The organism is Streptomyces echinatus (assembly GCF_014203595.1).
Taxonomy (GTDB): Bacteria; Actinomycetota; Actinomycetes; order Streptomycetales; family Streptomycetaceae; genus Streptomyces; species Streptomyces echinatus.
On record NZ_JACHJK010000007.1, the window covers coordinates 171783 to 285532 of the forward strand.

101 protein-coding genes, 1 tRNA gene and 2 pseudogenes (2 of these 104 cut by a window edge) are annotated in these 113750 nt (G+C 71.7%); 49 read left to right on the plus strand and 55 right to left on the minus strand.

The genetic code is table 11. The features are described 5' to 3' along the window. Positions 1–2178, plus strand: the 3' portion of a protein-coding gene (locus tag FHS34_RS20610; RefSeq protein WP_184967535.1) for a (Fe-S)-binding protein. Its footprint begins 90 nt before the window's first position; only the last 2178 of its 2268 coding nucleotides appear in the window; the start codon falls outside the window, past its left edge; it ends in the stop codon at positions 2176–2178. Positions 2179–2401: 223 nt separating this feature from the next. On the opposite strand, the gene FHS34_RS20615 is transcribed toward FHS34_RS20610, so the two are convergent. Further along, positions 2402–2719 (minus strand): antibiotic biosynthesis monooxygenase family protein, encoded by a 318-nt coding sequence (locus tag FHS34_RS20615; protein ID WP_184967537.1) that lies wholly within the window; start codon positions 2717–2719, stop codon positions 2402–2404. Between the two features lie 32 nt (positions 2720–2751). Then, positions 2752–3786, minus strand: coding sequence for a hypothetical protein (locus FHS34_RS20620; protein WP_184967539.1), 1035 nt, complete (start codon positions 3784–3786; stop codon positions 2752–2754). A gap of 261 nt (positions 3787–4047) precedes the next feature. Between FHS34_RS20620 and FHS34_RS20625 the strand changes: the two genes are divergently transcribed. Beyond that, positions 4048–5088, plus strand: a complete 1041-nt coding sequence (locus tag FHS34_RS20625) for a Yip1 family protein (RefSeq protein ID WP_184967541.1) — start codon at positions 4048–4050, stop codon at positions 5086–5088. 84 nt (positions 5089–5172) lie between these two features. Here the strand turns inward: FHS34_RS20625 and FHS34_RS20630 are convergent, their stop codons facing one another. The 3 genes from FHS34_RS20630 to FHS34_RS20640 form a co-directional block, all read right to left on the minus strand. Further along, complete coding sequence (locus FHS34_RS20630) at positions 5173–5676, minus strand: phosphoribosyltransferase (protein WP_184967543.1); 504 nt, start codon at positions 5674–5676, stop codon at positions 5173–5175. A 13-nt stretch (positions 5677–5689) separates the two neighbouring features. Then, the gene (gene dcd, locus FHS34_RS20635; protein ID WP_184967545.1) at positions 5690–6265 is read right to left on the minus strand and encodes a dCTP deaminase; all 576 of its coding nucleotides are present in this window, start codon (positions 6263–6265) and stop codon (positions 5690–5692) included. 123 nt (positions 6266–6388) lie between these two features. Then, positions 6389–6559 carry a hypothetical protein gene (locus FHS34_RS20640; protein ID WP_184968143.1) on the minus strand — a complete coding sequence of 57 codons (171 nt, stop codon included), beginning with the start codon at positions 6557–6559 and terminating at the stop codon, positions 6389–6391. 246 nt (positions 6560–6805) lie between these two features. Between FHS34_RS20640 and FHS34_RS20645 the strand changes: the two genes are divergently transcribed. The 4 genes from FHS34_RS20645 to FHS34_RS20660 all read left to right on the plus strand — a co-directional run bounded on the left by FHS34_RS20645 (position 6806) and on the right by FHS34_RS20660 (position 11119). Further along, positions 6806–6879: transfer RNA gene (locus tag FHS34_RS20645), tRNA-Gly, on the plus strand. 337 nt (positions 6880–7216) lie between these two features. Continuing rightward, positions 7217–7387 carry a hypothetical protein gene (locus tag FHS34_RS20650; protein WP_184967547.1) on the plus strand — a complete coding sequence of 57 codons (171 nt, stop codon included), beginning with the start codon at positions 7217–7219 and terminating at the stop codon, positions 7385–7387. A 149-nt stretch (positions 7388–7536) separates the two neighbouring features. After that, a complete protein-coding gene (locus FHS34_RS20655; RefSeq protein WP_225817461.1) occupies positions 7537–9042 on the plus strand; it encodes a WD40/YVTN/BNR-like repeat-containing protein in 1506 nt (501 codons plus the stop codon). 379 nt (positions 9043–9421) lie between these two features. Further along, the gene (locus FHS34_RS20660; protein WP_184967549.1) at positions 9422–11119 is read left to right on the plus strand and encodes an RICIN domain-containing protein; all 1698 of its coding nucleotides are present in this window, start codon (positions 9422–9424) and stop codon (positions 11117–11119) included. Between the two features lie 220 nt (positions 11120–11339). On the opposite strand, the gene FHS34_RS20665 is transcribed toward FHS34_RS20660, so the two are convergent. Then, the gene (locus tag FHS34_RS20665; RefSeq protein WP_184967551.1) at positions 11340–13811 is read right to left on the minus strand and encodes a non-reducing end alpha-L-arabinofuranosidase family hydrolase; all 2472 of its coding nucleotides are present in this window, start codon (positions 13809–13811) and stop codon (positions 11340–11342) included. Positions 13812–13879: 68 nt separating this feature from the next. On the opposite strand from FHS34_RS20665, the pseudogene FHS34_RS42645 reads away from it, so the two are divergent. After that, positions 13880–14029 (plus strand): annotated as a pseudogene (locus FHS34_RS42645) (hypothetical protein); the annotation flags it as partial. A 60-nt stretch (positions 14030–14089) separates the two neighbouring features. On the opposite strand, the gene FHS34_RS20675 reads toward FHS34_RS42645, so the two are convergent. The 7 genes from FHS34_RS20675 to FHS34_RS20705 all read right to left on the minus strand — a co-directional run bounded on the left by FHS34_RS20675 (position 14090) and on the right by FHS34_RS20705 (position 20616). Then, positions 14090–14911: a superantigen-like protein SSL4 gene (locus FHS34_RS20675; RefSeq protein ID WP_184967553.1), complete on the minus strand. Its 822-nt coding sequence runs from the start codon at positions 14909–14911 to the stop codon at positions 14090–14092. Then, positions 14908–15438, minus strand: coding sequence for a SigE family RNA polymerase sigma factor (locus tag FHS34_RS20680; RefSeq protein ID WP_184967555.1), 531 nt, complete (start codon positions 15436–15438; stop codon positions 14908–14910). Before FHS34_RS20680 ends, FHS34_RS20675 begins: the two co-directional genes overlap by 4 nt. A gap of 142 nt (positions 15439–15580) precedes the next feature. Beyond that, positions 15581–15805: a hypothetical protein gene (locus FHS34_RS20685; protein ID WP_184968145.1), complete on the minus strand. Its 225-nt coding sequence runs from the start codon at positions 15803–15805 to the stop codon at positions 15581–15583. A 649-nt stretch (positions 15806–16454) separates the two neighbouring features. Then, a complete protein-coding gene (locus tag FHS34_RS20690; protein WP_225817460.1) occupies positions 16455–17915 on the minus strand; it encodes a sensor histidine kinase in 1461 nt (486 codons plus the stop codon). Then, positions 17912–18709 carry a response regulator transcription factor gene (locus FHS34_RS20695; protein WP_184968091.1) on the minus strand — a complete coding sequence of 266 codons (798 nt, stop codon included), beginning with the start codon at positions 18707–18709 and terminating at the stop codon, positions 17912–17914. The genes FHS34_RS20690 and FHS34_RS20695 overlap by 4 nt, the downstream gene beginning before the upstream one ends. A 177-nt stretch (positions 18710–18886) precedes the next feature. Then, positions 18887–19300 carry a PepSY domain-containing protein gene (locus FHS34_RS20700; protein WP_221509190.1) on the minus strand — a complete coding sequence of 138 codons (414 nt, stop codon included), beginning with the start codon at positions 19298–19300 and terminating at the stop codon, positions 18887–18889. Between the two features lie 494 nt (positions 19301–19794). After that, a complete protein-coding gene (locus FHS34_RS20705) occupies positions 19795–20616 on the minus strand; it encodes a TetR family transcriptional regulator (RefSeq protein ID WP_184967557.1) in 822 nt (273 codons plus the stop codon). A gap of 88 nt (positions 20617–20704) precedes the next feature. Between FHS34_RS20705 and FHS34_RS20710 the strand changes: the two genes are divergently transcribed. Both FHS34_RS20710 and FHS34_RS20715 read left to right on the plus strand, forming a co-directional pair. After that, positions 20705–21409, plus strand: coding sequence for an LmeA family phospholipid-binding protein (locus tag FHS34_RS20710; RefSeq protein ID WP_184967559.1), 705 nt, complete (start codon positions 20705–20707; stop codon positions 21407–21409). 84 nt (positions 21410–21493) lie between these two features. Beyond that, positions 21494–23914, plus strand: a complete 2421-nt coding sequence (locus FHS34_RS20715) for an MMPL family transporter (protein ID WP_184967561.1) — start codon at positions 21494–21496, stop codon at positions 23912–23914. A gap of 162 nt (positions 23915–24076) precedes the next feature. Here the strand turns inward: FHS34_RS20715 and FHS34_RS20720 are convergent, their stop codons facing one another. Both FHS34_RS20720 and FHS34_RS20725 read right to left on the minus strand, forming a co-directional pair. Beyond that, complete coding sequence (locus FHS34_RS20720) at positions 24077–24658, minus strand: hypothetical protein (RefSeq protein WP_221509191.1); 582 nt, start codon at positions 24656–24658, stop codon at positions 24077–24079. Positions 24659–24855: 197 nt separating this feature from the next. Next, positions 24856–25380, minus strand: coding sequence for an STAS domain-containing protein (locus FHS34_RS20725; protein ID WP_184967563.1), 525 nt, complete (start codon positions 25378–25380; stop codon positions 24856–24858). Between the two features lie 130 nt (positions 25381–25510). Here FHS34_RS20725 and FHS34_RS20730 point away from each other — a divergent pair, with 130 nt between their 5' ends. The 3 genes from FHS34_RS20730 to FHS34_RS20740 all read left to right on the plus strand — a co-directional run bounded on the left by FHS34_RS20730 (position 25511) and on the right by FHS34_RS20740 (position 28081). Beyond that, complete coding sequence (locus tag FHS34_RS20730) at positions 25511–25861, plus strand: helix-turn-helix transcriptional regulator (RefSeq protein WP_184967564.1); 351 nt, start codon at positions 25511–25513, stop codon at positions 25859–25861. A 164-nt stretch (positions 25862–26025) separates the two neighbouring features. After that, positions 26026–27189 carry a PP2C family protein-serine/threonine phosphatase gene (locus FHS34_RS20735; protein WP_184967566.1) on the plus strand — a complete coding sequence of 388 codons (1164 nt, stop codon included), beginning with the start codon at positions 26026–26028 and terminating at the stop codon, positions 27187–27189. Positions 27190–27505: 316 nt separating this feature from the next. Beyond that, positions 27506–28081 (plus strand): RICIN domain-containing protein, encoded by a 576-nt coding sequence (locus FHS34_RS20740; protein WP_184967568.1) that lies wholly within the window; start codon positions 27506–27508, stop codon positions 28079–28081. Between the two features lie 102 nt (positions 28082–28183). Here FHS34_RS20740 and FHS34_RS20745 read toward each other — a convergent pair whose 3' ends face one another. The 6 genes from FHS34_RS20745 to FHS34_RS20770 all read right to left on the minus strand — a co-directional run bounded on the left by FHS34_RS20745 (position 28184) and on the right by FHS34_RS20770 (position 34122). Next, the gene (locus FHS34_RS20745) at positions 28184–29491 is read right to left on the minus strand and encodes an aminotransferase family protein (protein WP_184967570.1); all 1308 of its coding nucleotides are present in this window, start codon (positions 29489–29491) and stop codon (positions 28184–28186) included. A gap of 19 nt (positions 29492–29510) precedes the next feature. Beyond that, complete coding sequence (locus FHS34_RS20750; RefSeq protein WP_184967572.1) at positions 29511–30371, minus strand: beta-ketoacyl-[acyl-carrier-protein] synthase family protein; 861 nt, start codon at positions 30369–30371, stop codon at positions 29511–29513. Between the two features lie 197 nt (positions 30372–30568). Next, positions 30569–32128, minus strand: coding sequence for an amino acid adenylation domain-containing protein (locus FHS34_RS20755; protein ID WP_184967574.1), 1560 nt, complete (start codon positions 32126–32128; stop codon positions 30569–30571). Next, positions 32121–32876, minus strand: coding sequence for a thioesterase II family protein (locus FHS34_RS20760; RefSeq protein WP_221509192.1), 756 nt, complete (start codon positions 32874–32876; stop codon positions 32121–32123). The genes FHS34_RS20755 and FHS34_RS20760 overlap by 8 nt, the downstream gene beginning before the upstream one ends. A 10-nt stretch (positions 32877–32886) precedes the next feature. Then, positions 32887–33162, minus strand: coding sequence for a phosphopantetheine-binding protein (locus FHS34_RS20765; protein ID WP_184967576.1), 276 nt, complete (start codon positions 33160–33162; stop codon positions 32887–32889). Between the two features lie 12 nt (positions 33163–33174). Then, positions 33175–34122, minus strand: coding sequence for a chlorinating enzyme (locus FHS34_RS20770; RefSeq protein WP_184967578.1), 948 nt, complete (start codon positions 34120–34122; stop codon positions 33175–33177). 521 nt (positions 34123–34643) lie between these two features. On the opposite strand from FHS34_RS20770, the gene FHS34_RS42650 reads away from it, so the two are divergent. Further along, positions 34644–34874, plus strand: coding sequence for a DUF397 domain-containing protein (locus tag FHS34_RS42650; protein ID WP_184967581.1), 231 nt, complete (start codon positions 34644–34646; stop codon positions 34872–34874). A 253-nt stretch (positions 34875–35127) separates the two neighbouring features. Here FHS34_RS42650 and FHS34_RS20780 read toward each other — a convergent pair whose 3' ends face one another. Continuing rightward, a complete protein-coding gene (locus FHS34_RS20780) occupies positions 35128–35496 on the minus strand; it encodes a hypothetical protein (protein ID WP_184967583.1) in 369 nt (122 codons plus the stop codon). Between the two features lie 224 nt (positions 35497–35720). Between FHS34_RS20780 and FHS34_RS20785 the strand changes: the two genes are divergently transcribed. Next, a complete protein-coding gene (locus FHS34_RS20785) occupies positions 35721–36926 on the plus strand; it encodes an MFS transporter (protein ID WP_184967585.1) in 1206 nt (401 codons plus the stop codon). Positions 36927–36996: 70 nt separating this feature from the next. Here FHS34_RS20785 and FHS34_RS20790 read toward each other — a convergent pair whose 3' ends face one another. From FHS34_RS20790 to FHS34_RS20810, 5 genes are all read right to left on the minus strand, one after another. Beyond that, entirely contained in the window at positions 36997–38304 is a 1308-nt protein-coding gene (locus FHS34_RS20790; RefSeq protein ID WP_184967587.1) for a hypothetical protein, read from the minus strand. Positions 38305–38531: 227 nt separating this feature from the next. Next, the gene (locus FHS34_RS20795; RefSeq protein ID WP_184967589.1) at positions 38532–39860 is read right to left on the minus strand and encodes a C1 family peptidase; all 1329 of its coding nucleotides are present in this window, start codon (positions 39858–39860) and stop codon (positions 38532–38534) included. 142 nt (positions 39861–40002) lie between these two features. Then, a complete protein-coding gene (locus FHS34_RS20800; RefSeq protein WP_184967591.1) occupies positions 40003–41295 on the minus strand; it encodes a hypothetical protein in 1293 nt (430 codons plus the stop codon). Positions 41296–41354: 59 nt separating this feature from the next. After that, positions 41355–41852 (minus strand): SigE family RNA polymerase sigma factor, encoded by a 498-nt coding sequence (locus FHS34_RS20805; protein ID WP_184967593.1) that lies wholly within the window; start codon positions 41850–41852, stop codon positions 41355–41357. 137 nt (positions 41853–41989) lie between these two features. After that, complete coding sequence (locus tag FHS34_RS20810; RefSeq protein WP_225817476.1) at positions 41990–43447, minus strand: MFS transporter; 1458 nt, start codon at positions 43445–43447, stop codon at positions 41990–41992. Between the two features lie 152 nt (positions 43448–43599). Between FHS34_RS20810 and FHS34_RS20815 the strand changes: the two genes are divergently transcribed. From FHS34_RS20815 to FHS34_RS20825, 3 genes are all read left to right on the plus strand, one after another. After that, complete coding sequence (locus tag FHS34_RS20815) at positions 43600–44529, plus strand: LysR family transcriptional regulator (protein WP_184967595.1); 930 nt, start codon at positions 43600–43602, stop codon at positions 44527–44529. A gap of 167 nt (positions 44530–44696) precedes the next feature. After that, on the plus strand, positions 44697–46421 hold the full coding sequence (ctaD, locus tag FHS34_RS20820; protein WP_184967597.1) for an aa3-type cytochrome oxidase subunit I: 1725 nt from the start codon (positions 44697–44699) through the stop codon (positions 46419–46421). Next, positions 46418–46768 carry a cytochrome C oxidase subunit I gene (locus FHS34_RS20825; RefSeq protein ID WP_184967599.1) on the plus strand — a complete coding sequence of 117 codons (351 nt, stop codon included), beginning with the start codon at positions 46418–46420 and terminating at the stop codon, positions 46766–46768. Before ctaD ends, FHS34_RS20825 begins: the two co-directional genes overlap by 4 nt. A 41-nt stretch (positions 46769–46809) precedes the next feature. Here the strand turns inward: FHS34_RS20825 and FHS34_RS20830 are convergent, their stop codons facing one another. Beyond that, positions 46810–47862: a L,D-transpeptidase gene (locus FHS34_RS20830; RefSeq protein WP_225817459.1), complete on the minus strand. Its 1053-nt coding sequence runs from the start codon at positions 47860–47862 to the stop codon at positions 46810–46812. 160 nt (positions 47863–48022) lie between these two features. Here FHS34_RS20830 and FHS34_RS20835 point away from each other — a divergent pair, with 160 nt between their 5' ends. Beyond that, positions 48023–48541: a SigE family RNA polymerase sigma factor gene (locus FHS34_RS20835; protein WP_184967604.1), complete on the plus strand. Its 519-nt coding sequence runs from the start codon at positions 48023–48025 to the stop codon at positions 48539–48541. Then, positions 48531–49208, plus strand: a complete 678-nt coding sequence (locus FHS34_RS20840; protein ID WP_184967606.1) for a L,D-transpeptidase — start codon at positions 48531–48533, stop codon at positions 49206–49208. Before FHS34_RS20835 ends, FHS34_RS20840 begins: the two co-directional genes overlap by 11 nt. A 45-nt stretch (positions 49209–49253) precedes the next feature. Here FHS34_RS20840 and FHS34_RS20845 read toward each other — a convergent pair whose 3' ends face one another. The 3 genes from FHS34_RS20845 to FHS34_RS20855 all read right to left on the minus strand — a co-directional run bounded on the left by FHS34_RS20845 (position 49254) and on the right by FHS34_RS20855 (position 51696). Beyond that, on the minus strand, positions 49254–50201 hold the full coding sequence (locus FHS34_RS20845) for an MIP/aquaporin family protein (protein WP_184967608.1): 948 nt from the start codon (positions 50199–50201) through the stop codon (positions 49254–49256). A 98-nt stretch (positions 50202–50299) separates the two neighbouring features. After that, a complete protein-coding gene (locus tag FHS34_RS20850; RefSeq protein WP_184967610.1) occupies positions 50300–50965 on the minus strand; it encodes an SDR family NAD(P)-dependent oxidoreductase in 666 nt (221 codons plus the stop codon). A gap of 44 nt (positions 50966–51009) precedes the next feature. Next, a complete protein-coding gene (locus FHS34_RS20855) occupies positions 51010–51696 on the minus strand; it encodes a DUF6445 family protein (RefSeq protein WP_184967612.1) in 687 nt (228 codons plus the stop codon). 262 nt (positions 51697–51958) lie between these two features. Between FHS34_RS20855 and FHS34_RS20860 the strand changes: the two genes are divergently transcribed. Further along, positions 51959–52702 (plus strand): DUF4142 domain-containing protein, encoded by a 744-nt coding sequence (locus tag FHS34_RS20860; protein ID WP_225817475.1) that lies wholly within the window; start codon positions 51959–51961, stop codon positions 52700–52702. Positions 52703–52994: 292 nt separating this feature from the next. Here the strand turns inward: FHS34_RS20860 and FHS34_RS20865 are convergent, their stop codons facing one another. The 3 genes from FHS34_RS20865 to thrS form a co-directional block, all read right to left on the minus strand. Further along, positions 52995–54665, minus strand: coding sequence for a glycoside hydrolase family 13 protein (locus FHS34_RS20865; protein ID WP_184967615.1), 1671 nt, complete (start codon positions 54663–54665; stop codon positions 52995–52997). Positions 54666–54754: 89 nt separating this feature from the next. Beyond that, complete coding sequence (locus FHS34_RS20870; protein ID WP_184967616.1) at positions 54755–55720, minus strand: nucleoside hydrolase; 966 nt, start codon at positions 55718–55720, stop codon at positions 54755–54757. 31 nt (positions 55721–55751) lie between these two features. Then, positions 55752–57056 (minus strand): threonine--tRNA ligase, encoded by a 1305-nt coding sequence (gene thrS, locus FHS34_RS20875; protein WP_184967618.1) that lies wholly within the window; start codon positions 57054–57056, stop codon positions 55752–55754. Between the two features lie 310 nt (positions 57057–57366). Between thrS and FHS34_RS20880 the strand changes: the two genes are divergently transcribed. Further along, entirely contained in the window at positions 57367–58158 is a 792-nt protein-coding gene (locus tag FHS34_RS20880) for a hypothetical protein (protein ID WP_184967620.1), read from the plus strand. Between the two features lie 77 nt (positions 58159–58235). Here the strand turns inward: FHS34_RS20880 and FHS34_RS20885 are convergent, their stop codons facing one another. After that, positions 58236–59579, minus strand: a complete 1344-nt coding sequence (locus FHS34_RS20885) for a helix-turn-helix domain-containing protein (protein ID WP_184967622.1) — start codon at positions 59577–59579, stop codon at positions 58236–58238. 114 nt (positions 59580–59693) lie between these two features. Here FHS34_RS20885 and FHS34_RS20890 point away from each other — a divergent pair, with 114 nt between their 5' ends. The 3 genes from FHS34_RS20890 (at position 59694) to FHS34_RS20900 (ending at position 63288) form a co-directional block, all read left to right on the plus strand. Further along, positions 59694–59900, plus strand: coding sequence for a hypothetical protein (locus FHS34_RS20890; protein ID WP_184968147.1), 207 nt, complete (start codon positions 59694–59696; stop codon positions 59898–59900). A gap of 72 nt (positions 59901–59972) precedes the next feature. Further along, positions 59973–61214, plus strand: a complete 1242-nt coding sequence (locus tag FHS34_RS20895) for an amidohydrolase (protein ID WP_184967624.1) — start codon at positions 59973–59975, stop codon at positions 61212–61214. 112 nt (positions 61215–61326) lie between these two features. After that, complete coding sequence (locus FHS34_RS20900; protein ID WP_184967626.1) at positions 61327–63288, plus strand: YncE family protein; 1962 nt, start codon at positions 61327–61329, stop codon at positions 63286–63288. Positions 63289–63302: 14 nt separating this feature from the next. Here the strand turns inward: FHS34_RS20900 and FHS34_RS20905 are convergent, their stop codons facing one another. Together FHS34_RS20905 and FHS34_RS20910 are read right to left on the minus strand one after the other, a co-directional pair. Further along, the gene (locus tag FHS34_RS20905; RefSeq protein ID WP_184967628.1) at positions 63303–64733 is read right to left on the minus strand and encodes a hypothetical protein; all 1431 of its coding nucleotides are present in this window, start codon (positions 64731–64733) and stop codon (positions 63303–63305) included. Positions 64734–64840: 107 nt separating this feature from the next. After that, positions 64841–66004 carry a PP2C family protein-serine/threonine phosphatase gene (locus tag FHS34_RS20910; protein ID WP_184968101.1) on the minus strand — a complete coding sequence of 388 codons (1164 nt, stop codon included), beginning with the start codon at positions 66002–66004 and terminating at the stop codon, positions 64841–64843. A 160-nt stretch (positions 66005–66164) separates the two neighbouring features. Between FHS34_RS20910 and FHS34_RS20915 the strand changes: the two genes are divergently transcribed. Together FHS34_RS20915 and FHS34_RS20920 are read left to right on the plus strand one after the other, a co-directional pair. Then, positions 66165–66686 carry a hypothetical protein gene (locus FHS34_RS20915; RefSeq protein WP_184967630.1) on the plus strand — a complete coding sequence of 174 codons (522 nt, stop codon included), beginning with the start codon at positions 66165–66167 and terminating at the stop codon, positions 66684–66686. A 276-nt stretch (positions 66687–66962) separates the two neighbouring features. Further along, a complete protein-coding gene (locus tag FHS34_RS20920; RefSeq protein ID WP_184967632.1) occupies positions 66963–67889 on the plus strand; it encodes a hypothetical protein in 927 nt (308 codons plus the stop codon). On the opposite strand, the gene FHS34_RS20925 is transcribed toward FHS34_RS20920, so the two are convergent. Next, positions 67789–69135, minus strand: coding sequence for an aminotransferase-like domain-containing protein (locus FHS34_RS20925; RefSeq protein ID WP_184967634.1), 1347 nt, complete (start codon positions 69133–69135; stop codon positions 67789–67791). The two genes, FHS34_RS20920 and FHS34_RS20925, sit on opposite strands and share 101 nt — an antisense overlap. Before the next feature lie 88 nt (positions 69136–69223). On the opposite strand from FHS34_RS20925, the gene FHS34_RS20930 reads away from it, so the two are divergent. The 5 genes from FHS34_RS20930 (at position 69224) to metG (ending at position 76868) form a co-directional block, all read left to right on the plus strand. After that, a complete protein-coding gene (locus tag FHS34_RS20930; RefSeq protein WP_184967636.1) occupies positions 69224–70006 on the plus strand; it encodes an alpha/beta fold hydrolase in 783 nt (260 codons plus the stop codon). A 16-nt stretch (positions 70007–70022) separates the two neighbouring features. Next, entirely contained in the window at positions 70023–70976 is a 954-nt protein-coding gene (locus FHS34_RS20935; RefSeq protein WP_184967638.1) for an endonuclease/exonuclease/phosphatase family protein, read from the plus strand. Positions 70977–71060: 84 nt separating this feature from the next. After that, positions 71061–73004, plus strand: a complete 1944-nt coding sequence (locus tag FHS34_RS20940; RefSeq protein WP_184967640.1) for an FUSC family protein — start codon at positions 71061–71063, stop codon at positions 73002–73004. 207 nt (positions 73005–73211) lie between these two features. After that, the gene (locus FHS34_RS20945; protein ID WP_184967642.1) at positions 73212–75005 is read left to right on the plus strand and encodes a VWA domain-containing protein; all 1794 of its coding nucleotides are present in this window, start codon (positions 73212–73214) and stop codon (positions 75003–75005) included. 147 nt (positions 75006–75152) lie between these two features. Beyond that, the gene (gene metG, locus FHS34_RS20950) at positions 75153–76868 is read left to right on the plus strand and encodes a methionine--tRNA ligase (RefSeq protein ID WP_184967644.1); all 1716 of its coding nucleotides are present in this window, start codon (positions 75153–75155) and stop codon (positions 76866–76868) included. Between the two features lie 64 nt (positions 76869–76932). On the opposite strand, the gene FHS34_RS20955 is transcribed toward metG, so the two are convergent. Next, positions 76933–77142, minus strand: a complete 210-nt coding sequence (locus FHS34_RS20955) for a DUF397 domain-containing protein (RefSeq protein WP_161335501.1) — start codon at positions 77140–77142, stop codon at positions 76933–76935. Beyond that, the gene (locus tag FHS34_RS20960) at positions 77139–78014 is read right to left on the minus strand and encodes a helix-turn-helix domain-containing protein (RefSeq protein WP_161335502.1); all 876 of its coding nucleotides are present in this window, start codon (positions 78012–78014) and stop codon (positions 77139–77141) included. Before FHS34_RS20960 ends, FHS34_RS20955 begins: the two co-directional genes overlap by 4 nt. 420 nt (positions 78015–78434) lie before the next feature. On the opposite strand from FHS34_RS20960, the gene FHS34_RS20965 reads away from it, so the two are divergent. Next, on the plus strand, positions 78435–79346 hold the full coding sequence (locus FHS34_RS20965; RefSeq protein ID WP_184967646.1) for a helix-turn-helix domain-containing protein: 912 nt from the start codon (positions 78435–78437) through the stop codon (positions 79344–79346). 47 nt (positions 79347–79393) lie between these two features. Here the strand turns inward: FHS34_RS20965 and FHS34_RS20970 are convergent, their stop codons facing one another. Then, complete coding sequence (locus FHS34_RS20970; protein WP_184967648.1) at positions 79394–79741, minus strand: DoxX family protein; 348 nt, start codon at positions 79739–79741, stop codon at positions 79394–79396. A gap of 92 nt (positions 79742–79833) precedes the next feature. On the opposite strand from FHS34_RS20970, the gene FHS34_RS20975 reads away from it, so the two are divergent. Further along, positions 79834–80532: a nucleotidyl transferase AbiEii/AbiGii toxin family protein gene (locus FHS34_RS20975; protein ID WP_184967650.1), complete on the plus strand. Its 699-nt coding sequence runs from the start codon at positions 79834–79836 to the stop codon at positions 80530–80532. A gap of 134 nt (positions 80533–80666) precedes the next feature. On the opposite strand, the gene aspS is transcribed toward FHS34_RS20975, so the two are convergent. Continuing rightward, positions 80667–82430, minus strand: coding sequence for an aspartate--tRNA ligase (gene aspS, locus FHS34_RS20980; RefSeq protein WP_184967653.1), 1764 nt, complete (start codon positions 82428–82430; stop codon positions 80667–80669). Between the two features lie 237 nt (positions 82431–82667). On the opposite strand from aspS, the gene FHS34_RS20985 reads away from it, so the two are divergent. Beyond that, positions 82668–84818, plus strand: coding sequence for a SpoIIE family protein phosphatase (locus tag FHS34_RS20985; protein ID WP_184967654.1), 2151 nt, complete (start codon positions 82668–82670; stop codon positions 84816–84818). 12 nt (positions 84819–84830) lie between these two features. Here the strand turns inward: FHS34_RS20985 and FHS34_RS20990 are convergent, their stop codons facing one another. Then, the gene (locus FHS34_RS20990) at positions 84831–85922 is read right to left on the minus strand and encodes an AI-2E family transporter (RefSeq protein WP_184967657.1); all 1092 of its coding nucleotides are present in this window, start codon (positions 85920–85922) and stop codon (positions 84831–84833) included. 148 nt (positions 85923–86070) lie between these two features. Between FHS34_RS20990 and FHS34_RS20995 the strand changes: the two genes are divergently transcribed. After that, positions 86071–86664, plus strand: coding sequence for a GNAT family N-acetyltransferase (locus FHS34_RS20995; protein ID WP_184967659.1), 594 nt, complete (start codon positions 86071–86073; stop codon positions 86662–86664). Positions 86665–86683: 19 nt separating this feature from the next. Here FHS34_RS20995 and FHS34_RS21000 read toward each other — a convergent pair whose 3' ends face one another. Both FHS34_RS21000 and FHS34_RS21005 read right to left on the minus strand, forming a co-directional pair. Next, entirely contained in the window at positions 86684–87655 is a 972-nt protein-coding gene (locus tag FHS34_RS21000; protein ID WP_184967661.1) for a pirin family protein, read from the minus strand. Positions 87656–87948: 293 nt separating this feature from the next. After that, positions 87949–88434, minus strand: coding sequence for an SseB family protein (locus FHS34_RS21005; protein ID WP_184967663.1), 486 nt, complete (start codon positions 88432–88434; stop codon positions 87949–87951). Between the two features lie 285 nt (positions 88435–88719). Here FHS34_RS21005 and FHS34_RS21010 point away from each other — a divergent pair, with 285 nt between their 5' ends. The 3 genes from FHS34_RS21010 to FHS34_RS21020 all read left to right on the plus strand — a co-directional run bounded on the left by FHS34_RS21010 (position 88720) and on the right by FHS34_RS21020 (position 92271). Then, positions 88720–90546 (plus strand): acyl-CoA dehydrogenase, encoded by a 1827-nt coding sequence (locus FHS34_RS21010; protein ID WP_184968103.1) that lies wholly within the window; start codon positions 88720–88722, stop codon positions 90544–90546. A 99-nt stretch (positions 90547–90645) separates the two neighbouring features. Further along, positions 90646–91944 (plus strand): M18 family aminopeptidase, encoded by a 1299-nt coding sequence (locus FHS34_RS21015; protein ID WP_184967665.1) that lies wholly within the window; start codon positions 90646–90648, stop codon positions 91942–91944. A 66-nt stretch (positions 91945–92010) separates the two neighbouring features. Further along, on the plus strand, positions 92011–92271 hold the full coding sequence (locus FHS34_RS21020; RefSeq protein ID WP_184967667.1) for a DUF6458 family protein: 261 nt from the start codon (positions 92011–92013) through the stop codon (positions 92269–92271). Here FHS34_RS21020 and FHS34_RS21025 read toward each other — a convergent pair. From FHS34_RS21025 to FHS34_RS21035, 3 genes are all read right to left on the minus strand, one after another. Further along, on the minus strand, positions 92259–94106 hold the full coding sequence (locus FHS34_RS21025; RefSeq protein ID WP_184967669.1) for an NHL domain-containing thioredoxin family protein: 1848 nt from the start codon (positions 94104–94106) through the stop codon (positions 92259–92261). The two genes, FHS34_RS21020 and FHS34_RS21025, sit on opposite strands and share 13 nt — an antisense overlap. A gap of 123 nt (positions 94107–94229) precedes the next feature. Then, positions 94230–95084: a calcium-binding protein gene (locus FHS34_RS43485; RefSeq protein ID WP_184967671.1), complete on the minus strand. Its 855-nt coding sequence runs from the start codon at positions 95082–95084 to the stop codon at positions 94230–94232. Positions 95085–95270: 186 nt separating this feature from the next. Next, positions 95271–95657 (minus strand): cupin domain-containing protein, encoded by a 387-nt coding sequence (locus FHS34_RS21035; RefSeq protein WP_225817458.1) that lies wholly within the window; start codon positions 95655–95657, stop codon positions 95271–95273. A gap of 51 nt (positions 95658–95708) precedes the next feature. Here FHS34_RS21035 and FHS34_RS21040 point away from each other — a divergent pair, with 51 nt between their 5' ends. Both FHS34_RS21040 and FHS34_RS21045 read left to right on the plus strand, forming a co-directional pair. Beyond that, on the plus strand, positions 95709–96674 hold the full coding sequence (locus FHS34_RS21040) for a GlxA family transcriptional regulator (RefSeq protein ID WP_184967675.1): 966 nt from the start codon (positions 95709–95711) through the stop codon (positions 96672–96674). A gap of 85 nt (positions 96675–96759) precedes the next feature. Beyond that, positions 96760–97254: an LURP-one-related/scramblase family protein gene (locus FHS34_RS21045; RefSeq protein WP_184967677.1), complete on the plus strand. Its 495-nt coding sequence runs from the start codon at positions 96760–96762 to the stop codon at positions 97252–97254. 7 nt (positions 97255–97261) lie between these two features. Here FHS34_RS21045 and FHS34_RS21050 read toward each other — a convergent pair whose 3' ends face one another. Further along, positions 97262–98083: a carbon-nitrogen family hydrolase gene (locus tag FHS34_RS21050; protein ID WP_184967680.1), complete on the minus strand. Its 822-nt coding sequence runs from the start codon at positions 98081–98083 to the stop codon at positions 97262–97264. 183 nt (positions 98084–98266) lie between these two features. Here FHS34_RS21050 and FHS34_RS21055 point away from each other — a divergent pair, with 183 nt between their 5' ends. Next, the gene (locus FHS34_RS21055; RefSeq protein ID WP_184967682.1) at positions 98267–99091 is read left to right on the plus strand and encodes a maleylpyruvate isomerase family mycothiol-dependent enzyme; all 825 of its coding nucleotides are present in this window, start codon (positions 98267–98269) and stop codon (positions 99089–99091) included. A 42-nt stretch (positions 99092–99133) separates the two neighbouring features. After that, a pseudogene (locus FHS34_RS21060) lies at positions 99134–99358 on the plus strand (class I SAM-dependent methyltransferase); the annotation flags it as partial. 84 nt (positions 99359–99442) lie between these two features. Here the strand turns inward: FHS34_RS21060 and FHS34_RS21065 are convergent. Both FHS34_RS21065 and FHS34_RS21070 read right to left on the minus strand, forming a co-directional pair. Beyond that, positions 99443–100753 (minus strand): MFS transporter, encoded by a 1311-nt coding sequence (locus tag FHS34_RS21065; protein WP_184967686.1) that lies wholly within the window; start codon positions 100751–100753, stop codon positions 99443–99445. Then, complete coding sequence (locus FHS34_RS21070) at positions 100750–101424, minus strand: GntR family transcriptional regulator (protein ID WP_184967688.1); 675 nt, start codon at positions 101422–101424, stop codon at positions 100750–100752. The genes FHS34_RS21065 and FHS34_RS21070 overlap by 4 nt, the downstream gene beginning before the upstream one ends. 199 nt (positions 101425–101623) lie before the next feature. Between FHS34_RS21070 and FHS34_RS21075 the strand changes: the two genes are divergently transcribed. The 4 genes from FHS34_RS21075 to FHS34_RS21090 all read left to right on the plus strand — a co-directional run bounded on the left by FHS34_RS21075 (position 101624) and on the right by FHS34_RS21090 (position 105377). Further along, a complete protein-coding gene (locus FHS34_RS21075) occupies positions 101624–102526 on the plus strand; it encodes a D-alanyl-D-alanine carboxypeptidase family protein (protein ID WP_184967690.1) in 903 nt (300 codons plus the stop codon). A gap of 178 nt (positions 102527–102704) precedes the next feature. Then, positions 102705–103052 (plus strand): GntR family transcriptional regulator, encoded by a 348-nt coding sequence (locus FHS34_RS21080; RefSeq protein WP_184967692.1) that lies wholly within the window; start codon positions 102705–102707, stop codon positions 103050–103052. Continuing rightward, entirely contained in the window at positions 103049–104041 is a 993-nt protein-coding gene (locus FHS34_RS21085) for a DUF1648 domain-containing protein (RefSeq protein WP_225817457.1), read from the plus strand. The genes FHS34_RS21080 and FHS34_RS21085 overlap by 4 nt, the downstream gene beginning before the upstream one ends. A 253-nt stretch (positions 104042–104294) precedes the next feature. Then, positions 104295–105377 (plus strand): BRO-N domain-containing protein, encoded by a 1083-nt coding sequence (locus FHS34_RS21090; protein ID WP_184967694.1) that lies wholly within the window; start codon positions 104295–104297, stop codon positions 105375–105377. Positions 105378–105451: 74 nt separating this feature from the next. Here FHS34_RS21090 and FHS34_RS21095 read toward each other — a convergent pair whose 3' ends face one another. Genes FHS34_RS21095 through pdhA form a run of 3 tightly spaced genes read right to left on the minus strand, consistent with a single transcriptional unit; the run spans position 105452 to position 109032 of the window. Then, positions 105452–106855, minus strand: a complete 1404-nt coding sequence (locus FHS34_RS21095; RefSeq protein WP_184967696.1) for a dihydrolipoamide acetyltransferase family protein — start codon at positions 106853–106855, stop codon at positions 105452–105454. Between the two features lie 10 nt (positions 106856–106865). Beyond that, entirely contained in the window at positions 106866–107843 is a 978-nt protein-coding gene (locus FHS34_RS21100; RefSeq protein ID WP_184967698.1) for an alpha-ketoacid dehydrogenase subunit beta, read from the minus strand. A gap of 1 nt (position 107844) precedes the next feature. Then, positions 107845–109032, minus strand: coding sequence for a pyruvate dehydrogenase (acetyl-transferring) E1 component subunit alpha (gene pdhA, locus FHS34_RS21105; protein WP_184967699.1), 1188 nt, complete (start codon positions 109030–109032; stop codon positions 107845–107847). A gap of 321 nt (positions 109033–109353) precedes the next feature. Here pdhA and FHS34_RS21110 point away from each other — a divergent pair, with 321 nt between their 5' ends. Next, on the plus strand, positions 109354–110016 hold the full coding sequence (locus tag FHS34_RS21110) for a response regulator (protein ID WP_184967701.1): 663 nt from the start codon (positions 109354–109356) through the stop codon (positions 110014–110016). A gap of 75 nt (positions 110017–110091) precedes the next feature. Continuing rightward, positions 110092–111135 (plus strand): phosphotransferase, encoded by a 1044-nt coding sequence (locus tag FHS34_RS21115; protein WP_184967703.1) that lies wholly within the window; start codon positions 110092–110094, stop codon positions 111133–111135. An 85-nt stretch (positions 111136–111220) separates the two neighbouring features. On the opposite strand, the gene FHS34_RS21120 is transcribed toward FHS34_RS21115, so the two are convergent. Further along, entirely contained in the window at positions 111221–112867 is a 1647-nt protein-coding gene (locus FHS34_RS21120; RefSeq protein ID WP_184967705.1) for a protein kinase domain-containing protein, read from the minus strand. A 344-nt stretch (positions 112868–113211) separates the two neighbouring features. Here FHS34_RS21120 and FHS34_RS21125 point away from each other — a divergent pair, with 344 nt between their 5' ends. Next, positions 113212–113750, plus strand: partial view of a protein kinase domain-containing protein gene (locus tag FHS34_RS21125; protein ID WP_184967707.1) — the 5' portion only. It continues 1096 nt past the right edge of the window; only the first 539 of its 1635 coding nucleotides appear in the window; it begins with the start codon at positions 113212–113214; its stop codon lies off the right edge, out of view.

The window sequence follows — 113750 nt, forward strand, 5'->3', positions numbered from 1 at the left end:
ATGCGGCTGGGCCAGCCCGTGCCGGCCGGTACCCGGACCGACGATCCCACGCAGCGCACCATCACCGTGGCCAAGGAGTTCCTCGGCCACACCCGGATGAACCGCTGGGGCGTCGTCGGCGTGGCGCACTGGTTCGTGGCGGTGGGCTTCTTCTCCCTGCTGCTGACGATCGTCAACGCCATCGGGCAGCTGTTCCAGGCGGACTGGCTCCTGCCGGTCATCGGCGACTGGGCGCCGTACAACGTCTTCGTCGAGTTCCTCGGCACGATGACGGCCCTCGGCATCCTCGTCCTGATCGTCATCCGCCAGCTGAGCAAGCCGAACAAGCCGGGCCGCAAGTCCCGCTTCGCCGGCTCCAACTTCGGCCAGGCGTACTTCGTCGAGGCCGTCATCCTCATCGTCGGCGTCTGCATCTTCATGCTGCACGCCCTCGAAGGCGCCCAGCACCACGTGGACAGCTACGAGGCCTCGTTCTTCATCTCGTACCCGGTCGTCGCCTGGCTGCGGGACATGGACGTCTCCACGCTCCAGAACCTCACCTACTTCTTCGCCGGCCTGAAGATCGCGACCTCCTTCATCTGGATGATCACGGTCGCCCTGAAGACCGACATGGGTGTGGCCTGGCACCGCTTCCTGGCGTTCCCGAACATCTGGTTCAAGCGCAACGCCACCGGTGAGACCTCCCTGGGCGCCCTGCTGCCGATGACGAGCGGTGGCAAGCCGATCGACTTCACCGACCCCGGTGACGACGACGTCTTCGGCGTCTCCCAGGTCGAGCAGTTCTCCTGGAAGGGCCTGCTGGACTTCTCCACCTGCACCGAGTGCGGCCGCTGCCAGTCGCAGTGCCCCGCCTGGAACACCGGCAAGCCGCTGTCGCCGAAGCTGCTGATCATGTCGCTGCGCGACAACGCCCACGCCAAGGCCCCTTACCTGCTCGCGGGTGGCGGCAAGACCGTGGAGGGCGAGGAGAAGGCGGGCGAGGAGCAGCTGGCCGGCGTGCCCGCCGCCGCCCTCGCCGAGGCCGAGCGCCCCCTGATCGGCACCGCCGAGGAGAACGGCGTCATCGACCCCGACGTCCTGTGGTCCTGCACCACCTGCGGCGCCTGTGTCGAGCAGTGCCCGGTGGACATCGAGCACGTCGACCACATCGTCGACATGCGCCGCTACCAGGTGATGATCGAGTCCGCGTTCCCGTCCGAGGCGGGCACGATGCTCAAGAACCTGGAGAAGAAGGGCAACCCCTGGGGCCTGGCGAAGAAGCAGCGCCTGGAGTGGACCAAGGAGGTCGACTTCGAGGTCCCGGTCGTCGGCAAGGACATCGAGGACCTCACCGAGGTCGAGTACCTCTACTGGGTCGGCTGCGCCGGCGCCCTGGAGGACCGCGCCAAGAAGACCACCAAGGCCTTCGCGGAACTCCTCCACATCGCGGGCGTCAAGTTCGCGATCATGGGCGGCGACGAGAAGTGCACCGGTGACTCCGCCCGCCGCCTCGGCAACGAGCCCCTGTTCCAGGAGCTCGGCATGGAGAACGTCGCCGCGCTGAACATGGCCTTCGGCGAGGATGACGAGGACGAGTCGACCAGGAAGCCGAAGTCGGCGAAGAAGATCGTCGCGACCTGCCCGCACTGCCTCAACACCCTCGGCAACGAGTACCCGCAGCTCGGCGGCGACTACGAGGTCATCCACCACACCCAGCTGCTGCAGCACCTGGTGGACGAGGGCAAGCTGATCCCGGTGACCCCGGTCGAGGGCATCATCACCTACCACGACCCGTGCTACCTGGGCCGCCACAACAAGATCTACACGCCCCCGCGCGAGATCATCGGCAAGGTCCCGGGCCTGCGCAACGAGGAGATGCACCGCCACAAGGAGCGCGGCTTCTGCTGCGGCGCCGGCGGCGCCCGGATGTGGATGGAAGAGCGGATCGGCAAGCGCATCAACAACGAGCGCGTCGACGAGGCCCTCTCCCTCAACCCGGACATCGTCTCCACCGCCTGCCCGTTCTGCCTCGTCATGCTGACCGACTCGGTCAACGGCAAGAAGAACGACGGCAAGGCCAAGGAGTCCATCCAGGTCGTGGACGTCGCCCAGCTCCTGCTGGACTCGGTCAGGACGCCGGTCGACCCGGCGGACGAGCCCGAGACCGAGAACGAGCCGGAACCGGAACCGGTGAAGTGACCGCCCGCTGAAAGACCCGACGCCGCCCCCTGACCCGCACAGGCAGGGGGCGGCGTCGTTCCCCGGGGCGCCGGGCCGGGGCCGGGGCCGGGGCCCGGGCCGGGGAACGATTGGCAGGTCCGTTCCACCGCGGACGCGGGCCCCACCCCTCAACCGCAGGTCAGAGCGACTGCCCGGACCTGCGGCGTGGAACTCCTCTGCCGATCACCTGCGGAACGGACGGCTACGAGGACTTCGGGGACGCCTGCTGGACCACCTCGAAGGACCAGAGGGTGGAGCCGGAGGCGGCCGGCTTGGGGCGGTCGCCGCCGCCCTGGTGCGCGGACTTCATCGGGCCCTCCATCCACGCCTGGAAGGACTCCTCGTCACGCCAGCGGGTGTACACGAGGTACTGGTCGGTGCCCTCGACGGGCCGCAGCAGCTCGAACCACTCGAAGCCGTCGGAGTTCTCCACCGCGTGGGCCCGCGAGGCGAACCGCTGCTCCAGGACCTCCCGCTGCTCGGCGGGCACGGTCAGCACGTTGATCTTCACTACGCTCATGGCCCCATCCTGGACCATGCCCCCCGCCGTTCTCAGAAGCCGGTCGTGAACGCGTACACCAACAGGATGAGGACGAAGCCGCCCCCGGCGAACAGGAGGGACACCAGGTTCGCCTCCTGCCCGAGCAGGATCGGGCGCCAGGCCAGGTACAACCCGGCGACGAACAGGCCGCGGACCGTCTGCGCCCACGCCGACCAGGCCCGGTCCTGCAGGGCGTCCGGGTCGGGCGCCAGGGAGAACACGGCCGCCATGACGAGGCCGAAGACCACCGTGACGAGAACGAAGGCGAACAGCGCCGCCCGCCCCTGGTCGTCGTCCGGGAACGGCTTCCAGCGGCCGGCGGCCAGGGCGGGCAGGTCCCTGGACTCGTTGACGTATCCGCCGAGTTCGGGACGCGACCTGGACCACAGCACCTGGACCGGCGTGCCCGCACGGGGCCTGTCGTAGGTGTAGGCGCCCTTCACCAGGACGCGTGCGCGGCCGCCGGCCACGGCGAGGGTCAGCCGGGACGCATAGCCCTTCACCCGGTCCTCGTCGTCCCGCTCGGGCCGTACCCGCAGCGGCTCGCCCACCACACGGGCCGGGCCCACCTCGGCGCCCGCGTCCCGCAACCGCTCGATCCGGTCGTTGGACGGCATGCTCATCAGGCAGCCGAACATCGCGCCGGCGGCGAGGCCCACCAGCAGCCAGACGGCGACCGTACGGCCCTTGATCCACAGCGCGGAGTCGTCGGTCCAGGGCCAGGGTGCGCCGGGCTTCCGCGCCCCGGGCTTCCCCACTACGGGCTTCCCCGCCCCGGGCTTCCGCGCGCCCTTCTCCAGGGAGACCCCGCTGCCGGGGGAGGCGCCGCCGGGGCCCGGCGGCCCGTCCTCCCCCACCAGCCGCAGCGACCACAGCGCCACCACGCGCACCGCGGCGCACCCGGCGGCCACCCCGCCCCACACCAGCGGCCCGTTCCAGGGGTGCGACATCGGCGCCACCCCCAGCAGCCACACGCACGCGACCACCCCCGCGGCCCACCCCACGAGCCCGCACAGCCGCACGAGCCACACCAGCACGGACGCCATCCGTTCCCCCCTCCAGCGCACGACCGGCCCCGCCGGGACCGCATGACTCCCGTGCCCCGGCGGCCACAGCGATCCCACACCCTCACCGAACGCGCGTTCAAGCATCTGCGCGGCACCGGAAGGGAGATCACCCCCCGCGACGGACCCGCGCCGCCTCCGCCGTGCCGACCGCCACGGTCTCCGCCGCTTCCCCGAACGCCGGGGGAACCCTGAGCGACCCCGGAGGATCCCCGGGTGCCGCGCCTGACGGCCCCTTAGGGGATGTCACAGGTCGGCCGCAAAGGCGGGCCCGGACCGCAGGGCCCGGCACGTCGGTCACCGGGACCAGGTACGTTCGATGACGTGGCTGGATTCAGGATCGGACGCGGGGGCCGGGACAACCGCACCCCCCAAGGACAGCAGGCTCCCCAGGGACCGTCGTACGGGCGCGGGCACGGCCCCGCTCAGCCCGGAGGCCCGTCGCACGGACAGCCGTCGTACGGACGGCCGGGCCCGTCGGGCCCCTCGCAGGGCTACCCGTCGGCGCCCCAGCCGCCGTACCCGCAGCAGGGGCAGCAGTACGGCTACCCGGGACCGGCCGACGACGGTCCGGAGTACTTCGGCGACGGCGGCTACCCGCACCCCGGGAACGTCCCGCACGACCCGTACGCGGCCAACAACCCTGGCCACACCCAGGCGTTCTCGGTCGACGAGGCCGCCGGCTACACCCAGGGCTCGACCTACCACGCCGGCTCGGCCGCCGCGCCCGCCGGCCCGGTCGGGCCGCCCCTGCACTGGAAGGAACTGCTGAAGGGGATCGTCTTCTCCCCGGACCAGACGTTCCTGCGCATGCGGGACTACACGATGTGGGTCCCCGCGGTCGTCGTGACCTTCCTGTACGGCCTGCTGGCCGTCTTCGGCTTCGACGACGCCCGCAAGGACGCGATCGACTCCTCGTTCTCCACCACGGTGCCGATGGTGCTGCTGGCGGCCGTCGCGATGGTGGTGGGCCTGTTCGTCCTGGGCGTGGTCACCCACACCCTGGCCCGCCAGCTGGGCGGTGACGGCGCCTGGCAGCCCACGGTGGGCCTGTCCATGCTGATCGCGGCCCTCACGGACACGCCCCGGCTGGTCTTCGCCATGTTCTTCGGCGGCGACGCCGGCTTCGTCCAGGTCCTCGGCTGGGCCACCTGGATCGGCGCGGGCGCCCTGCTGACCCTGATGGTCTCCCGCTCCCACGACCTGCCCTGGCCGAAGGCGCTGGGCGCGTCGGCGATCCAGCTGATCGCGCTGCTCTCCATAGTGAAGCTGGGCACGTTCTAGCGGTCACCGGTCACCGGAGACGACAGGGCCCTCGGCGGCATGCCGAGGGCCCTTGCTGTGCGTCGCGGGAGGCGAGGCGGCCCGCTAGGCGTCGAGGACCTGGCCCTCACGCTTCACCACGGGCGGCTCGACGCTCCACGGGAAGTTGATCCATTCGTCGGTGCGCTTCCACACGTACTCGCACTTCACGAGGGAGTGCGACTTTTCGTAGATCACCGCGGAGCGCACCTCGGCGACGGTGTCCAGGCAGAAGTCGCGGACCAGCTTCAGGGTCTTGCCGGTGTCCGCGACGTCGTCGGTGATCAGCACCTTCTTGTCGGAGAAGTCGATCACGTTCGGCACGGGCGCGAGCATGACCGGCATTTCCAGGGTGGTGCCCACACCCGTGTAGAACTCGACGTTCACCAGGTGGATGTTCTTGCAGTCGAGGGCGTAGGCGAGCCCGCCCGCGACGAACACCCCGCCGCGCGCGATGCTCAGCACGATGTCGGGCTCGTACCCGTCGTCGGCGATGGTCTGCGCCAGCTCGCGGATGGCGGTCCCGAACCGCTCGTAGGTCAGGTTCTCCCGCACGTCGGCGTCGCTCATGTCGTCGTAGCCCTCACACCTGGGTCCGATGGAAATTGAGATAGGACCGCGAGGCGGTCGGCCCGCGCTGCCCCTGGTACCGGGAGCCGTACCGCTCGCTGCCGTAGGGGTGCTCGGTGGGCGAGGACAGCCGGAACATGCACAGCTGACCGATCTTCATCCCGGGCCACAGCTTGATGGGGAGCGTCGCGAGGTTGGACAGCTCCAGGGTGACGTGCCCGCTGAAGCCGGGGTCGATGAACCCGGCGGTGGAGTGTGTGACCAGCCCGAGCCGGCCGAGCGAGCTCTTCCCCTCGAGCCGCGAGGCGAGGTCGTCGGGCAGCGTGATGACCTCGTAGGTGGAGGCCAGCACGAACTCCCCGGGGTGCAGGATGAACGGCTCATCGCCCTCGGGTTCGACCAGCCGGGTCAGATCGGCCTGCTCGACGGAGGGATCGATGTGGGGGTACCGGTGATTCTCGAACACCCGGAAATACCGGTCCAGCCGTACATCGATGCTCGACGGCTGCACCATGGATTCGTCGTAGGGATCGATCCGCACCCGCCCGGCGTCGATCTCGGCCCGGATGTCCTTGTCTGAGAGAAGCACGTAGCGAGGATACGCAAGGCACGCGGAGCCATGGCAATCACGACGGCTCCGCGCGCCCGCTGTCACAACCCGACTACAGCCGGTGCTCTGACCTTCCGGTTCGCCGCTTCCTCCCGGTCCGGCTCACCGCTTCTCCATGACCACGGGCACCGCACTGCGGAGCCGGGCGCATCGCGGACACCGCACGAGCCGGCCGGGGCCGAGCCGGTCGGCCTTCTGCATCGGGAACGACGCGGTGCTGAAGACGTGCCCGTCCGCGCAGCGGACGACGGTGCGTTCCATCAAGTCCCTCAAGTCCCTTCCCCAAGAGCCGCGTCCGGCGTTCTGCCCGGACGCCAAAAGCCACATTACGGGATCAATGGGACGACTCTCCAGGCGGCACTCCGGCCCCAACGGTACGCCCCAACTCGGGCCGCCCGCAGCCGGATCCCACCCTGAGACAGACTCAAACCTGCCGGGTTCGAGCACCGGGGGACCGCGATGATGTAAAGTGAGCGAGCGTCCGGACAAGGGATCCATCGGGACCATGTCCGTACATACGCGGGTGTAGTTTAATGGTAGAACATCAGCTTCCCAAGCTGAGAGCGCGAGTTCGATTCTCGTCACCCGCTCCATGACAAACCCCCAGGCCAGAAGCCCGGGGGTTCTTTGTTGTCTAGACCGATGAACAGGTCGCGCACCACAACCGCACCATAAGGACTTGATCAGCTGCCGGTGGGGTGCTCCTCGTGGTGCGCAGGGTTGTCACTCTGCTGCTTGTGGTGCTTCGCAACCCGTCAAGGCCAGGCTCGGCGTACGACTCCAGGTGCCAGCGGAGCTCCCGGCGGAGGACCGCGGGAAGAATCACAGTCCGCGTTCCTGCCTCGCTCTTTTGTCGCACTGGACGTGTCTCCCGTTCATCCGCTCCCATTCGGCGAGACGAACCCGGATCCTGAGGACGCCAAGCGGTCCGTGACGCTGGACCAGCCCGGGACGCCAGGCTCGGTGTCCTTCCGGGCCAAGGCCATCGACGCCAAGGGCACCAACGCCACCCTGGACGCTGATCAACGCCTACCGCACCACGAGGTGAACCGAAAAAGTTCCCGGCTCGCGGCAACCCTGTGCGGAGTCTGTGACCACTAGGCGTCGGATCCGGTCATCCCCCGTGCCTGGATTCACTCCTCTTCTGGTGAACGGCATGCAGGCGCAGCACCGACTACGGCGCGCCATGGAGTCAGGTCTCCTCGTTCCCCGTCAAGGACGGGGCGAGCAGCGGCGCGGGCATCTCCTTCGTGACGTACGGCCCGGCCGGCAGCAACACGGTCTACGCCGGCGTCAACGACAGGTCCACCTCCCTGTACCGCTCCACCGACGGCGGCAGCAGCTGGCAGGCCGTCTCCGGGCAGCCCACCGGCCAGATGCCGCAGCACGGCGTGGTCTCCGGTGACGGTTCGCTGTACCTGTCGTACAGCAACGACATCGGCCCCAACGACGCGACGGCGGGCTCGGTGTGGAAGTACACGCCGTCCGGCGGCGCGTGGAAGAACATCTCCCCCTCCCAGGGCAGTTACGGGTTCTCCGGTCTGGCCGTCGACCCGCAGAAGCCGTCCACGGTGATGGTCACCACCCTCGACCGCTGGTGGCCCCAGGACGAGGTCTACCGGACCACCGACGGCGGCACGACCTGGAAGGCACTGGCCGACAAGTCGCAGCGCGACGCCTCCGCCGCTCCTTACATCGGTACCGGCATCGGTCACTGGATGACCGCGCCGGCCATCGATCCCTTCGACTCCGGGCACGTGCTGTACGGCACCGGCAACGGCATCTGGCGCAGCAAGGACGCCAATGCCTCCGACAGCGGCGGCACCAGCCACTGGACCGCCGGGGCCCGCGGGCTGGAGGAGACCTCGCTGGCGGACGCGATCGCCCCTCCCGGCGGCGCCACCGTCATCACCTCCATGGGCGACCAGGGCGGCTTCCGCCACGACTCCCTGACCGAGGTGCCCGCCGGACGGCTGAAGAACCCGCTGATGAGCAGCAGCACCGACATCGACTTCGCCCAGTCGGCCCCCGCGGTGATGGTCCGCGTCGGCACTGGCGGCGCGCAGGACGGCGCCTACTCCACCGACGGCGGCAGCACCTGGAACGGCTTCACCGCAGAACCGGTCCCCAGCGCGAACAGCGGCCATGTCGCCCTCGCCGCGGACGGCTTCACCATCGTCTGGGCCGAAGCAGGCCAGGCCCCCTACCGCTCGACCGACAAGGGAGCGAGCTGGTCGAAGGTCAGCGGCCTGGGCACCGACGCCGTCGTCGTCGCCGACCGCTCCTCGGCCAACACCTTCTACGCACTGACCAACGGCACGCTCCACGCCAGCACCGACGGCGGCGCGACCTTCACCCCCCGCGCCACCAGCCTGCCCTCCGGCAGGCTCACCGCCGTCCCCGGCATCGCGGGGGACCTGTGGATCGCCGGCGGCGGCAACGGGCTGCTGCACTCCACCGACGGCGGCCGCACCTTCACCACACTCACCACGGTGAAGTCCGCCTCCGCCCTCGGCTTCGGCAAGGCCGCACCCGGCGCCAACTACCAGGCCCTGTACCCGATCGGCACCGTCAACGACGTCACCGGAGTCTTCCGCTCCACCGACAAGGGCGCCACCTGGCTCCGCGTCAACGACGACGCCCACCAGTGGGGCGCCATCGGCAGCCTCGGCATCATCACCGGCGACCCCGACACCTACGGCCGCCTCTACATCGGCACCAACGGACGCAGCCTCCAGTACGGCGACCTGTCCTGACCTCAATCACCCGAGCGGGGCCGCAGCCACAACGGCCTGCGGCCCCGCTTCCGGGTCCGCCTGCTACCGCGCGCACTCAGAAGGTCGCTCAGCACGCGCACCAGTGACGAAGAAGATTCTGTGGCTCTTCGCGGCAACCTTTTCGGCCTCTCGGACCACTCAGTGTTGTCCGGCCAAGTGGTCCGGTCAGATGCAACGGCTGAAAGAGAGCACAGGCATGTCCCTGGAACGAGAGCACAGACATGTCCCCGGCCCACCCACGTCATCGGTGGCGTCCCGCGCCGGCGGCCACCGTGCCGACGACGGCGCGCGCGGTGGTCGCCCGAAGCATCGTGGCCGTCGGTTGCTCGCGCGTCGGGGTCTCTGGGCGGGTTTCACCATGGTGGTCGTGGCCGGCTCGGCCGTCGTGGTCAGCCAGGCTTCGGCGGAGCAGAAAACCCTGGATCTGAAGAAGTGGTACGTGCTGGTCAACCGCAACAGCGGCAAGGTGCTGGACGACCGCGCCTCCGCCAAGAACGACGGCGCGGCGGTGGTGCAGTGGGCGCGCCACGGCGGGGCCAACCAGCACTGGCGGTTCATCGACGCGGGTGACGGGTACTACCGGCTGCAGAACCGGAGCTCCGGCAAGGTGCTGGACGACCTCGGCTGGTCGAAGACCGCCGGCTCCGCCATCGTGCAGTGGAAAGACCTGAACGGCACCAACCAGCAGTTCAAACTGGCCAAGTCGCCGGACGGCTACGTGCGTTTGGTCAATCGTTTCAGTGGCATGGCTGTCGGTGTCCACAACGCCGCCAAGGCCGACGGGGGCGACGTCGTCCAGAACCGCGACCGAGGCGGCGCCGATCAGCAGTGGCAACTCGTCCCGGCCGGGAGTGCCGGCGGCGCCGGTACGCCCACCGCGCCGGGCGGCAGCGTTCCCGCAAGCCCGACTCCGAGCAGCTCGCACCCGTCGTCCACGCCGTCGTCCACGCCGTCTCCCGTGGCCGGTGGCGGCAGCTCGACGACACGTTTCATGGGCAGCAGCACGGTGCTCATCGGCGGCTCGATGCCCGACGCCTCGGCGAACGCCGCGCCGTTCGACATGCGCTACGCCTATGTACACAGCCAGCCCGCGCCCTCGTCGGACTACTACTCGGCAGTGCGCTGCCACGACGATTGGTCGGGTTGGTGGGGTTGCTGGAACGGCAGCACCACGGCGCCCGGCACTTACGTGACCTGGCGGGACAGCGTGGCGGCCCAGGCGACGTACAAGGGCAGCCCGCGTCCGCAGAAGATGCTCTGGACCTGGTACTCGTTGCGCGACCTCGGGGATGCGGCAGGCGAGGGCGACGGTCCGGGCGAGGTCAAGGCCATCAACAGGCGTGACCTGCTCACCCGGTATCTGAACGACTACCGTTTCTTCCTCCAGAAGATCGGCCCGTCGCACGACGCGATCGACCTTGAGCCCGACTTCTGGGGCTACGTCCGGTCGCTCGGCGATCCGCAACAGGTTCCCGCACAGGTCTCGGGCGCGAATCCGACGGATTGCGGTGCGCAGGAGAACAGCGCCACCGGACTCGCCCAGTGCCTGATCTCGATGGCGCACAAGTACGCGCCGAACGCCGCCGTGGGGATGCACCTTTCCTGCTTCGACTGGGAGACCAACACACAGGCTTGCGTCAAGGACTACGCGAGCCTCGGGGCGAAGAACGCCGACTTCCTGGCCACCGATGTGTCGGACCGCGACGCGGGCTGGTACGCGCAGCCGGCCCATGGTGGTAGTGACCACTTCTGGAATGACCAGAAGGCCGCCGCCACGCTGAAGTTCTACAAGACGATGGCCGAGTCCGTGGGCAAGCCGGTGGTCCTGTGGCAGATCCCCGTGGGCAACATGGCGCAGAACAACACCCTCAACCACTACAAGGACGACAAGGTGGACTGGTTCTTCGCCCACATGGACCAGGTGGCGGACGCCCACATCGCCGGCCTGCTCTTCGGTCCAGGGCAGCAGGAACAGACCTCGGTCGAAACCGACGGCGGAAACCTGATCAACAAGACGATCACGTACCACAACTCGGGTGGTACAGCACTCAAGTAGGCGGAGCTGACGAAATGCGCCCCCATCTCTTCGATGGGGGCGCATTTCGTCGTCTTCGTCGGGCTGAGGACTTCTCGGTCGGCGCCTGGTTCCCCAACGATGGGAACCCCAGCCGGCGCACGGCTGGGGTTCCTCGAGGCGGTGAGTATCGGTCAGCGGGTGGAGGTGCCCACACCGTAGACCGCTCGTCTACGCGCCGGTGCACCGCACCCGATCGCGATCACCGTGGTTCAGGCGGGTCAGCGCTGGGGGTGAGGACTCCCGGCCGCCACGGCAGTCGGTCGTAAGGGCCGGTCGCGGTGGGGGACTTGCCCTGGTAGAGGAACTGCAGGTGGCAGGGGTCGATGGTCATGGTCTGGTCGGGGTTGTCGCGGACCAGGTCACCGTGGCTGATGTCGTTGGTCCAGGTGGCGCCGCTGTTGGCCTTGCCGGCGAAGGGGTTGCTCTCGGTGTCGGCCTGCGGGGTCCAGGAGCCGTTCAGGCTGGAGGCGGTGAACGAGCGGAAATAGCGCTGCTCGTTCGCTCCCCGAGCCTCGACGATCATGAGGTACTGGTTCTGGCCCTGGACCTTGTAGACCTGCGGCGCCTCGAACAGGTTCTTCGTCGTGTCGCTCATGACCGTCGTGTACGACGAGCCGAAGCTGCCCGGGAAGTTCCCGATCGGCATGCTCGCCCGGTAGATCTTGCCGTTGTCGCCGGCGAAGAACAGGTACATGTTCTGGCCGTCGGCGATCAAGGTCTGGTCGATCGGGCCGGTGCCGGATTCGGTGCGGGGGATGCTGCCGGTGAACAGCGGCTGCGGCGCGGACCAGCCGTTGGGGTTGGTGGGGTCGCTCGACGTACGGTAGACGAAGGGCGACGCGCCCCACTGGGACGCCAGCACCCAGATCTTCCTGGGCGCGAAGTAGAACAGTGTGGGCGCCACCGCGTTCTGGCTCATGCCGGTCTGGCCGGCCGCGGCCATGTCCGCCCAGTTCGTGAAGGGCTTGAACATCATCGAGCCGTACGACGATCCCGCCACGCTCGACGCGTAGACCACGTGCTTGCCGTTGTACGTCACGGTGGTGAAGTCCTTCACCGCGTCCCACCGGTTCGCGGGCTGCGCCAACGCACCCGTCGACGTCCACCGGTAGGTCGACGGAAGAGCACACGTGGTGCTCTTCGGCGCCGCGGTCGGCTTGAAGTTCCAGTGCTGGTTGGCGCCGCCGCCGTTGGAGTCCCAGATCCGGACGGGGGTGCCGTTGGCGGTCTTGCCGCCGGGGATCTCCAGCGCCCGGCCGCTGGCGACGTTCGTCAGGGTGTAGGAGCCGTCGCTGTTCCGGGCGGCCCGCCAGTGCTGGTTGGCGCCGCCGTTGGAGTCCCAGACCGCCATCCTCGTCCCGTTGCCCGTCTGGTTGCCCGGCTCGTCCAGTACCCGGCCGCTGGCGACGTTGGTCAGCGTGTAGGAGCCGTCGCTGTTCCGGCCGGCCCGCCACTGCTGGTTCGCGGCACCGCTGGCGTCCCACACCTGGAGCGGGGTGCCGTTGCGGTTCTGTCCCGCGGGCTCGTCGAGAACGCGTCCGGCGGCCGCGTTGGAGAGCGTGTAGACAGTGCCGGAGGTGATGTCCCCGGCCGTCGTGCCGCCGCCCGCCGTGCCCCCGCCGCTGCTGCCGCCCAGGGCGGTGAGCACCGCGTCGTAGGCGGGCTTCTTGTTGCCGCTGTTGTCGAACAGCAGCGGGTTCTCACCGGTGCGCCAGGAGTCGCTGTCGCGGATGCCCCACACGGTGATGCCGGTGCAGCGGGCGACGTTGAGACAGTCCTGGACGGTGTTGGCGTACGCGGTGGCGGACGCCTGGGCGATGTCGAGCTCGGTGATCTGAACGTCCACGCCGAGCGCGGCGAACTTGGACAGGGTGGTCCGGAAGCTGGCCGGCGGGCCGCCGGCGCCGAAGTGGCTCTGGAAGCCGACACAGTCGATGGGCACGCCGCGGGACTTGAAGTCCTTGACCATGTTGTAGACGCCCTGGGTCTTGGCGTCGGTCCAGTTCTCGATGTTGTAGTCGTTGTAGCAGAGCTTGGCCGCGGGGTCGGTGGCCCGCGCGGTGCGGAACGCCTCCTCGATGAAGCCGTTGCCCAGCACGTCCTGGAAGACCGAGCTGCGGTGCTGACCGCTGCCGCCGTCGGCGAACGCCTCGTTGACCACGTCCCAGGCGTAGATCTTGCCCTTGAAGTGGGTCATCTCGGTGGTGATGTGGTTGTCCATCACGCTGCGCAGCGTGTTGGCGTCGGTGATGGACTTGACCCAGCCGGGCAGTTGGGAGTGCCACACCAGGGTGTGGCCGCGCATCCGCTGCCCGTGCCCGGTGGCGTGGCCGACGATCTGGTCGGCCGGGCCGAAGTTGAAGTTGCCGCGGGAGGGTTCGATGGTGTCCCACTTCATCTCGTTCTCCGGGGTGATCATGTTGAAGTCCCGGTCGAGAATCGTGGAGTACGTCGAGTCACCGAGCCTGCCCGAGGACACTGCCGTGCCGAAGTAGCGGCTGGTGCCGGCCGCCGCGGCGGCCAGGGACGGTGTGCGGGTCTCCGGCGTGCGTGCGGCCAGCGCGACCAGCGGTACGGCGGCACCCGCGGCGGCGAGGACCACAGCGGCGGCGAGCACGCGGCGGGTTGCCGGACGGCGGCGATGAGAGCGGTTCTGATCTGACAACGGCATGTCCTTCTGGCGCAGCGGGCCTTGATCCGGCCCCGGTCATCCGCCAGTTGCCGCCACGCACACAGAGGTTGCCGCGATCGAGGAAAGAATTTTCTCGGCCGCCGTCACCATCCCCAACCCAGCTCCACGGCGACCTGCCGACCACCATGAAGGCCACCTACGCCGACGGGACCAACGCCGGGCCGGCCGACTGGACCCCGTACCAGCAGCTCGGATACTTGTTCTCCCATCGAGCTTGTGCGGCAAGGGGACCTCGTCCCCTTGCCGCACAGCGGCGTTCACCGGGCCGGGACGAACCCTCCCCGTACCGACGCGGAGCCGCCCGAACCCTGCCCGTCGACGCGGTAGCCGTCGCCCGCGGCACTGCGGACACTGGTGCCGTTGTTGAACTGCGCGGCGAACTCATGGCTCCCGGCCGGCACGGTCAGGCCCGGCTTGAGGACCCAGCGGTAGACCAGCATGCCGCCGGCCTCCTGGACGGTGACGGTGAAGTCACCACTCGGCAGGGTCTGCCAAGTACCGGTGTTCTCCACCCCGCCGGTCTGCACGATCCGCATCTCGACCGTGAGCGAGGTGAGCGGCTGCGTCGTCTTGAGGACGAGGTTGCTCTGCGTCCAGTAGACGGTGCTCTGCGGATCCAGCGAGCCGGCCGACCACAAAGGTCCGTTCTGGCTCTCACCGGCGGCCGGCGATGGACTGGTGGCCGGCGATGGACTGGTGGCCGGCGATGGACTGGTGGCAGGCGGAGTCGGGCGCACGCTGCCCGGGGTGGTGGCCGGGGCCGGCGCGACAGGGGTGGGGCGGGCCGATGTCGGGTGCGGGGAGCTGACGGTCGGGGACGGGGTGGCAGGCGTGGTCACGGTGGGCGACGGCGACGAGGTGGCGACGATGGCGGCGACGGCGAGGCCGCCGGTCGCCAGGATGCCGGTGGCGGCGAGCCCGGCGAGCGCGACCCTGGTCCCGGACCTCGCGAACGGCCGCGCGCGGTGACGGACGGCGGGGCCGGCCATGCCGCGTTGCACCCGGGCCAGCATCCTCGCGCGGTCGGGCCGGTGGGCCTCGGCGGCCTCGTGCAGCCGACGGGCGATCTCCTCGTTCACCGGCTCCTCCTCCCTGCCACCAGGTCCCCGGCCGCTCGCGCGCCCAGTATCCTTTCCAGCTCGGCCATTCCCTTCGAGGTCTGGCTCTTCACCGTGCCGACCGAGATGCCCAACGCCGCCGCCGTGTCCTTCTCCGACAGGTCGAAGGCGTGCCGCAGCACCACGCAGGCGCGCTTGCGGAACGGCAGCCGGGCGAGCGCCGCGCGGACGTCCAGCACGGCCGCCATGTCCGGCCCGTCCACCTTCTCGGGGCTGCGGGACCAGAACAGCGTGATCCGGCGTCGCTCGCGCACCGCGCTGCGGATCCGTCCCCGCGCCAGGTTGGCCACCACACCGCGAGCGTAGGCGAGCGGGTGGTCGGCCTGCCGCAACCGGTCCCAGCGCTGCCACAGGGCGACCAGGGCATCCGCCGCGAGGTCGTCCGCCGCGTCGGTCTCACCGGTCAGGAGGTGTGCCAGACGCGCGAGTTCGGCATAGTGGCGTTCGAAGAATTCGTGGAACTCCGCGGACGCGTCATCGAGGACCATCCCCCGGTCGCCCTCTCCTGGCAATGATGTGCGCGTTGGTTGCGCGTTAAACAACGGGGAGCAGAGCCTAACAGTGCCCAGCCCGGAATTCGAACAGCGGTCGCGCTCGGTTGCGGGGCGGTGAGGCCGACCGGCGGGCTGGTCAGTGCCGGGCGAACTGGACGCCGGTCGGCTGCGCGACGTCCGGCCGCACGTCGGTGCCGTCGACGGTCAGCCGCTCCCCGTAGATGTCGGTGATCCTGACACCGGTTCCGCTCCCGGGGGGACGGCACGCCAGCACACCGACGACCAGCAGCCCCGAGGGAATGCCCGTGACCAGGCCGCGCCTGCGCCACGGTTGCGGCGCGACGTGCTTCGTTTCCCTCATGCCCGTCCATCCGGTAGTTCGACTCGGCCTTCCGGCTCCCAGTTGCCGCTGAGGACGAGAAGGTTGCCGCCCCGACGCTGTTTTCTCGGCGACCGGTGCACGGCACGAAAGGGAACCGTTCCCCCGGACCCGATGCCTTCCGTGTGCCAGGTGGGCAAGTCCTCAGTCCGCCCGCTCCATCGCCTCGGGGGTGTCCACCCCGAGCAGACAGCGTTGCGGGGGCCGCTCCAAACCCCTCCACCCCGAGTTGCTCGGCCGCCTCTGCCCCCTCGTCCTCTATGTGCTCCTGCACCGACGGCTTGCCAGTCAACCCTCGCTTCCATGACTCGGCCGCTCGCCGGCCACCCGGAGGCGCCCGTCACGTCCACAAGCCGACGGCGTGCCCATAAGACTGGTAAACCACGGTCAACAGCGGTGCGACCCCAAGCCCCTGGTCGCCACGCCAGCCAACATAAGTGCAGGTCAGAAGCTGTCCAGCTCCCCAAGCGCCGTCGCTTCCCAAGCCGAGAGCGCGAGTTCGATTCTCGTCACCCGCTCCATGAAGAAGGCCCAGGTCGGCGACCGGGGCCTTTTTGCTGTGCGGGGATCGGTGGGTCGCGTGCCGGATCCGTGCCGGCGGCGTGCCCCCGACCGCTGCCGCCGATCCCGTTCAGCGCCGTCCCGTTGTCCGGGGGCGGCGGTCGAGGCCCCGGAACGCGCGAACGTCGCCATCCGCCGCGTGAAAGTCCCGTGCCGGGTGGATGGTGGCGGGCCGCAGCCGAACGCGGGCGTCGAGGCCGGTGCCGGGGGCCGGATGGAGGGTGATGGCGCCACCCGAGGTGTCGACGAGGTGGCGAACGATGGGCAGGCCGAGGCCGGTGCCGTCGTGGTGGGTGTCGGAGGCGCGCCAGAACCGGTCGAAGGCGCGCTGCCGTTCGGTCTCGCTCATGCCGGGGCCCTGATCAATGACGTGCAGCTCGGTGCCGGAGGGCACATGCCGGATGGCCAGGGTGACGGTGGTCCCGGAGGGCGCGACGCGAAGGGCGTTGGCCAGCAGGTTGTCGATGATCTGTTCCAGTGCACCGGGGATGGCCCACACGTGTCCGGCCGGTCGCCCGGTGGTGGCGATGCGGACGTCGTGTTCGGCGGCGAAGGGGGACCAGGTGGCGGCCCGGTCGGCGACCACGGCGTCGAGATCGAAGGCTTCCGGGGTGGTGGCGGTGGATTCGAGACGGGCCAGGGAGAGCAGTCCCTGGATCATGCGGCCGAGGCGTTCGGTCTCGCCGATGGCTTCGTCCAGGCTGTCGTGGGCGGCCGGGTTGAGGTGGGGTTCGAAGTTCTCCAGCCGGATCCGCAGCGCCGTCAGGGGGGTCTTGAGCTGGTGAGAGGCTTCGGCGGCGAAGGCGCGCTGGGCGGCGAGGAGGTGTTGCAGGCGGGTCGCGGTGTGGGTGAACGAGGCTGCGAGACGCCGCAGTTCGGGCGGTCCGAGGTCGGTGGCGGGCGGGTTGGTGAGGGTGCCGTCGGCGAGCTGGGTGGTGGCGCGCTCCAGAGCGTGGACGGGACGGATGATCCAGCGGGACAGCGCCAGGGCGATCAGTGCCGCGGCTGCCAGCACGCCCAGGCCGGTCAGGGCGAGGGTGAGCCAGATGTCGCGGACCCGGCCGTCCAGGACGTCGGTGGGACAGCTGAGCCGCAGGGCGCCGCGGATGGTCTCGCCGGAGGAGCCGGGGACGGTGACGTAGCGGGTCCCGGTGCCGCTGTCCGGGTCGGGCGCGGTGCCGACGGTGGTCTGGTTGCGCAGAGCGGTGGCGATGTCCGGCTGTGCGGACAGGTCGGTGCCGACGGGGGTGGTGGAGGCGGAGTCGGTCAGGACGGCACCGGTGCGGTCCACGACGACCACCCGGGCTCCCATCCGGTCCGCGTAGTCGGTGGCCAGCTCGGGCAGCTCGTCGGTGCTGCCCTCCTCGATGCGTTCCTCGGCGAGTTCGGCCAGCATTCCGGCGTCCCGCTCGAGGCTGTTGGACAAGCGAGACGTCTCGGCGCGGGCGAACAGGAGGCCGAAGGGAATCTCCAGGCCGAGCAGGACGAGCAGGACCAGACCGAGATGGCCGACCAGCAGGCGCCGGGTCATGTCCGTGCCTCTTGTCCTGCGTCGTGGGGCGGTGCCGCGACATCAGGGGCGTGGAGGCGGAAGCCGACCCGGCGGACGGTCTCTATCCAGGCGGGATCGCCCAGTTTGCGGCGCAGGGCGGCCACGTGCACGTCCAGCGTCCTGGTGGGGCCGAAGAAGTGCGGGTCCCACACCTGGTCGACGATCTGCTGACGCGAGCAGACCGCGCCCGGGTCCAGAGCGAGGTGGGCCAGCAGGTCGAACTCTTTCGGGGCCAGCGCGACGGGAGCACCGTGGAGGCGGACCCGGCGGGTGCGGCGGTCGATGACCAGCGGCCCCACCGCCTGCGGTGCTTCCGAAGGGGTGGGCCCGGGGGCGGAAGGGGTGGGACCGGGGGCGGACGTCGGGACGGGGCGGCCCGGGCCGGGCGCGTTTCCGGTGGTGCCGGCACCCGCCGTGACCGGCGGGCGGGTGCGGCGGGTGACCGCGCGAATACGGGCAACCAGTTCACGGACACCGAACGGCTTGGCCATGTAGTCGTCGGCGCCCAGTTCAAGGCCCAGGACCCGGTCGATCTCCTCACCCCGGGCGGTGATCATGATGATCGGCACGTCCGAGCGCCGGCGCAGGGCCCGGCAGACATCGAGACCGTCCATGTCCGGCAGGCCCAGGTCGAGCAGCACCATCTCCGGCTCGGGCGCGGCCAGCGCCGCCGAGCCGGTGCGCACCCGCTCCACGGTGTACCCGTAGCGGCCCAGGCCCTCGGCCAGCGGGCCGGCGATCCGTTCGTCGTCTTCGATGAGCAGCACCTGCATGACGTCGGGCTCACACCCCCACTGCTCCACTGCCGTGATCACATCAACCCGCCCCGGTCTTCCGGACAGTCTCTGTTACGCGTTCGGGAACGCGTCCGCTCAACGAAGACGGCCGGGCTCGTCGGCCGCGGGCGCCTTGTCCGTGGCCGACGGCGCCGAGCCCGTCGTCGGGCCGGATCAGTCGTCGTCGCCGGCCTCGTCCTTGGTCTTGACGACCTTGTAGGTCTTCGGGTCGAGGTAGATCTCCACCTCGCTGCCGTCCGCCTTCTTGATCTCCACCGCGTACATCCCCGGGTTCTCGGCGTCCTTCTCGGACTTGACCACCGTGCCGGGATGGGCGGCCAACGCAGCGGCCTCCGCCTTCTGCTTGGCTTCACCGGTCAGCGGGGTCTCCACCGGGTCACCGCTCTCGTCACCCCCCGCCTGCGCACCGCCGGCCGTGGCCTGGGTTTCGCCGCCGGTCTGACCGGCCGTCGCGCTGTTCGAGGACGAAGCGGAATCGTTGGAGTCCGATCCACCGCAGGCGACCAGTCCGACCAGCAGAGCGGCGGTGGACACGGCGGCGGCCAGGGCGCGCTTGGAAGCGTTCATGTGGATGTTCTCCAGGAGAGTCGGGGAGGTACGGGCGGCCGGACGGCGCGGAACACCGGAGGTCCGGGCCGTGTCGGAGACGTCAACGACCCTAGGAACAGGCACTGCAGCAAGAGGCCAGAGAGCGGCCAGGAAACCGGCAGGAAACGCCCAACCTTCCTCCGCTGGACCATGAACACCTGGTGGTCCTGCGTACTGGCCGTGGCCGGCGGACTGCTTGCGCTCTGGCTGCCCGCCCTTGCCTGTCCGGCCCTTGCCCGCCCGCCCTGGTGCCGGACTTCGATCCGGGGCTCCCGGTGGCACGGCGGCCGCTGCTCAGACGGAACTCCCGGCCAACTCCTCGTCGACCGGGTCGGGTTGGGGGAAGGAGCGGGACGGGATGGAGTCGAAGCGGGTCGGCTTCGGCGGCTTCGTCGGTCGGCTTCGGATGGCTGTCGGGGCCGACGTCGTACCGGTACGGCGGCCGGCACCAGCGAACCTCGGTCTCCCGCGCGTCACTCCCCGCCGCTGCGCAGTACGGCGAACGCCTCGTGCAGGAGGGCCGCGAAGTCCTCGAGCGGAGGAGGCGGATCGGTCGTCGTGGCGTCGCGGGTGGTGAAGGCGATCAGGGCGCTGCGTACGGCGGCGACGGAGGCGCGGGCGAGGACCGCGGCGCGCAGGGCGCGGGCCGGGGCGGGCTCGGCCGGTGACCGGTGGGCGAGGCGGGCGGCGAGGGCCTCGGCGATGCCGTCCTCGAAGTCGGTGAGTACGGCACTTCGCCGCATCCCGGTGGACAGGGCGCGCGGCGGGGCGCCGACGAAGAGGATGCCGAGGCCGCCGTCGAGGCGTCCGGCGGCGGCGAACAGGCCGCCCAGGACGGCGGTGTACGGCGGCTCGTCCGCCGGGCGGGCGGCGATCTCCTCCTTGAGCGGCGGCACGAAGTCGAGGATCTCCGCGAAGACCAGGTCCTCCTTCGACGGGAAGTAGCGGAAGAAGGTGCGCTCGGTCACGCCGGCCGCGGCGGCGATGTCCTTGACCGTCGTCTGCTGGTAGCCGCGGTCCGCGAACATCCGCGCGGCCGTCCGGAGCAGGTTCCGCCGGGTGGCCGCCTTCTTCCGGTCGCGCCTGCCCGGTTCCCGCGCCTCCCGCGCGCCCTGCCCCTCTTGCTCGTCCCGCGTGACCTGCACCTCCTGCGCGACCTGCGCGACCCGCACATCTCGCGCGCCCCGCACGCCGTGCGCATCCCGGTCCTGCGTGTCCCGCACGCCCTGCGCATGCCCCACGTCCTGCGCGCCGCGTGCGTCCCGCATGTCTCGTACGACCCGCTCCTCCGCCACCCGTTCATCCTGACACGCCGTTCCTCCCGGCCCGGACGCTGGGGCCAAAGGAAGTGTCAGCTATGACAGTTTGTGTATCGTGTCAGTCATGACATTTTCTGGTCGGCCGGTCCTCAGGCCGCGGCTGCGGCGTCGTACGGCGATCGTCCTGTGCACCGTCCTCGCCCTGACCGCCCTCGCCGGAACGGCGGAAGCGCTGGTCCGGCACCGGATCGCCGGCCGGGTCGCGGCCGTGGCCGGCGAGCGACTCGGCACCACCCCGGACGTCGGGCTGGGCGCCACTCCCGCGCTGTGGCAAGTGGCGCGCGGCAGCCTCCCGGACGTCGAGCTGACGGCGAACGGGGTGTCCGCCCGGCACATGACCGGCCTCGCCGTCGACGCCCATCTGCGTCAGGTGCGCCGGAGCGGGCAGGGCGGCACGGTCGGTTCGTCCAGCGTGACCGTCGACATCGGTGCCACGTCCCTGGCCGCCACCGGCGGAAGCGGGCCGGACACCGAGGTGGTTCCCGATCCCGCGCACGGGCGGCTGGTCGTCCACGTCGGCCGTGCCGGTGCCCTGACCGTGCCCGTCACCCCCGTCCTGGCCGGCCGGCAGATCCGTCTCACGCCCGGCCGCCCGGAGTTCGCCGGCACTCCCCTCCCCGACGCCCTGGCGAAGAGGATCACGGCCGAGGTCTCCCGCACCGTCGCCCTGACCGACCTCCCGCTGGAGCTGGCGCCGCGCCGGCTCAAGGTCACCGACGACGGCCTTCGGCTCACCCTGAGCGGCGGCCACGCCGCGTTCCGCGCCTGACCCCGCGCTCCCCGGCTCTCGCACGCGGTCACCTCCCCGAACGTGCCGCTCATCCCCGCACACCCCCCTCAAGGAGCACGTTCCATGGCCTCCCTCCTCCATCGGCTCGGCCGCGGTTCCTTCCGGCACCGCCGGGCGGTGCTGGCCGCCTGGCTGCTGGCACTGACCGCGGTGATCACCTGCGTGATCGCGTTCGGCGGCACGACCGACGACGAGTTCACCGTGCCGGGCTCACCGGCCCAGACCGCGATGGACACCCTGAAGAAGGAACTGCCCTCGGCGGCCGGCACCAGCGCCCAGATCGTCTTCGTGGCCCCCGCGGGGCACCACATCACCGAACCGCGGTACGCCCGGGCGGTCAGTGCCACCATGGCGGAGGCCGGCAAGGCCCCGCAGGTCGTCGGCGTGACCGACCCGGTGCAGGGCAAGGTCATATCGCCGGACCGCACCACCGCGCTCGGCCAGGTCCGCTACCAGGTGACCCGCGCCGGCCTGCACGACGACAGCCTCACCTCGCTGGAGGGGACCACCAGGCCCGCGCGGGACGCCGGGCTCACCGTGCGGGTGGGCGGCTCGGCGTACGGCAGCGGCAAGAGCACCGGGCACTCCAAGGAACTGATGGGCGCGGCCGTCGCCCTCCTCGTGCTGACGATCACCTTCGGCTCGCTGTTCGCGGCCGGCATGCCCCTGCTGACGGCGGTCACCGGGGTCGCCGTCACCCTGCTCGGCCTGTCGGCGCTGACCGGTGTCCTGACCATCTCCGGCACCGCGTCCTCGCTGGCGTCCATGCTGGGTCTCGCGGTCGGCATCGACTACGCGCTGTTCATCCTCTCCCGCCACCGCTCCCAGCTCGCCGGCGGCATGGGCACCGAGGAGTCGGCGGCCCGGGCCACCGCCACCGCGGGCAGCGCGGTCGTCTTCGCCGGCCTGACGGTGATCATCGCGCTGTGCGGACTGGCCGTCGTACGCATCCCGTTCCTGACCGTCATGGGCGTCGGCGGTGCCGCCGCCGTACTCGTCGCGGTCGGCGTCTCCACCACCCTTCTGCCCGCCCTGATGGGCTTCGCCGGTGAACGGCTGCGTCCCCGGCCGGGCTCACGCGCCGCCCGCCGCGAACAGGCCGCCCACGGCGAGCAAGCCACCCACCGCGAGCAGGCCACCCACCACGAGCAGGCCATCCACCACGAGCAGGCCGGCCGCCCCGGCCAGTCGGCCCACGGCGACGAGGGGCAGCGGGGCGAACACCGTGAGGGGTCCGGCGGGGCCGGCGGGGCCGGCGGGTCCGGCGGGCACGGCGCGCGCGGGACGATGGGCGAGCGCTGGGGCAGGATCGCCGTCCGCCGGCCGCTGCTGACCCTGTCGGCCGTCCTGATCGGCCTGCTCGCCGTCGCCGTACCGGCCCGGGACCTCCAACTGGCTCTGCCGGACAACGGTTCCGCACCGGCGGGCAGCGGTCAGCGCCAGGCGTACGACCTCGTCTCCGAGAAGTTCGGCCCCGGCTTCAACGGACCGCTGCTCGTCCTCGCCGACACCTCCCGCGCCGGGAACCCGCGAGCGGCCACCGCCACCCTCGTCCAGGACCTCAAGGCTGCCGACGGCGTCGCCGCGGTCGGTGAGCCGCAGGGCATCGGCCACGGGGACGCGGCCCTCATCCAGGTGGTGCCGGACAGCGGCCCCTCCGACGACGAGACCGAGGAGCTCGTGGAGCGCATCCGGGACGAGGCGACCGGCTGGCAGCAGGAGACCGGCGCCAAGGTGTCGGTGACCGGTACGACGGCCGTGAACATCGACGTCTCCGCCCGGCTGGCGAGTTCCCTGCTCCCCTTCGCGCTCGTCGTCGTCGGTCTGTCGCTGCTGCTCTTGCTGCTCGTCTTCCGGTCCGTGGTCGTGCCGTTGAAGGCCAGCGTCGGCTTCCTGCTGTCGGTGGGCGCCACCTTCGGCGCGGTCGTGGCCGTCTTCCAGTGGGGCTGGCTCGCGAGCGCGCTCGGCGTCGCCGAGACCGGGCCGGTGGTCAGCATCCTGCCCATCCTCGTGATGGCGGTGCTGTTCGGACTCGCCATGGACTACGAGGTGTTCATGGTCAGCCGGATGCGCGAGGCCCACGCCCACGGCGCCACGCCCCGCGAGGCCGTGCTGGCCGGCTCCCGGCACGCCTCCCGCGTGGTGACGGCCGCCGCGCTGATCATGTTCGCGGTGTTCGCGAGCTTCGTCCCGGGCGGCAGCACCATGCTCAAGCCGATCGCCTTCGCCCTCGCCGTCGGCGTCCTCATCGACGCCTTCCTGGTCCGCATGACGCTCGTCCCCGCGGTCCTCGCCCTCGTGGGCCGGGCGGGCTGGTGGCTGCCGAAGTGGCTGGACCGGCTGCTGCCCGACCTCGACATCGAGGGCGAACGGCTGGCGGCGGACGCGGGGAAGGGCGGTTCGGACAGGGACGGTCCCGGTCTGCCCGTGGCGATCGGTGGCGCCTTCACCCAGGACCGGCCGCGGCAGGACGGCCGGCGGTGAGCGACGGAGTCCGTGGCCGTCACCGGTCACGGACTCCGTGTTCTCGACGCACGCTTCAGGAGTCGGGTCATGAGTCGGGTCATGAGTCGGGTCATGAGTCGGTTCCGGAGTCGGGGTGACCGGACCGTCCGCCGTCCGGGCCGTGCCGGGCCCGTCTCCCGCTCAGCGCTGGCTGTTGCGGAAGCCGATGAGCACAGCACCCCACCAGCAGATCTGTGAAACCAGGGCCGTCGAAGCTCCCCGGACCATCAGGCGTCTCGTGGGCGGGGTGGCGTCCTGCTGCGTCAGGCGTCTGTTCAGGAGGCCGGCCTGCAGACCGTTCAGGGTGAGCAGCAGAACCAGTCCCAGCTTGACGCGCGTGGGAACCGATCCGAGGTTCGGATGGAGCATGACGCCACTGGCTACGAGGCCCGCGAGGCCGGCCCAGATGGGGACATGGAGGCGAGCCGCGCTGTCGAGGGCGTCCCGCAGGGTGCATCGCCCGGTCAGGTAGAGCAGTGCGCTGTAGTCGGCGGCCAGGACGGCTCCGAAGCCGAGCACGAGAGAGGCCAGGTGAAGGAAGAGCGCCGCCGTATGAAGGGCGGCGTCCACCCGCAGGTGCAGGGATATCCACGCGCACGCCGAGAGCGCGAGGCATGCGGCGAGCGAGGCGGCGGCCACGGTCCACCATGTGTCGTACAGCCCCAGCCGTCGGACGGGCGCCGGCTGAGCGGACACGGACGGCTCGGTGGGCATGGTGGACACACAGGACTCCCAGGACGTTCACAGCAAGATTTAGGTAAGGCTCACCTAAGGAGACTCGGCGGTCAAGCCCAGGATGCGAGAAGGACGCACCGCGACGCAAGCGTGATCGTCACGTTCCGATCGCGAGACCTGCGGCGACCGCGGTCTCGGCCGAGGCTTCCCTCCGAGACCGGAACGCCTCATGGCGCGGCGGCCGCTCAGACCCGCGGAGCGACGCGGCGCCCCTCGGAGTCCGCCCCGCTCCGGGAGGACATGACGCCGGGCGACGTCCCGGGCTTCGAGGCCGACGGGGCCGGCGCGGCGGGACGCACCACGCGCCGTGACCGCGGCGCCGAGAACAGATCCTGCGCTCCGATGAGGCCGAGCAACCGGTCGACGGCGGGGCCCGCGGCCTGGAGGACGACGGTCTTGCCCTGACTCAGGGCCCGCCGCCGGAGCTCCAGGAGGACGTTCAGGCCGGCGCAGTCGCAGAAGCCCAGGCCGCTCAGGTCCAGCGTGAGACCGCCGCCCGAAGCGGCGAGCGCTTCGGCCAGCCGGTCCCGGAGCGCGTCGCCCGAGGCGAGATCGAGTTCACCGCGCACGGTCACATGGATCCGGTTGCCGCGGGGCGCGGACGACGTGGCCAGCCGGCCGGGCGGCAGGAGCCCCGTGGTGCCGCCTCCGCCCGGGCGGGGAAGGCCTGGTGCCGTGAGGGGCCGCGCCCGGTGGGACGGGTGCTGCATGGCTCACTCCCTCGTGCGCTCGCCGTGGTCCGCTTCAACGTTCCCCCAGAAGGACGATACACGTCAACTGATGCACGAAAATCTGTACGTGTTTTTGGATGCGTGTACGTCCGCTCAGTAAACTCGGGGCATGACTGAGGTGCCCGAGCCCCACAGCGGATGGACGTTCCTGACGAACCACGCACGCGTTCTCGCGGCCATCGCGGACAACCAGCAGGCGCGCGTGCGTGACATCGCCGCCCGCTGCCGCCTCACCGAACGGGCCGTGCAGAAGATCATCGCCGATCTGGAGCAGGCCGGTTATCTCTCGCACGTCCGTCAGGGGCGCGGCAACACCTACCGGATCGACCCCAACAGGATCCTTCGTCATCCGACCGAAGCGGGCCAGGGCCTGACGGTGGCCTCGCTTCTCTCACTGCTCATCCAGGACGAAGACCACCGTGCGCGGCCGGACGGTGAGAGCACGCACGCCTCCGGCTGACGTGCGCGACCGGATGACCTGATCGGAGCAGCGCGGCGAGACGAGCCCGGGCGGCGGGAGGGCGTGTTTCGCCTCCGTGCGGGGGCACCCCCGCCCCGCCCGGGCGCCGCGGGCGCCGTGGCGTCTGCTCGTCGGTCGTCCTCGACGGTGGCAATGTGGAACATGTGAACGCTGAGTACGGCTCGGCCGGGGGGTGGCAGCTACGGCGGGCGCACCGCGCGTTGGTGCTGATCCCGATCGTCCTGATCCTGGTGATCACGGCCGTCGACCAGCTGGTCCCGGAGGACGTCCATCTCGGGCCGCTGCTCGTGATCGCGCCCGCGGTCACCGCCTCGTTCGCCGGGCCCCTGCTCACCGGTCTCATCGGCTTCCTGTCCGTGGCGGCACAGGCGTACATCGGCTGGCACTTCGGCGTTCTCTCCTCACGCAACGTCCTGGTCCAGATCCTCGCCCTGGCGGTGCTCGCGGCCCTCAGCGTGGTCTTCTGCGCGATGCGCGAGCGGCATCTGCGCCAACTGGCCCAGGTGCGGTCGGTGGCGGAGGCCGCACAGCACGGCCTGCTGTGGCCGCTGCCGGAGCGGATCGGCCCCGTGCGGATCGCCTGCCTCTACATGGCCGCCGAGGACGAGGCGCAGATCGGCGGCGACCTGTACGCGGCCACCCGCATCACCGGCGGCGTGCGCATCATGATCGGGGACGTCCGGGGCAAGGGCCTGTCCGCGATCGGTGAAGCCGCCCTCCTGCTCGGGGCCTTCCGCGAGGCCGCCCACCGGCACGCCACGCTTCCCGACCTGGCCGCCACCATGGAGCACAGCGTCGCCCGCTACCTGGCCGACTTCGAGCCGGCCGCGGAGGCCGGCGAGCGTTTCGCCACCACCTTGCTCCTGGAACTGCCCGACGACGACCACGTCATCCGGATGATCAGTTGCGGGCATCCCCCTCCCCTGCTGCTCAGCCCGGCCAGCGCCCTCACGGTCCCCGGCCTGCATCCCGCGCCGCCCCTGGGAATCGCGGAGACGGGACCGGACGCCTACGCGATCGACGTGGTCTCCTACCAGCCGGGGGACACCCTCCTGCTCTACACGGACGGCGTCATCGAAGCCCGCGACGCCTACGGCCGCTTCTACCCCCTGGAGACACGGGCCGCCCAGTGGCCCGCGGGCGGCCCCGAGGCGCTGCTCCACCACGTCCAGCGCGATCTGCTCACCCACACCCGGGGGCGCCTCCACGACGACGCGGCCCTCGTCGCGCTCCACCTCCACCCGGACACCCACGGCCACCGCCGCCACGGGCACGCCGTCCACTCGGGCGGGTTCGGACACGCGTGAACCGGACGAGGGTGAGGGCGGCCGGTGCCGCGCGTCCCCGATTCCCGGTCATCGGCAAGTGCCTGCCCGTACGGGACGCCACGTGGCGCCCTCGGAGCCACCGGTGAGGCGGTGCACCGGCTGCCGATCCGGGCGAGTCGTGTTTCGATGGGGGAGAGACCGTCACCGCTTCGGGCGGTGGCCACCGCCCAGGCCGTCGATGCGGCGCCGGAGTTTCCCGCAGGGGTCCCTCGGCCGGCGCCAGCCCTGGAGCGGGCCGGCGGGTCGGCCGGCGTCTTTCTCATCTCCCTCGCAGAAGCACGAGAGGAGCACCCCCATGCGCAGAAACAGCCGGAGGCACCGTCTTCTGACGGCATCGACGGTCCTCGTGGCCGGAGGCATCATGCTCCTGCCCGACGCCGCGGTCGCGCGGCCGGTCATGCCCGGCGCCCCGGCACAGGTGTCGGGCAGCTTCCAGTTCGTCAACCTGCGGACCGGCAAGTGCGCGACCGTGGCCGGAGGAGTCACGACCGCCAACAACCAGCCGCTCGTCCAGTTCACCTGCGACCAGGACCTCTCACGCCGCTGGATCGTCGCCAACGGCAACGGTGTCTCCGACCAGCTCGTCAACGAGCGGACCCGCAAGTGCCTGACCGTGGCGGGCGGCGTCTCGACCGACAACAACCAGCCGCTCGTGCAGTTCACCTGCGACACCGACCCCTCGCGCCGCTGGAGACTCGTCAGGGTCAGCGGCGCCAACGTGTTCCAGGTCGTCAACCAGCGGACCGGCAAGTGCCTGACCGTGGCCGGTGGCGTCTCGACCGACAACAACCATCCGCTCGTGCAGTTCACCTGCGACTCGGACCCCTCGCGCCGCTGGATCCTGAAGCGGGTCGGCGTGATCCTCGACTAGAACCAGTGAGACCGGTCGGGAATGGCCGGGACCCCCTTTCGGCGGGCCCCGGCCGAGTGCCGGTGTGACGGTGACGCCGGTGTGACGGCGAGAAGGAGCGTCCTAGGCCACGGCCGGCCGCAGGCCGGAGACGACGCCCGCGAATCTCTGCGCCGCGAACTCCGCCTCCTCCATGGTCATCGTCAGCGGCGGCATCAGTACGACGGTGTCCGGCGTGTAGTGCACCAGCAGGCCCTGCCGCCGGCACGCCGACTCCAGGTGACGTCGGTCCTGCATGGACAGCGGACTGCCGTCGTCGTCCACCAGGTCGATCGCCACATACGCGCCGACGGCCCGGACGCCCCCGAACGTGGGCGCGCCTTCGAGCAGGCCGTTCAGCCGGTCGCGCAGGAACGTGCCGAGTGCCCGGCCGTTGGCCACCAGGTCCTCGGACGTGTACGCACGGATCGCGGCGAGCGCCGCGGCGCAGGCCACCGGGTGGCCGTCCGTGGTCGACGCGTGGGCGAACACCGTGCTGCCGGTGTCGAAGGCCTGGTAGATCGCGTCGGTCGCCAGGACGGCACCGAGCGCCGAGTACCCGGCGGTGATGCCCTTCGCCAGGCACATGATGTCCGGCGAGATCCCGGATATGCCGGCCGCGAACATCTCGCCCATCCGCCCGAACCCCGTGAACGCCTCGTCGAAGATCAGGAGGATGTCGTTCTTCGTGCAGTACTCGCGCGCGGCCCGAAGGTACGCGTCGGGGAGAGGCTGTCCGTTCCGCCCCTTCACCGGCTCGACGATCATCGCCGCGATGCGCTCGGGGCCCAACGCATCGAGCTGTCCCGCGAGTTCGGTCCCGGAATCGCCCTCCGGTTCCGGAAGGTGGGAGAAGCCGTCCGGCATCGGGCCGAAGAGCCAGTGCATGATGCGCTGCCCGCTCGCCGCCATGGCCGCCATCGGGCTGCCGTGGTAGCTGTCACGGAGGCCGACGATGAGGCGCTTGCCCGGCTTGCCCTTGTTCCGGTGGTAGGAGCGGGCCATCATCACCGCGCTCTCGACCGCCGCGCCGCCCGTGTGGCAGAACCGCACCCGGGTGAGGCCGGACGGGGCGATCCCGGTGAGTGCCTGCGCCAGTTCGACGACCACCGGAGCAGGCAGTTCCCACCGCACCATGCAGACATAGGGCAGCTCGCGCGCCTGACGGGCCATCGCTTCCACGATGTCCGTCCGGCCGTAGCCGAGCATCATGTTGCCGACCCCCGCGCGGGCGTCGAGGGCACGGTTTCCCGAAGCGTCGATCAGCCAGGAACCCTCGCCCCTGACCCACAGGTCCTCAGGGCCGCTCCGGTCGAGGATCGTTGACGTGGGTACGGTCCCGTGCCAGAGGGGATAGGTCGCAGGGTCCCATGTACTCGGCGTCGTGGCCATGTCTTCCCCGGTCTCCGCGTTACTTCGCGGGCGCCTGGACCACGGCACACGTGAAGGTGTAGCCGCCGGTGCCCTGGATGAGGATCCCGTACTCCCCCGGGTTGAGGCTGCCCTCGATGTCCACCAGGTTCCCGAGGAAGTCACCGGCGCCGAGGCAGCCGGTGGTGCAGTCGACGTAGGTCGGGTTCCCTCCGATGAGCTCGGCGACGGCGGGCTTGAACATGCCCTCGCGCATCGTCCGGGTGAGACGCGGCAGCGCGATGGCGCTGACGTCCTTGGGCTCGATGCCCGCCCCGCGCAGGGCCCGCATGATGAGGTCGTGCAGCTTGGGCACACCGAGCTTGACCATACGTGCCGCCGCACCGGATTCCCTGAACACCTTGTTGGCGCGCTTGAGGTCGATCGGAGTGCCGTGCCCCAGCGGAACGGAGGAGAACGGGTCCTCCCCGCGCATCTGGATCTCGCCCTCGGTGTCCGTCGCCATCTCCTGCGAGAGCAGCCGGAGGAACTCGTCGCCCTCTCCCGGACGCCCGAGCACGACCGCGGCCGCCGAGTCCGAGTAGGCCGCGTCGTCGTCGCTCGACCACCGGTCGAAGCCCGGCGCGGCGAACCGGTCCGCGGTGGTGACGAGGGCCGTGCTCGCCTCGGGCGTGGCGACCAGCCACTTGGCCGCGACGTGCAGGGCTAGGGCGCCGCCGTTGCAGAGTTGCTGGACATTGATGGGAAGCCCCTCGATGATCCCGGACTTGTTCGCGATGTAGTGCGCCGGCGACCACATGTCGAAGCCCTGGTGGTAGCTGAACGCATGGACCAGGCAGCCGATGCCGGTCGGCTCGACACCGCTGCTCTCCAGAGCGCTCTTCGCGGCCAGGACGGCCATCTGGGGCGGCGCTATGTCGTCCGAAGCGACATACAGTTCCGAGACACCGATGCGCTCGAAATCCGCTGAGCTGAGTTCGCCGTCAGCGGGTCCTTCTTTGCCAGACGGAAGCCAGAGGTTCGCCGCCTTGATACTCAGCCCGGTCGCTGTCACTGGAGCCTTACCCTTCTCTCGTCTTCTCTCGGAATTCGCACAGCTCAGTGCCGTTGTGACAGGAGGGCCCTGCGGTCCACCTTGCCCGAGCCCGTCAGCGGCAGGCTGTCACACAGGTGAATCTCCCCAGGCAGCATGTAACTGGGGACTTTTGTGACCAGGTGGTCGTGGCACGCCTGGGGCGTGCACGCCTCGCCGGCCGGCACCACGAAGGCCACCACGACCTTCTCGCCGGACTCCTTCTCACTGGTGGTGACATAGGCCTGCTTGACGTGCGGCACCTCGTTCATGAAGTGCGCGATCTCGCCGAGTTCGATACGGAACCCGTTGACCTTTACCTGGTCGTCGAGGCGTCCTTGGAAGACGACGTTTCCGTCTTCCCGGCAGTAGGCGCGGTCACCGGTGTGGTAAAGCCTCACCTTTTCGCCGTCGATGTCGTACTCGACGTACTTCTTCTTCGTCAGCTCATCCATGCCCAGATAGCCGGGGGAAAGACCCGGCCCCGCCAGGCACACCTCCCCCGCCTCGCCCGGGGCGCACAGCTCACCGTCGCGGACGACATACAGGGACGTGTTCTGAATGGGCAGTCCGATCGGCAGCGCGGACTCGCCGAGGACGGTGTCCCGGACGGGATAGTAGGTGGCGAAGACCGAGCACTCCGTCGGCCCGTAGACACTGACGACCTTTTCGTTCCCGTAGTACTCCCGGGCCCTTTCGATGTGCCGCAGGGAGTGCGCCTCGCCGCCGGTGAGGATCGTCCGCACGGACTCCAGGGTGCCGGGCGCCTCGTCCACGATCACATTGAAAAGCGCCGTCGTCACGAAGACCGCCGTGGCGCCGTTCTGCTGGACGACCCGCTTCAGCTCCGACAGCCGGACGTGATCCGACGGGTAGAGCACGGATGTCCCGCCGTGCAGCAACGCGCCCCAGATCTCGAAGACCGCCGCGTCGAAGAATATCGACGCCAGCTGCGGGATGACGGAGTCCTCGTCGAGGTCGACGAAACGGGAATTGAACACCAGCCGGACGACGCCCTCGTGGCGGATCGGCACGCCCTTGGGGGATCCTGTCGATCCCGACGTGAAGACGATGTAGGCGATGGCGTCCTGGGGGACCCGCAGCGGCGGGTTCTTCTCGTCCGCGTCGAGCGCCGGCAGGTCGACGGGGATGACCCGCAGGTGCGCGAAGCGGTCCGTCATCTCGGCGGGCGCGTCGGTCAGCAGCGCCGTGCAGCCGGCCTGGCCGAAGATGCCGTTCAGGCGCTCGTCGGGCCAGGTGCGGTCGTACGGGAGGTACGTGGCGCCGGACTTGATGACCGCCAGCATGGCGACGATCATCTCCGGGGACCGTTTGACGCACAGTCCCACGACGTCACCGGGGTTCACCCCGGCCGCGCGGAGCCGCACGCTCAGGCTGTTCGCCAGGCCGTTGAGCTCGCGGTACGTGAGTCTGCGGTCCCGGTGGACGACCGCGACAGCCTCGGGACGACGCTCGGCGGCGGCCTCGAAGAGTTCCTTCAGGCTCTCCGCCGGATAAGCAGCGTCCGTCCTGTTGATCTTCTGATGAATAGATAGAGCCTCGTCCGAAACGGCAATCTTATCCATTCAAATTCCCCAGACGTGTGTTGACGATTCCGGTTACGTACTCGGGGTGGCTGTCCACGAAGAAATGTCCGCCGGGAGCCTCGATGAGCTCGCAGTGCCGCCGGGTGAAGTTCTGCCAGCCGCGCATGGATTCCCAGCCGTCGATCGGGTCATCCGGGCTGTACAGGGCGGTGATGGGAACGTCCACTCCGGAGGCGTGGCGGTGGTCCCACAGTTCGGCGAGCCGGATCTCGCTGCGCACGGTCGGCAGGAGCAGGCGCAGCAGCCTCTCCTCCTCGAAGAGCTCCGCCGGTGTGCCGCCCATCTTCGCCACGGCGGCGCGGAAGTCGCTCTCCGGCATCTCGTGCATGTACGGGCGGTTCTGCGGTGCGTCCGGGCTCCGGCAGCCGGAGACGAACAGCCGGCGCGTCATGCCCGGGTGCTCGGCCACGGCCAGATGGGCCAGCTCGTAGGCGAGCCGCCCGCCGAAGCTGTGACCGTAGAAGGCGTGGCGGCGGCCCAGGTACGGCGACAGTGCCTCGAAGACGTCGTCCACCAGGGGCTGCCACCGGTCGTAGCGGGCTTCCTTGAGGCGCCGTCCCCGGCCGGGCAGGATCACGCACACCAGCTCGATGTCGTCCGCGATCGCGCCGCTCCAGGAGCGGAACGTCTCGGGGCTGCCGCCCGCGTAGGGGAAGCAGAACAACGTGCCGGCGGGCTCCGCCGTCGCCGCCTTGAGGGTCATCACCCACTTGTCCGTCGCCGCCACGCCGGCCCTGCTAGTCCGTCACCGCGTCAGCGGGCTTGGTGTTGCGCTGGATGCTGGCCACGATGTCGGTGATCCGGCTGTCGGTGAACAGCTCGTCCGCGGGCAGCGAGTCGTCGCCGAACTCCCGTTCAGCACGCTCGATCAGCTTCACCGCGGTGAGCGATGTGCCTCCGGCCTCGAAGAAGTCGTCGTCGCCGCCCGTCACCCGCAGGCCGAGCTGCTTGCACTCGTCGACGACCCAGGCCAGCAGCGTTTCCGATGCCATGCGGTTGTCCGTCTCGCTCATTTTTCATCTCTCCTAGTGCACCGGGAAGCGGAAACCATTGACAGTGCTCTCGACGAAGCGGTTGTGGCCGTACCGGTCCTCACCGGACGTCAGCACGCAGCCGTACTTCTCGAGGCTCGCCCGCGCTCCGAATTCCTGGAGCTCGTCGGAGTACGGGTAGACCTGGACCTGGGTCGGGAGGTAGCGGGAGGCGAAGCCGAGCCGCATCTGGTCGGTCTCGCCGCTGTGCGGGTGGGACGCGTGCATGAGCGTCGACCAGAAGAGGATGAACTGTCCCTGACGCATGACCTGGGAGACGGCCTTGGACTCGTCGGGGCTCCAGTCCGGGTCCTTCTGCAGCTGCCGGTAGTCGTAGCCGAAGAGCCCGCGCTTTACGCCGTCCTTCTCCACCGCATTGATGAGGTCCGGATTGTATTCCATGACCTTTGTCTCGTCGTAGTTCATCGACGTGTGGGTGCCCGGGATGAACTGAAGGCAGCCATTCGCCACCGACGCCTCGGTGAAGGCGGTCCAGGCCGTGATGGTGCCGCCGAACTCCGCGTCCTCCGGCCACACGATGTGCGGGTGCTTCGAGCCGTCGACGCTGGAGAAGTTGTCCGCCTGGTGCCAGTCCGTCCCCTCGTCGCCCGGGTACTTCGGGAAGAGCTCGGTGCGCCAGCAGAGCGTGTCGGGACCGAGGATGCTCGACACCCGGTCCACGATCTCCGGCCGGGCGATGTGCTCGGCGAGGAAGTCGACGTCGATATGGCGGTCGTAGCTGGCCGCCAGGTTCGTGTTACCGGATTCCGTTTGCCCATCGGCGTAAATGGACGTTTTGGTCTTCAGCAGCTTCGGCCTGATCTGCTTGAGATATCCTTCCATCTCGTCCTCGGTGTAGAGATCGAAAGGACCGATGTACCCATCGCGAGCGAACTTCTCGAGCTCTTCGGCGGTCAGCGCGAACGTTTTCGTACGAGCCATGATTTCTCCCTGGTCCTAATCGCGCTCGAAGACATCGCTTGGAGCGACATAAGGCTGGATACTGCGGCCGCCGGCTGCTCGGGGGCCGAAGCAGCGGAAATTAAGACGAAGAACCGAGAAAGGACGCTACGGGCGGAAAACCCCTATCGGCAACCCCTATAAGGGGTCGCCAACCCCTAGTCGGGGGTCCGCAACCCCTATTCGGTCATCGCGATCACGGGCCGCCGTTCACCGGCGTCAATCCACCGATGGAACGGGCCTGTTGACGCTGCCGGCGGCCGTGCCGGGAGGGTGCTCGCACGAGCCGCCGGCTCGTCCACGCGGCGGGCGCCGGGGGGGCGGTCCGGTTCGCTCCGGTCGCGGCCGGCGCGGGCGCGAACAGGGCGCGACGCTGTCGTGCGCCGCTCCCTCCGCCCCCGCCGACCGCCGCGATCACGGCGCTGACCTGGCCGGTTGCAGGGTGGGAGGGACCGGGCGAGGGTGGAAGGAGAACCCACGACGAGCGCCGAAGGGAGCTTGTGGTGCGAGCAAGCAAGGCGGAACTCTACGCGCTCGACCTGACGGGAGCGCGCTGGGTCAAGAGCAGCAGGAGCATGGACAAGACGACGCCGTACTGCGTCGAGGTGGCAGACCTCGGCGGCGGGGCGGTCGCCGTCCGTGACTCGAACAACACGGACCTTCCCCCTCTGCGGTTCACCGCGGAGGAATGGGCCGCGTTCCGAGAAGGTGTACGCGAGGGCGAGTTCGGTTAGGACGTCTCGCGTTTCCTGAATTCCTTGGGCGTGTACGCGGTCGTTCACGACCGACCGGGAAATGACCGGCCGCCGGTGTGGCGTGTGCCGAAACAGCGATTACCGAAGGGGTGTTGAGCCGGGGGTAGGGCTTTTCGTGCCGGTCGGAAGGCACGGGCCCTACCCCCGCGTGTTCGCGCGACCATTTCGGCGGGGCTCAGGGGTTGCGGGCCGGGTCGGTGACCCGGGCCCGCTGTCCGGTGCGCGGCGCTTCTCAACGGGGCATGCAGCCGAACCAGTTCACCTTGTTCTTGTCGGTGGTGTAGCCGAGGCATCTGATGGTTCTGTCGTGCAGGGTGCGGGTTCCGTCGACGCCCGCGTCCACGTAGTCCGCCTTCTGGTGGGGCTGCACGAGGGTGTCGATGTCGACCTTGTACCAGCGGTGCTCCTGGTCCGGGATGTCGCAGTGGAAGCCGGTCACGTTACGGCTGGGCCCCTCGCTCCATATGGGACGCTCGGCCCGGTCGCAGTGCGCCCTCTCCGCGCGGGCGTCGGCGGTGCCGGCGCCCGTTCCGAGCAGGGCCGTGGCACCTGTGGCCACCGCCGCGGCAGCGCCGAGCAGGCGCTTCAGAGTGAGGTTCATCGATCGGTCCTCCTACCGGATCTGGTGACGGCCCGGAGTCGCCGTGGCACCTTGATGTGATCGTCACACCGGTCCGGTGGGTCCCGCCTGCCGGCCGGTGCCGCCGTCCCCCGACCCGGTGACGCCGGTGCTGCCAATGCAGCAGGCCGCGGCCGCCCGGGCGGTGCCCGGGCGCCGACAGGTCTCCGATGGCCGCGCCCCGGTGGAGGCTCTAGCGTCGGATCATGCACTCGGCCCGCGCTGAGCCGGCGCAGGAGACGGTGCCCGGACTGTCCGCCGGGGTGGTCGCGCTGGCCTGGCTGACGCAGTTCCTGGTGGGCACCGATCTCTTCGTCGTGGCGCCGCTGCTGCCGCACATCGCCGCGTCGTTCGGCGTCTCCACGGCCGGTTCCGGACTGCTGGTCACGGCTTTCTCGATCGCGTACGTGGTGGCCTCACCCTTCGCCGGCCGGGTCTCCGACCGGCGGGATCGCGCCACGGTCCTGGTGGTGGCACTGGTGCTGTTCTCGGCGGCCAACGTCGGGACCGCGCTGGCACCGCACTTCGGTGTGCTGCTGGTGGCCCGCGTGATGGCCGGAGCCGCGGCCGCCGGGACGGGCCCCACCGTGTACGCCCTGGTCAGCGCCCGGGCCCGGCCCCAGGCCCGGGCGCAGGTGCTGGCCGTGGTGGGGTCGGGTCTGCTGACCGCCCTGTGGGTGGGCGCGCCGGCCGGTGCGCTGCTGGGGCGGTACGTGGGCTGGCAGGCCGCCTTCGTCATCCTGGCCGCGGGCACGTTCCTGCTGGCGCTGCCCCACGCGTTCGTCTGGCGCGCCCGTCCGGTGCCGCCGGCACCGGCCGCCGTTGCGCCGGACGCCCCGCGGCGGGCCGGGCGGCCCGGTGCGGGCGTCGCGGTGTCCGCCGTCGCGGTGACGGCCCTGTGGGCCTTCTCCGTCTACAGCCTGTACACCTTCCTGGCCGTCGCGCTGCACTCCGACGGCAGGGCCACCGCCGTGACATGGCTGCTGGTGGTCTACGGCGTCGGTGCCGTCGTCGGCGGGCAGGTGGGCGGCCGGTTCGCGGACCGGGCCGACGCCGTGCGGGTCACCAGGTCGGCGCTGGCGCTGACGGCGGCGCTGGAGGCCGTCGTGGCCGTGGCCTTCCCCGCGACCTGGGCCCTGGCCTGTGCGCTGGGGCTGTTCGCGCCGGCCGCCTACGCCTTCTTCCCCGCCCAGCAGCGCCACCTGGTGGACCTGTTTCCCGAGCGGGCCACCGCGATGCTGTCGTGGAACAACAGCGCGCTGTTCGTGGGCCTGTCCCTGGCCGGTGCCGCCGGTGGGCAGATCGTGCACGCGCTGGGCTACCCGGCGCTGCTGTACATCGGCGCCGCCGTGGCGGTGCCGGCGTGCCTGGCCGCCCGTGGGCGGCCGCGCCGGACCGGCGGACGGTCCTGACCCGGCCAGGACCGGAACCGGGATCTGACACGGCCGGGCCCGGCGCCGGGACCGGGACGTCGTTCGCCGCTCAGCCCTTGTGCGGGTAGACCACCAGGTACCGCTCGTTGCCCTCGGAGTGGGTGAAGACACCGACCCCGGCGAGGTCGGCGACCGGTACCTCCTGCCCTTCGGGCAGCGCCTTCGGGGTGCCCGAGGCCAGCGGGAGCTCGACGGGGGCCGTGGACCCGGTCAGGCTCTTGCCCTTCGTGAGCGAGGTGCCGTAGGCGGTGCCGTCGTCGGTGACGGCGTCGAAGCTCAGGGGTTTGGTGTCGTCGGTCTCCTCGAAGCAGTACCCCTTCTTCGACTCCAGGTCGAAGGCGAGGTGGTCGGAGACGAGGTAGCGGCCGTTCGGGGAGAGCGCGGAGTCGGGTGCCTCGGCGGACCCGATGAACGGCTTGGCGCACAGCGCGGACGCCTGGACCTGGCCGGTCCGGCTGTCGAGTACGGCCCATACGTTCTGGCTGCCGCCGTATCTCTGCTCCCAGCGGGCGATGAGGTGCCCGCCGGTGCCCGGCCACACCATGCCGGTCGCGGGGTCGGCCCCGGCCGGCGCGATGCGGTCGTCGTCCCAGGAGCCGGGGACGCCGAACGCGCCCGCGCCCTCGTTGAGCACCACCGGGTCCCGGTCCGTCAGGGCGGCGATCTCGTTGCCGTAGGCGCACGAGGAGCAGCCGGGCGCCTTGAGGGAATCCGTGTCGTACCTGGTGGTCCGGCCCGTGGCCACGTCGAGGGCGACCATGCCCTTGTCGGTCACGGGTATCAGCAGCCGTTCCCCGCCGTCGGTCACGCGGCCCGTGCCGTAGTCGGTCGCCGGGACCTCGACGTGGTGGGCGGGCGCGACCGCGTCGCCCGAGCCGTCGGCGGTGTAGACGTCCACGGCGTACACCTGCTTCGCCTTGGACAGGGCGTCCTCGCCCTTCTCGCCCTGGGACCAGGTCACCAGGTACTCCTTGCCGCCGGCGGCGACGACGTACACGCCGGGGGCCTCGCCCTCGGCCAGGTCCCGGAACGGCTTGCCCGTCCAGCGCACCTCGCCGGTCACCGCGTCCCGTACGGTCACCCGGTAGCCGGTTCCCTCGCTGGTCATGGTGGCTATCGCGCCGGCCTTCGGCAGCACGGCGTACGTGCCGATCCGGTTCCCCGACAGCTGCCAGCCGTGCGAGGTGTCGTACCCGGCGGGCACGTCGAGCTTGAGCGTCGGCGCCGGTGCCGAGGTGTGGACGGAAGGTTTCTGGCCGCCACCGGAGGGCTTGTCCCCTCCCGATCCGCCACCACAGGCCGCGAGTGTTCCGACGGCGACGACGGCGACGGACGCCTTGCCCAGTACCGGCCTCATGCACTGCCCTTTCCGTTCCGCGGGGGACAGCCCACGAGCCGAACCGCCTCCCCCGATGGCGCGATCTTGGTGGCCAGACTACCGCCGGCGTCATGACGGCGGCACTCCCCGGCACAGCGCCGGGCACCACAACCGGGGTAATCGGCAATGGACTTGGGCCGGCCGGTGACCGGACGCTCCGGTCACCGGGCACGGCCGTACGTCACGGGCGGGGCCTGCCGGAGCCGTCAGTCGGCGAGGGCGCCCATGGGGTCCCAGGCGGGAAGGACGATCGGGGGCTGTTCGAGGGCGGCGGCCAGGTCGGCGGGGAGTGCGGAGCGGCGGACGGCGATCTCGAAGACGTGCTCGCCGAACCAGGAGTCGTTCATGGTCCAGAAGCCCTTGTCGGCCTTCTCGTCGCCCCAGCTGTTCTCCACCCGCCAGCGGCGCGGGCTGCCGTCCACCACGTCGACGCCGGTGAACAGCATCGCGTGGGTCATCTGGGTGTCGTGGTGCAGCAGCCGGTCGGCCTTGTCCATGGTGAAGGGGGCGTCGTAGACGGCGGCGTAGTCGAACAGGCCGGCGTCCCAGACGCCGGCGTCCGCGCGCATCATCTTGGCCACGTCACAGCCGAACCACACCGGCTCCCCGCCGACGATCGTGTCCATGGCCAGCCGCTTCAGCAGGTCCATGGGCACGTTCAGGTAGACCACCGGCGGAGCGTCCACGACGTTGCCCAGGTACTCGACGGTGAAGGTCCGGCCGACCGGACTCGACTCGCGCGGGTCGTGCACCAGGCAGACGTACTCGTCCAGCGGGAGCCGCACGTACGAGGCGGCGAACTCCGCCGGGGTGAGCCAGCCGTCCCGGTGGAACTCCTTGTCCTTGTCCTCCCACTGCCACAGGAACCGCCGCGGTGGCGTGCCGAGGTGGATGCCGAGCACCCGGTGGACGGCGGCCAGCACCTCCCGCTTGTGCTGCCGCTGCGCGCCGGTCCCCTCGCCGGCCAGCCCCCGCAGATCGCGGGCGCCCTGGCGGAGCAGGGTCCGCAGGGCCCGGTTCATCGTCCTGGTCGAGGAGGAGCTGTCGGTCTCCGGCATCGCCGACTTCGGCACCAGGCCGTGCTTGGCGACCAGGGCCACGAACATGTTCCACTGGCCGCCGTCACCGATCGGGTCGGCCAGCAGATGCGCGACCGTGCGGTCGTCCACGTCCCGGTCCGAGGTGTCGATGACCGCCTCGAGGAAGTGGTTCGCCCGCTCGAACTTGTCCCACCAGAGCAGATAGTTCTGGGAGAACTCGAAGTCCTTCACGCCCAGTTCGCGCGCGGCGCCGACGCGGAGCAGATTGAGCCCGGCGAACATCCAGCAACGCCCGCTCTGCTTCTGGTCGGTGACCTTCCAGTCGTCCAGGTGGTGGGAGACCGAGTGGTCGATGCCGGTGAGGATCCGGCGGTCGAGGGCGACGTCGTCCACGGAGGTCTGGGTGACGGCGTTCTGCATCAGCCGGTTCGCCGGACGGGCGGCGAACTCCTTCTCGAACGCCTCCAGTTGGTCGGAGGTGAGGCTGCGGTCCATGGGCGGGCGGGAGTCTTCGTTTCCGAAGGACACAGCGGTTTGCCTCCAGTTTCCCCGTAATTCCCGAGACGAGCGCTCCCTCACCGTCGCACGGCCGATCAGCCGAGTCAACGGAGCGGGAGCGCTCCGCGGGAGGCCGCGCTCAGCCCGTGAAGAACCCCTTGTCCAGCGCGATGTCCCGCAGCTGGTCCATGCTCAGCTCGGGCCGGGGGCGGGTCACCGGGGCGCTCTCGGCGAAGGAGTTGACCTCGCGGGCCAGCACCCGGCGGCCGTCCGGGTACAGCACGTCCACCGACCACACCTGCGCCGAGCCGCCCTTCTCCGACGTGCCCCGGACCTTCTTGACCCGGGTGCCGTCGCCCAGCGTCGTGGCCGCGCAGTCACCGGAGACACCGGCGCAGCCCATGTGCCCGGCCAGGTCGTCGGTCCTGTCGAACTGCACGTCGACCTCGACCATGTTCTTTCCGTGGCCGTCGTCGTGCACCAGCTGGACCAGTCCGTCGGAGGCGTTCACGTCGGAGACGGTCCCGCCGTGGGGCAGGTGTGCCTTCAGCACCCGGGTCAGGCGTGCCCCGGGTGCGCGCTCGGCCGGGGTGGCGGGGGTTCCCTGCGGGGCGGGCAGCGCGGCGATCACCTTGTGCCAGGCGGGGCTGCGCACGATCGAGGTCAGCTGGGCGACGGACAGCAGCGGGTCGGCTCCGCCGGACGACGCCTTCTCGCCGCCGCCGCCGAACTCCTGCACCGTCAGCTGGGCGCCGTCGGCGGTGGTGAGCACCACGTACCAGCGTTTCTGGCCGGAGTCGGCGTTGGGGTAGGTGAACGACTTGGTGGTGTCGAGCACCGCCCCGCCGGCGAGCTTCTGGGTGGTGCACGTGTCGTAGGGGCGCACCTCCACCGGCAAGCAGCCGCCGTCGCCCTGCTGGTCGCCGGGGATGCCCGGGTCCAGCCGGCCGACGGTGATGTCGATGCCGGAGGACCCCTCGGCGGTGGTGTAGGTGAGCTCGGCGGCGGCCCGGACACCGGATTCGCCTTCGTCGGTGCCCCTGCCGGAGGCATGGGAGACGGTGCCGCCCGGCGGCAGCAGGCTCCTGAGCGTGCGGACCATCTCGTCGCCGTCGACCGGCGCGGCCGCCCGGGAGGCCGGCTGGCCGGTCCGGCCCTGTGCGGCGGTCCGCAGCCGCTCGGGGGTGCCGTCGCCGTGGCCGCCGAGCGCGCCGGTGGCCAGCAGGCCGCCGCCCGCGGCGACCACGGCGAGGGCCGCGGCGGTGATCCGGGCCGCGGCGTACAGCCGCATCCGGCGGCCCTGCCCGACGGAACGCCGTACCAGGTCGGCGGAGTGGGGCGGGAACTCGCCGGTGGTGTGGTGCATGGCGCGGGCCACGCGGGTCTCGAACTCCTCGTCGGACGGTGCGCCGTACTCCTCGTCGAGGGGCATGGTGGTTCTCCGTTCTTCTGGGACCGGCCGCGGCGCGGAGCACCGCCGGGCCGCGGTCGTCATGCGGTCAGGTCGGCCAACTCGGCGCCGAGCAGAGTGCGCAGCCGTTGCAGGGCGCGCATGCTCCTGGTCCGCACGGCACCCGGCGACAGCTTCAGGGCGTGGGCGGTCTCCTCCACGGAGCGGTCCTCCCAGTAGCGCAGCACCAGCACGGCGCGGTCCTTGGCCGTCAGCTGTGCCAGGCCGTCCAGCAGGGCCATCCGCAGTTCCGCGTCCGGGGCCGGTCCCGCGGTGTCGGGCAGCCGGTCGCTGGGGCGCTCGGTGGAGCTGCGCCGGCGGCGCTGGGAGACGAAGGTGCGCACCAGCACGGTGTCGGCGTAGGCCACCGGGGATTCCGCGCGGTTGATGCGCCGCCAGGACCGGTACATCTTGGCCAGGGTCTCCTGCACCAGGTCCTCGGCGAGGTGCCAGTCGCCCGTGAGCAGACAGGCGGTCCGGAACAACGGCCCGCTGCGGGCGACTGCGAACTCCAGGTAGTCCGCGGGTGCTTCCCTCACCGTGTGTCCTCTCGTGGTCGGCGTCGTCCCTTACACGCGGTGGGGGTGCCGTCGCGTCACACTCCGGCGGCAGGGAATTCCCGGCGGCGGTCAGGATCCCGCATCTGGGCGACTTCCACGTACCGCTCCCGTCCTCATCACGCTGCTCGCCGCTCCCGTCGGCGCCGTCGCCGCCCTCGTGGCCGGACGAGCGTCACGCCGACGGAGCCGGCCGCCTTCCGCGAGCCGGGGCGCGGGTAGGCGCTGATCGCGGCGGCCAGCAGGGCCGCCGCGAACGGCACCAGCAGCCCCGCCCGGATCCCGTCCACCCCCGCGGCGCGCGGGTCCGTGCGGGCGCCGACCGCGGTGACGGCGGCGAGGCCGAGTGCGGCGCCGGACTGGAAGGCGGTGTACAGGAGACCGCCCGCGAGTCCCTGCTCCTCCTCCGCGACACCCTCGGTGGCCACGATCGTGAGCGGACCGTAGGCCAGGGAGAAGGCCAGGCCGAGGGCGAGCAGGCCCGGGAACATCGCCGCGTAGGTCCAGTCCGCCGTCACCGGCAGGAACAGTCCGTAGGAGAGCGCGGCGAGGAGGAGCCCGCCGGTGATCACCCTGGCGTTGCCGAAGCGGTCGACCAGACGTGGGGTGAGGGTCGGCGAGAGGACCGCGTCCACGCCGGCGACCAGCATCGCCAGGCTGGTCTGCAGCGCGGTCCAGCCGCGCAGTTCCTGGAGGTAGAGCACGACGAGGAACTGGAAGCCGAAGAATCCGGCGGCGAACAGCATCGCCGCCAGGTTCGCCCGCACCAGGGCACCGTCGCGGAGGACGCCCAGGCGTACGAGAGGTTCGGGGGAACGCCGTTCGACGAGCACGAAGGCCGCGAGGAACGCCAGGCCGGCCAGCAGCGTGCCGGCGGTGAGGACGGCCGTGGTGTGGGCCGCGCGCTCGACCCCCAGCACGATCAGCACGAGTCCGGCGGTGACGGTGAGCGCTCCGGCCGCGTCGACGCGCCGGCCCGTCCGTTCGGGGCGCTCCGCCGGCGGGACGCAGACCAGGGCCGCGGCCAGGATGACGAGGGCGAGCACGACCGGCGCGAAGAAGACCCACCGCCAGTGGACGGCGGTGAGCAGTCCGCCGGCGACCAGGCCGACGGTGAAGCCCGCCGCGGAGGTGCCCGAGTAGACGAGCAGGGCCCGGTTGCGCTCGGGACCCTCGGCGAAGCTCGTGGTGATGATCGACAGGCCCGCCGGGGTCATGAAGGCGGCGGCGACGCCCGTGACGAACCGGGCGAGGATCAGTGTCCACCCCCCGGTGGCGAGGCCGCCGAGCCCCGAGAACAGCACGAAGACGGTGAGCCACAGGACGAACATCCGCCGCCGCCCGAACAGGTCGGCCGCCCGGCCGCCGAGCAGCATGAAACCGCCGTAGCCGAGCACGTAGGCGCTCATGACCCATTGCAGTTCGCCCGTGGACATCCCGAGATCGGCGCGGATCGAGGGCAGGGCCACGTTGAGCATGGCCACATCGATGCCTTCGAGGAAGATCGCGCCGCACAGCACGAGCAGGACGCCCCCTGTGCGGGCGGGCGGCGCGCCCGGGGCGCGCGAGGTACTCACCACGATGAACTCCTACCGGAGCAAGGGGTGTTGTCGGTGGCTCAAGCCTTCGCCGACGCCCGGCCGGGAACAACAGCGATGATCGCAACGTTCGTTCAGCCAGGCTTACCGATCGGTGCCGGATCCCTGTCCACACGGCCCCGGAGACCTGCGTGGACCACAACGAACTCCGCTGTTTCCTCGTGCTCGCCGAAGAACTGCACTTCGGCCGCACCGCCGCCCGGCTGCGTCTCTCCCGGGCCCGGGTGAGCCAGCTCGTCCAGCGGCTGGAACGGCGCGTCGGAGCAGCCCTGTTCACGCGCACCAGCCGGCGGGTGGAGCTCACCGGTCTGGGCAGCCGTCTGCGCGACGAACTCGAACCGCACCACCGCGGCATCGAGGACGCCCTGGCGCGCGCCGCGGCCTCGGCGCGGGCCACGGAGGCCGTCCTGCACGTCGGCTTCTCCACGCCCCTGGCGGGCGAGCTGGTGATGGGGGTCACCGAACGGCTGCGCGTCACCCGTCCGGGTCTCACCGTCGAGGTGTGCGAGGTGCCGCTGGCCGATCCGTTCGGGATGCTGCGCAACGGGGACTTCGATCTCCAGCTGGCCGACTTCCCCGTGCGGGAGGGCGACCTCCTGCACGGGCCCACGCTCCTGACCGAGGGCCGGGTGCTCGCCGTCCCGGCGGGACACCGCCTGGCCGGGCGGCCCGCGGTGACCTCCGAGGACCTGGCCGGTGTCGCGCTGCTGACCATCGAGGGCGAGGTCCCCGAGTACTGGCGGCGCCACCACCTGCCCACCCGCACCCCCGGCGGCAGGCCGATCGGGCGGGGGCCGGCCGTCACCGGGCTGCAGGAGGCGCTGACCCTGGTGGCGGGCGGCCGGGGCGCCCTGCTGACGGCGGCCCACATCGCCCGGTACTACGGCCGGCCCGGGGTCGCCTACGTCCCGGTCGAGGAGGACGAGCCGCTGCGCTACCGCGTGACGTGGCGGCCCGGCGGCCCGGACGGGGCCGTACGGCTCTTCGGATCGCTGGCCCGTGAGGTCGCGCGGGACATGACCGCGTCCTCGCCGTCCCCGGGCGCGGCCCGGCCGGTGTGACCGCGGCCGCGCACCCCGCCCGGCTGCTCCGTCCGGGTGTATCCGTCATCCGTACGGCCGCGCGTCGGCCGCTCAGGGGGGCACAGGGCGGCCCTCGCGCGGCGAGGATGGCGGGTGACTCACGTCATGGCGTGAGCCGACGTCGAGCATCGGGAGACGGACGACTGGTGAGCATCCTCAACGAACCCCAGGGCGGTGCCGAGGCAGCTGAGGACTCGTACGAGAACGAGCTGCCGGTCAGGCGCAAACAGCCCGGCAACGTCGTGGTGAAGTGGCTGACCACCACCGACCACAAGACCATCGGCACGCTGTACCTGTCGACGTCGTTCGCGTTCTTCCTGATCGGCGGGGTGATGGCGCTGATCATGCGCGCCGAGCTGGCCCGCCCCGGCATCCAGTTGATCTCGAACGAGCAGTACAACCAGATGTTCACGATGCACGGCACGATCATGCTGCTGATGTTCGCGACGCCGCTGTTCGCCGGCTTCACGAACTGGATCATGCCGTTGCAGATCGGGGCGCCCGACGTGGCGTTCCCGCGGCTGAACATGTTCGCCTACTGGCTGTACCTGTTCGGCTCGACGATCGCGGTCGCCGGCTTCCTCACCCCGGACGGCGCGGCCGACTTCGGCTGGTTCGCCTACACCCCGCTGTCGGACGCCATCCGCACCCCGGGCCCCGGTGCCGACATGTGGATCATGGGTCTGGCCTTCTCCGGCTTCGGCACCATCCTCGGCGCGGTCAACTTCATCACCACGATCATCTGCATGCGCGCCCCGGGCATGACCATGTTCCGCATGCCGATCTTCGTGTGGAACGTGCTGCTGACCGGTGTGCTGGTCCTGCTGGCCTTCCCGTGTCTCGCCGCGGCGCTGTTCGCGCTGGAGGCGGACCGGCAGTTCGGCGCCCATGTGTACGACCCGGCCAACGGCGGGCCCCTGCTCTGGCAGCACCTCTTCTGGTTCTTCGGCCATCCCGAGGTGTACATCATCGCCCTGCCGTTCTTCGGCATCGTCACCGAGATCATCCCGGTGTTCTCCCGCAAGCCGATCTTCGGCTACATGGGCCTGGTCGCCGCGACCATCGCGATCGCCGGCCTGTCCGTGACGGTGTGGGCCCACCACATGTACGTCACCGGCGGCGTGCTGCTGCCGTTCTTCTCCTTCATGACGTTCCTGATCGCCGTACCGACCGGCGTGAAGTTCTTCAACTGGATCGGCACGATGTGGAAGGGCTCGCTGTCCTTCGAGACACCGATGCTCTGGGCGGCCGGCTTCCTGGTGACGTTCCTCTTCGGCGGCCTGACCGGTGTCATCCTGGCCTCGCCGCCGCTGGACTTCCACGTCTCCGACTCGTACTTCGTGGTGGCCCACTTCCACTACGTGGTCTTCGGCACGGTCGTGTTCGCGATGTTCGCCGGATTCCACTTCTGGTGGCCCAAGTTCACGGGCAAGCTGCTGGACGAGCGCCTGGGCAAGATGACCTTCTGGACGCTGTTCGTCGGCTTCCACGGCACCTTCCTGGTCCAGCACTGGCTGGGCGCCGAGGGCATGCCCCGCCGGTACGCCGACTATCTGGCGACCGACGGCTTCACCGCCCTGAACACGATCTCGACGATCAGCTCCTTCCTGCTCGGCCTGTCGATGCTGCCGTTCCTCTACAACGTGTGGAAGACGGCCAAGTACGGCAAGCCGGTCGGCGTCGACGACCCGTGGGGCTACGGCCGCTCGCTGGAGTGGGCGACCTCCTGCCCGCCGCCCCGGCACAACTTCGTCACCCTGCCGCGGGTCCGCAGCGAGTCCCCGGCGTTCGACCTGCACCACCCGGACATCGCCCTGCAGGAGTTCGAGGCCCACGGATACCCGGCCACGACCGACCGAGGGCACGGGTGAGCGGTCCGCAACGGCAGGGAGCCGGCCCGGACGGCGACCTCGGCAACGAGGTGGAGGGCTACCTGCTGTGGCAGGCCAGGGTCGCCGAGGCCGAGCGGCGCGCGCGGGAGTTCTCCGGCACCCTGGACTGGCTGACGACGGCGCAGCGCGAGGAGATCGAGCGGCGCTACACCGCCGACAGTCTGCGGCGGGCCCGGGCGGACCTCGAACGGATCGCGGCCCGCTGCGCGTCGTTGCGCGCCGAGTACGAGCACCGCTACCAGGTGCTGCGGCGGCGCTGCGTGGGCGTGGCGCTCGCGGTGTGCGCCGGCTTCACCACCCTGGCCACGCTGCTGCTGACGTTCTGACGTCCGCGTTCGCCGCGCGGCCCGGGCGGGCGGGCCGGCGGCTACGGCCGCGCGTGGCCGGTGCCGCCCTTGCCGGTCGCGCTGTGGGACAGCCACTCGGACCAGGTGAGGTTCCAGTCGCCGTAGCCGTTGCCGGCCTCGACGGTCTCCTTGGAACCGGTGACGCGGATGACGTCGCCCGGCATGACCCTCTGGTAGAAGCGTTCGGCCGTGCCGTCGGTGGCGAGGCCGACGCAGCCGTGGGTGACGTTGTCCCGGCCGGCGTAGGTGTTCGCGTTGGGGTTCTGGTGGACGTAGGTGCCGGACGTGGTGACGTGCACGGCCCAGGCGTAGTAGCCGTGGTAGGCGTCGCCGAGGCCGACGGTCCGGGAGTCCATGTAGACCTTGGGCTGCTTGTCCATCACCACCATGGTGCCGTTCCAGGTGTCCAGGCCGGGCCGGCCCGCGGTGACCGGGATCCGGGTGCTGGGCCTGCCGTCCTCCTCGACGGTCATGGTGTGGCCGCGCACGTCGACGGTCGCGGTCAGCGAGCGGCCGACGGTGAAGTGCCGTACGGCCTGGGTGCCGACGCGCAGCGTGACCCGGGTGCCGGGCTTCCAGTACGCCGGCGGGCGGTAGTCGACGCGCTGTCCGTCGAGCAGGTTGCGGTCCTTCACCCAGCTCCAGGCGCCCGTGACGGACGGCTCGGTGCCGACGGAGAGCCAGTGCTCGACCGCCGCCCGCCGGGACTCGGGGACCGGGTGCGGGAAAGTGACGGATATCGGCATGCCGACGCCCACGGTGGCACCTTCGCCGACATTGACCCGGGCGCCGGCGAGGGCGGCCGGCTCGGGGACGGCGGGCGCGGTCCGGCTCGGCGCGGCGGTGGGCCGGTGCGTGCCCCCGGCGGCCGGGGCGGTGGGTTCGGCGGCGGCCGACGAGGTGGTGCCCGCGCAGCCGGTCGCCGCGAGCAGGAGCCCGCAGGCCGCCGCGAGGGCGGCGGCGACGGAACGCGGGCGGCGCGGACGGCGGCCGGCCGGGCCGTGGGTGTCGCGGCCGGCCGGGCGGTGCGGGTGGCCTGCGGCCGGACGGCCGGGCGCGTCGTGGGTGTACACGGATTTTCCCCCTGAGGTGTGTACGGACATCGTCTGTACGCACCGCACGGAGCCCCGGTTGCATCCGGCCCGCGGGAAATTCCGCGGGCCCGTGGCGTACGGGCGGGGCCCGGCACGCCACGTAGGATCGCTCCTCCGGGACGGGGACATGGGGGGCCGGATGACGGAGGAGGAGTTCGACGCCTTCTACGCGTCCGCTTTCCCGCGGCTGGTGGGGCAGTTGTACGCCTTCACCGGCGATCACGCCGAGGCACAGGACGTGGTGCAGGAGGCGTTCGTCCGGGCCTGGGACCGGCGTACGTCGTTCGACGCGGCCGAGGCCCCGGAGGCGTGGATCCGCACGGTCGCCACCCGGCTCGCGGTCAGCCGCTTCCGGCGGGCCCGGCGCTGGCTGGAGCTCGTCCGCAAGGACACGCCGCCGGAACAGGCGCCCGGCCCCGGCCCCGAGCACGTCGCCCTGGTCGCCGCCCTGCGCGAACTGCCCCCGGCGCAACGGCTGGCCGTGGTCCTGCACCACGTGTGCGACCTGAGCGTGGACCAGGTCGCCGCGGAGACCGGCTCGCCCGTCGGCACGGTCAAGGCACGGCTGGCCCGTGGCCGCGCCGCACTCGCCCGTCATCTGTCGCCCGAGGAGGCTGAGACCATGACCGGGACGAAGGAGGCCACCCATGCCTCATGAACCGTCGGGCCCGGCCGCGCCCGAGGAACTCTCCGACCGGCTCAGCGAGGCGTTGCGCGAGGTGGCCGTCCAGGGCCGGCGCTCCGCCCCCGCGCCGGGCGCCTTCGTGCGGCGGCAGGCCGCCCGGCGCCGCCGCACCCGCCGGGCCGCGCTGGTGTCGGCCGGGCTCGTCGTCGCGGGCACGGCCGTCGTGGCCGGCACGGTCCTGCTGGACCCCGCCGACCGGCCGACGCGCCCGCCCGCGGCCACCGCCTCCACCACCGCTCCGGCGCCGCCCCCGTCCCCGGACGGCACCACCGTCGACGACATCAGGATCGATCTGACCAGACTGGAACTGAGCGCTGGCGGACGGACGTTCTCCGTCTCGGCGCCCGGCATGAACCAGCCGTTCCGGGGTGACGCGGTCGCCCGCGTCACCGAGCGCCTGCGCCGCGTGCGGTTCAGCTCCTCGCCGACGGGCGTGGTGGAGGAGCACGAGTGGGTGCTGGCCTTCCTCGGCCGGCGCGGCGACCAGCACTTCGTCTACGGCACCGACTCCACGGTGGACGTCCCCGGCCGACGCCCGTCCACGCTGGGCCTGATCGGCCTGCGCACCGCCGACGCGCGCTGGCTGTACGAGCACACCGTGGTCGGCGCCAAGGTCACGATCACCGGCGAGGGGACCTGACGGCGGGCGAACGGCCGGGTCCCGCGGGGGCCCGGCGGCCGCCGGTCACTCCTCGTCGGAGGTCCGCACCGGGGTCGACCGGCCCACCGGGGGCAGTTCGGCCAGTTCGGACCGGACGATGAGGACGTCACCGATGAAGAGGTCGTAGACCAGGATGCCGATCGCGCCGCCGACGAGCGGCCCGACGATGGGGATCCACCAGTAGTTGCTGAAGACACCGGCCACGCTTCCCGGGAACGCCAGGCTGCCCCAGCCCTCCGCGTACGTGAGCAGGCGCGGTCCGAAGTCGCGGGCGGGGTTGATGGCGTAGCCCGCGTTCGCGCCGTAGGACATGCCGATGGCGGCGACGGCGAAACCCACCACCAGCGGTCCGAGGTTGGCCTTCACGGCCTGGTTGCGCAGATCGATGACGGCGGCGATCAGCATGAGCAGGAAGGCCGTACCGACGATCTGGTCGATCAGCGGTCCCCAGACGCCGCCCTGGAAGTACGGGGCCGGGAAGGTGGCGAAGATGGAGAAGGTGGCGTTCGTGTGCCCGTTGACCTTGGGCCCCGGCGCGATGCTGTCGAAGGTGTTGATGGCGTCGTGGTAGACGAGGTAGACCAGCGCGGCGCCGGTGAGGGCGCCGACGACCTGCGCGAACCAGTACGGCAGCACCTTGGCCCAGGAGAATCCCCGGCGCAGGGCCATCGCCAGGGTCACCGCCGGGTTGAGGTGGGCGCCGCTGATGCCGCCGGCGACGTAGACGCCGAACACGACGGCGAAGGCCCAGCCCCAGGTGATGAGCAGCCAGTCGCCCGCCGCGAGGAAGATCGTGGTGGGGGTGGCGGCCCGGCCCGAACCGGGCAGCGCGGCCACCGCCATCGCGACGACACCGCAGCCGAAGGAGATGAGGACGAAGGTTCCGAGGAACTCCGCCAGGCACTCGCCCAGCAAACCGCCCCGGCTCCTGAGACGGGACGTCTTGACGAGCGCAGGGATTTCCACAGCCATAGAGGCCCCCTTTGAAGAGACCGAAGCGGCCAACATCACCATATTGGCCCACAAATCCACTCCCCGCAGGGTGACCGCCCCGGGGCCCGTGGGTGGGGTCAGTCGGCGAGGTCGTCGGCGTAGTGGCGGAAGCCGTGGCGCTCCTGGTGCATGGTCCACAGGGTCCGCGCGAGCACGTCCGGGTCCTTGCGCGCGTGTCCCGCCGTGATCGCCCCCGGGATCACCAGCTGGGCGACGTGGATCCCCTCGGCCGCGAGCCGGTCGTGCAGCAGATGGCCGTACGCGCTCTCCGCGGCGAAGGCGATGGAGGTCCCGGCCCGCTCGGGGTGCGGCACGGCGGCACTCCCGCCGTTGACGAACAGGATCGTCCCGCGTCCGAGCCGCCGCATCCCCGGCAGCACCTGCTGCACGGCGGCCACCGGTCCGTAGACGGAGAACTCGATCGGCCCCACCAGGTCCCGGTGCCCGGTGTCCAGCACGGGCCGCATGAAGTCCCGGTGCGGCACCGGACTGTACTGCAGCACCTCGACGGTCCCGAGGGCGTCGGCGAGTTCGCCCAGTGCCGCGGCCAGCTGCTCCGGCCGGCGCACGTCGGCGGCGAACCCGCGGGCGACGATCCCCTGGTCCGCGAGCCCGTCGACGATCACACCGAGGCGCCCCCGGTCCCGGGCGACGAGCCCGACGGGGAACCCCTCCCGCCCGAACCGCCGGGCGACCGCGGCCCCGAGCCCGGGGCCGGCTCCCACGATGGCGACACTGCTCATGCCCACCATCCGTACCGCGCGGGCCACCGCCTCACACCGGCCGCTCAGGCCATCCAGAAGAAGACCGCCGTCATCCGTTTCTCCTCCAGCGTCCGTCCGGTGTAAGCGGTCGCGCTGTGCACCAGGTTGGCGTGGTAGAGGAGCAGGCGGTTGTACCGGTGCGGGACGCGCACGTCCTCCTCGAAGTGGTCCGCCGGGACGAACCGCGTGCCGAGGGCCTCGACGAGGTTGGTGTGCGGGGCCTGGACGAGATTGCCGCCGAGCCGGCCGCCGGGCAGCGACTGGCGGTAGAACGCGGTCCCGCAGTCCTTGGGAACGTCCGGGTTGAGGTAGAGCACGGCCGCGTACCGGCACAGGGCGCGGGAGTCGGTGTGCGGGCGGGGTTCGCTCTCGCCCGCGCCGACCACCTGCACGCAGTTGTGGTTGAGGGTGCCGCCGCCGGGGGTCCCCTGCACCCACAGCTCCCGCGCCCCGGTCGCCTTCTTCACCAGCCGCTCCACGCGGGCCAGTTCGCCGGGTTCGAGGCCGGGCATGGCGCGCAGTCCGGGCCAGGCCTCGGAGGTGTACGGATACCCCTCGGCCCAGTCGTCCTTGGCCAGGCAGCGCTGCCGTACGGCGTCGATGTCGGGCAGCACGTCGTCCAGCACCCAGTAGTCGCGGCCCCGGGTGGGCTTGCGGTAGGGCAGGACGGGCAGCGCGACGGGCGGACGGGGCGGGGGCTGTGGAGGCATGCGGCGAATCTAGGACCGCGCCCGGTACGCCTTCGCCCGCCCGATGGTCAACGTTTCGGCAACCGTATGTCATGTACACCAACGAAGGGCAATCGGTCGCCCCGAACGCCTATTCACAGTTTTTACCCGCGCGGCAGAGACGAACGGCTCTCCCGTCCGTACTCCTGTGCGTCCAACCGCCCACGCCGTCACCGTGGGCCGGATCCACGGCCGGGCAGGAGGAACGGTGCGCTTTTCGCGTAACGCGACGGGAACTCTCTTCGTGGGCGGTGCCATGGCCCTCACCCTCGCGGCACTCGCCTACCCGGGCATGCTCGGCCTGGACAAGGTCACCACCGACCAGTCCCGCATCATCGCCAACACCCAGTGGGGACCGCTCACCGAGCAGGACCGGGACTTCGTGGTGAAGGTGCGGGCGGCCGGCCTGTGGGAGTACCCGCTCGGTCAGATCGGGCTGCAGAAGGGCTCCTCCAAGGGGGTGAAGACGGCCAGCGAGCACCTGGTCGACGGGCATGCCGCGCTGGACGCCTCCTGCCGCAAGATCGCCCCGATGCTGAACATCACGCTGCCCAACATCGCGAGCCCGCAGCAGGAGGGCTTCGTCACCCAGCTCAAGGGGGAGACCGGCAAGCAGTTCGACACCGACTTCGCCAACATCCTGCGGATGACCCACGGATCGATCTTCAACACCATCGCGAAGATCCGCTCCACTACCAAGAACTCGCTGGTCCGCGCCCTGGCCGACCAGGCCAACGACACCGTGCTCGACCACATCACGGTGATGGAGAAGACCGGTCTGGTGGACTTCGACCAGACCCTCTTCAACCAGACCACACCGCCGAAGCTGCCCCAGTCCGACCTGACCCCGCCGCCGCCCGCCGCGGGCCAGCCGGAGGTGGTACTGGCCCCGCCGCCGACCGCCACCTCCACGCCGCTGGACCTGAGCGGCCTCACCGGCGGCGGACCGGCGGGCGCCGCCCCCGGCCCCAGCCCGTCGGCCGGCTAGGGGGTTTCGTTTGGATCAGGTCGGATCAGGCCGCGGCGTCCGGTGCGGTGCATCGCAAGGCGGAGGACCATCCGCGTACTGGGCGTACTCGGGTGGTCCGACAACGCGGCGTGGGGGTACCCCCGGCCGAAGGCTGGGGGAGTGCCGTGCCGGGCGTCGCGGACCCGGGCTGATCCAAACGAAGCCCCCTAGGGCCGCCCCTCCGGACCGGACCGGGCTCGTGGTCCCCGCACCCGCCCGTCGCCGGTCCGTCGGCCGTCCATCCGTCGCCGGTCCGTCGGCCGTCCGTCGGTCAGGCCAGCCAGACCGTCGTGTCCGGTGGCAGGGTTCTGTCGTCCGCCGGCGGTGTGCTGCTCAGCAGGATCTCGCCGGGCGGCAGCGGTACCGGCTCGGAGCCCAGGTTGGTGACGCTGCGCCAGACCTCCGTGCGGGCGAAGTCCAGCACTCCGGCGGGCGCGCCCGGCGTCCAGGTCAGCGCCTCGCCCTCCAGCAGCTTGCGGCGCAGCCGCAGGGCCGTGCGGTACAGCTCCAGCGTGGAGCCCTCGGCACCGGTCTGCGCCTCGACGGAACACGCCGCGAAGGACGACGGCTGCGGCAGCCAGGCCGCGCCGGGACCGAAGCCGTACGACGGTCCGGCCGTCGTCCACGGCAGCGGCACCCGGCAGCCGTCGCGGCCCTTGCGGACATGGCCGGTCTGCTCCCAGATCGGGTCCTGGAGCACCTCCGTGGGCAGGTCGGCGACCTCGGGCAGGCCGAGTTCCTCGCCCTGGTACAGGTAGGCCGAGCCGGGCAGCGCCAGCATCAGCAGGGTCGCCGCCCGGGCCCGGCGCAGCCCGGCCGCCGGGTCCACCGCGGGTGCCGCGCCGCCGGACAGCAGCCAGGCGGCCGGGTCGGTGCCGGGCGGCAGCATGAGCCGGGACGCGTGCCGGACGACGTCGTGGTTGGACAGCACCCAGGTAGCGGAGGCCCCGACGGCCCGGGCCGTGGCCAGCGACCCGGTGATGACCTCACGCAGCTCCTCCGCGTCCCACCCCGCCTCCAGGTACTCGAAGTTGAACGCCTGGCCCAGTTCGTCGGGACGGGCGTACAGGGCACGCCGGGCACCCGGGACCCAGGCCTCGGCGACGGCGGTGCGCGGCGGGCTGTAGGCGTCGAAGATCTTCCGCCAGTCGCGGTAGATCTCGTGGACCTCGTCACGGTCCCAGTAGGGGTGGCTGCCCGGTGCCGTCCGCTGCAGGGCCGCCTCGCCGGTCGCGCCGATGTCGCCGACGTCCCGCAGCGGCTCCGCGAGGTCCTTGGCCAGGCCGTGGGCGACATCGACGCGGAAGCCGTCGACGCCCCGGCCGGACCAGAACCGCAGGGTGGTCCGGAAGTCGGCGCGGACCTCCTCGTTCCCCCAGTTGAGGTCGGGCTGTTCGGGTGCGAAGAGATGCAGGTACCACTCGCCGTCGGGGACCCGCCGCCAGGCGCTGCCGCCGAACACCGACTGCCAGTCGGTGGGCGGGAGTTCGCCGTGCGCGCCCCGGCCCGGCCGGAAGACGTAGCGGTCCCGGGCCGGGGAGCCGGGGGCGGCGCGCAACGCCTCCTGGAACCAGGGGTGCAGCCGGGAGGTGTGGTTGGGGACGACGTCCACGACGACCTTGAGGCCGAGGCGGTGCGCCTCGGCCACCAGGGCGTCGAAGTCGTCCAGGGTGCCGAGGCGTTCGTCGACACCGCGCGGGTCGCCGACGTCGTAGCCGCCGTCGGCGAGTTCGGAGGGGTAGAAGGGGCTCAGCCACAGGGCGTCCACGCCGAGCGTGGCCAGGTGGTTCAGCCGCTCGGTGACGCCCCGGAGGTCGCCGAGGCCGTCCCCGTCGGCGTCGGCGAAGCTGCGCGGATAGACCTGGTAGACGACGGCCTGCCGCCACCAGTCGGGGTTCCGGGACGAGAGGTCCGGTGAGGGGTCCGGCGGGAGGGCTGCCATACGGGCTCCGTTCGGGCGGTACGACGGTCGCTGTGCCGTGCGGTCGACAGTACAGAATCTGTCCACCTTGCCCGGGAAAGGAACAAGAACTAGCGTTCGACCGTTTCCAGGTACAGCTTCACGTACCGGTCGACGTCCACGTCCAACGCCACGTCCACCAGGGCCCGTTCACGTCCCCCCTCGTGGATCTCGGACTCGCCGGGCCGGGGACGGCGGTCCACGACGGTCTGGCCCCGGGACGGACCGGGCGCCAGCGAGACCTCGACCGGCAGCAGCCGGGTGCTGATGCCCCGCGGGTCGGCGACCGCGCACACCGCGCCCGCGTCGCCGAGGCCGCCCGCCTCCTCCGCCTCCGGCTGCTCGCCCTGGGCGGTCGGCCGGTGCGCGAGGAGCTCTCCGGCCAGACGCGTGCCGGGCTCGCCGCTCGCGCGCAGCCGGTGCACCTCGCCGGCGGGGACGACGACCCGCATGAAGACGTCCAGGCCGTACATCGTGATCGGCACCCCGGCCGTGAGCAGGATCGCCGCCGCCTCGGGGTCGTGCCACACGTTGAACTCCGCGACCGGCGTGGCGTTCCCGGTGGTCACGGCGCCGCCCATGAACACGATCCGCTCGATGTTCCGGGTCACCTCCGGGTGGGTGCGCAGCAGCAGCGCGATGTTCGTGAGCGGGGCGGTCGGGATCAGGGTCACCGGGCGCGGGGAGGCGAGGATCTCCCGGCGCAGCAGGGTGACGGCGTCGACGTCCGCCGGGACCCGGGTGGGCGCGGGCAGGCCCAGGTCGCCCATGCCGTCGGCGCCGTGCACATGCCGGGCCGAACGGGCCGGCTCCAGCAGCGGGCGCTCGGCGCCCCGCCCCACCGGGATGCCGGGGGCGCCCGCCTGCTCCAGCACGGTGAGGGTGTTGCGGACCACGCCGTCGACGTCGGTGTTCCCGGCCACGCAGGTCACCGCCCGCAGATCGAGCGCCGGGTGGCGTACGGCGAACAGCAGGGCCAGGGCGTCGTCGACGCCGGTGTCGCAGTCGATGATCACGGGAATGGGCTGACCGGTCACGGCGGACTCCTTCCGTCGTTGCGACCTTAAGTCAGGCCGGGCCGCCGTGGCCGGTGCCGGGCGGACGGTCCCAGAGCGCGGTGCCGCGTGCCGCGACCCGTTCGGCGATCCGGCCCAGCACCTCGGACACCGGGAGCGCGCCGGGCCGCCGCCCGTCCCGCAGCCGTACGGCGGCCAGCCCGGCGCCGGCCTCCCGGGCACCGATCACCGCCTGGTACGGCACCAGGCGCGGCACCAGGCGCGCCGCGCGGATCCGGGCGCCCAGGGTGCCCTGACCGGGTCCGGCGAGTTCGGCGCGCAGGCCGAGCGCGACCGCCTCGCGGACCACCGCCACCGCCCGCTCCACTTGCTCCTCGCCGACCGGCAGCACGACCAGCTGGACCGGGGCCAGCCAGGCCGGGAACGCCCCGCCGTGGGCCTCGGTCAGATGGGCGACGGCCCGCTCGACGCTGCCGACGACACTGCGGTGCACCATCACCGGCCGGTGCTTCGCGCCGTCCGCGCCGATGTACTGCAGGCCGAAGCGGGCGGGCTGGTGGAAGTCGATCTGCACGGTGGACAGGGTGGACTCGCGGCCCGCCGGATCCGCGATCTGCACGTCGATCTTCGGGCCGTAGAACGCGGCCTCGCCCTCCGCCTCCTCGTACGCCACCCCCGCCTCGGCGAGGACCTCCCGCAGCAGTCCGGTGGCCCGGTGCCACAGGTCCGGGTCGGCGACGTACTTGCCGCCCGCACCGGGCAGGGAGAGGCGGTGGCGTACGGCCTCGATGCCGAGGTCGGCGTAGGCGCGGGCGATCAGCTCCAGGGCGGCGCGGGCCTCGGCCACCGCCTGGTCCAGGGTGCAGAAGATGTGGGCGTCGTTGAGCCGGATGGCCCGCACCCGGGTCAGGCCGCCCAGGACGCCGGACAGCTCGGCGCGGTACATGGTGCCCAACTCGGCGAAGCGAAGGGGAAGTTCGCGGTAGCTGCGGGAGCGGGAGCGGTAGATCAGGGCGTGGTGGGGGCAGAGGCTGGGCCGCAGCACGGCCTCCTCGGCGCCGAGCCGCATCGGCGGGTACATGTCGTCGCGGTAGTGGTCCCAGTGCCCGGAGATCTCGTACAGCTCCCGTTTGCCGATCTCGGGCGAGTACACGTGCCGGTAGCCGGCCCGGCGTTCGGCGTCCCGGATGTACTCCTCCAGGGTGTGCCGGACGACCGCGCCGTCGGGCAGCCAGTACGGCAGGCCGGCGCCCATCAGCGGGTCGGTGTCGAAGAGGCCGAGTTCCCGGCCGAGGCGGCGGTGGTCGGGGAGCCGGCCCTGGCCGTCGTCGCTCACCCGGTCGTTCCGGTCGTTCATGGGGTCTCCTCCGTGGGGTCGGCGGGAGAGGCGGACACCCCGTGGCAATGCCGAAGCCCCGGGGCGTACGCCCCGGGGCTTCGGTGCTGGACAGGTGTCAGCGCGCCGGGACGGTCTCCGGCGTCGTCGTGCTCGACGGGCACTGCTGGGCGCGCTGCATGGACGGGACCGTAACAGCCCCCGTCCGGCCCGCACCACACGTTTTCCTCCGCCCCTCACCCGTACGGACCGGAGCGCTGGTGGGCCGGCCGGGCCGGTGATGCCGTGAGAGCAGGCAGTCCGCCGGCCGCACGCAGCCCAGGAGGCATCGATGTCCCCCGCGATACGCCCCCGCATACCCCGTGCCGTCCTCCTCCCGCTCATGGCCACCGGCCTCCTCGTCGGGGGCGGCTGCGCGGCCCTCGGCCTGGAACACCCGCGGAGCGCCCCGCACCCCCTGCCCACGCTCGACCGGCCCGCGCCGACGTCCAAGGCGTCCGCGCGGGCCGACGGTTCCACGCTCACCGACGAGCAGGCGCAGGGCGCCCTGATCACCCAGACGGACCTCGGCGCCCCCTGGACCGCCACGCGCGGCGCGGCCACCTGGCGGGACGCCCTGCTGAAGACGCGCACCACGGTCGCCGAGTGCCAGCGGCTGCTGGACGCCCTCTACAGCGACGAGCTCCTCGGCGCCCCGGCCCGCGTCGCCATCGGCCTCGACGACGCCGACACCGACGCCCAGATCCGTTTCCAGATCGGCGCCCGCCGCCCCGCGGACGTCGACACCACGCTGGCCTGGCTGGGGACGATGCCGACGAACTGCGCGCGGTTCACGGCCACCACGGACCTCGGGCTCGTGGAGGACGTCCAGGTGGTGAACGCCCCGCTGCCGGAGGTCGGTGACGTCCGCCAGGGCCTGCGGGTCACCTTCGCCGGTATGTCGGACGACGGGCAGGAGTTCCTGCTCACCATGGACGTGGCCGCCGTCCGGATCGGCGAGGACGCCTTCGCCCTGACCAACGGCGGTCTCGGCGACGTGCCGAACGACGCGACCCAGGCCGCCGTCCAGATCGGCGCCCTCCGGCTGGCGGACATCCGCAGGCAGGGCCGGGCACAGGTGTGAGACCGGGCCGGGCCCCGGCTCACAGCGGGGGCTGTGCCGGGGCCGGGCACAGGTGTGAGACCGGGCCGGGCCCCGGCTCACAGCGGGGGCTGTGCCGGGGCCGGGCCCAGGGTGGTGGTGCCGGGGGCGGTGCGGTGCCCCAGGCCGGTGCGGTAGGCGTCCAGGGCGGCCTCGACGCGGCCCGTGCGGCGCAGCAGGTCGCCCAGGAGGCGGCACAGGTCGGCCAGGTCACCGGCCGCGCCCGCGCGTTCCAGGAGGCTGAGGGCGCGGACGTAGTGCTCCTCCGCCGCCTCGGTGTCCCGGCCGTCCTCGGCGATGATGCCGAGCAGGCGGTGCGCGGCGGCGGCGTGGACGGCGCCGCGCTCGGAGGAGAAGTCCCCGAGGACGCCCTCCAGCAGCTCGGCGGCCTCCTCGGACTTGCCCCGGCGGTGCAGGACGTCGGCGAGTTCGACGGCGGCCTGGCTGCGGTACAGGGCGGCCCGGCTCGCCGAGAGCATGGTGTGGGCCTGCCGCAGCTCCGCCTCGGCGCGGTCCAGTTCGCCGTTCTGCGCACAGACGTAGCCGCGCATCCAGTGGCAGTTGGCCAGCTCGGTGCGCAGGCGCAGCTGGCGGTACAGCTCGGCGGCCTTGGCCAGGGAGACGTCGGCCTCGGCCATCCGGCCCTCGGCGAGCAGGGTACGGGCCACCGAGCGGTGCATCCGGGCGATCAGCGCGGGATCGCCGGCCCGCGGGGCGAGCGCTAGGGCGAACTCGGCGGCCTGGGCGGCACGGGCGTGGGCGCCCATGTCCATGTACGGTCCGATGACGCTGGCGTAGAGCAGCAGGAGCGCGTCGGGGTCGTGCAGTCCGCCGCGGTTCAGTTCGTCGAGGGTCGACTCCAGGAGGTAGACCGCGTACCGGAGTTCGCCCGCCAGGTAGTGGGCGACGGCCCGGCCCCGCACGGCGGGCACGCGCACCGGCAGGGCCTTCCCCGCCATCTGCTCCTCGGCCCGCTCGAAGTGCTCGCGCGCCTCGGTCAGCCGCCCGGTCTCCAAAGCGCATTCGCCGAGCCCCAGCAGGGCGGCGGCCTGTTCGCACCCGAGCCCGTGGGCCTCCGCCTCGGCGCGCAGCACGGCGTACTGGGCGGCGGCCTCCTCGGCCCGGCCGTCGGCGAGGGCGCGCTGGGCCTCGGTCAGCCGCAGCCGGACGCCGGTGGCGAGGTGGGCGGGTCGGCCGACGGCCAGTTCCTCGAAGGCGACCCCGAGCCGGTCCGCGATGTGCCGGAGCGCCTCGTCCGAGGCCCGTGCCCGGCCGGCCTCCAGGGTGGAGATGTAGGCGGGCGTGTAAGCGGGTTCGGCCAACTGCCTCTGGGTGAGACCGCGCTGCGTGCGCAGTCGCTGCACACGCCGCCCGACGACCTCTGGATCGTCCCGCTCCGGCATACCCCTGCCACCCCCAACTCCTCCGGCACCTCTTGCCGTTGGGATCCGGTAACCCCTAGGTTAAATGGCGGATTAAGCACGCTTAATACGCCGCTGTTGTGTTGCGAGGTCGCCGTGCCCGGACGTACATCCGCACCTTACGCACCCCCCACCGCCCTCTCCCACACCCACCCGCGCCCGGCCGGGCGGGTCACCGCGGCCCGGGGGGTCGTCGCGGCCGTCGTCGCCGCCACGGCGCTGCTCCTCGCGGCCAACGCCGGTCCGGCCCGCGCGGCCGACGCGCCGCCGGCGCCGCCGGCGTCCCGGCAGGCCGCGCACTGACGGCCCGGGGGCACGCGCCTCTTCGGGCCCGTTCCCCTGTGGAGTCCGCCGGCCGGGGCCTAACCTGACCCCGTGACCTCCCCCGCCGCCCGTGCCGCCATGGAACTGACCGCCGGTCTTCCCGTCCCGGCCCTGGAGGACTTCTACCGGGACCTGCACCGGCATCCCGAGCTGTCCCTGCGCGAGCACCGCACGGCCGCGAAGCTCGCCGGGCGGCTGGAGGACGCCGGGTACGAGGTCGCCCGGGGCATCGGCGGCACGGGGGTCGCCGGGGTGCTGCGCAACGGGGACGGGCCCGTCGTGCTGATGCGGGCCGACATGGACGCGCTCCCGGTCGCCGAGGAGACCGGCCTGCCGTACGCCTCCGGCACCGCCGGGGTGATGCACGCCTGCGGGCACGACCTGCACGTCACCTGGCTGGCCGGGGCGGCACAGGCGCTGGCGGCCGGGCGGGAGGCCTGGAACGGGACGCTGCTGGTGGTGGGGCAGCCCGCCGAGGAGACCGGGCAGGGCGCGGCCCGGATGGTCGCCGACGGGCTGTACGAGCGGTTCGGGCGGCCGGACGTCCTGCTCGGGCAGCACGCCGCCCCGGGCCCCGCGGGCCTGTACCCGCACGCCCCCGGCCTGATCATGTCCGCCTCCACGGACGTGGACATCGTGGTGCACGGCCGGGGCGGGCACGGCTCGCGCCCGGAGGCGACCGTGGACCCGGTGGTGACGGCCGCCTACCTCGTCACCCGGCTGCAGACGGTGGTGTCGAGGGAGATCGCCGCGGGCGAGTCCGCGGTGCTGACGGTGGGGCGGATCGAGGCCGGCAGCCGGCACAACATCATTCCCGCCGAGGCCCGCGTCGCGCTGAACCTGCGCACCCAGTCCGAGGCCGTCCGGCAGCGGATGCTGGCCGCGGTCCGGCGCATCGCGCACGGCGAGTGCCTGGCCGCCGGCTGCCCGCGCGAACCGGACGTCACCGTCGGCGCCACCTTCCCCCTGACCGTGAACGACGCCGGCACCGACGCCGCCGTGGCCGCCGTGCACGGCGAGGTGTTCGGCGCGGGCACGGTCTTCGATCCCGGCCCGGCGATGGGCAGCGAGGACTTCCCCGAACTCGCCCTCGGCTCCCTCCCGTACGCGTACTGGTTCGTCACCACCACACCCGCCGAAGTGTGGGAGCGGGCGCCCGGTGACACCCTCCCCGAGAAACTCGCGGCGGTGCCGAGCAACCACAGTCCCCACTTCGCGCCCGACCTGTCCACGGTTGCCCCGGGTGTCCGCACCCTGGTCTCCGGGGCCCTGGCGCTGTTGTCGGTGACATGACCTAGTCTTTCCACACTCGCCACACGAGGCACACGGCGCGCACAGGGGACTCGCACATCGCCGTGCCCGGGTGGCCCCATGCCTTCATTCGTTCCGGGGGGTTCGAATCAGCGTGCGCAAGCGCTCTCTCCTTGCCGCCACCACCCTGGCGGCCCTCATCGGCTCGACGGCGCTCGCCGTGCCGTCGTACGCCGACACCGACCGGCCGATTCCGCTCTCGGACGCCGGCGACACCGTGGTGGACGGCGTCCACCAGCACATCTTCCTCGCCGACCGCTACCAGAACCGGATCGTCGTCACCGACGCCACCGGCACGTACACCGGCACCATCACCGGCCTGCCGCAGGTCCGGGACCTCGAACTGAGCCCGGACGGCAACACCCTGTACGCGGCCCTCTACGGCGCCGACAAGATCGTCGCCATCGACACCGCGACGCTCGGGCAGACCGCCGAATACCCGACCGGCGCGGGCACCATGCCGTCCAGCGTCTCCTACGCCGACGGCAAGCTCTGGTTCGGCTACGGCGACCAGTGGGAGTCGGGGCTCGGCGTCGTCGACCTGACCGCCGAGACGCCGAAGGTCACCCTCGACCTGGCCGCCGGACACGACTTCGCCAGCCCGCCCAAGCTGTACGCCGACCCGGACAACCCGGGCACGCTGCTCGCGCTGGACGCGGGCATCAGCTCCGGCCCGATCATCGTGTACGACATCTCCTCCGGCACGCCGGTCATCCGCGTCACCGAGGACAAGGGCGGCTTCTACAAGGACGCGGCTCTCACACCGGACGGCCAGAACGTCGTGGTCGCCGGCCCCGGCACCCGCGCCCTGACCGAGTACCGGCTCTCGGACCTCGCCCAGGTGCGCACGTACCCGGTCAAGGACCAGCCGGAGACGGTCGCCATCGCCCCGGACGGGACCGTCGCGGCCACCGTCCTGGACACCGACGACATCGGTGACACCTACGTCTTCACCAACGGGCCCGCCAAGCCCAGCGTCCGCAACGTCTCCCACAGCTGGATGCCGTGGGGCGCGCACGCCATCAGCTGGTCGGCGGACGGCGCGAAGCTCTTCGTGCAGACGGACCCGGGCTCGAACGCCAAGCTGCACCGGATCGACCGGCCCCGCACGTACGAGGCGACCCTGACGGTGAACGCCCCGACGACGGCGGCCCGTGCCAAGTCCCTCAAGGTCACCGGCAGGCTCACCTCCGGGCTGGCCCTGCCCGCGGGCACCCCGCTGAAGGTGACCCGTACGGACATGGAGTCGCCGAAGGGCAAGTCCCTCGGCACCAGGCCGCTGGGCACCGGCGGCGCGTTCAGCTTCACCGACACGCCCCAGTCCGGGGGCCGGGTCACGTACACGGTGACGTACGAGGGCGACGCCGCGCACACGTCCGCCAAGGCCGCCGACTCCGTCGCGGTCTCCCGCGCCAAGCCGGTGCTGAAGATCAACAACAGCGGCAAGGTGTACGCGTACGGCAAGGACGTCAGGTTCACCGCCCACCTCGGCACGACGTACAAGAACCGTACGGTGGAGATCTGGGCCGACCCGTTCGGCGGCGACAAGCCGAACAAGCGGGTGAAGACCGGCCGGGTCAACTCCCACGGCGACCTGTCGGTCGTCCTGGACCTGCGGCGGGACACCAAGGTCACCGCGAGGTTCAAGGGTGACTCCCGGTACCTGGCCGCGTCCGCCACCAGCACGGTCGGCGCCAAGGTCAGCGTGTCCACGTCGGTGTCCAACCACTACCGGGCGAAGTCGGCGTGGGGCCACACGTACTACTTCTTCCACAAGACCCGGAACCCGCTGATCACGACGAAGATGCCGTACTACCCGGCCCGGGCGCAGAAGTTCGAGTTCGAGGTGTACTACCAGGGCCGCTGGTACCCGGGCGACCCCGCGTACTTCCGGCTGGGCACCGGCGGTGTCTCCAAGGTGACCATCACCGGGAACCACGGCCAGGACGTCGGCTGGCGCTTCCGGGTCCGCTCGTCGTACATCAACGGCTCCTCCGGTGACAGCGTGAACTCCACGACGTACGGCGCCTGGAAGTACTTCACCTTCACCGACTAGGGCTTCGGCCGGGGCTACTGGGCGGCCTGCAGGCGGCCCAGCTGCCGCTGGACGTTCTCCAGCGCGCCGCTCCGGCGCCCCGGCACCCTCAGCCGCAACCGCGCGAGCGCGGGCCCGAGTTCACGGGCCCGCGCCGTGTCCTTGATACGGGCCCACTGGTGGTGGGCGCGGTCCACGGCCGCCTCCACGGCGGGCGCGTCCACCGCCTGCCCCGCGCCCAGCCGCGTCTCGGCCACCGCCAGCCAGGCCCGGCAGCTGCGCACCGGGTCCCCCGCGAACATCGCCAGATCGGCCCGGACCTCGCTCCAGTGCAGCGCCTGCTCGGACCCGGCACCGTACGCCCGCACGGCCTCCTGCTCGTACCGGGCGGCAACCGAATCGGCTTCCCCGTGCCGCCCACCCTGCACCGCATCACTGATGGCAACATGCGGATCAGCCCCCCGAGACCCCGGCGCCGCCCCGGCGAACCGGGGCCCGGGAACGGACTCGGCCGGCCGGACACGGGAGGCGGGCTCGACGGGGGCACTGGCGGGGCGGAGTTCGCGCGTGAGGCCTTCGGTCCGGGGGCCGGGAACGGACTCGGCGGGCGAAGAACCCACCCCCGGCGCACCCGCACCGGCGGCCGTACCCACGCCCATGGCCGTACCCGCGGCCGTACCCGCGGCCGCCGACGGTGAAGGCGCCCCGCTGGGGCCACCCGCACCCGACGACGATGGCGGCACGGGTGGTGCGGGTGGGAGACCCTCCACCGGCCCACCCGCACCCGGCACCGGCACCGGCACGAACCCGCCGGCCGTCGAGAAGCCCGGCGCGTACCCTCCGGCGTGCGCCAGCAGCAGGTTGCCCCTCGTCTCCTCCGGAACACGGGACAGCGCCTGCTGGTGCAGCACGTCCAGGGCCGGCCGGTGACCGCTCCGCAGCAACGTGGCCACCGTCTTCATGTACACCGGCTCGGCCGGCCCCCGCCGCCCGGCACCGGGGGCGACCCGGCCGTACACGGCGGTGTGCGGCCCGCAGTCGAGTCCGCGTTCGGTGAGGTGCCGCCAGGCCTCGGGATCCGCGTGCAGATCGAGGACGAGCGCGGTGTCCGCGGCGGAGCGCAGCCGCAGTTCCTCGCGGATCCACTGCCAGGGGAGCGCGGTGTATCGGACGGTCGCGGGGGTGGTGCGGGCCAGGCCCAGATGGAGCCGGTGCTGGCGGCGGTCCAGGTGCAGCTGCCCGGTGAGATAGAGGGTGAGCGGCCCGGGCGCGGCCGCGGCGGCCCGCAGCCGGGTGAGGACGGCCTGCGGCTCCAGCGGATCGGCGAGTTCCACCACGTTCGCGGTGTCGGTGCCGGACAGCACGGCGGGGGCGACGGCGGCCAGCACCGGCAGGACACCGGCCGCGTCCACCAGGCGCCCCCGGCCCAGCGGCGACGCCGCGAGCAGCAGCACGGTTCCGGGCATCGCTTCCCCCTGTCACCCCGGGGACCCCGGAGACCCTCCGGACCCGAGGACCCCGTAGATCCGCTCTCCAGCCAGCACCGTAGCCGCTGCCGCCGCGAACCGGCGCCTCAGGACCGCAAACGTCCCTGTTCGGGGTCTTCGCCCGGAGCGCCCCCGGCATCCGCCAGCCGTCGCAGCGCGAAGATCGTGGTGTCGTCCTCCAGCCGGCCCCCGCTGTGCCGCAGGACGCCGTCGCGGACCTGGCGGACCAGGTTCCGGGGCTCGGCGCGGCGCGGGTCGGCGCGGACCGCGCGGGCGACCTCACGGGCCAGCTGGTAGAACTCGCCGGGCGTGTCGCGGGCCTCGGTCACCCCGTCGGTGACCAGCAGCAGTGTCTCGTCGGCCGCCAGCGGCACCCGGTGCACGGGCGGCAGGCCGCCCGTGAGGTCGCCGAGGCCGAGCGGGACCCCTTCGCCGCTGGGCAGCTCGCGGACCCCGCGCGGGCCGACGACGAGCGGCGGCTCGTGTCCGAAGTTCGCGATGTCGATCCGCTCCGGGGCGTCGTCGGGGAAGGCGACGAGGACGGCGGTGGCGAAGCGGTCGCCGTCGTCGTGGCCGAGCGCGGTGCTGTGGGAGCGGTGCCGCAGCATCCGGATCTCCAGCCGTTCGGCGACGGTCGCGAGGTCCTTCTCGTGGTAGCCGGCCTCCCGGAAGGTGCCGAGCACCGCCGCGGCCGCCTCCACCGCGCCGAGACCCTTGCCCTGCACGTCTCCGACGAGGACCCGGGTGCCGTGCGGGCTGGGCTGGATGTCGTAGAAGTCGCCGCCGACCCGGGCGTCCGTGTCGGCGGCCAGGTAGACCCCCGCGTGCTCCAGACCGGCCCAGCGCGGCGGCAGGGGGCGCAGCACGGTGCGCCGGGTGGTCTCGGCGATGTCCCGGATGTGCAGCATCCGCCGTTCCTGGCGCACCCGCACGACGGCGGCGAGGGCGGCCAGGACGCCGCCGAGGGCGACCAGGAGGAAGTCGCCGAGTCCGGCCTTGTACTGGTCGGGCCAGGCACTGTCCACGACGATGTACGTCACCACCGACACCACGCCGTAGGCGGCCGTCGTCCACACCCCGCAGATCGCCGCGGCGATGCCCGGCACCAGCACGATCCAGGAGATGATCCGGAAATCCGCGCCGGTGGCGAAGTCCAGCAGGATGACGCCGGCGAGCAGCAGCAGCGGCGGCAGCCACGCGATGCTCCGCCCGCGGACCCACAGCAGGGGGCGGCGCCGCCCGTACTCCATCTCCGTCACGGCCGGCCGCCCTCCATGTCCCTCAGGGAAACACGGGGGAGAACCGCACGCATCCGGGCACCCGTCACCCTCCTGGCCGACTTGCCAGGCCGTGCCCCCCGGTGTGCCCTGGTACCGGGGGCAGAGCGGGGGGAGAGAGAGGAGTGCTCTCATGGCTCAAGCGGCACCCGCGCCCGGCGGTATGCCCCGTCCCGGCCGCACACCGCAGGCGGAGGGCCGGGCGACCGATGTGCACGCCCGCCCGCCCGATGTCTTCGACGCCCGCACCCATGCGATGGCACGGATCGGCGTGCCTGTCGTGCTGGGTCTGGTCTACGGCTACTGGGTGGCGGCCAACAACCGGTCCGGCGGTGAGATCACCGGCTGGAACCTGCTGCTCGGCTTCGTCAGCGCGCTGGTGTTCGCGGTGGTGTGCATGGCGCTGCTGGCGCTGGCCCCGCGGATGCCGCGGGAAGTGCACGCGCTGCTGTGGTCGGCGTTCGTCGGCTGCGCGTTCGGATTCCTGTACAGCCAGAGCGGCAGCTTCCTCTCCACCCAGGGCGCCGGCCAGGGCAGCCGCGACGACCTGGTGCGGTCGGTGCTGATGTCCCTGGCGGTGGCAGCGGTCACCTTCATCGTGGTCTTCTACCGCTACTACACGCGGGAGGACGCCTCCGGGCGCCGGGTCCGCTGAGCGGACGCACCCGCGACACGCGTGGGTCCCGGCCGGAGCGGCCGGGACCCACGCGCTCCCCTGTGCTCCCCCCTGCCGGAGCGGGATCGCGGCCGAGGCCCGGCCCCACGACCCGGAGAGGCCGGACGGCCGATCCCGCCCAGCACCAGGAAACACCCGTTCGGGTGATCCCTCCACCGGGGAGCGGAAACCCCGGTTCCGCCAAGGGGGTTCTTCCGCCGCCCGTTTGCAGTCCCCCCGCTCGCGCGCGGCCCCTCGCGGTCCTTGCCTGGAAGCGTGCCCTCACGACGCCTACGGAGCGCCCTGTCGGCCGTGCTGATCACCCTGTCCTGCCTGCTCGCCCCGTTCGGCGCGCTGGCGGCCTGGGCGGCGTACGGACTGGCCGACACGGGTCGCTACGTCACCACGATGGCGCCGCTCGCCGCCGACCCGGCCGTGCGGGAAGCCGTCGTGGACACGGTCGGTGACGGCATCCTGCGCGCGGTGGGCGAGCACCTGGACGTCCGTCCGATACGCGGTTCGGTCCGGCCGTTCGTGCACGACGCGGTGCGCTCCTTCACCCAGACGCGGGCCTTCCGGCTGGCCTGGGACACCGGCAACCGGGTCACCCACGACGCCGTACTGCGCGCCCTGCGCGAGGCGGACGAGCGCACCGTCACGGTCGACCTGGCCCCCGTCGCCGCCCAGGTCAAGCGCCAGCTCGCCCACGATCACGTGCCGCTCGCCGCACGCATCCCGGTGGAGCACACCGCGGTCGCCGTGCTCCCGGCGGGCCGGCTGACCACGCTCCGGAAGGGGTTCCACGTGCTCGAAGTCGCCGGCTTCTGGCTGCCGGTGGCGGCCGTCGCCTTCGCCGTCGGCGGGATCGCGCTCGCCGTCCACCGGCGCCGGGCCGTCGCCGCCACCGCCCTGGGGACGGCGCTGGGCGGCGCCCTGCTCGCCCTCGCCCTCTCCGTCGGCCGCGGCCTGACCCTGGCCGACCTGCCCCCGGGCGTGTCCCACCCGGCCGCGGGCGCCGTCTACGACGCCCTCACCGGCACCCTGCGCACCGCCGCCTGGCTGCTGCTCGGTCTCGGTCTCGCGGTGGCCCTCCTCGCCTGGCTCACCCGCTGTCTGCGGCTGCCCCGTCCCGCGCGAGTCCGGCGAGGGTCGCCAGCGCCCGGGCCAGCTCCGGCTCCGGGGCCGACCCGAGCCCGAGCCTGACCGCGTCCGGGGTCCGGCCGGGGCCGACACGGAAGGCGGCGCCCGGTGTGACGGCGATCCCGTGCGCCCGCGCGGCGGCCGTGAAGGTGTCCGCGCGCCACGGCGCGGGCAGCTCCCACCAGGCGAAGTAGGCGGCCGGATCGGACCGTACGGCGAACCCGGCCAGTTTCTCGGCGAGCAGCCGCTGCCGCCGCCGGGCGTCCTGCCGCTTGGCGGCCACCAGGCGGTCCACGGTGCCGTCGCCGAGCCAGCGCACGGCCGCCTCCAGCGCGAAGGCGCCCGCGCTCCACCCGCCGGACCGCACCGCCCGCGCCACCGCCTCGACGCGGTCCCCGGGTACGACGGCGAAGCCGACGGTGAGGCCGGGCGCGACCCGCTTGGACAGGCCGTCGACGAGGTGCACCAGCCCCGGCGCGAGAGCGGCGAGCGGGGGTGTGCCGCCCGGGTGCAGGAAGGACCAGATCCGGTCCTCGACCACCGGTATCCCCAGCCTGTGGACAGTTTCGGCCAGCTGCCGCAGCCGCCCGGGGCTCGTCGTGTGCGAGGTGGGGTTGTGCAGGGTGGGCTGGAGGTAGAGGGCGGACAGCGGCGCGCCGCGGTGGGCGGCGGCGACGGAGCCGGGCACGGGTCCCTCGGCGTCCGTGGCCAGCGGGACGAGGACCACGCCGAGGCGGGCCGCGATCTCCTTCACCAGCGGGTACGTCAGCGGTTCCACGCCGACCCGGCCGCCGGGCCGGACCAGGGCGGCGAGGGTGGCGGCGATCGCCTGGCGGGCGTTGCCGGTGAACAGGATCCGCTCCGGCCCGGTCCGCAGCCCGCCCCGGGCGAGCAGGGCGGCCACCGCCTCGCGGGCCGCCGGGGTGCCCGCGGCGGCGGCCGGCCGCAGCGCCTGGCCGAGCGCGTCCGGCCGCAGCAGCGGCGCCAGCGCCGGGGCCAGCAGCTCCGCCTGGCCGGGCGCGGAGGGGTAGTTCAGCTCCAGGTTCACCAGCGGGGCGCCGGCCGCCTCGGTCAGGGTGTGCCCCGGCTGCCCGTCCGGCGCGGTGGCCCGGACGAACGTGCCGCGGCCCACCTCGCCCACCACCAGCCCGCGGCGCACGAGTTCGGCGTAGATCCGGCCGGCCGTCGACGGCGCGATGCCGTGCCGGCGCGCGAACGCCCGCTGCGGCGGCAGCCGTTGGCCGGGGCGGAGCCGTCCGCCGGTGATGTCGGCCGCGATCCGGTCCGCGATGCGCCGGTAGTCGTCCACGAAGTCCCCCTGTTTTCCGGTCCGTTGTATTGCACCGAGGGCAAAGATTTTATTGCACCGAGCGACGGGGCGGACCTAGGGTCGTCACATGCCCCCCTTCCTCGCATACGATGACAAAAACCCCGGAATCTCCTCCCGGGTCCCCCTCGTCCTCGTCCACGGCCATCCCTTCGACCGCACGATGTGGCACCCGCAGCTCGCGGAGTTCGCCGCCGGCCGCCGGGTGATCGCCCCCGATCTGCGCGGCTACGGCGCCTCCCCGGTGACCCCCGGCACGGTCCCGCTCGCCCGCCACGCCCAGGACATCACCGGCCTCCTGGACCACCTCGGCGTGGACACCTGCGTCCTCGCCGGCCTGTCCATGGGCGGCCAGATCGTCATGGAGTGCGCCGCCCGCTCCGGCGACCGGATCCGCGGCCTCGTGCTCGCCGACACCTTCCCCGCCGCCGAGACCCCCGAGGGCGTGCGGAGCCGCAACGCCATGGCCGACCGGCTGCTCGCCGAGGGCATGCGGGGCTACGCCGACGAGGTGCTGGAGAAGATGGTCGCCCCGTACGCCGACCCCGAGGTCAAGGCCCATGTGCACCGCATGATGACGGCCACCTCACCGCAGGGCGCCGCGGCCGCCCTGCGCGGGCGGGCCGAACGCCCCGACTACCGGGACCTGTTGGCGCGGCTGCCGGTGCCCGCCCTCGTCGTCGTCGGCGCCGACGACACCTACACGCCCGTCGCCGACGCCGAGGCCATGCACGCGGCCCTCCCCGACTCCGCCCTGCACGTCGTCGAGGGCGCCGCCCACCTGCCCAACCTGGAACGCCCCCGGGAGTTCAACCGGGCGCTGGGCGAATTCCTGGCGCGGCTGGACGGCTGATCGTAGGCTCGCTCCCGTGAACCAGCGCGGACGCAGGCCCGGCGCCTGGTGTGCCGGTCTGCTGCTCGCCGGGGTGAGCGTCGTGGTCGGCTGCCGGGCCGCCGGCACCGACGGCATCACCCCCGTGCCCCAGTTCCTCGCCTTCCTGCCCTGGCTGCTGGCCCCGGCCGGCTTCGCTCTGCTGTGCGCGCTGCTCGCCCGCTGGTGGCCGGGTGTGGTGTGGGCCGTCGCCGTCCTCGGCCTGCTCGCCTGGTACCTGGATCCGTACGGCGGCACCGGCGAGCCCGACGGCCCGCCCCTCGCCGCGCTCCGCGTGCTGACCTCGAACGTCGAGTTCGGCCGCGGCACCCCCGCCCTGGTCCGGGTGGTGCGGGACCGGCATCCGGACGTGGTCTTCGTGGAGGAGTGCGAGCCGGGGTGCCGGGCCCTGCTGGAGCGCGAGTTCGCGGACGCCTACCCGTACCGCCGGGCCGTCGCGGCGGACGGCTCCAAGGGCTCCCTCATCCTCAGCCGTTTCCCGCTGACCCCGGCCGCGGGCGTCGCCGGCACCATGGGCATGCCCGGTGCCGTGGCCGACGTGCGCGGCCACCCGGTGCGCCTCCAGCTGGCCCACCCCATGCCGCCGCTACCGGGCCAGGTCGGCCTGTGGCACCGCGAACTCGGCCGGCTCCGGGCCTTCGCCGCCGCCGGCCCCGGCATCCCGACCGTCCTGGCCGGCGACTTCAACGCCTCCCAGGACCACGCGGCCTTCCGGCGCATCCTCGACACCGGACTGTCCGACGCCGCCCGCCTCACCGGCCACGACCGCACCCCGAGCTGGCCCTCCCGCACCGCCTCCGTCATCGGCGCCCAGATCGACCACGTCCTGGTCTCCCCCGACTTCTCCGTGACCGACGCCCGCTTCCTGCGCGTGTCCGGCACCGACCACCGCGCCCTCCTGACCGACCTCATGCTGCACGGGCGGAAGTGACGCCGGCCCCCACGGGACCGGGCCCCGGCCACGCACCGGCCCCACCCGACCAGCTCGAATCGGCACATTGGCCATAATGGGCGCATGCCCCGAGAGTTCCCCATCGGCCTCACCCCTCCCGACTGGCTGGTCCGGAACCTCAGGCCCCAACAGGCACCCGTCAACCGGTCCGCCCTGGCCCGTGCCTCCCTCGCCATGGCCCTCCCCCTGGCGCTCGGCCTCGCCGCCGGCCGCCCGGCCTACGGCGCCCTCGCCTCCATGGGCGCCCTGTCCGGCGTCATCGGCGACACCGCCGACGCCTACCGCATGCGCATCCTCAACATCGCCGTCCCGCAGCTGTTCGGCGCGGTCGGCGTGACCCTGGGCACGCTGGCGTACGGCCACGGCTGGTACGCGGTGGCCGCGGTCACCGGCGTCGCCCTGGTCTCCGGCATGATCTCGACGATCGGTGCGGTGGCCTCGGTCTCCGGCCTGCTCCTGCTCCTCAACTGCGTGGTGGGCGCGGGCCTGCCGCTGCCGCAGCCCTGGTGGCTGGCCCCCGTCCTGATGACCGGCGGCGGCCTCCTGGTCCTGCTGCTGGCCCTGCTGGCCTGGCCGCTGCGCGCGGGAGTGCCCGAACGGGCGGCGGTCGCGGCCACCTACCGCACGGTCGCCGACCTGCTCGCCGCCGCCGGCACGGACCGCGCCGAGGAGTACGAGGAGGCCCGGCGCACCGTCACCCAGTCCCTGAACCAGTCGTACGACCTGATCCTGGCCCGGCGCGCCCGCCACCATGGACGCAGCCCCGAACTCACCCGCATGCTGGCCCGGTTGAACGCCATCACCCCGGTGATCGAGGCGGCACCCGCGGCCCACCTGGCGGCCCGCCCGCTCCCGCCCGAGATCCCCGAGGCGCTCCACCGGCTGGCCCGCGCCGTGGAGACCGACGACGCCTCCCCGCCGCCCCTCCGCCTCCCGCTGCCCACCACGGAGACGGCCCGCGCGGTCGACCACGCCCTGCGCCACACGGCCGAGGTCGTGACCGCGCCCGACGTCGACCCCCGGGGCATCGACGACCGCCTGGGCCGGCCGGCCGCGCTCGGCATCCGCACCGCCCGCGCCGCCCGCAGCGTCGTGCTGTCCGCCAACTCCTGGCGCTACGGCGTACGCCTGGCGGTCTGCATCGGCATCGCCCAGTCCCTGGTCTCCCTCGTCCCCGTGGCCCGCTCCTACTGGGTCGCGCTGACCGTCACCTTCATCCTCAAACCGGACTTCGGCTCGGTCTTCTCCCGCGCCCTGCTGCGCGCCCTGGGCACGGTGGCGGGTCTGGTGGTGGCGGCGGTGGTCCTGGCCGAGGTCCCCCTGGGCTGGTGGGACGTCCCGGCGCTCCTCCTCCTGGCCCCGCTCGTCCCGGCCCTCACCCCGCGGGGCTACGGCTTCCAGACGGCGGCCATCACGCCGGTGATCCTCCTCCTCTCCGACATCCTCAACCACCAGGGCACGGCCCTGTTGCTGCCGCGGCTGAACGATTCGCTGCTGGGCTGCGCGATCGTGCTGACCGCCGGCTATCTGCTGTGGCCCGAGAGCTGGCACACCCGCGTGGGCGACCGCCTGGCCGACGCGGTGGCCGACACGGCGGCCTATGTCGAGGCGGCGTTCGGCGACGGCACCGACCCGTCCGCCCGCGCCCGGATGCGCCGCCGCCTCTACCGCGACCTGTCCGTCATCCGGACGGAATTCCAGCGGGCCCTGACCGAGCCGCCGCCGACGGGCCGGCGCGCCGCCGCGTGGTGGCCGCTGGTCGTCGCCGTGGAACGCATCGTGGACGCCACGACGGCGGCCCGGGTGCGCGTCCGCCACGGGGCGCCGCCCCCGTCCACCGGCGAGATCGCCCAGGTGACCCTGCAGCTGCGGGAGCTGTCCGAGGGCGTACGCCGGGCGGAGACCCTGATCGCCGTCCGCACCGACCTCACCGGGCCGGCGGGGAGCGTTCTTGAGCCCCTGCGCCAGGAGGTGGCGGCGGCCCGCGCGATCACGTCGCCGCACTGACCCACCACGACGGCCCGAACGACCACGTCCCCGCATGGACAGGCGACAGCGGCCCGCACCACGTCGTTCCCCCCACCGGCTGGTCGCGGCGGCCCGTGCGATCACGTACCCGTACTGACGCGGTGCCGTGACCCGGGGCCGCTAACCTTACGTGTCCGTCCTGGCCAGCGATTGACGGGTTACAACCTCACGCGAAGGGTTGCGCACATGGGCATTCTCACTCTCCTGCGAAACGCATTCGGCCGCTCACGCAAGTCACGAGCCACCGAGGCGGAGGGTGCGGACCTGACCCCCGCGCAGACCCCGCCCACGGCCGAGCCGACGACCGCGTCCGTCCCCGAGCCCCGCCAGTCCTCCGCGGAGGACCGCGAACTGGACGAGCACGAACTGGTGGCGGCGGCCTTCGACAACGTCAAGGTCCCCCACCAGCCGGACTCCCCGGAGACCGCCCCGGCCGAGGCCGAGGCCCAGAAGGCCGAGGAGCCGACTCCGGCACGGCCCGAGTCCGAGGCGGCCAAGGCCGAGGAGCCGGCCCCGGCGGAGCCCGAGGCCGAGGCCGAGGTGGAGGCGGAGAAGACCGAGGCCGTCGAGGCCGCGGAGCAGGCCGAGTCCGAGGCCGAGCCCCAGGAAACGCCCGCAGCGGAGTCTTCGGCCGAGGAGACGACTCCCGCCGAGCCGGCGACCGAGGCGAAGACCGAGCAGGCACAGGAGCCGGAGCCGAGCGCGAACTCGACCGAGGACACCCCCGAGCCGGCCCCGGTCGAAACGGAGCCCGAGCAGGAGCAGGTCACTGAACCGGAAGCCGCAGCGACGGCCGAGCCGGAAGCCGAGGTCGAGACGACGACCGAGCCGGTAGCCGAAGCGCAGACGGTGACCGAGCCGGTAGCCGAAGCGCAGACGGTGACTGAACCAGAAGCGGAGGCGGAGCCGGCAGCCCAGGCCGAGGTGACGGCCGTGCCGGAGTCCGAAGCGGTGGCCGAGCCGGTCGGTGTGGAGGCAGCCGCGGAAGCGGAAGCTGTCGCCGCAGAGACGGCGGAGCCGCAAGTGGCGGCCGAGGCCGGTGCGGACGTGGAGCCCGCGGCAGAAGCCGAAGCGGCAGCAGAGCGGAAGGCCGAGGAGCCGGAGGCCGAGGAGCCGGCCACCGCCCCGCAGGCCGCCGACGGCGAGGACACCCCGCAGGGGCCACCCGCACTCGACGACGAAACCCGCACGGGTGGTGCGGGTGGGAACACCGACGCCGAAGGCGAAGCCGAGGCGGAGGTGACCGAAGGCGAAGCCGAGACGGACGTGGCCGCCGAGACGGACGTGGCCGCAGACTCCGACGGCAAGCCCACGCCCGCCATCCCCCTCACCAAGGTCAAGTCCGCCACCCCGAACCTCACCACCGCCTACAAGGCCGCCACCACCCCCCTCAGGAAGGCCGACCTCACCGGCACCCGAGCGAAGCTCTACCTCGTACTGGACCGCTCCGCGAGCATGCGCCCGTACTACAAGGACGGCTCCGCCCAGGCCCTCGCCGACCAGACCCTCGCCCTCGCCGCCCACCTCGACCCCGAGGCCACGGTCCACGTCGTCTTCTTCTCCACGGAGATCGACGGCACCACCGACCTCACCCTCACCCCGGACCACGAGACGAAGATCGACGACGTGCACGCCGGCCTCGGCCGCATGGGCCGTACCAGCTACCACGCCGCCGTCGAGGCCGTACTCGCCCATTACGAGAAGAACGCCACCCCCGGCACCCCGGCCCTGGTCGTGTTCCAGACCGACGGCGCCCCGGACGCCAAGACCCCCGCGACCCAGGCCCTCACCACGGCAGCGGAGTCGCACCCCGCCGTCTTCTTCTCCTTCGTCGCCTTCGGCGAGCACGACAACAAGGCCTTCGACTACCTCCGCAGGCTCAAGACCGCCAACACGTCCTTCTTCCACGCGGGCCCCACCCCCCGCGAGCTGACGGACACCGAGCTGTACGAGGGCGTCCTCACCGACTGGCGCCCGTAACCACCGGGCACCCCGCACAGTCACCCTCGGTGACCCCCTGGCCGCCCCTTCCCACCCTGCAAAACGGGAAGCGGGCGGCCCACCCGTGTCGGCTACGATTTCAAGGTTCGAAACCGCAGAAAAAGCAGCGACCTGGGAGCAGCCACGATGGCTCGACACCTCATCACCAGCGCCCTTCCGTACATCAACGGGATCAAGCACCTGGGCAACATGGTGGGGTCCATGCTCCCGGCGGACGTGTACTCCCGGTACCTCCGCCAGACCGGTCACGACGTCCTGTACATCTGCGCGACGGACGAGCACGGCACCCCCGCCGAGCTGGCCGCCAAGGAGCAGGGCCTGCCCGTGGCCGAGTTCTGCGCGCAGGCGCACGACGCCCAGAAGGCGGTCTACGACGGCTTCGCGCTCGCGTTCGACTACTTCGGCCGCAGCTCCAGCCCGGAGAACCGCGAGATCACCCAGCACTTCGCCCGCAAGCTGAACGAGAACGGCTTCATCGAGGAGCGGGCGATCCGCCAGGTCTACAGCCCGGCCGACGGCCGCTTCCTGCCCGACCGCTATGTCGAGGGCACCTGCCCGCACTGCGGCTACGACAAGGCCCGCGGCGACCAGTGCGAGAACTGCACGCGCGTGCTGGACCCCACCGACCTGATCAACCCGCGCTCGGCGATCTCCGGCTCCACCGACCTGGAGGTCCGCGAGACCAAGCACCTCTTCCTGCTCCAGTCCAAGCTGCAGCACGAGGTCGAGGCGTGGGTCGCCCGGCACGAGGACGACTGGCCGCAGCTCGCCTCCTCCATCGCCCGCAAGTGGCTGAACGAGGGCCTGCACGACCGGGCGATCACCCGTGACCTGGACTGGGGCGTCCCGGTCCCGGCGGACACCTGGCCGGAGCTGGCGGCCGAGGGCAAGGTCTTCTACGTCTGGTTCGACGCCCCGATCGAGTACATCGGCGCGACGAAGGAGTGGGCCGACCAGGACCCGGCCAACCGCGACTGGAAGTCGTGGTGGTTCGAGGCGGACGACACCGTCCGCTACACCGAGTTCATGGCCAAGGACAACGTCCCCTTCCACACCGTGATGTTCCCGGCCACCGAGCTGGGCGTGCGCGAGCCGTGGAAGAAGGTGGACTACGTCAAGGCGTTCAACTGGCTGACGTACTACGGCGGGAAGTTCTCCACCTCGCAGAAGCGGGGCGTCTTCACCGACCAGGCCCTGGCCATCCTGCCCGCCGACTACTGGCGCTATTTCCTGATCGCCAACGCCCCCGAGTCGGACGACTCGTCCTTCACCTGGGAGCACTTCACCGCCACGGTGAACAAGGACCTGGCCGACACCCTCGGCAACTTCGTCAACCGCGTGCTGTCCTTCAGCAAGAAGCGCTTCGGCGAGGAGGTCCCGGCCGGCGGCGAGCCCGGCGAGGCCGAGGCGAAGCTCGGCGAGGAGATCGCGACGCTCCTCGCGGAGTACGAGTCCCACATGGAGGCCCTGCAGTTCCGCAAGGCCGCCGCCGCCCTGCGTGCCCTGTGGTCGGCCGGCAACTCCTACCTGGAGGAGAAGGCCCCCTGGCTGGAGATCAAGACGAACAAGGAGGGCGCCGCCCTCACCCTGCGTACGGCGATGAACCTCATCCACCTGTACGCGGTGGTCTCCGAGCCGTTCATCCCGGCGACGGCCAAGGTCATGCGCGAGGCGTTCGCCCTGCCGCAGGACACCGCCGCCTGGGTCACCGCCGAGGAGGCGAAGGCCCTGGCCTCCGTCCCGTCCGGCACCCCGTTCACGGTCCCGCCGGTGCTGTTCGCCAAGCTGACGGACGAGGACCTGGAGACGTACAAGGAGCGCTTCGGCGGCGAGGAAGGCTGACCCTCCTCATGTCCGCGCCCCGCGTCCGGTGACCACCGGGTGCGGGGCGCGTGCCGTTCCTGCGTCAGCGTTCCGAGGCGTACGCCACGAAGTCCGTCCAGGCATCGGACGTGAGCGCCAGACGGGGACCGTCGACGTTCTTGGAGTCACGGACGTGCACCGTGCCGGGAGTGACGGCGAGCTCGACGCAGGAGTTCCCGTCGTTCCCACCGCTGTAGCTGCTCTTGAACCACGCCAGCTCGGAGGCGTCCCCGGCGGTGGTCTTGCGGATCATGTCTCTCCCAGCAGTTGTTCGATGAAGGCCAGCGACTCCCGCGGGGAGAGCGCCTGAGCCCGGATCGTGCCATACCGCAGCTCAAGGATGCGCAGGTGTCTGGGTTCGGAGATCGGACGGCCGTTGAACGCGCCATCAGAGCGCCCCACTGCCGTGCCCTCCGGAAACTTCAGCAGTTCGATGCGACCGTCCAGACCGGAGTGGGTGTCACAGTTCATCGGCATCACCTGAAGCACGACGTTGTGCAATCGCCCCACCTCCAGCAGGCGTTCCAGCTGCTGACGCCACACCATTGTGCCTCCGATGGGGCGCCGCAGTACCCCCTCTTCCAGGACGAAGCTGAGCGCTGGCGCGGGTGAGCGTTCGAATACCGACTGCCGGGCCAGACGAGCGGCCACCATGCGTTCCACATCGTCCGGCGAGTACGGCGGCTGCGCTGCGCCGATCACGGACCGCGCGTGCTCCGCCGTCTGCAACAGCCCTGGGATGATGTGGCACTCGTAGAGAGCCATCTCGACAGCCTTGGCTTCCAGCTTGCCCAGTTCCCGGACCTTCTTCGGATAGCGGACCCGCTTCACGTCCTCCCAGGCGGCCGCGATGAGTCCCCCGGCCTCCAGCACCTCGTCGGCCCTCTCCAGATACTCCTGCCGGGGGATCCGCTTCCCGCCCTCGACCTTGTAGACCAGGTCCTCCCCGTACCCGACCGCCGCCCCGAACTCGGCGGCCCGCATCCCCACGGCCTCCCGCCGCAGTTTCAGCTGCCGCCCCACGGTGGTGATGACCGCCACGCCCCACTCGTCGTCCGGGTCCACCTCCCACCCCGGCCCATCGGCCTCGTCCTTGAGCCGCCGTACCTCGCCGTCCACCGACATGCCGCGTCCTCCGTCGTACCGCTGGACAGTCACCCTGCGTATCAACGCCGTGACTGTTCACGGTAAGCACGCACCGCCACGCCCGGTGATGCGAACGGGGAAAAGTCCACCCGACTTCTCTCGCGCAGTGCCCACTTCGGCATGCTGCCGTGCCGGAGCCCGATCCCGTGCGCTCCGGTGCCGTCGGCGGTCTCCCCGAGGACCACGAGAGGGAAAAAAAACCCCACCAAGCCCCACCCCTCCCGCCCACGGCGCACGCTCACTCGCCCGAGTGAACATCACGAACTCAGCTGGATCCGGGACCGGTTGTCTGCCCTACGCTCAGCGCAGCACGGCACAACTCCGGACATACAACGGCCCCCGCCGGGACTGGCATCCCGATGCGAGGGCCTGACCACCAAGGAAGCCGAACCCTTCCCGATGGACACTCAAAACACTAGCGCGCGCCCGCACGCCCGGTCCCGTTTCGGCGGGAAAAACCACCCGCACCGGCACTCTCACGGCGGCGGCGTCACCCATGACAACACTCGCCACACCACCCGCTTCACGGTGATCGGCAACCACCTCACCCAGCACCCGGACCTGACGCTCCTGGCGATCGGTCTGGCCTGCCACATCCAGTCCCTTCCCACCGGTGCCCCCATCGACACCAAGACGCTCGCCACCCGCTTCCCGGAGGGCCCGACCCGGATCGCCGCCGCCCTGCGCGAACTCGAAACCCACGGCTATCTCCGCCGCACCCGTGAACGCACGCAGGCCGGCCGCATCGTGACCCGTACCGTCTCCTGCAACCAGCCGGGCCGCCACCGCGACGCGTCCGAAGCGGCAACCGCCGGAGCCCCGGCCCACCGAGCGTCCACCGATCCGCAAAAACCCCGGCGCCGCGCGGTCCTCCCCGCCGTACCGAAGCCCGCGTACGCCTCCCCCGCCCTCCTCCAGGCGGCCACCGAGGTTCTCGCCGGTCTCCGCCGCACGGACCCCCGCCTGATCCTCTCCGCGACCGACGCGGAACATCTCGCCCCCGGCGTCGCCGCCTGGCTGGAGCGGGACCTCACCCCTTCCGCCGTACGCACGGCGCTGACCACGAACCTGCCGAACGAGCCCCTGATCCGTCCGGCCGCCCTCCTCGCCCACCGCCTGACCGCCCAGCTCCCGCCTACGCCCCCGTTCCGCGCGCCGGCCCGGCCACCGGCCGTCCGCCACCCGCTGCAGAACTGCGACGGCTGCGACCAGGCCTTCCGCTCACCGACCCCAGGGCTCTGCCGTGCCTGCTCCACCCGCTACGCCCAGGCGGAGAGCAATCCGGGGCATGAAGATCCGGAGGGGTTCTGAGCCCGGCAGATTGCGGGGCCGGCCGGAGGAATCTCCGGCCGGCCCGGTCAGGCGAGGGAGCCGAGAACGAGAGCCCCGACCACCGGTGCGGCGTAGACGAGCGGGAAGGGGATGTGCGAGTACCACCGCGCCCGCGCCACGGTGATCGCGGCGCCGAGGAAGTAGAGCACCAGCCCGCACCCGGCCAGCACCCCGATCACCGGCACGAACAGGCCGACCACGAGACCGACGGCGCCGGCGGCCTTGGCCAGCCCCAGCGGGGTCCACCACGCGCGCGGCACCCGGTAGTCGTTGAGTGCCTGCACGATCCACTGGGCCCGCATCAGCAGCACGACGCCGGAGAAACCGGCCATGAGCGCGGCGAGCAGGGTGACGACGATCTGGGCGATACGCATGAGAGGCTCCTGGCGAGTGTTCTCCGTGCTTCGGACAACTCTTTGAACCCCGTCGTCGCGCGTGTGTGACAGGAAGCCGGAAAAATCTTCCCGTGGACATTCCCGAACCCCATCGCCGGCTCCTCGCGGACGCCGTCTCGGCGGGCGGCCCGTACGGTCTGGTGCTGGCCGGCGGCTACGCCCTCCAGGCGCACGGCCTGGTCCGCCGCCCGCACGCCGACCTCGACTTCGCCACCGAGAACGCCGAGGGCATGGAGCGCATCGCCGGTGCCCTCGCCGCGACGCTGGAGGCACGAGGGCGACGCGTCCGGGCCGGGGACGTCAGCGCGCTCGGCGCGCGGCTGACGGTCACCGACCCGGCGAGCGGCGAGACCTGCGAACTGGCCCTGCACAAGGAGGCCTTCTGGCAGTCGCCGGAACTCACCGAGTACGGCCCGGCCCTCTCCCTGGAGGACGCCGTCGGGACGAAGATCCGCGCGCTGTACGACCGGGGCGCGGCCGTCGATCTCATCGACGCGCGGGCCGCCGCGGCCCGGTTCTCCCTGCCGGATCTGGAGGAGCTGGGCCGCCGCCACGCCCACGACCCCTTCGACCTGCCCACACTGCAGTCCCGGCTGACGGGCACGGACTTCTACGCCGACCGGGACTTCGTCCGGTACGGGCTGAGCGAGCAGGAGGTCACCGCCCTGCGCGTCTGGGCCCAGCACTGGTCCGACGACATCGCCGAGCGGCTGATGGAGGACGGAGCGTCCCCGGACGCCGATTCCGACGAGCGGGAGCAGGGCGACTGACGACGGCCGCCCTCGTGCGACGTCCTGCGGGACCGTGGGGACGCAGCCCGTCGCCGGGGCCGGAGACGGCTGTGCGCGCCGGTCGTCGAGAGCGAGTCAGGACAGACCGGCGCGCACAGGCGGAGCCGTGCCGCTTACTTCGGCTGCGGCTTGCGGATGCTCAGGTGCAGCTCACGCAGGCGGGACTCCTCCAGCTCGGTCGGCGCGCCCATCATCAGGTCCTGGGCGTTGCCGTTGAGCGGGAAGGCGATCGTCTCGCGGATGTTGGGCTCGTCCGCGAGGAGCATGACGATGCGGTCCACACCCGGGGCGATGCCGCCGTGCGGCGGGGCGCCGAAGCGGAACGCGCGGAGCATGCCGGCGAACTTCTCCTCGACGGTCTCACGGTCGTAGCCCGCGATCTCGAAGGCCTTGAGCATGATGTCCGGCTCGTGGTTCCGGATCGCGCCGGAGGACAGCTCGACGCCGTTGCAGACGATGTCGTACTGCCAGCCCAGGATGTCCAGCGGGTCCTGGGTCTCCAGGGCCTCAAGACCGCCCTGCGGCATGGAGAAGGGGTTGTGCGAGAAGTCGATCGCGCCGGTCTCCTCGTCCTTCTCGTACATCGGGAAGTCGACGATCCAGCAGAAGCGGAAGACGTTCTCCTCGAAGTGGCCGGCGCGCTTGGCGGCCTCGACGCGGACCGCGCCCATGATCTTGGAGACCTCGTCGAACTCGCCCGCGCCGAAGAAGATGGCGTGGCCGGCGGCCAGCGAGAGGCGCTTGGTCAGCTCGGCGACGTTCTCCTCGGTGAGGAACTTCGCGATCGGGCCGGACAGCGTGCCGTCCTCGCCGACGCGGACCCAGGCCAGGCCCTTCGCACCCAGCGACACGGCGAAGTCGCCGAGCTGGTCGAAGAACTTGCGCGGCTGGTCCTGGACGGCCGGGACGGGCAGCGCGCGCACGTGCTTGCCGGCGAAGGCCTTGAACTCCGAGCCCTCGAAGACGTCGGTGATGTCCACCAGTTCCAGCTGGGCGCGCAGATCCGGCTTGTCGGAGCCGTACTTGAGCATCGCCTCGCGGAACGGGATCCGCGGGAAGGGGGACGTCACATGACGGCCGTTGCCGAACTCCTCGAACAGCTCGGTCATCAGCCGCTCGATCGGCTGGAAGACGTCCTCCTGCTCGACGAAGCTCATCTCGACGTCGAGCTGGTAGAACTCGCCCGGCGAGCGGTCGGCGCGGGCGTCCTCGTCGCGGAAGCAGGGCGCGATCTGGAAGTAGCGGTCGAAGCCGGAGATCATCAGCAGCTGCTTGAACTGCTGCGGGGCCTGCGGCAGGGCGTAGAACTTGCCCGGGTGCAGCCGGGAGGGCACCACGAAGTCGCGGGCGCCCTCGGGCGAGGTGGCGGACAGGATCGGCGTCGCCATCTCGTTGAAGCCGAGCGCCGTCATCTTGTGCCGGATCGCCGAGATGACCGCCGTACGCAGCATGATGTTGCGGTGCATGCGCTCGCGGCGCAGGTCCAGGAAGCGGTACTCCAGGCGCCGCTCCTCGTTGACCCCGTCCTCGGCGTTGATCGTGAAGGGCAGGGGCTGCGCCGAACCGAGCAGCTCGACCTCGGCGACCTCGACCTCGATCTCGCCGGTGGGCAGCTCGGCGTTCACGTTCTCGGTTCCACGTGAAACAACGCGGCCGTCGATGCGGACCGTGGACTCCTTGGAGATCTTGTCCAGGGCCTCGTACGCGGGGGTGCCGGGGCGGGCGACCAGCTGCGTGATGCCGTAGTGGTCGCGCAGATCGATGAAGAGGATGCCGCCCAGGTCGCGCCGATTGTGCAGCCAGCCGCTCAGCCGGACGTCGGTGCCGACGTCAGAGGCGCGGAGCTGGCCGCAGGTGTGGGACCTGTACCGATGCATCGTCGTTCATCGTCCTTCGTGGTGGGGTTTCTCCTGCCGGCTCTGCGGACCGGCAGGAACGGGCACGGGGCCCGGACCCATCAAGGGTACCGGGCACGCCAAGATCGGCTCCCCACCATTTCCCCGGCCGCCCGCGCACCGGCTCCGGCCCCTCGGAGATAGCTACAACTGTGACATCGGCCCCATCAGATCTCCCTACAGTGGCACTTATTTATCCGATCTTCATAAAGTGGGGCAATGCGCACAGGTGAGCCGCTGCCGTCCGTAGAGGACGTCCTCGGCGCCCTCGCAACCGGGCTGTGGCACTGGGACACCGCCGCCGGGCTGGTCAGCGTGGACGCGGAGGCGGCACGGCTGCTCGGTCTGCCCGCGGAGCCGACCACCCTCACGGAGGCCGGGACCCGGGCCCGGCTGCACCCGGTCGACTGGAACGAGATCACCGGCGTGGTGCGGCTGGCCGTCGCCGAGAACACCCTCGCCGAGGTGCGCGTCCGGATCATGGACGGGGACGGCAGCGTCCTGCGGGTCGTCCGCAGCCGGTCGAAGCCGTCGTACGACCCCGGTCGGCAGGCGTACGAACTGATCGGCACCCTCCAGGAGGTGACCGAGCCGACCCCCGGCACGGCAGCCGCGCGCAGCGCCGTCACCGGGGACTGGCGGCGCTCCCGGGAGGCGTTCCTGCTGGACGCGGGCCGCGCGCTGGCGGAGGCGCGGTCCACGGCCGAGGTGCTGCGGGTGGTGGGCGGCCTGTCGATGCCCGGCTTCTCCCCGGACGGACTCGTGGTGTTCGGGGTGGAGGGCGACCGGCTGACGATCACCGGCCAGCACGGACACGAGCCCGGTGACATGAACCCCTTCTCCCACATGCCGCTGGCCACCGACTACCCGGCCGCCGAGGTCGTCCGCACCGGCCGGGCCGTCTATCTGTCCTCCCCGGACGAGTACAAGGACCGCTACCCGGTCACCTGGCCGCTCGCCCGTATCTTCGGCCGCAGTTCCTGGGCGTTCCTGCCGCTGACCGCCGCCGGGCGCACGATGGGCACCTGGATGGCCGCCTTCACCTACCCGGTCGCCTTCACGCCCGACGAGCGCGCGGTCCTGACCACGGTCGCCCGGATGCTCGCCCAGGCGCTGACCCGGGCCGGCGCCGCCGAGACCGAGCGGGAGCTCACGGAGGGCCTGCAGCGCTCCATGCTGCCGTCGCTGGGTCCCGAGATCCCGGGGATGCTGGTGGCCGCCCGGTACATCCCGACCGGCGGCGGACTCCAGGTCGGCGGCGACTGGTACGACATGATCCCGCTGCCCTCCGGCCGTTTCGCGCTGGTCATCGGGGACGTCCAGGGCCATGACGTCCGCGCGGCCGGGCTCATGGGCCAGCTGCGGATCGCGCTGCGCGCCTACGCCGCCGAGGGGCACCGCCCGGACGCCGTCCTCACCCGGGCCTCCCGCTTCCTGCACGGTGTCACACCCGCCTCCGGCGACGACCCCCTGGCCGACCTGCGCTTCGCGACCTGTCTGTACGCGGAGGCCGACCCGGCGACCGGCATGCTGGAGATCGCCCGCGCCGGGCACCCGGACCCGGTGATCCGGATGGCCGACGGAACGGTGATGATGCGGCCGACGACGGGCGGGCTGCCACTGGGCGTCGACCCGGACCCCGACTACCCGACGACCCGGTTCACGCTCGAACCCGGCGAGACGCTGATGCTGTGCACCGACGGCCTGATCGAGACCGGCGGGCACGACATGGAGAGCGGCTGGCGCAGGCTCCGCGCGACCCTGGAGGACCACCGGGGCGACCCGGAGTCCCTGGCCGACGCCCTGGTGCAGGCGGTGCACGGGCCGTCCTCGCACCACACCACCGGCCCGCTGGCCGACCGCCGCGAGGACGACATCGCGCTGCTGCTGCTGAGCCGGCCGGCGGAGGGCCACGGCGGCACCGTGACGGCGGGGCGCCCGGTGCGGCGCACCCTGCTGTCGGTGGCGCAGGACGAGCCGGACCGGATCGCCGAGGCCCGCCGGCACCTGCGCGAGCTGCTGCACGACTGGACCTCGCCCGATCAGGTGGACTCGGCGGTGCTGCTGGTCTCCGAGATGGTCACCAACGTCCTGGTGCACACCGACGCCGACGCGCTGCTGCTCGCCGAGGTCACCGGCGCGCGGACCGGGCGCCGGCTGCGGGTGGAGGTCTTCGACGCCGGCGACGACCTGCCGCACAAGCGCCGGCCCGGCGAACTGGCCTCCTCCGGCCGCGGCGTCATGCTGATCGAGCTCCTCGCGGACGCGTGGGGGGTGGACCCACGGGGCGAGGGCAAGAGCATCTGGTTCGAACTCTGCGAACCGGCGGACGCGCCGGGAGATGCGTGGGCGGTGCCGGGCGGGGCGTAGGAAACGACGGCCCTAAGGCCCGCCCGGCGCTTCGGGGGACGCGTCGGGCGGCTTTCCTGTGGCCGAAGGCCCGGCCGCTCCGCCGTACCGGCCCCTCAGTTCCGCGCCCACACCGAAGGCCGCCGCCGTCAGCGGGACCGCGAGGAGCATGCCGAGGATGCCCGCGACCGAGGCGCCCGCGGTGATCGTCAGCATCACGACCGCCGGGTGCATCTGCACGGTCCGGCTCTGGATCACCGGCTGCAGCACATGCCCCTCCAGCACCTGCACCGCGAGCACCACTCCGAGCGTCCACAGCGCGATCACGAAACCCCGGTCGGCGAGGGCGACCAGCACGGCCACCGCACCGGAGATGAAGGCGCCGAGGTAGGGGATGTAGGCGCCGACGAGGACGAGCGCGCCGAGCCCCACCGCGCCCGGCACCCGGAGGATCAGCAGGCCGACGGTGATGCACAGGGCGTCGATGAGGGCGATGACGGTCGTCCCGCGCATGAACCCCTCCACCGCGGCGAAGGCCCGCCGGGCGATGGCCTCCAGGGTGTCGGCGGTGCCGCCGGGCGCGAGGGAGCGCAGGGCCGCCAGGGCCCGTTGGGAGTCGCGCAGGAAGAAGAAGACGAGCAGCAGCGCGAGCACGGCCATGGCGATGCTCTCGGCGACCACGCTGACACCGCTGATCACGTTGGACGCGGCCGTCGCACCGAACTTGCCCAGCAGCCGGCGCGCGTTGCCGGCGAGGTCGTCCAGCCCGGTCCCGGCGGCCCCGAAGTGCCGGGCGACGCTCTTGGCGGCGCTCCGCAGCGAGGAGACGATCTGTCCGCCGGAGTCGATCAGCGCGGCGACGACGATGTAGACGGCACCGCCCACGACGGCCACGACGGCGACACAGGTGAGCCCGGCCGCCACCGACGGCTGCACCCCCGCCCGCACCAGCCGCCGGTGCAGCGGCCCGAGCAGCGCGGTGCCGAGCAGGGCGAGCAGCACCGGCGTGACGGCCGTGCGGAGTTCCCCGCACAACTGCACGCCGACCCAGCCCACCCCCGCGACGAGCAGCAGCACGACGCACCAGGCGGCGAGCCGGCGAACGGGATCGGGCAGCAGACGCACGCGTCCAGCCGATCACGCACACCGCCCACTGTCCTGCGGCGCGAGGCCGGGCGGGTGAGGGCGGCGTCCGACGGCCCCCGTGGCCCGCCGCGCCACCGGAGGCACAAGCCCGCGCCGCGTTGGGCCCCTGCGGACGTACGGTCGGGACATGGAGACAACCGCACAGGACCCCACGGCTCCCGGCGGGCCGGGGATCGTCGGCTACCGGACGGCGCGGCCCGAGGACGGCGAGGCCATCGCGGCGCTCGACGGGTCGTTCACGACCGACTCGGTGTTCGAGGTGACCGCGACACAGGAGGGTTTCCGGATCCGCGAGACCCCGGTACGGCCGCCCCTGCACAAGGTCTTCCCCGACGACGCGGACGGCGTCGCGGACGACGACGGGGACACCGGCGGCCCCGGGCCGAGCCGGACGGTGGTCGCCGTCCACGGGGACGAGCTGTGCGGGTTCGTGACGGCGTCCTTCGAACCGTGGAACGCGCGCCTGGCCGTCCGTGACATCGAGGTCGCCCCGGCGTGGCGGGGCAAGGGGGTGGGCCGGGCCCTGATGAGCCACGCCGTCAACTTCGCCAAGGAGGTCGGCGCGGTGCACGTCTGGCTGGAGGTCAGCAGCGTCAACGCGCCCGCCGTCCGCGCCTACCTCCGGATGGGCTTCGCCTTCTGCGGCCTGGACACCTCGCTCTACGAGGGCACGGAGTCGGCCGGCGAACGGGCGCTCTTCATGGCCCGGCCGGTGCCCTGACCGGCCGGGCCACGAGGGATCAGATCCCGCTCTCCGTCATCCCGTGCACCGCCGGGATGGTGCCGAGGCGGCCCTTCTGGAAGTCCTCGAAGGCCTGCATCAGCTCTTCCTTGGTGTTCATGACGAACGGGCCGTAGTGGGCCATCGGCTCACGGATGGGCTGTCCGCCGAGGAGCACGACCTCCAGGTCCGGGGTGTGCGAGTCCTGCTTCTCGTCCGCGCGGACGGTCAGCGAGGAGCCGGCGCCGAAGACCGCCGTCTGGCCCATGTGGACCGGGCGCCGCTCCGCTCCGACGCTGCCCCGGCCCGCGAGGACGTACGCCAGACCGTTGAAGTCCTGCCGCCACGGCAGCGTGACCTCCGCGCCCGGGGCGACGGTCGCGTGGATCATCGTGATCGGCGTGTGCGTGATGCCGGGGCCCTCGTGGCCGTCCAGCTCACCGGCGATGACCCGCAGCAGCGCGCCTCCGTCGGGGGTGCTGAGCAGCTGGACCTGGCCACCGCGGATGTCCTGGTAGCGCGGGGCCATCATCTTGTCCCTGGCGGGGAGGTTCACCCACAGCTGGAGGCCGTGGAAGAGGCCGCCGGACACCACGAGGGACTCCGGCGGGGCCTCGATGTGCAGCAGGCCCGAGCCCGCGGTCATCCACTGGGTGTCACCGTTGGTGATGGTGCCCCCGCCGCCCTGGGAGTCCTGGTGGTCGAAGACGCCGTCGATGATGTAGGTGACGGTCTCGAAGCCACGGTGCGGGTGCCACGGCGTGCCCTTGGGCTCGCCCGGCGCGTACTCCACCTCGCCCATCTGGTCCATCATGATGAACGGGTCGAGATGGCGGTAGTTGATCCCGGCGAACGCGCGGCGAACCGGGAAGCCCTCACCCTCGAAACCGCTCGGGGCGGTCGTGACGGTGAGCACGGGGCGTGCCACGGCGTCGGCGGGAGCGGTCACACGGGGCAGCGTCAACGGGTTCTCGACGGTCACTGCGGGCATGGTGGGTACCTCCTTGGTACGCCCACTTTAGTTGAGCGTTGAACTTCTTGCCACCACTAACGGAAGAAGCCCGGAGGGAATTCCCTCCGGGCCGTCGATCGGGCGACCGCGTACGCCACGGCGCGGCCGGGCGGCGGAACACCGCCGTCCGGACACGACCGGGCGGCGGGATGCGGGTCGGGGTCACGGCGGCACAGTAGGGCACCCCCGCGACGCGGCACAGAGGGCCGGTCCCGACGACGGAGGGCCGGCCCTCCGTGACGGAAGGCCGGCCCGGCGAGGAAAGGAGCGGTTCAGCCGCCGTACATCCGGCGCATGGCGAAGTCGACCATCTGCTCGACCGCCTTCGCGTCGAACACCATCCGGTGCTCGCCCTCCATGTCCAGGACGAAGCCGTAGCCGGTCGGCAGCAGATCGATCACCTCGGCGCCGGTGATGACGAAGTACTTGGACTCCTTGCCCGCGTACCGGCGCAGCTCCTTCAGCGAGGTGAACATCGGGATCACCGGCTGCTGGGTGTTGTGCAGGGCGAGGAAGCCGGGGGTGTCGCCGCGCGGGCAGTAGACCTTCGAGGTGGCGAAGATCTGCTGGAAGTCCTCGGCGGCCATCTGCCCCGTGGTGAAGGCGCGCACCGCGTCGGCGAGGGAGGGCGGGGACGGCTCCGGGTAGAGCGGCGGCTGCTGGCCGTATCCGCCGACACCGCCCGGCATCTGCTGCTGCGACGCGGCGTACTGCTGCTGGGCAGCGCCCCCGTCCATGGGCTGGCCGTATCCGTACATGGCGCAAGCCTACCGAGCACGGCCCCCCGGGCGGGCGCCGGGGAAATCCACGCGGCGGCCGGCAGGGAAGCCCGGTACGCGGGCGGCTCCACCACGGCCAACTGCGGCTCGGCCGTGGACCGGTGGACGATCTTGCCCGGCGCGGAGGAGTAGACCCTTCTCACACTTGGACCGAGAGGGGTTGCTTCTTATTACCGACGGGTAGCATCATCGGAGCTACTTGTTGGTACGTGAACTAGGTGCGAGGAGCCAGTGCCTCGCCGATCTCTCTACGGAGCCGTCGCCATGGGGCACTACAAGTCGAATCTCCGCGACATCGAGTTCAACCTCTTCGAAGTACTCGGGCGCGACAAGGTGTACGGCACCGGCCCGTTCGAGGAGATGGACGTCGAGACCGCCAAGAGCGTCCTGGAGGAGCTGACCCGCCTCTCCGAGAACGAGCTGGCCGAGTCCTTCGCCGACGCCGACCGCAACCCGCCCGTCTTCGACCCGGAGACCAACACCGCGCCGGTCCCCGCGTCCTTCAAGAAGAGCTACCAGGCCTTCATGGACTCGGAGTACTGGCGGCTCGGCCTGCCCGAGGAGATCGGCGGCACCACCTCCCCGCGCTCCCTGATCTGGGCCTACGCCGAGCTGATCCTGGGCGCCAACCCTGCCGTGTGGATGTACTCCTCGGGCCCGGCGTTCGCCGGCATCCTCTTCGAGGAGGGCAACGAGGTCCAGAAGCACATCGCCAAGGTCGCCACCGAGAAGCAGTGGGGCTCCACCATGGTCCTCACCGAGCCCGACGCGGGCTCGGACGTCGGCGCCGGCCGCACCAAGGCGGTCCAGCAGGAGGACGGCTCCTGGCACATCGAGGGCGTGAAGCGCTTCATCACCTCGGGTGAGCACGACATGTCGGAGAACATCCTCCACTACGTGCTCGCGCGTCCCGAGGGCGCCGGCCCCGGCACCAAGGGCCTGTCCCTCTTCCTCGTCCCGAAGTACCTCTTCGACTTCGAGACCGGCGAGCTGGGCGAACGCAACGGCGCCTACGCCACCAACGTCGAGCACAAGATGGGCCTGAAGGCCTCCAACACGTGCGAGATGACCTTCGGCGACAAGCACCCCGCCAAGGGCTGGCTGATCGGCGACAAGCACGACGGCATCCGCCAGATGTTCCGCATCATCGAGTTCGCCCGCATGATGGTCGGCACGAAGGCGATCTCCACCCTCTCCACCGGCTACCTCAACGCGCTGGAGTACGCCAAGGAGCGCGTCCAGGGCCCGGACCTGGCCAACTTCATGGACAAGACCGCGCCCAAGGTCACCATCACGCACCACCCCGACGTGCGCCGCTCGCTGATGACGCAGAAGGCGTACGCGGAGGGCATGCGCGCCCTCGTGCTGCACACCGCCTCCATCCAGGACGCCATCCAGCTCAAGGAGGCGAACGGCGAGGACGCCTCGGCCGAGGAGGCGCTGAACGACCTGCTCCTGCCCATCGTCAAGGGCTACGGCTCCGAGAAGGGCTACGAGCAGCTCGCCCAGTCGCTGCAGACCTTCGGCGGCTCCGGCTTCCTCCAGGAGTACCCGATCGAGCAGTACATCCGGGACTCCAAGATCGACACCCTGTACGAGGGCACCACGGCGATCCAGGGCCAGGACTTCTTCTTCCGGAAGATCGTCCGCAACCAGGGCGCCGCGCTGAACTCCCTCGCCGAGGACATCAAGAAGTTCCTGGCGCTCGGCACCGGCGGCGAGGAGCTGTCCGGCGCCCGTGAGCACCTCGCCAAGGCGGCCGTGGAGCTGGAGGCGATCGTCGGCCTGATGCTGACCGACCTCGCCGCCACCGAGCAGGACACCAAGAACATCTACAAGGTGGGCCTGAACACCACCCGCCTGCTCATGGCCTCCGGTGACGTCGTCGTCGGCTACCTGCTGCTCAGGGGCGCCGCGATCGCCGCGGAGAAGCTGCCCACCGCCTCGGCGAAGGACAAGGCCTTCTACACCGGCAAGATCGCCGCGGCGAAGTTCTTCGCGGCGAACGTCCTGCCGGGCGTCACGCTGGCCCGCAAGGTCGCCGGCAGCGTCGAGCTGGACCTGATGGAGCTGGACGAGGCCGCGTTCTAGACGACCCCGTCCTGGACGTTCCGGACGTCCCCGTCGATTACTCGCACGGGCCCGCTCTCTTTCCGGGAGCGGGCCCGTGCACGTCGTTAAGGTGAATCCATGAGCGCAGCTTCCCGCTTCGACCGCGGCCACACCGACGACCTGATGTCCTTCCTGGCGGCGAGCCCGTCGCCGTACCACGCCGTGGCGAACACCGCCGAGCGGCTGGAGAAGGCGGGCTTCCGGCAGGTCGCCGAGACGGACGCCTGGGACGGGACGAGCGGCGGAAAGTACGTGCTGCGCGGCGGGGCGATCGTGGCCTGGTACGTGCCCGAGGGTGCCGAACCGCACACGCCGTTCCACATCATCGGCGCGCACACCGACTCGCCGAACCTGCGGGTCAAGCCGCGCCCCGACACCGGGGCGCACGGCTGGCGCCAGGTCGCCGTCGAGATCTACGGCGGCCCGCTGCTCAACTCCTGGCTGGACCGGGACCTGGGCCTGGCCGGCCGGCTGACCCTGCGCGACGGCACCTCCGCCCTGGTCAACATCGACCGCCCGCTGCTGCGCGTGCCACAGCTCGCCATCCACCTGGACCGTTCGGTCGGCGCCGAGGGCCTCAAGCTCGACAAGCAGCGGCACCTCCAGCCGGTGTGGGGCCTCGGCAACGACGTGCTCGAGGGCGACCTCATCACCTTCCTGGAGCAGGAGGCCGGGCTCGCGCCGGGCTCGGTGGCCGGCTGGGACCTGATGGTGCACCCGGTGGAGCCGCCGGCCTACCTCGGCCGGGACCGGGAACTGCTCGCCGGCCCGCGCATGGACAACCTGCTGTCGGTGCACGCCGGCACCGCCGCCCTCACCGCCGTGGCCGCCTCGGGCGCGGCGCTCACCCGCATCCCGGTGCTCGCCGCCTTCGACCACGAGGAGAACGGCTCCCAGTCGGACACCGGCGCGGACGGCCCCCTGCTCGGCACGGTGCTGGAGCGCTCGGTGTTCGCGCGCGGCGGGTCGTACGAGGACCGGGCCCGCTCCTTCGCCGGCACGGTCTGCCTGTCCTCCGACACGGGCCACGCCGTGCACCCCAACTACGCCGAACGGCACGACCCGACGCACCACCCCCGGGTCAACGGCGGCCCGATCCTCAAGGTCAACGTCAACAACCGCTACGCCACCGACGGTTCGGGCCGCGCGGTGTTCGCCGCCGCCTGCGAGAAGGCGAACGTCCCCTTCCAGAGCTTCGTCTCGAACAACTCCATGCCGTGCGGCACCACCATCGGCCCGATCACCGCGGCCCGGCACGGCATCCGCACGGTCGACATCGGCGTCGCGATCCTCTCCATGCACAGCGTCCGTGAACTCTGCGGCGCCGACGACCCGTTCCTGCTGGCGAACGCCCTGACGGCGTTTCTGGAGGGCTAGCCGGGGCTTCGCCGGGTACCCGGACGGCACCGGAGATTCCGGAACCGGAAGGGGAGGCGAGGTCTCATGGGTCTCGGCGGATGCATCATCCTCATCGCCGTGGGGGCCATCCTGACGTTCGCGACCGACTGGCACATGCACGGTGTCAACCTCACCGTCGTCGGCCTGATCCTGATGGCCGTGGGCCTGATCGGCGTCGCGACGTTCAGTGGCATCGCGCGCCGCCGGCGGGTCGTGGTCCCGCCGACGACGCCGGTGGTGGAGGAGGAACCGCACCACCACCACACCCACCGCGTCGACGGCTACAGCGACGGCTACGGCGTCTGAGCCGCCGCCTCCTGCTCGTCCATGCCCGCAAGGACGAGCGGCAGGCGGTCCGTCCCGCCCTCGGTGAGCCGGAGCGGGACGCCCCAGTCCTGCTGGTGGACATGGCAGGCGGGATACTCGTTGCCCGCGTCGTCGTCGCAGCTCGCGGCCATCGCCGAGACGTGCAGGACACCCTCCGGGACGGCCGGGTTCAGCTCCAGCTCACGGGACAGGTCCGTGTCCGCTCCCTCCCCCTTGAGCAGCAGCTCGGGCGGGGTGGAGGAGACCAGCAGACGGGTCGAGGGACCGTACCGCGTGTCGAGCTTCTGGCCCGCCGGCGCCTGGAAGATCACGTCCAGGCTCAGGCGTCCGGGGGCGACCTCCGTGGCCGCGCGCCGGGTGCGGTGGGCGACCGACTCCACCCGCACCGCCTCCTCGGGCAGCCGCAGACGGGTCAGCCGGTGCCGGGCCGACTCCACGACCACGATGTCCTCGCCGACGAGGACGGCGTCGCTGGGCTCGCGCAGATCGGTGGCGAGCGTGGTGACCTCGCCGGTGGCGGGGTCGTAGCGGCGCAGGGCGTGGTTGTAGGTGTCGGCGACGGCGACCGAGCCGTCCGGCAGGGCGGTGACGCCCAGCGGGTGCTGGAGGAGGGCCTGGTCCGCGGCACCGTCGCGATGGCCGAAGTCGAACAGGCCGGTGCCGACGGCGGTGTGCACCTGCCCGTCCCCGTCCACCCAGCGCAGGGCGCTCGTCTCGGAGTCGACGAGCCACAGCCGGTCGGCGGTGGCCGCGAGACCCGAGGGCTGGGCGAACCAGGCCTCGGCGGCGGGCCCGTCCACCAGCCCCTCGTTGGTGGTGCCGGCCGCCACGGCGACGGTCCGCGTGACCGGGTCGTACGTCCACAGCTGGTGGACGCCGGCCATGGCGATCCAGACCTTGCCGGCGAAGAGCGCCACGTCCCAGGGTGACGAGAGGTCGACCTCACGGGCCGGGCCGGACGTCGCCGACCCCTGCCACCACTGCCTGCCGGTGCCGGCCAGGGTGGTCACCTCGCCGCTCGCCGGGTCCAGGCGGCGCAGGGCGTGATTGACGGTGTCGGCAACCACCACCGAGCCGTCGTCGAGGAGCGCGAGCCCCTGCGGCTCGTTGAAGGACGCCTCCCGAGGGCCGCCGTCGGCGAACTCGCGCGTGCCGGAGCCGATGCGCCGCACGACCGTCTCCCCGTCCTCCTCCAGCTCCACCAGCTGGTGCCGGGTGGTGTCGCTGACCAGCAGGTTCCCCGACGGCAGGAGCAGCGCCTTGCCGGGGAAGCGGAGGGACGTGGGCTCGGGCTCCGGCGGTACGTAGGGACCGTCGCCGCGGCGCAGCGTGCCCTTGGCCTCGTGCTCGGCCTCCAGCTCCGTGACCAGGCGCTCGATGGCGTGCACGTGCCCCTCGCCCGCGTGCTGGGCGACGACGTATCCCTCGGGGTCGATCACCACCAGGGTCGGCCACGCGCGCACCGCGTACTGCTTCCAGGTGGCCAGCTCCGGGTCGTCCAGCACCGGGTGGGCCACGCCGTACCGCTCCACGGCGTCCACGACCGCCTGGTGCTCGGCCTCGTGAACGAACTTCGGCGAGTGCACCCCGACCACCACCAGCGTGTCCGGGTGCTTCTCCTCCAGCTCACGCAGCTCGTCCAGGACGTGCAGGCAGTTGATGCAGCAGAAGGTCCAAAAATCGAGGATCAATGCGCGACCTCGGAAGTCGGCGAGCTTCAGGTCCTTCCCGCCGGTGTTGATCCAGCCGCCCTTGCCGATCAGCTCGGGGGCACGGACGCGGGCACGGCGCGGGGCGGAAGGGGCGGCGTTCATGCGTCAAGCGTGCCACCCTCGGCCGGCGGGCCGGCGGGCCGGCGGGGTCCGGACGCGCTGCTCGGGGATGAGCCCTCGGCCCCGGACTCCAGGAGTCCGGGGCCCCGCGGTCTCTCCGGGACGTCAGTCCTGCTGGAGTACGTTCCGGCCGGGGCCGCCGGAGAGGGTGTCACGGCCGGGGCCGCCGTACAGCCGGTCGTCGCCGCTGTTGCCGTAGAGCTTGTCGTTGCCGCTGTTGCCGTACAGGGCGTCGTTGCCCCTGCCGCCGTACAGGGTGTCGGCGCCGGTGCCGCCGGTGAGCGTGTCCTTGCCGTCGTCGCCGGCCAGGTACTGCCCCCCGGCCCCGCCGTGCAGCGCGTCGTCGCCCTTGCCGCCCTGCACGATGTTGTCGCCGCCGCTCGCGTTGATCCTGTCGTTGCCGTCGCCGCCCCAGGCAAGGCCCAGCTTGCCCACGGTGATGGTGTCGTTGCCCGCGTCGCCCGAGACGTACGCGCCGTCGAGGCGGCCGGAGTCGGTCGCCCGGTCGTTGCCGGCGCCCAGCGACATCTCGGTGTAGGAGTACACCTGGTCGGTGGCGTTCCGGTAGGCGACCGTGTCGTCGCGGTCGCCGAGGTCCATGATCAGGGCGGCGTAGGGGTCCTGGCTGTCCACGCTGGTGACCGTGCAGGAGACCTTGGTGCGGTCCGTGGCGACGGGGTAGCGGCAGTCGTGGCCCGCCTTGATCGTGACCACGTCGTCGATGACGTACGTGATGCCGGTGCGGTCCGCGGTGAGCGTCGCGGTGACGGTGGCCTCGTTGCTCTGGCCGGCGGCGGCCCGGTAGGTGAGCTGCCAGTCGTACTGGTTGACCTCGGCGGTGGCCGGCGTGGTGGCCGCGGCGGCGCTGCCGGCCAGGGTGAAGGGCGTGGCAAGGGCGGCCGCGCCGAGGGCCAGGGCGAGCGCGCGCACGGGCCGGCGGCGGTCGGGGCGAAGGGACATGGTGGACCTCCGAGAAGAACGGGCGGGTTGTTCCGCTGGCTTCCGCACCGTTCGACTCGGGGACCGGACCGTCGGTTGGCCGGCTCACTCGGCGAAGATGGAAGTTCACCCGGCGCACACCTGGCGTCCGGACGGATTCCGGTGCCCGGACGGATTCCGGGCTCCCGGACGGATTCCGGCGCCGGTTCAGGCGAGCGCGTGGCCCGTGGTCGCGTCCACGTGGTCGGGGACCTCCTCGTGCCGGTCGCCGACGGTCAGGGTTCCGGTGGGCTCGAACAGCAGGAGCTCGGTCGGCACGGGCGCGTACGGCTTGTGCTCGGTGCCGCGCGGCACGGTGAAGACCGAGCCCCTGGGCAGCACCACCGTGCGCTCGCCGGCCGGTTCGCGCAGGCCGATGTGCAGTTCTCCGCTGAGGACCAGGAAGAACTCGTCGGTGTCCTCATGGGCGTGCCAGAGGTGCTCGCCCTCCACCTTGGCCACGCGGACGTCGTAGTCGTTGACGGCGGTGACGATGCGGGGGCTCCACCGCTCGGTGAAGGAGGCCAGGGCGTCGTCCAGGGAGATCGGTTCCATGGACCCATCGTGCGGGTGACCGGGCCGCCGTACGAGTGCTAGAAATCGCATATGCCGCAACGATCCTCTCACCGCGTCGTGCTGATGGTCGACGAGAACTCCAACCCCTTCGAGATGAGCTGTGCCATCGAGGTCTTCGGGCTCCGGCGGCCCGAACTGGGGCGGGAGCTGTACGACTTCCGGCTGTGCGCGGCCGGGCCCGAGACCCGGATGCGGGACGGTTTCTTCACGCTCACCGGGGTGGCCGGACTGGAGGCCGCCGAGTCGGCCGACACGCTGATCGTGCCGAACCGGCCCGACACCGAGGTGCCCCGCTCGGCACGGGTCCTGGACGTCGTCCGGCGGGCACACGCGCGGGGCGCCCGGCTCGTCGGCTTCTGCTCGGGCGCCTTCACCCTCGCGGAGGCCGGGCTGCTGGACGGGCGGCGCGCGGCCTGCCACTGGATGTGGGCGGAGGCCTTCCGGGCCCGCTTTCCCCGGGTGGACCTCGAACCGGACGTGCTCTTCGTGGACGACGGTGACATCCTGACCGCCTCCGGCAGCGCCTCCGCGCTCGACCTGGGCCTGCACCTCGTGCGCCGGGACCACGGTGTGGAGATCGCCAACCATGTCTCCCGGCGCCTCGTCTTCGCCGCGCACCGGGACGGCGGGCAGCGGCAGTTCGTGGAGCGGCCGGTGCCCGAGGTGCCGGACGAGTCCCTCGGCCCGCTGCTGGCCTGGGCGCAGGAACGGCTGGGCGAGCCGCTGACGGTGGCCGGGCTGGCGGCCCGCGCGGCGGTCAGCCCCGCCACGCTGCACCGCCGTTTCCGCAGCCAGCTGGGTACGACGCCGCTGGCCTGGCTCACCGGGGAGCGCGTGGCGCTGGCGTGCCGGCTGATCGAGCGGGGCGAGGAGCGACTGGACGTCGTGGCGGCCCGCAGCGGCCTGGGGACGGCGGCCAACCTGCGGACCCGGCTGCGGCGGCAGACGGGACTGAGCCCGTCGGCGTACCGCAAACGGTTCGGGACGACGCCCTGACCCGCCGGTCCGGTTCTCTCCGCCCGCTCGCCCCGATCGCGGGGGTTCTGTGACGATCGGCCGGTGCCGGGGAAGCATGATCCGTATGAGATTCCTCGTACGCGACCGGATCCTCGGCATCGGTGACGACTGGTGGATCGAGGACGAGCACGGCCGGAAGGTGTTCCTCGTCGACGGCAAGGCGATGCGCCTGCGGGACACCTTCGAGCTGAAGGACGCCCAGGGGCGGGTCCTGATCGACATCCACCAGAAGATGTTCGCCCTGCGCGACACCATGGTGATCGAGCGGGACGGCGAGGCCCTGGCCAGGATCAAGCGCAAGCGGCTGTCCCTGCTGCGCAACCACTACCGGGTCTCGCTGGTGGACGGCACGGAACTGGACGTCAGCGGCAAGATCATGGACCGCGAGTTCGCCGTCGAGTACGAGGGCGAACTCCTGGCGGTGATCTCGCGCCGCCGGCTGAGCGTCCGCGACACCTACGGCGTCGACGTCGTACGGGAGGACGCCGACCCGGCGCTGCTGATCGCGGTGGCGGTGTGCGTGATCCACCTCGCCGAGAAGGAGGGGGAGGAGGACTAGGGGCCCCTCAGCCCTGGTGCCGGGGTGGTTCCAGGCCCAGGACCCGGTCCTTCAGTGCCGGGAACTGTTCGCGGGTCGCCGCCACCTTCGCCGGGTCGATGTCGGCCGTGAGGACCTCCTCGCCGGGGCCGGCCTGCGCGAGCACCTCGCCCCAGGGATCCACCACGATCGAGTGACCCGCCTGTGGAACTCCCGCGTGGGTCCCGGCCGTTCCACAGGCGAGCACGAACGCCTGGTTCTCCACCGCCCGTGCCTGGGCCAGCAGCGTCCAGTGCGCGCGTCGCCGCTCGGGCCAGCCCGCCGGGATCACCAGCGTCTCGGCGCCGGCGTCGACCAGTCCGCGGAAGAGTTCGGGGAAACGGAGGTCGTAGCAGGTGGCCACGCCGAGCGTGGTCCCGGGCAGCCGTACCGTCACCAGGTCCCGGCCCGCGCCCATCAGCACGGCCTCGCCCTTGTCGAAGCCGAAGCGGTGGATCTTGCGATAGGCGGCGGCCAGTTCACCGGAGGGGGAGAAGACGAGGGACGTGTTGTAGAGGGTGCCGTCGCCCGTGGCGCCGCCGCCGGACGGGGCACGCTCGGGGATGGAGCCCGCGTGCAGCCACACGCCCGCGTCGCTCGCCGCCTTGGCCATCGTCTCGAACGTCGGCCCTTCGAGCGGCTCGGCCTCGCGGCCGAACTCCTCGTAGGCGAAGGCGCCGGTGGTCCACAGTTCGGGCAGTACGACGAGGTCGGCCCCGCTCTGCTCCCGCACCAGCGCGGCCACGCGCCGCCGCCGGGAGCCGACCGGTTCACCCTCGTCCACGTCGATCTGGATCAGCGAGGCGCGCACACTACCACCGTCCTGGCATTCGAGCCGTCCACACGGGCCTACGATCGTCACACGAAAGCACTGCCGGGGTGCCTTTCAGCAGCGTAACTTAGCCTCTCAAGACGCCCGCCGAAGTGCAGCCGCCGCCCGCTGGCAATGCCGCCACCACCTGCCCGTGTACCGACCGCCGAGGGGTCCCGTTCCGTGAGTCTGCATCCCACCCTCCAGCCCTACGCCGACGCCTGGACGCATTCCGTCGAAGCGATATCGGAGATGGTGCAGCCGCTTGCCGAGGGCGAGTGGAACCGGCGGACCCCCTGCCCGGGCTGGTCGGTCCGGGACATCGTGTCCCACGTCATCGGCATGGACTGCGAGATGCTGGGCGACCCGCGCCCCATCCACGCCCTGCCGCGCGACCTGTTCCACGTCGCCACCGAGCACCAGCGCTACATGGAGATGCAGGTGGACGTCCGCCGGCACCACACGGCGCCGGAGATGACGTCCGAGCTGGAGTACACGGTCATCCGCCGCAACCGCCAGCTGCGCAACGAGTCCCGTGAGCCCGGCACCCTGATGCGCGGTCCGCTGGGTACGGAGATCACGCTGGAACAGGCCTACCGGATGCGGGCGTTCGACGTCTGGGTGCACGAGCAGGACCTGCGCACGGCCCTCGGCCGTCCCGGCAACCTGGACTCGCCGGGCGCCCTCATCACGCGGGACGTGCTGCTGGAGGCCCTGCCCAAGGTCGTCGCGCACGACGCGGGGGCGCCGCGCAGCTCGGCGGTCGTGGTCGACGTGCACGGTCCGGTCGAGTTCCTGCGCACCGTCCGCGTCGACATCCAGGGCCGCGGCACCGTGGAGACCGCCCCCGCCCTCGGCCCCGCCGCCACCCTGGTCCTGGACTGGGAGACCTACGTCCGTCTGGCCTGCGGCCGGGTCACGCCCGAGGCGGTGGCGGACCGGGTCAAGACGGAGGGCGACCAGGAGGTGGCGGCGGCGATCCTGCGTCACTTCACGGTGACGCCGTGACCGTGGGCGCCCCACGCGGCTGACAAGCCCCTTCGACAGCGGGAGTTCGTGGCGGAGTCGGCGCTGGAGACCCGGCGCGGGCCCGCCGACCTGGTGCTGTGTCCGGGCTCCAGCCATGCGCTGAGCACGGCTGAGCCGCCCGCCTCCCAGGCGCTGCGCGAGCTGCGCCGGCTGGTGACCGACGACGGGCGGGTGCTGCTCGGCGAGGGTCTCTGGGAGCGGACGCCCACGGAGGCCGAGCCGGCGGGCAGGTGGCCCGGGGCGAGCCGCCGACGGTGAAGGCCCCCCACAGGTCGGCCGGCCTCTCGGCCACATGGAAACGAGTGGCGCGTGGGTGGGCGAACCCCCCGCTCACGCCGCCGGCACGTGCACCGTCTCCACCCGGCTGGCGACCAACCGCTCCCGCTCCCGCCGAGCCGCCCGTCCCCGCAGCCGCAGGATCTGGCTGACGCCGAGCGCCTGGAGGACGAACACCGAGGAGAAGGCCACCGTGTAGTCGTCCCCGGTCGCGTCCAGCAGCACGCCGATCGCGAACAGCGTGGTCATGGACGCGATGAAGCCGCCCATGTTGGTGATGCCGGACGCCGTGCCCTGCCGCTCGGGCGGATTGGCCGGCCGGGCGAAGTCGAAGCCGAGCATCGACGCCGGCCCGCACGCGCCGAGCACGGCGCACAGCACCAGCAGCAGCCACATCGGCGCGTGCTCCCCGGGGTAGGCCAGCGTCGCCGCCCACAGCAGCGCGGTGGCGCCGACCGTGCCCAGCGCCAGCGGCAGCCGCGCCGCGTGGTGCCGGGCGACGACCTGGCCGTAGACCAGGCCGATCACCATGTTGGACAGGACGACGAGGGTGAGCAGTTCGCCGGCCGTGGCACGGCTGAGTCCCTGCGCCTCGACCAGGAACGGCAGGCCCCACAGCAGCAGGAACACCATCGCCGGGAACTGGGTGGTGAAGTGCACCCACAGCCCCAGCCGGGTGCCCGGCTCCCGCCAGGACGCGGCGATCTGCCGGCGGACGTAGGCCGCTCCCCGGTGCGGGGACGGCTCCGGTTCCTGCCCCTCGGGGTGGTCCTTCAGGAACAGCAGGGTCAGGACCAGGACGACGACGCCGGCCAGCGCGCTGCCCGCGAACGCCGGGGTCCAGCCGATGCCGTGCAGCAGCCGGGCCAGGACCAGGGTGGAGACCAGGTTGCCGGCCATGCCGACCAGCCCCGCGAGCTGCGCGACCAGCGGGCCGCGCCGGGCCGGGAACCAGCGGGTGCCGAGCCGTAGCACGCTGATGAAGGTCATCGCGTCGCCGCAGCCCAGCAGCGCCCGGGAGGCGAGCGCGGTGCCGTACGAGGGGGAGAAGGCGAAGCCCAGCTGCCCGGCGGTGAACAGCACCGCCCCGATGCTCAGCACCCTCTTGGTGCCGAGCCGGTCGACCAGCAGGCCGACGGGTATCTGCATGCCCGCGTAGACCAGCAGCTGGAGGATGGAGAACGTCGACAGGGCGGAGGCGTTGACGTGGAAGCGGTCCGCCGCGTCGAGACCGGCCACGCCCAGCGACGTACGGAAGATGACGGCCACGAAGTAGACGGCCACGCCTATGGACCACACGGCGACGGCCGGGCGCCCGCCCGGAGGGTCACCCGGAAGGGTGAGGTTGCGCGCGGGAGCGCTCATCGGACCTCACCTCGCGCGAGGTGGGAGAACCAGCCGACGTGCCGGTGCACGACGGCGACGGCCGCCTCCGCGTCCCCGGCGCGCAGCGCGTCCAGGATCTCCTCGTGCTCGGCGAGCGTCTTGGCGATCCGGTCGGGGTGGGAGTGCATGACGGCGACGCCCATCCGCAGCTGACGGTCGCGCAGCTGGTCGTAGAGCCGGGAGAGGATCTCGTTGCCGCCGCTGCGCACGATCTCGGCGTGGAAGCAGCGGTCGGTGACCGCGGCGGCGGCCAGGTCTCCGGCCGCGGCCTGCGCCCTCTGCTGCCGCAGCAGTTCGGACAGCCGTTCCAGCAGGCCCGCGGGGGCGGGTACCGCCTTGCGGGCCGCGTGCTCCTCCACCAGCAGCCGGGTCTCCACCACGTCGGCGATCTCCTGCGCGGAGACCGGCAGGACCAGGGCGCCCTTCTTGGGGTAGAGCCGGATGAGCCCCTCGGCCTCCAGCCGCAGCAGCGCCTCCCGAACGGGCGTGCGCGAGACCCCGACGGCCTCGGCCAGCTCGCCCTCGGTGAGCAGGGTGCCGCCCTCGTAGCGGCGGTCGAGCACCCCCTGCTTGACGTGCGCGTACACGCGGTCGGCGGCGGGTGGCGGCTTGAGGGACTGCGGGGCGGACTGCTCGACGGCCGTTTCCATGCCCACAGGATAGATACAACACGTACGCAAGCGGCAGGACCGTCCACCATCCGGACCCGGCCGGGCGCGCCGGACACCCCCCGCAGCGACCGCACAACCTTCTGTGCTACTTACGTGTCACACAGATGCGGCCCTCGCCAGCTCCCGTTTCAACTCGGCCGCACTCCATGGGCATTCAAGACATTCGAGGTACATCAAGTTGATTACCGGCATTACGGTCACCCGTCTTCGCAGAGCCGCCGCCGTCGCCGTCACCTCCGGCGCGCTGGTCGCCACCGGTGCCCTCACCGCGGCGCCCGCACAGGCCGTCACCGCGCCCTCGATCGTGGCCAAGGGCGGGTACCTCATGAACAACGCGAACAACTCGACGCTCTACGTCAAGAACGCGGACGGCCGGCTCTCCACCGGCTCGACCACGAAGATCATGACCGCCAAGGTCGTGCTCGCGCAGCCCAGCCTCAACCTGGACGCCAAGGTCGAGATCAAGAAGATCTACAGCGACTACGTCGTCAGGAACAACGCCTCCCTGGCGCACCTGATCGTCGGCGACAAGGTGACCGTGCGTGACCTGCTGTACGGCCTGATGCTGCCGTCCGGCTGCGACGCCGCCTACGCGCTCGCCGACAAGTTCGGCTCGGGCTCCACCACCGCCGCGCGCGTGAAGTCCTTCGTCGGCAAGATGAACTCCGCCGCCGCGGCCCTGCATCTGCAGAACACGCACTTCGATTCCTTCGACGGCATCGGCAACGGCAACAATTACTCGACGCCGCGCGACCTGACGAAGATCGCCAGCAGCGCGATGAAGAACGCCACGTTCCGCACGGTCGTGAAGACCAAGACGTACACCGCCAAGACGCAGACCAAGTCGGGCGGCACCCGCACGATGGCGCCGTGGAAGAACACCAACGGGCTCCTCGGCAGCTACAGCGGCACCATCGGCGTGAAGACCGGCTCCGGCCCGGAGGCCAAGTACTGCCTGGTCTTCGCCGCGACCCGGAACGGCAAGACGGTCATCGGCACCGTCCTCGCCTCCTCCTCCATCGCCCAGCGCGAGGCGGACGCGAAGAAGATGATGAGCTACGGCTTCGCCCGTCTCGGCTGACACCCGCTCCACCCCGCTCCACTCGCTCCACCCCGCTCCACCCGCTCCACCCCGCTCCACTCGCTCCACCCCGCTTCATCCGAAGGGCCCGCCGCACACAGCGGCGGGCCCTTTCCGCTGCGTCCGCCGGCGCCCGCCCTCCCCGGATGACATACATGGTGCTAGTGTCATTAGCACCATGCTGCTGCACCTGGACAAGGCCGACACCCGCCCGCTGCACGAGCAGATCGCCTCGGCGGTCCGGCGGGCCGTCGCCGAGGGCGAGTGCCGCGCGGGCGACCGGCTGCCGTCGGCCCGCGATCTCTCCTCGGCCCTGGACGTCAACGTCAACACCGTCCTGCGCGGCTTGCGCGAACTGCGGGACGAGGGCCTGCTGGAGTTCCGCCGGGGCCGGGGAATCACCGTCGCCGAAGGAGCGGCCCGGCGATCCGGGCTGCAGATCAGGGTGCGGGAACTGGTGGCGGAGGCGTCCCGGCTGGGCTACAGCCGGACCGACCTCATCGACATGATCAGGGGGCTGGCGTGACGGTGACGGGGAAGGACGCGGGGCCCGCGCCGCACGGCCGTGCGGGACGCCGGTGGCTCATCGGCTCGACGGCGGCCGTCACCATCCTGATCGCCGGCCTGCCCTGGGCCGCGCACGGCCGGCTCCCCGGCCGGCTGGCGACCCACTGGAGCGGCGGTGGCACCCCCGACGGCTCGATGCCCCTGTGGGCGGCCTCCCTGTTTCCCACCGGTATCTGGCTGCTGGCCGCCCTCGCGGGGAGCGTCCCGTGGCGCCGCTCCCGGCCCACCGCACGCCCCTGGCGGGCGATGGCCCTGGCGCCCACCGGGGCGGTGCTCCTCGGCGCGCAGGTGTCCGTCGTCCGGGCGAACCTAGGCCACGCGGACTGGCACGACGCCCGCCTGCCGGTCCTGTGGGCGGTGCCGCTCGTGGCCCTGGCGGCGGCCGCCGGCGTGCTGGCCTGGCGGCTGACCACCCGGTCCACCGCGGCGCCCGCGGACAGCGCACCCGCGCTGGACCTGCCCGAGGGGGAACGGCTCGTGTGGTTCTCCCGCACGGCCAACCCCTGGCTGTCCCTGCTGGCGGCGGTGACGGGGCTGATCGCCGCCGCCGCGCTGGTGGCCCTGGCCGCCGGCCTGGCGGACCCCGCCGGACTGTGGCCCGTGAGCGCGGTCTGCGCGGTCACATCGCTCGCCGGCGCCGCCTTCTCCTCGGTCCGGGCGACGGTGTCGGAGACGGGCCTGGAGGTGTCGTTCGGCCCGCTCGGCTGGCCCGCCCGCCGCTGGGCCCCGGCCGCCATCGAGTCCGCCCGAGCCGAGCGGCGGCTGCCGTCCCAGGTCGGCGGCTGGGGCTACCGCCTCAGCGGCCTCGGCACGACGGTCATGCTCCGCGCCGGCGACTGCCTGGTCATACGCCCCCGGGGCCGGCGTGCCGACTTCGCGGTGAGCGTGGACGACGCCGAACGGGGCGCGGCCCTGCTGAACGCGCTACGGACCCGACGCCCCCGCTGAACGCGGGGCGGCGCCGGCCTCGGTCGGGCGCCGCGTCCGCCGCACGACCGGAGCCGAACATGCCGATTCGGGCGTGAGGCCGGGGACTTGACACCCGGTCTCCTCCCGCGCTGCCCGTGGTGGCCGCCTCATCACAGAACACCGTTGCGGCGCAAGGGATTTGACATTCTTCGCCCGCAATCGTGAACAACAAGCCTTTCCGCTGGCATATTCGCCGCCTTGCGATCTACGTTCCGCGGCGGAGGTGGTTCCCATGAACGAACCCAGGAAGCAGTCCCATCCCGCGGGACAGCGCGAGGCGATCGACGTCAGTGACTTCGTGTACGCGGCGACCGGAGCCCGTGTGCGCCGGCTGACGATGCCGGACGGAAAGCACTGGTTCCCGGCGGTGGACGTGTGCAAGGAACTGGGCCACAGCAACTCCCGGCAGGCACTCGCCGATCACGTCCCCGAGGTGCACCGAGAGATTCTCGAGACCGTAACTGGAGCTTACGGTCTCAGCATTCCCGCAGGTCGGGAGTGGCGCCGAGACTTGAATGTCATCTCTCTGCAGGGTCTCATCCTCCTCGTCCAGGCCTGCACCAAACCCTCCTGCGCCCCCTTCAAGCAATGGGTCGCCGAAGTCATCGAGACCGTGCAGCGGGAGGGGTCCTACACGCTCGAAGAGGCCGAGGTGCAGCCGGCCGGGCCCGGCGCGCCCCTCGCCTACGCCATGCCCGAGCAGGTGGCGGAGGCGATCGTCCGGCTGGAGACGCACAACCTTCAGCTGGACGAGGAACTGGCCGACGGGCAGCGCAAGACGCTCGAGCTGCAGAAGGAGACGCTGGCCGTCCAGCGGGAGGCTCTGACCGCCCAGCAGGAGACGCTGACCCTCCAGCGCGAGGCTCTGACCGCCCAGCAGGAGACGCTGACCCTCCAGCGCGAGGCTCTGACCGTCCAACGGGAGGCGCTGGCGACGGAGAAGGCCACCCTCGCCGTCCAGCAGGCCATGGTCCGGGCGATGGAACGCATCGCGGACCGGCTCGACGCCCTCGTCCTCGGACGTCCCGCCCCCGGCGCGCAGCTCGTGGGATCGCCCACCACCGAGTCCGTACTGGCCGGCTGGCGGCAACGGCTGTCGGTGACGGCGGACGTGTGGACGGTCGCCGTGGTGATCGCCCCGGTCCTCGTCGAGAAGGGCGAGCTGCGCGAGCCCCTCGAGTCGATCGCGGCCCGTACGGGTCTCTCGGTGCACCGCGTCAACGAATGCCTCCGCCTGCTGCGCAAGCACGCCTGCATCCAGTCGCGGGGCGGGGCGGAGGACGGGGCGCCGGTGTACGTGCTCGACCAGGGCTGAAAGGGAGAAGGGGCGGTCGCAAGCCAAAATTGCGACCGCCCCACCTCGTCTCAGACGTTACCCGCCGAGGGCTCTCACGCCCAGGTGATCAGCCTCTTCGGCTGCTCCAGAATCGCCGCCACATCGGCCAGCACCTTGGAACCCAGCTCGCCGTCGACCAGGCGGTGGTCGAAGCTCAGGGCCAGCGTGGTCACCTGGCGCGGCTTCACCTTGCCCTTGTGGACCCACGGCTGGAGCTTGATCGCACCGACCGCGAGGATCGCCGACTCGCCCGGGTTGAGGATCGGGGTGCCCGTGTCGACGCCGAAGACACCGACGTTGGTGATGGTCACCGTGCCGCCCTGCATGGCGGCGGGCGAGGTCTTGCCCTCGCGGGCCGTCGCCACCAGCTCGCCCAGTGCCTCCGCCAGCTGCGGGAGCGTCTTGTCGTGCGCGTCCTTGATGTTCGGGACGATCAGGCCACGGGGGGTGGCCGCCGCGATGCCCAGGTTGACGTAGTGCTTGAGCACGATCTCCTGGTTGGCCTCGTCCCAGGAGGCGTTGACGTCCGGATTGCGCTTGATGGCGACCAGCAGGGCCTTGGCGATCAGCAGGAGCGGGTTGACCCGCAGGCCCTGCATGTCCTTGTCCTGCTTCAGCTCCTCGACCAGCTTCATCGTGCGGGTCACGTCCACCGTCACGAACTCGGTGACGTGCGGCGCCGTGAAGGCCGAGCCGATCATCGCCTGCGCGGTGGCCTTGCGGACGCCCTTGACCGGGATGCGGGTCTCGCGCCCGGTGTCGTACGACGCCGCGGGCGCCGGAGCGACGGGGGCGGTGGCCGGGGCCGCCGGGGCCGGGGCGGTCGGCTGGGCGGCCGCCGGTGCGGCCGCCGCGTGGACGTCCTCACGGGTGATGACGCCGTCCGGGCCCGACGGGATGATCGCGGTCAGGTCGACGCCGAGGTCCTTGGCCAGCTTGCGCACCGGGGGCTTGGCCAGCGGGCGGGACTTGTCGGCGACGGCTCCGCCGTGGCCGTTCAGCTCCGTCTGGACCGCCTGGGCCGGCGCCGGGACGGTGACCTCGGGGCCCTTGCGGGGGCGGCGCTTGGTGGAGGAGGTGGCCACGCCGTAGCCGACGAGGACCGGCTGGCGGGCCGGCGGCTTGGCCTCCTCCCCGGGCTGGGCCGGCTCCGTCTGCGGCTGCGCGGCGGGGGCCTCCGGAGCGGCACCGCCGGCCACGGCCACCGCCACGGCGATGATGGGCGTGCCCACGTCCACCGTGGTGCCCTCGGGGAAGTGCAGTTCGCGAACCACGCCGTCGTAGGGGATGGGGAGTTCCACCGCCGCCTTGGCGGTCTCCACCTCGCAGACCACCTGGCCGTCGGTGACCGTGTCGCCCGGCTGGACGTACCACTTGAGGATCTCGGCCTCGGTGAGTCCCTCGCCCACGTCGGGCATCTTGAACTCGCGTACGGACGCTTCCGTCATCGTCGTCACGACCCTCTCCTCAGTACGCCAGCGAGCGGTCGACGGCGTCGAGCACGCGGTCCAGGTTCGGCAGGTACTCCTCCTCCAGGCGGGCCGGCGGGTACGGGGCGTGGTAGCCGCCGACCCTGAGGACCGGTGCCTCCAGGTGGTAGAAGCAGCGCTCGGTGATCCGCGCGGCGATCTCCGCGCCGGAGCCGAAGAACACCGGTGCCTCGTGCACCACGACCAGGCGGCGGGTCTTCTCCACCGAGGCCTGGACGGCGTCGAAGTCGAGGGGGCTGACCGAGCGCAGGTCCAGGACCTCCAGGGACTTGCCCTCCTCGGCGGCCGCGGCGGCGACCTCCTGGCACAGCTTCACCATCGGGCCGTACGCCGCCAGGGTCAGGTCGGTGCCCTCGCGGACGACCTGGGCCCTGTGCAGCGGGGCGGGGATCGCCTCGAAGTCGACCTCGGCCTTGTCCCAGTAACGCCGCTTGGGCTCGAAGTAGATCACCGGGTCGTCGCTCTGGATGGCCTGCTGCATCATCCAGTAGGCGTCGGAGGCGTTGGACGGGCTGACGATCTTGAGGCCGGCCACGTGCGCGAACAGCGCCTCGGGGGACTCGGAGTGGTGCTCGACCGCGCCGATGCCACCGCCGTAGGGGATCCGGACGACGACCGGCAGCTTGACCTTGCCCAGCGAGCGGGCGTGCATCTTGGCGAGCTGGGTGACGATCTGGTCGTAGGCCGGGAAGACGAAGCCGTCGAACTGGATCTCCACCACCGGGCGGTAGCCGCGCAGGGCCAGGCCGATCGCGGTGCCGACGATGCCGGACTCCGCGAGCGGGGTGTCGATGACCCGGCTCTCGCCGAAGTCCTTCTGCAGGCCGTCCGTCACCCGGAAGACGCCGCCGAGCTTGCCGACGTCCTCGCCCATGACGAGGACCTTGGGGTCGGCGTCCAGGGCATGGCGCAGCGACTCGTTGATGGCCTTCGCCATCGCCATCTTCTCGGCCATCTCAGTGACCCCCTTCATCGGCGAACGACGCCTGGTAGGCGGCGAACTGGGCGCGCTCCTCGTCGACGAGCGCGTGCCCGTCCGCGTACACGTTCTCGAAGATGGCGAAGTGGTCCGGGTCGGGCATGGCGCGGACCGCTTCGCGCACTCGCTTGCCCAACGCTTCGGACTCGGTCTCGAGTTCCGCGAAGAACGTCTCGTCCGCGTGGCCCGAGGCCTCCAGGTACCGGCGCAGGCGCAGGATCGGGTCCTTCGCCTCCCAGGCCTGCCGCTCCTCGTCACCCCGGTAGCGGGTGGGGTCGTCGGAGGTGGTGTGGGCGCCCATGCGGTAGGTGAACGCCTCGACCAGGGTGGGGCCCTCGCCGTTGCGGGCACGCTCCAGCGCCCACTTGGTCACCGCGAGGCAGGCGAGCACGTCGTTGCCGTCGACCCGGACGCCGGGGAAGCCGTAGCCCTGGGCGCGCTGGTACAGCGGCACCCGGGTCTGCTTCTCGGTGGGTTCGGAGATCGCCCACTGGTTGTTCTGGCAGAAGAACACCACGGGGGCGTTGTAGACCGCGGAGAAGGTGAACGACTCGGCGACGTCGCCCTGGCTGGAGGCGCCGTCACCGAAGTAGGCGATGACCGCTGAGTCGGCGCCGTCCTTGGTGATGCCCATCGCGTAGCCGGTGGCGTGCAGGGTCTGGGAGCCGATGACGATCGTGTAGAGCTGGAAGTTGTTGCTGTTCGGGTCCCAGCCGCCGTTGTTCACACCCCGGAACATGCCGAGCAGGTTGGCCGGGTCGACGCCGCGGCACCAGGCGACGCCGTGCTCGCGGTAGGTCGGGAAGACGTAGTCGTCCTCGCGGGTGGCCCGGCCGGAGCCGATCTGGGCGGCCTCCTGGCCCAGCAGGGACGCCCACAGGCCCAGTTCGCCCTGGCGCTGCAGGGCGGTGGCCTCGGCGTCGAAGCGACGGGTGAGCACCATGTCGCGGTACAGGCCGCGCAGCTCCTCGGCGGTGATGCCGGCGACGTAGGCGTCGTACTCGGCGTTCGCGACCCGCTCCCCCTCCGGGGTCAGGAGCTGCACGAGTTCGGGGTCGGTGCTCTTCTTGGCGGTACTGCGGGTGGTGCGCTTGGTGCCGGTGGTGCCGGCCTTGCCTGCGGCGCTGCGTCGCGGCTTGCGCGCGGCACTGCTCTCCACGGTCACGTGTGCTCCTCCGTCGTTCCGGCCCCCGGGGTTGCCGGTAGGCCAGTGCGGCTCACCTGTTTCGACCACCGGGCACGGGGTGGGTGCCACTCGGCCGGGAACAGGCGTGACAGGTGCCCCGGCGAGCGCCCTGCAGCCATCACGTTACCCAGTGCTTCACATTTCTGTGAAACACCGTTTGACCTGCGATTTTGCTTGGATTTCCAAGTAAATCGAGACGATGTGAAAGCGCGCTGGTCACAGCCTTGCGGCAGTCCGGAGCTACCGCACGTTATCCCGCGCACCCAGGTCACGGGAAGAGTTCCATGTGAGACTTAACTCGTGCGCGAAGACGGAAAAATACGGGTATTTCTACTCGATGACCACGAGGTCGTACGGCGTGGCGTCCACGAGATGCTCTCCGTCGAGCCCGACATCGAGGTGGTCGGCGAGGCCGGCACGGCGGCGGACGCCCTGGTGCGCATTCCCGCCACCCGCCCCGACGTGGCGGTGCTGGACGTACGCCTCCCGGACGGCAGCGGCGTCGAGGTGTGCCGGGAGATCCGCTCGTCGGACCGGTCCGTGCGGTGCCTGATGCTGACCTCGTTCGCGGATGACGAGGCACTGTTCGACGCGATCATGGCGGGCGCCTCCGGGTACGTCCTGAAGGCGATCCGCGGCAACGAGCTGCTCCAGGCGGTCCGGGACGTCGCCGCCGGGAAGTCGCTGCTGGATCCGGTGGCCACCGCGCGCGTGCTGGAGCGGCTGCGCGGCGGCGGAGCGCACACGGACGAGAGACTGGCCCGGCTCACCGAACAGGAACACAGAATCCTCGAACTGATCGGCGAAGGACTTACCAATCGCCAGATCGGTGAGCGACTGCATCTGGCAGAAAAGACGATCAAGAATTACGTCTCCGGCCTGCTCGCCAAACTCGGAATGCAGCGGCGTTCCCAGGCGGCCGCCTATGTCGCTCGTATCCAGGCGGAAAAGCCCGCCCCATGACCGAAAGCGACCGCCGGCGACTGTCTGTGACAAGGCCCAGCTCACAGGGGCCGCGCGTGCCCTAACATCTGGCGCGTGCCGCGCTCATGTGTACCCCCCCTCTCGCCCCATGCGCCCCCTCTGGGCGCCCTGCTGCGCCTGTACGCCGCGGGTACCGCCCTCACATGCGAGCCGGTCGACCAGGGACTGCTCAACCGCGGCTACCGGCTGTGCACCACACGCGGCCGCTATTTCCTCAAGCACCATTTCGACCCGGCCACCGCCGACCCGGCCGCCATCGAACGCCGGCACCGGGCCACCCAGCGCCTGGCCGATCTCGGCGTCCCGGTCGCCGTGCCGCTCGCCCACCGGGAGGGCCGTACGGTCGCCGTCGTCGGGGGCCACGCCTACGCCCTGCACCCCTGGATCGACGGCAGGCACCGCCACGGGGGCCAGCTCACCCGCGGGGAGAGCGCGCGCCTGGGGGCGCTCCTGGGCGCCGTACACGCCTGCCTGGAGCGTGTGATGCCTCCCAAGGGGCGCACGCGCCCGGCGACGAGCCCGCATCCCGTGGAGAGCGCCGACCCGGCCGACACCTTCGCCCTCATCGACGACCTGCTCGCGCACGTGCGCCGGCACCGTCCCGCCGACGCCTTCGACGAGCTGGCCCGGCACCGGCTGCTGGAACGCCGCGCGCTCCTGGAGCAGCACACGGACCGGCGTCCGCCCCGCGGCGGCTCGGTGGGGTGGGTGCACGGCGACTTCCACCCGTTCAACCTGCTCTACAAGGACGACGCCCCGGCCGCCATCGTGGACTGGGACCGGCTCGGCGTGCAGCCGCGCGCGGAGGAGGCCGTACGCGCCGCCGCGATCTTCTTCGTACGGCCCGGCGGGACGCTGGACCTGCCGAAAGTGCGTGCCTACGCGCGCGCGTACCGGCGCGCTGCGGGCGCCGCACCCTCGGAGCTGTCGGCGGCGGTGCACCGCGTGTGGTGGGAGCGGCTGAACGACTTCTGGATGCTGCGCTGGCACTACGAGCGCGGCGACACCCGCGCGGACCGCCAGTTCCCGGCCGCGTCGGCGCTCGCGGTGTGGTGGACGCGCGAGTACGACGCGGTGTGCGACGCGTTCGTACGGTGAGCCGGGACGGCCCGGGCAGAGTGCGGGCCGGGCACGCCGGTCAGGCCGGGACCGGTGCTGCCGTCCCGGCCTGCGTGGGTGGGCTTCAGCCGGTGGTCTCGCCCGTGACGCCGTCCGTCGTGGTCCCCTCGGTGGTGGTGCCACCCTCCGTGGTGGTGCCGTCGGTGGTACCACTGCCGTCGGTGGTCCCGTCGGTGGTGCCGTCGGTGGTGCCGCCGCCGTCCGTGACCCCGCCGTCCGTCGGGTCCGTCGGCTGCGACTGCGAGGGCTGCGGGTTGGACGGCTCGCCGCTCGGGGTGGACGGGGCCGACTGCGACTGGCTGTACGAGGGCGTGGTCGCGGGCGGCCAGTCGGAGCCGGTGCCGGTGTCCGAGCTGCCCGTGTCCGTCTGGGGATCGCTGGGCTGACCGGTGTCGTCCTCGTCGGACGGGCTCGGGGAGGGCGACTCGTGCTTCGTGCTCTTGGAGTGCGTCGTCGTCGGCTTGGTGTCGGTGCCGTTGCCGCCGCCCCCGCCTCCGCCCTTCAGCGCCAGCGCCACACCGCCCGCGATCGCGATAATCGCGAGGACGGCGAGGATCCACAGCTTGCCGCGTCCGCTGCCCTTGTTGCCGTGCCCCTCGAAGCCGCCGTCGTCGCCGCTGCCGTAGCCCGCGGGCAGGATCGGCTGCGGGATCTGCGTGGTGCCGGCCCCGCCCACGGGGTGCGGCATGACCGTCGTCCCGGCGAAGCCGCCCGCCGGGGTGTGCCGGCCGTCGTGCGCCTCGACCGGGCCGGTGTTCCAGGTGCCGGTGTGGCCGCCCTGGTCGTACAGCATCTGCAGGCCGTACTGGACCAGGCCGCGCATCTCCTCGGCCGTCTGGAACCGGTCGTCGGGCTCCTTGGCGAGGGAGCGCATGACCAGGCCGTCCAGCTCCGGCGGGCACGTCCCGTCGACGACCTGCGACGGCGCCACCGGCGTGTCCTGGACGTGCTGGTAGACCACCGACAACGGGGTCTCACCGGTGAAGGGGGGCCGCAGCGCGAGGAGTTCGTACAGCAGACAGCCGGTCGCGTACAGGTCGGAGCGGTGGTCGACGGCCTTGCCGAGCGCCTGCTCCGGGGAGAGGTACTGAGGGGTGCCCATGACCATGCCGGTCTGCGTCATCGTCGTGGACGCGCCGTGCAGGGCGCGGGCGATGCCGAAGTCCATCACCTTGACGGCGCCGCTGTCGGTGATGATGACGTTCGCGGGCTTGATGTCACGGTGCACGATGCCGTGCTGGTGCGAGTAGGCGAGCGCCTCCAGCACACCGGAGGTGATGATCAGGGCCTGTTCGGGGCCCGGCGCCTCGGCGTTCAGCAACAGGTCGCGGATGGTGCGGCCCTCGACCAGCTCCATGACGATGTACGGCACGGACTGGCCGCCCACCACGTCCTCGCCCGAGTCGTACACGGCGACGATCGCATGGTGGTTGAGGCCCGCGACCGACTGTGCCTCGCGGGTGAAACGAGCCTTGGAGACCGGGTCTTCGGCCAGATCCGCGCGAAGCAGCTTGACCGCGACCGTACGGCCCAGCCGGACGTCCTCGGCCGCGAACACCTCGGCCATGCCGCCCCGGCCCAGCCGGTGCGTGAGCCGGTACCGGCCGTCGCCGACGAGCCCGCCGTTGCCCCACAACTCCGGCGAGTCTGACATGCCGCCGCCACTCGCCTCGGGGTCGGACGGGCCCTGAGAGCGCTGCGTCTGTGCCATCAGTCCTCGCCGTCGTTTCTGCCCGCGGTGCGCGCGGTGCTATTACGGTCTCCGTCGGCCACGCTACAGCCTCCATGGGGGCCGCCGGTTCGGAACGGCAACCGGGACCGATCCCGAGACGGACCGGTCATGAAACCTCTAGCACGCGCTGTCGTGCAAATTCTGTGCGCCGGTCGTACATGGCCTGTAACGCTTGCGAGACGCTTCTTGCGCGTACGGTCACGGAACGGGCACCGAGCTTGACGTGTCGGTGCCCTGGGGCAGACTTGGCCGGGAATGACACATTCGATCAAGGCCTGTTCGCCATGGGACGGCGCCGCACGGCCAGTGGGGGACGCGGAGAGATGAGCCAGGACGGCGCACACGGCCGGTACGCGGGGCAAGCGCTGGCCGGTGGCCGCTACCAGCTGCGCGACTTGCTGGGCGAGGGCGGTATGGCCTCCGTACACCTGGCGTACGACACGGTGCTGGACCGCCAGGTCGCCATCAAGACGCTCCACACCGAGCTCGGCCGGGAGCAGGCGTTCCGGGAGCGCTTCCGCCGCGAGGCGCAGGCCGTGGCCAAGCTCACGCACACCAACGTCGTCTCCGTCTTCGACACGGGCGAGGACGAGCTGAACGGCATGGCGACGCCGTACATCGTCATGGAGTACGTCGAGGGCCGGCCGCTGGGCTCGGTCCTGGAGCAGGACATCCGGCAGTTCGGCGCGATGCCCGCCGACAAGGCGCTGAAGGTCACCGCCGACGTGCTGGCGGCCCTGGAGATCAGCCACGAGATGGGCCTGGTCCACCGCGACATCAAGCCGGGCAACGTGATGACCACCAAGCGTGGCGTGGTCAAGGTCATGGACTTCGGCATCGCCCGCGCCATGCAGTCGGGGGT

Bases quoted from the DNA above. Each gene is read 5' to 3' on its own strand.
- FHS34_RS20615 (WP_184967537.1), bottom strand. From the start codon at position 2,719: ATGAGCGTAGTGAAGATCAACGTGCTGACCGTGCCCGCCGAGCAGCGG.
- FHS34_RS20620 (WP_184967539.1), bottom strand. From the start codon at position 3,786: ATGGCGTCCGTGCTGGTGTGGCTCGTGCGGCTGTGCGGGCTCGTGGGG.
- FHS34_RS20625 (WP_184967541.1), top strand. From the start codon at position 4,048: ATGTCACAGGTCGGCCGCAAAGGCGGGCCCGGACCGCAGGGCCCGGCA.
- FHS34_RS20630 (WP_184967543.1), bottom strand. From the start codon at position 5,676: ATGAGCGACGCCGACGTGCGGGAGAACCTGACCTACGAGCGGTTCGGG.
- FHS34_RS20660 (WP_184967549.1), top strand. From the start codon at position 9,422: ATGGTGGTCGTGGCCGGCTCGGCCGTCGTGGTCAGCCAGGCTTCGGCG.
- FHS34_RS20665 (WP_184967551.1), bottom strand. From the start codon at position 13,811: ATGCCGTTGTCAGATCAGAACCGCTCTCATCGCCGCCGTCCGGCAACC.
- FHS34_RS20680 (WP_184967555.1), bottom strand. From the start codon at position 15,438: ATGGTCCTCGATGACGCGTCCGCGGAGTTCCACGAATTCTTCGAACGC.
- FHS34_RS20685 (WP_184968145.1), bottom strand. From the start codon at position 15,805: ATGAGGGAAACGAAGCACGTCGCGCCGCAACCGTGGCGCAGGCGCGGC.
- FHS34_RS20690 (WP_225817460.1), bottom strand. From the start codon at position 17,915: ATGACCCGGCGCCTGCTGGTCGGCCATCTCGGTCTGGTCCTGCTCGTC.
- FHS34_RS20695 (WP_184968091.1), bottom strand. From the start codon at position 18,709: ATGCAGGTGCTGCTCATCGAAGACGACGAACGGATCGCCGGCCCGCTG.
- FHS34_RS20700 (WP_221509190.1), bottom strand. From the start codon at position 19,300: ATGAACGCTTCCAAGCGCGCCCTGGCCGCCGCCGTGTCCACCGCCGCT.
- FHS34_RS20710 (WP_184967559.1), top strand. From the start codon at position 20,705: ATGACATTTTCTGGTCGGCCGGTCCTCAGGCCGCGGCTGCGGCGTCGT.
- FHS34_RS20715 (WP_184967561.1), top strand. From the start codon at position 21,494: ATGGCCTCCCTCCTCCATCGGCTCGGCCGCGGTTCCTTCCGGCACCGC.
- FHS34_RS20725 (WP_184967563.1), bottom strand. From the start codon at position 25,380: ATGCAGCACCCGTCCCACCGGGCGCGGCCCCTCACGGCACCAGGCCTT.
- FHS34_RS20730 (WP_184967564.1), top strand. From the start codon at position 25,511: ATGACTGAGGTGCCCGAGCCCCACAGCGGATGGACGTTCCTGACGAAC.
- FHS34_RS20740 (WP_184967568.1), top strand. From the start codon at position 27,506: ATGCGCAGAAACAGCCGGAGGCACCGTCTTCTGACGGCATCGACGGTC.
- FHS34_RS20745 (WP_184967570.1), bottom strand. From the start codon at position 29,491: ATGGCCACGACGCCGAGTACATGGGACCCTGCGACCTATCCCCTCTGG.
- FHS34_RS20750 (WP_184967572.1), bottom strand. From the start codon at position 30,371: ATGGCCGTCCTGGCCGCGAAGAGCGCTCTGGAGAGCAGCGGTGTCGAG.
- FHS34_RS20755 (WP_184967574.1), bottom strand. From the start codon at position 32,128: ATGGATAAGATTGCCGTTTCGGACGAGGCTCTATCTATTCATCAGAAG.
- FHS34_RS20765 (WP_184967576.1), bottom strand. From the start codon at position 33,162: ATGAGCGAGACGGACAACCGCATGGCATCGGAAACGCTGCTGGCCTGG.
- FHS34_RS20770 (WP_184967578.1), bottom strand. From the start codon at position 34,122: ATGGCTCGTACGAAAACGTTCGCGCTGACCGCCGAAGAGCTCGAGAAG.
- FHS34_RS20780 (WP_184967583.1), bottom strand. From the start codon at position 35,496: ATGAACCTCACTCTGAAGCGCCTGCTCGGCGCTGCCGCGGCGGTGGCC.
- FHS34_RS20785 (WP_184967585.1), top strand. From the start codon at position 35,721: ATGCACTCGGCCCGCGCTGAGCCGGCGCAGGAGACGGTGCCCGGACTG.
- FHS34_RS20790 (WP_184967587.1), bottom strand. From the start codon at position 38,304: ATGAGGCCGGTACTGGGCAAGGCGTCCGTCGCCGTCGTCGCCGTCGGA.
- FHS34_RS20795 (WP_184967589.1), bottom strand. From the start codon at position 39,860: ATGGACCGCAGCCTCACCTCCGACCAACTGGAGGCGTTCGAGAAGGAG.
- FHS34_RS20800 (WP_184967591.1), bottom strand. From the start codon at position 41,295: ATGCCCCTCGACGAGGAGTACGGCGCACCGTCCGACGAGGAGTTCGAG.
- FHS34_RS20835 (WP_184967604.1), top strand. From the start codon at position 48,023: ATGACGGAGGAGGAGTTCGACGCCTTCTACGCGTCCGCTTTCCCGCGG.
- FHS34_RS20840 (WP_184967606.1), top strand. From the start codon at position 48,531: ATGCCTCATGAACCGTCGGGCCCGGCCGCGCCCGAGGAACTCTCCGAC.
- FHS34_RS20845 (WP_184967608.1), bottom strand. From the start codon at position 50,201: ATGGCTGTGGAAATCCCTGCGCTCGTCAAGACGTCCCGTCTCAGGAGC.
- FHS34_RS20850 (WP_184967610.1), bottom strand. From the start codon at position 50,965: ATGAGCAGTGTCGCCATCGTGGGAGCCGGCCCCGGGCTCGGGGCCGCG.
- FHS34_RS20855 (WP_184967612.1), bottom strand. From the start codon at position 51,696: ATGCCTCCACAGCCCCCGCCCCGTCCGCCCGTCGCGCTGCCCGTCCTG.
- FHS34_RS20865 (WP_184967615.1), bottom strand. From the start codon at position 54,665: ATGGCAGCCCTCCCGCCGGACCCCTCACCGGACCTCTCGTCCCGGAAC.
- thrS (WP_184967618.1), bottom strand. From the start codon at position 57,056: ATGAACGACCGGAACGACCGGGTGAGCGACGACGGCCAGGGCCGGCTC.
- FHS34_RS20880 (WP_184967620.1), top strand. From the start codon at position 57,367: ATGTCCCCCGCGATACGCCCCCGCATACCCCGTGCCGTCCTCCTCCCG.
- FHS34_RS20885 (WP_184967622.1), bottom strand. From the start codon at position 59,579: ATGCCGGAGCGGGACGATCCAGAGGTCGTCGGGCGGCGTGTGCAGCGA.
- FHS34_RS20905 (WP_184967628.1), bottom strand. From the start codon at position 64,733: ATGCCCGGAACCGTGCTGCTGCTCGCGGCGTCGCCGCTGGGCCGGGGG.
- FHS34_RS20910 (WP_184968101.1), bottom strand. From the start codon at position 66,004: ATGGAGTACGGGCGGCGCCGCCCCCTGCTGTGGGTCCGCGGGCGGAGC.
- FHS34_RS20915 (WP_184967630.1), top strand. From the start codon at position 66,165: ATGGCTCAAGCGGCACCCGCGCCCGGCGGTATGCCCCGTCCCGGCCGC.
- FHS34_RS20930 (WP_184967636.1), top strand. From the start codon at position 69,224: ATGCCCCCCTTCCTCGCATACGATGACAAAAACCCCGGAATCTCCTCC.
- FHS34_RS20940 (WP_184967640.1), top strand. From the start codon at position 71,061: ATGCCCCGAGAGTTCCCCATCGGCCTCACCCCTCCCGACTGGCTGGTC.
- FHS34_RS20945 (WP_184967642.1), top strand. From the start codon at position 73,212: ATGGGCATTCTCACTCTCCTGCGAAACGCATTCGGCCGCTCACGCAAG.
- metG (WP_184967644.1), top strand. From the start codon at position 75,153: ATGGCTCGACACCTCATCACCAGCGCCCTTCCGTACATCAACGGGATC.
- FHS34_RS20955 (WP_161335501.1), bottom strand. From the start codon at position 77,142: ATGATCCGCAAGACCACCGCCGGGGACGCCTCCGAGCTGGCGTGGTTC.
- FHS34_RS20960 (WP_161335502.1), bottom strand. From the start codon at position 78,014: ATGTCGGTGGACGGCGAGGTACGGCGGCTCAAGGACGAGGCCGATGGG.
- FHS34_RS20965 (WP_184967646.1), top strand. From the start codon at position 78,435: ATGGACACTCAAAACACTAGCGCGCGCCCGCACGCCCGGTCCCGTTTC.
- FHS34_RS20970 (WP_184967648.1), bottom strand. From the start codon at position 79,741: ATGCGTATCGCCCAGATCGTCGTCACCCTGCTCGCCGCGCTCATGGCC.
- aspS (WP_184967653.1), bottom strand. From the start codon at position 82,430: ATGCATCGGTACAGGTCCCACACCTGCGGCCAGCTCCGCGCCTCTGAC.
- FHS34_RS20985 (WP_184967654.1), top strand. From the start codon at position 82,668: ATGCGCACAGGTGAGCCGCTGCCGTCCGTAGAGGACGTCCTCGGCGCC.
- FHS34_RS20995 (WP_184967659.1), top strand. From the start codon at position 86,071: ATGGAGACAACCGCACAGGACCCCACGGCTCCCGGCGGGCCGGGGATC.
- FHS34_RS21000 (WP_184967661.1), bottom strand. From the start codon at position 87,655: ATGCCCGCAGTGACCGTCGAGAACCCGTTGACGCTGCCCCGTGTGACC.
- FHS34_RS21005 (WP_184967663.1), bottom strand. From the start codon at position 88,434: ATGTACGGATACGGCCAGCCCATGGACGGGGGCGCTGCCCAGCAGCAG.
- FHS34_RS21010 (WP_184968103.1), top strand. From the start codon at position 88,720: ATGGGGCACTACAAGTCGAATCTCCGCGACATCGAGTTCAACCTCTTC.
- FHS34_RS21015 (WP_184967665.1), top strand. From the start codon at position 90,646: ATGAGCGCAGCTTCCCGCTTCGACCGCGGCCACACCGACGACCTGATG.
- FHS34_RS21020 (WP_184967667.1), top strand. From the start codon at position 92,011: ATGGGTCTCGGCGGATGCATCATCCTCATCGCCGTGGGGGCCATCCTG.
- FHS34_RS21025 (WP_184967669.1), bottom strand. From the start codon at position 94,106: ATGAACGCCGCCCCTTCCGCCCCGCGCCGTGCCCGCGTCCGTGCCCCC.
- FHS34_RS43485 (WP_184967671.1), bottom strand. From the start codon at position 95,084: ATGTCCCTTCGCCCCGACCGCCGCCGGCCCGTGCGCGCGCTCGCCCTG.
- FHS34_RS21035 (WP_225817458.1), bottom strand. From the start codon at position 95,657: ATGGAACCGATCTCCCTGGACGACGCCCTGGCCTCCTTCACCGAGCGG.
- FHS34_RS21040 (WP_184967675.1), top strand. From the start codon at position 95,709: ATGCCGCAACGATCCTCTCACCGCGTCGTGCTGATGGTCGACGAGAAC.
- FHS34_RS21045 (WP_184967677.1), top strand. From the start codon at position 96,760: ATGAGATTCCTCGTACGCGACCGGATCCTCGGCATCGGTGACGACTGG.
- FHS34_RS21065 (WP_184967686.1), bottom strand. From the start codon at position 100,753: ATGAGCGCTCCCGCGCGCAACCTCACCCTTCCGGGTGACCCTCCGGGC.
- FHS34_RS21070 (WP_184967688.1), bottom strand. From the start codon at position 101,424: ATGGAAACGGCCGTCGAGCAGTCCGCCCCGCAGTCCCTCAAGCCGCCA.
- FHS34_RS21080 (WP_184967692.1), top strand. From the start codon at position 102,705: ATGCTGCTGCACCTGGACAAGGCCGACACCCGCCCGCTGCACGAGCAG.
- FHS34_RS21090 (WP_184967694.1), top strand. From the start codon at position 104,295: ATGAACGAACCCAGGAAGCAGTCCCATCCCGCGGGACAGCGCGAGGCG.
- FHS34_RS21100 (WP_184967698.1), bottom strand. From the start codon at position 107,843: ATGGCCGAGAAGATGGCGATGGCGAAGGCCATCAACGAGTCGCTGCGC.
- FHS34_RS21120 (WP_184967705.1), bottom strand. From the start codon at position 112,867: ATGGCACAGACGCAGCGCTCTCAGGGCCCGTCCGACCCCGAGGCGAGT.